Here is a 114,254-nt window from a genome sequence, read left to right as displayed (position 1 = left end):
CCTGGCTGGTAAGCAATGGCATTATTTGCCGCTAGAAGACAAACAGGGAATGTCTTCCAGCTCAACCGGTAGGCTGAGTACCTCTGGCAGTCTCTGTAAAGATCATCGGGGCCTGCTCTGGATGGGCGTTCCCAACCAGACCGGGCTGCGGGTATTCAATCCAGAAACCGGGCAACTGACGTCGTTCAACATACAGGCTGCCGGCGGGAAGGCAATTCCGTTTCCCAAAGTGATTCTAGAAGACCGGTTGGGGCGGCTTTGGCTCTGTTGCGAGAACGACATTTTCCGCATTTCGGCCGACCGGGCCGTGGTGGAGCACTGCACGCCGGTAGCCGTCGACAATCAGGAGCGGTTGTCCGAGTTTGTGACGATCTATGAAGATCGGCAGGGGCTGATCTGGCTGGAGCGACTGAGCGACAAAAATCCGCTCTTTTTCGACGCTCGTCAGGAACGCTACCCCAACATTCGGTTACCAACTTTGGGCGGCGTCAGGCCGTTGGCTACGGACCTACTACCCGACTCGAGCGGCCTGCTGTGGATCAGTACGGCCCTCGGTCTGATTCGCTACGATTCGAACCGGGGCGACACCCGGTTTGTGCTGAAAAGGCCCAACGTGCTTTCCTGTAGTGTACTGGCTGATGGCTATCTGCTGGTTATTTCGGAAGATGATGGCTTGTTTATTTTCAACAAAAAAACGGGCCGTTCGCTCCCGGTCCGGTTTCCGGCAGGGGAAGGGAAACCCATCCAGACCCCCATCTGCTCGGCCCTCGACCATGACGGCGATCTCTGGATTTCGACCTGGGGTTATGGACTTTTTCGCATCCCGAAGGGTGGTTTATCGCTGGAAACGGGGCTCATCAGCAGCTTTGAGCAATGGAAAAAGAACCCAGCCAACGCCAACAGTCTGCCTTCGAATAATCTGCAAAAAATTGCCGTCGATGCGCAGAATACCGTTTGGGTATGCGGGTCGGCCAACGGGCTGTGCCGGGTAAACAAACGTACCCGGCAGGTACAGCGGTATATGCTCCGGCAAGGCGACCCCTACGGATTGGCCAGCAACTACACCTACACTCCACTAATCGATAAGCAGGGCGACGTATGGGTGACGAGTGGGTACACTGCCCCATTACAGCGGTTATCAGCCAAAACGGGACGGTTCAAAAAGTATGGACTGTCTACCGGGTTTACGGATGATTACTTTGGCAATGCCACGCTGGACGAAACCGGCAAGATCTGGTTCAATCAGAATCAGGTGGTTTCCTGCATCGACCCCGTAACCGAGCAGGTATCCACGTTTCCGCAGTTTGTGGGGACCTCGCCCTATTCCACCCCCATTGCCGCTCAGCCCCTCACCGGCGAGATTTATTTCGGTTGCCAGAACAACCTGCGGCGGTTTAAGCCATCCCTTATTCAGAACGCCTCCCAGACACCGTCGCCTCTGCGGCTAGTAGCAGTGTCTTGTTTCGATGCCGATAAGACCCAAACGATGAGGCCCCTACCTCAACAATACTGGCGAACCAACAACCTGGCGTTGTCGTACCGGCAAAACACCCTTGAACTCCGATTTGCCCTGCTCGACTACCGCAACACCGCCAGTCGGGAGTATGCCTACGCCTTGAGTGGAGTCGATGAGCAACCGCAGTGGGTACGCATTGGCTCCAAACACTCCGTCGACTTTGCTCAATTGAAGCCGGGAACGTACCTGTTCCACCTGAAAGCCCGTAACACGGATGGCGTCTGGACCACCCTGGCGGCTCCTCTCCGCATTGGTATCAGCCCGCCCTGGTGGCAAACTCCCTGGGCCTATTTGGTATATGGGTTGTTGGCGGGGGTTGGGTTATGGTATCTGATGAAGGCCCGCCTCCGCGAGCAGGCCCGCGAACTGGCCCTGCACGAAGCCATGATTATCAGACAGCAACGCGATGAGATTGCGCTAAAAAACGCCCAGAATGAACTGCTGCTGAAAGAAATTCACCACCGCGTCAAGAACAATCTGGAGATTGTGTCGAGCCTGCTCGAACTCCAATCGGCCCAACTCAACGACCCTGTCGTGCAGGATGTGCTTCGAGCCAGCCAAAACCGGGTACAGAGCATGGGCATTTTGCATCAGCAACTCTATCAGGACCGCCACTTAGCCCTTATCGAGATGCGGACATACTTTCTCCGGTTAGGCGAAACGCTGCTCGATGCCTACAATGCCACTCAGCATGTTAGTATTGAGTGCTCTATGCCTGAATTGGCTATCGATGTCGATACAGCACTGTCGTTAGGGTTAATCGTCAACGAGTTGGTGAGCAATGCACTCAAATACGCCTTTCCCAATCAGCAGCCGGGCTGGGTACGTATCGAATTGAATGACCTCGGCGCGGACCACCTCCGGCTTGTCGTGGCCGACAACGGTGTGGGCAAAACCAACATCACGTCGCCGGGGACTGGCTTCGGCACGCAGTTGGTGGCTCTTCTCACCCGGCAACTCGACGGCAAATTGAGGCAAGATACCACACAAGGCACCGCACGAGGAATCAGCATCACCCTCGATTTTTCCCGCACCCGGTAACGTATATCCCCAACGAAACCGAATCTCAGAAAACTGAGACCAGGGCACCGAAGTGCCCTGGTCTCATAAAGCTACGGTACCATTACCCCTGAATCTTCTTGTCCAGTTCGGGCTTGAAGGGTTGGTTATAGAACCGTTTACCCCGGTTTTTATACAGGGCATTCGCCACCGCGCCAAAGACCGGCGGGAAGGGCGGCTCACCCAGGCCCGTTGGGTCGAGGTCGTTTTCGACGAAGTGCACCTCAATCTGTTTGGGGGCTTCGTTGTGCCGGATCAGCCGGTAGTTATGAAAATTGCTTTGTTCGGCTGCGCCGTTTTTGTGTGTCAGCGCCCCGTAAAAGGCATTGCCGATGCCATCGACCACGGCACCCTGCACCATGTTTTTGGCCGCATCGGGGTTCACGACGATGCCGCAGTCCATGGCGCTGAACACGCGCTCGACATACGGCTCGCCCTCGCGGGTGACCATATCAACCACGTGGGCGGCGTAGGAATTATGGCAGAAATAGGCCGCCACACCCCGGTTGTATTTTTCGTTACCGTCCTTGTTCCAGCCCGACTTGTCGCGCACCAGCGTGAGCACACCGGCGTAGCGGTCGGCGTCGTATTCGTTGTTTTTACCGACGGGGTTTTCCTTCGCCCGTTTCAGCAGATCCAGCCTGAACTCGATGGGGTCTTTGCCCATCGCTTCGGCCACTTCGTCTAGGAACGACTGCTCGGCGGCGGCGTTGAAATTGGAGCGCGGCGCCCGAAACGCACCAATGGTGATGTTCGACGGAATCTCCCAGCCTTCGGCCAGGTAGTTGTCTACGGCCCCGGCCGGGAAGCGGTTGGCGTGCACCGGATGCTCGGGAATGCCACCCCCTTTCACGTGGAAGGCAATCAGATTTTTGTTGGCATCCAGCGCCGCCCGGTACGTAGCTGTGTACATGGGCCGGTAGATGCCGTACGTCATGTCGTCTTCGCGGGTGTAGATTAGTTTAACGGGCGCTTTGGCCTGTTTAGAAATCACGGCAGCTTCGTAGAGGTATTGGCCATAGGCCCGCCGGCCAAACCCACCCCCCATGCGCGTCATCTGAATCTCGATCTTGTCGGCGGGCAGGTTCAGCAGTTTCGACAGGGTCGGCTCCACCCAACCCGGTGCCTGCAACGGTCCCGCCAGCAGGGCTTTTTCGGGCGTTACATGGGCGAAAAAATTCATCGGCTCCATGCAGTTGTGGGCCAGGAACGGGGCGTTATAGGTACGTTCGATAACCTGCGCTGCATTCTTGAACGCCGTTTCCGGGTCGCCATCTTTCCGCAGTTGCTGAGCTGGTTTGGTCGCCAGTTCCTGCATTTTTTCGAGCTGGGCAGTGGTGCTTTCCAGCCGGCCCGGTACCACAACTTCCCGTTTGCCGCCCCGGCCCATCATGGTGTCTTTACTATCACCAGCCGGTTCCCACTGAGCCACCAGCTTTTTGCGGGCGTTCATGACTTCCCAGGTGGTTTTGCCCACCACAACCAGTAAATCGTTGAATGTGCGGGTATCGAAACCACCCTGCTCGAAGCCGTCCGGGTACAGTTTCAGGCTGAACACGTCCTTGATACCCGGCATCTTGAGCGCCTGCGTAGCATCGAACGACTTCAATTTCATGCCAAACGCGGGCGGATGCTGAATCATGGCAATGAGCATCCCGTCGGCCCGATAGTCGAGTCCGAAGAGGGGTTTGCCGGTGACGATTTTCTGCCCTTCCACGTTTTTCTTGGACTTGCGCACGATCGAAAAGTCCTTCGGTGCTTTCAGCTTCATGCCTTTGGGCACGGGCAGCGTAGCAGCTTTGCTGGCTATCTCGCCGTACTTCGCCGATTTTCCGCTTGCGTGCGACAAAACACCCGCTTTGGTCGTGATTTCACCGACAGGTACGTTCCAGGTTTGGGCGGCGGCTTCGCACAACATTTGCCGGGCAGCGGCTCCGGCTTCGCGAAGGGGTTTCCAGTACATCCGGACCGAGTTGCTACCGCCCGTAAACTGAGGTCCCAGTTTCGCGTTGTCGTGCGGCCCCATCTCGACGACTACGGTCGACCAGTCGGCGTCCAGTTCTTCGGCCACCATCATCGGCAGCGATGTCATCACGTTCTGCCCAAACTCGGGGTTGGGGCACAGTAGTTTGATGACGTTGTCGGGCGTAATCTGAATGTAGCCGTTCAGTTGGGTCCACTGCGGCGGCAGGTTCAGCGCCTCCAGTTTGTCGGCGGCTTTGGCGCTGGTCAACCAACTGACATTGAGCATCAGGCCGCCACCGGTCAGCAGCGACGCTTTTAAAAACGAGCGCCGATTAACGGCGGGTTGGCTAGTCTTCATGGTTTGAGGTCATGGAATGGTCTTTCTCGGTACGTCATTACGGGGTGATCGGTCGCCAAAACAAGGCGTGACGACCAATGACCATGAATGACGCGTGATGACCTGATTTATTTCGTTGCCACGGATTTGATGGCGTCTTTGATGCGCAGGTACGTGCCACAACGGCAGATGTTGCCACTCATGGCGGCCTCGATGTCGGCGTCGGTTGGGTTAGGCGTGGTTTTGAGCAGGGACGCCGCGCTCATGATCTGCCCCGCCTGACAGTAGCCGCACTGCGCCACGTCGTGGTCGAGCCAGGCTTTCTGCACGGGGTGAAGACTGGCCGAACCGGCCGTTGCTGCCAGGCCTTCGATGGTGGTGACGGCGCCCTTGCCCACCACCGACACCGGCAACTGGCAGGAACGTACCGCGGTGCCGTCGAGATGTACCGTGCAGGCGCCGCACTGCGCGACCCCGCAGCCGTATTTGGTGCCGGGCAAGTCGAGATGATCGCGGAGCACCCACAGCAAGGGCGTAGCTGGATCGACGTCTACCCGCCTGATTTTTCCGTTAACCGTTAGATTGTACGTTGCCACTGTTGTCGGGTTTACTAGGTGATGGTCTATGCGTAGTTATAATAAGAGCGACTGATGGGCCGGAACTGCCTTTTAGACAAAAGGCGGCCGATACAAAAGTCTCATGGACAGGCCTATAAACGGGTATATAGATTACGGAAGTTACTACCAATTTTACTGATCTGGTAAAGGCTCCCGGCAATCCGTTTCATTGAGTCCGCACGAACGACTGCCCGGATTCCGAGGTACCTAGCTATTTACCAATTACGTGCTGACTCTATCATTATGCGGCGGGGATAGTTATCAGTGTATAGTAGCAACCATGGTGGTTGTTGACCATCTTCTGAATAGGCTCTCGTTTTATGAAACTACACTTTATCTGGTTCAGCTGTCTCATCTGCGTTTGCCTGTCAGGTGGAACGGCGGGTGCTCAGTCTGTGCCCCAGACGACCGCCGGCAACCCGGCGGTCGATACGCTACAGGCCAGTGGGGTGGCTACCAACGTGACGATGGCCCGGAGCCTGTCGTTGTCTCCTGATCATACTACGCTGCTCCAACTGATGGAGGCTTCCGGGCTTACCCGTCAGGCTGCGGGGAAGGCAGCATACACCGTGTTTGCACCCACCAACATGGCGTTCACCAGGGTTTCCGAGGCGGACCTGCGGGAGTTGTTGCTGCCGTCAAGTAAAAAAAGGCTGATCCGCTTTTTGGCTTACCATGTGGTAAAAGGACGGCTGACGTCCGACCAGCTCAGAGATGGCCAGACACTCACCAACCTGACAGGGCAACTATTAATCGTTCACAAGCAGGGCGATCGCATAACCGTAGCGGATGGTCGCGGCATTGTTGCCGACGTCATTGAGGCCAACATTCGGACGACCAACGGTGTCGTGTATTCGATCAATAACGTGTTGCAGCGGGGTACACAATAACTACTGACGCCTGGACGAAGTAACCTGAACTGATACCGGAATGCCATACTTATGATCACCCGCCTACGCCAGGCCTGGCAGTTGTTGCGCGAATCGCTCTGGTTCGTGCCAAGTTTATTGGTGCTGGGCGCGTTTGGGCTGGCTTATAGCCTGATTGTGTTTGACAGCCACACATCTTTTGATGGGGCCAAACAGTTTCCTTTACTCTTTGGGGTAGGCGCTGAAGGGTCAAGAGGGATGCTCACCGCCATTGCCGGGTCAATGCTCACCGTAGCGGCGCTGGCTTTTTCGCTCACTCTGTCGACCATTTCACAGATTAGCAGCCAGTATTCCCCCCGGGTGCTGCGTAATTTCATGCGCGATCGTGTCAATCAGATTGTCATGGGCTACTTCGTAGGGGTCTTTGCCTACTGCCTGATTGTGCTGGGGACGATTCGAGGCACCGATGAGCAGAAGTTCGTTCCGGCTACCGCCGTGCTGGCAGGATTGCTGCTGGCGCTGGGTGGAGTAGCCGCGCTGATTTTCTTTATTCATCACATCGCCGAGTCGCTCCAGACTGGCACCATTGTCCGGCATATCTTTCACGAGATGCGCAAGGCTATCGACCAGTTGTTCCCCGATCACGTCGGTGAACCTATCGATGAGCCGGCCGAAACCGACGCCGCGTTGCGTTACAGCGACGAAGAGGCTGGCTGGGAACCTGTGCTGTCCACAGAAACGGGATACCTGCAACGTATCGATACGGATGGGCTACTGCGCTGGGCTACCCAACACCGGGTCGTGCTGCGTATCGAGTGTAACATGGGGGCGTTTTTGAGCGAAGAAACGAAGCTCTTCAGTGTACGGAGCGGGATGGAGCGCCCGGACCCTGATGAAGCGGACTGGCCTGGCGATGTGCTTAGCTATGTGAGCGTTGGGCGACACCGTAACGTGGAACAGGACGTTGCATTCGGGATTCAGCAACTGGTTGACATTACACTCAAAGCCCTCTCTCCAGGTATCAACGACACCACTACTGCCATCATGGCGATCGACTACCTTGGGGCTACTGTGGGGCTGCTGGCCGAGCGTGAGTTTCCGGCCCGGCTACGCTCCGACGGCCAACACCTGCGAATTCTGGCCCGAACCAGTGACTTCAATGCCTACGTCCGGCTGGCTTTCGACCTGCCACGTATCAACGCAAAAGGCAACCATGCGGCGTTTCGGAGGTTATTACGCGCGTTGGCTGTAGTGGCTGATGCTGCCTGTTCGCCCGACCGAAAACCCGTGCTGGCCGAACAGGCCCAACTGCTGATAGCCTATGCGAATCAGACCTTGTCGACCGACTATGAGAAAGAGCAGGTACGCAGTTTGTATGACACCCTGAAAACAGCCTGGACCGACTAGCCAATTCTGTATGAAAGCGCATCCCAAACTAAGCGAGCTGCCCGCGTCGGCTATTTGTGGTAATGACATCAGTTCGTCTTGTCTGTACGTGTCTGCCCTCAGTATTCTTTACGCCGGCCAGTATGCCTGGGTGTCATTGTTGCTGGTGGGGGGGACGCTGTTTCTGTTTCGCAAGATTTACGGCGAGGTAGTGGGTGCTTTGCCGCTCAACGGCGGCGCTTACAACGTATTACTGAACTCGACCAATAAAACAGTAGCTTCTCTGGCAGCTTGCCTGACGATTCTGTCGTATGTAGCAACGAGTGTCATTTCGGCCAACGAAGCCATCCACTATGCCGCGTCTTTTAGCCACACGTTGCCCATCATCTGGGGGACCGTGGGTTTATTGACGCTGTTCTTTCTGCTCAATCTGCTCGGGTTGAAGGAGTCGGCCAAGGCTGCCGTAGTCATTTTCATTATTCATCTGGTCACCCTCTCACTGCTTTGCCTTGTATGCGGCTGGTATGTGCTGCAAAATGGCTTCGGGCAGTTCGTTGCTAATATGGCCACTCCCTCGCGCCACAGCCTGTCGTTTCAGTTATTTGCTGGTTTTTCGGCAGCCATGTTAGGTATCTCGGGGTTTGAAAGTTCTGCCAATTATGTGGAAGAGCAGAGCCGGGGGGTGTTTCCAAAGACGTTACGAAACATGTGGGTGATCGTAACGGTCTTTAACCCGCTTATTGCGCTGTTTGCGCTCAGCCTCCTGCCAATTGCTGAAGTAGACACCCATCAGCAATCGCTGCTGGCTTTCATGGGCAGACAGTCGGGGGGGGCATGGCTGGCTACGCTGGTATCGCTGGATGCGGTGTTGGTGCTGAGCGGCGCTGTACTGACCTCGTTTGTGGGCGTAAGCGGGCTGATCAGGCGCATGACACTCGACCGGATATTCCCGCAGGTGCTATTACACGAAAATAGCCGACAGGCACCCTATTACATTTTAACGCTGTTTTTTGTCCTTTGCGTGGCGGTCCTGCTAACGACCGGTGGCAATTTGCAGGCGCTGGCAGGCGTGTATGCACTTTCGTTCTTGGCAGTTATGGGGCTGTTTGGGCTGGGTAATCTACTGCTCAAGCTTCGGCGCAAACGACTGCCCCGGCCCGAAATAGCCCCGGTAAGCTGGGTACTGCTGGCGCTGCTAGCTGTTGGTACCGCTATGCTGGGCACTATCATGCTCAATCCGCAGTACGTCTGGGTGTTTGGCGAATATTTTATCCCGACGTTTTTGCTGGCACTGATCATGATGAACCGCTCGTTGCTGCTGAAGGGCCTGCTGTCTATAATCCTGTATCTGTTTCATCCCCTGAAACGAACCATTGAACGATTTACGCGCTGGACCAACCAGACGATTAACAGCATTAACGGCCAGGAATTTATCTTCTTTTCTAAAGGGGATGATATCGCTTCGCTGAACCGGGTGATGATCTACATCCAGGAAAATGAAGAAACGAACCGGCTCCGGATCGTGACCGTAGAAAACGAGCATTTTCAGGCACCGCCTAACCTGCATCGCGACATTGAGACCCTCGACCGGGCCTATCCCGACATTGCGATTACGTACATAAAAATTCAGGGGCACTTTGGGCCGAAGCTGATCGAAGAGTTGTGCGAAAAATGGAAGATACCCACCAATTTCATGTTCATCGGCTCACCGAGCCAGCGGTTTGAATACCGCGTTGAGGAATTGGGAGGTGTTCGGTTGATTATCTGACCGGCCATTCTGCAATACTACCTTGAACTGGATGGCCCACTCATTCGCTCATTACGGATTTCGGGATAAACGCTCCCCGCAGAAATTTGCCCAAATTGCTCCGGGAAGCTGTCTATCTGATGCTGGAGCATGCTGCGACAGCCAACACGCTAGACGAATGACGATACGATGATTGGGAAATCGATTTTTCTATGGGCGACTTCAGCTTTGATAACGCTATGGTTTTCAGAGTTTACGTTGGCGCAGAAGGTGGATGCCACGTATGAAAATGACCCTGCTGAACGGATTCAGGTAGCCCCTGAAGCTATTTTTACTAAGTTCCGCGAGGCTGGCATGAATCCCGTTGACCACAAGCTAACGCCAGCTCAAAAACAGAAGGTGAGCCGCGCATTTGCCCTGTTACCCCCATTACATCGGCAACTATTGAAACGGCATTTGCACAGCATCAGCTTTATGGACAACATGCCCAACACGGCATTGACGTCGCCCGTTGATGCCGGCGGCCTGCCCAGGCAGTTTACGATTACGTTTCGGGCCGGTTTACTGGACGAGACCATTTCAGAGTGGGCATCGGCCAAAGAGAATACGTGCTTTAAACAGGTAGATAAGGCTCGTTATACCGTGCGCGTTGAGGGGGGCAACATGGACGCAATCGTTTACGTGCTCATGCATGAGGCCACGCATATTGTCGACGCCGTGAAAGCGATTACTCCACGCGTTGACGCATCAACGTCAGTGGTTGAACCCACACGGTTCACGAAGGATATATGGCGCTTGATGAACGTACCTGCTGATACGTACCTGGATTCATTGTTGGAACAAACCCGTTTCCGAAGCGGAAAGACGGTGCCGGTCAGCGTGGCGCCGGAGGTGTATAGAAAGCTCTCGAAAACGCCGTTTCCTTCGTTATATGCCACCGCTGCCTGGTCTGAAGATATCGCCGAGCTGGCAACCATTTATCACCTCACGACCCGGTTGAATCAGCCTTTTCAAGTGATTGTCACTAAAGATAACGTCGAGGTCGCGAGGTTCGAACCCATGAAGAATTCGCTGGTTAAACAGCGATTGGGGCAACTAGCAGCTTTCTACGCGCCATGAGGCCACTAGTACACGTTGATGAAAACAGCCCTTACGCCAGGCAGATGGATCTGTTAAACAGATCAGCCAAGAATTGGCCATCCTTAGTTGCTTTTTTTGAGGCAACTAAGGATGATATAAAGTGGCTCCGGCGGGAATCGAACCCGCATCTAGCGTTTAGGAAACGCCTATTCTATCCGTTGAACTACAGTGCCAGTGAAATGCACAATGGATAATGGACGATGTACAATGGCAATGCAATCACTCATTATACATCGTTCACTATCCATTGTGCATTTTCACTGCAAAAATGGGCAAAACGGCCTAGTTCTCCAATTTTGGCGTGACTTCTTCCGCGTTGGGGCGGGCGCCGTCGCCGCCGAGGGTGGCCGTTTCGAGCAGGGGTACGTTCAGCCAGTTGGGATAGATCTGGAAGTGACGCTCCTTCACCATCTCGTAGAGCAACTCGCGCAGTTCTGACAAATTCTCGCCTGTTTGCGCCGACACGAACACGACGTGTTCGGCCTGCTTGGCCAGATTCATCCGCTTCAGGTACGTTAGCGCTGTCTTTCGCCGTTCGTCGGCGGGGACTTCGCCCTCCGTTTCGGCGTCGAACTCAGGCGCCCATTCTTCCTTCGGTACAAAGGCATCCATTTTGTTGAATACCAGCACCACCGGCTTGTCGGCCACACCCAGCTCGATCAGCGTTTTGTGCACCACGTCGATGTGCTCCTCAAACAAGGGATGCGACACGTCGACCACGTGCAGCAGAATGTCGGCTTCGCGCACCTCATCGAGCGTCGATTTAAACGACTCGATCAGCATCGTAGGCAGTTTGCGGATAAACCCAACGGTGTCGGTCAGCAGGAACGGAATGTTGCCCAGCGTGACCTTTCGCACCGTCGAATCGACCGTAGCAAACAGCTTGTTTTCGGCAAAGACGTCGGTTTTGGCCACGGACCGCATCAGCGTCGATTTACCCACGTTGGTATAGCCCACCAGGGCCACGCGCACGAGGCGGTCCCGCTCCTTGCGGCGCGTCTGACTCTGCTTATCGATTTTTTCCAGCTTCTCTTTCAGGAAGGCGATCCGGTCTTTCACGATCCGGCGGTCGGTTTCGAGCTCTTTCTCACCCGGCCCCCGCATCCCGGCGCCCCCTTTCTGGCGGCTCAAGTGGGTCCACATGCGCGTCAGGCGGGGGAAGATGTACTGGTATTGCGCCAGTTCGACCTGCACCCGCGACTGCGCCGTCTGCGCCCGCATCGAGAAGATGTTTAGAATCAGCAGGCTCCGGTCGAGCACCTTGATGTCCTTGAACTCGGCTTCGAGGTTACGTACCTGCGCGGGCGTGAGGTCGTCGTCGAAGATGATCGTATCGACCGGCTCGGCCAGCACATACGTCTGAATCTCTTCCAGTTTACCCTTGCCCACAAACGTGCGCACGTCGGGCCGTTCGAGTTTTTGGGTAAACGTTTTCTTCGTGACAATCCCCGACGTTTCGGCCAGAAAAGCCAGTTCGTCCAGGTATTCCTGTGTCTGCGAAGCGGTCTGTTTCTGCGTAGAAACGGCCACTAACACAGCGGTTTCGGGTTGTTTATGCGTTTCGATCATACTATATGGATAACAGTAGTTTGGAGGTTCCAGTTTGACGATTAGAGTTTCACGTTTAAGGTTTAACGTTTCGCGTTGGCTGGCGCAAGCTTATTCTGGGGCTAACCAACATGAAACCTTAAACGCGAAACTCCAAACGCCAAACTCGTTACACGTTCACCGTTCGCCAGCGGCCGCGGCGGAAGATCAGCACAGCGACGACCGCGAGGAGCGATTCGGCGATAGCCACCGACCAGAACACGCCCGACGGTCCCCAGCGGAGCACTTCGGCCAGCAGCCAGGCCAGTGGAATTTCAATAACCCAGAAGCACAAAATGTTCATTAGCATGGGCGACCGGGTATCGCCCGCGCCGTTGAGGGCCTGCGACACCACCATGCCGTAGGCCATGAACACGTACCCGAGGCAGAAAATCCGCAGGCTCTGCACACCAATGGCCAGTACGTCGGGTTGTTGGCTGAAGATACCGACCACCGATTCGGCGCCCAGATACAGCGCCAACCCCACTGGTGACAGAAACAGCAGGTTGCACAGGGCCGCCCGCCACACCGACGTCTCGGCGCGGTCGGGCTGGTTGGCGCCCAGGTTCTGCCCCACGAGTGTTGCTGCCGCATTGGCCATGCCCCACGACGGCAGAATCGTGAAGATGAAAATGCGGATAGCCACGGTGTAGCCCGCCACCACATCGCTGCCGAAGGTCGAGACGATGCGCGTCAGGAATACCCAACTGGCCGATCCGATCAAAAACTGACCGGTACCACCCGCTGCGAGATTCAGCAGGTTACGAATAACACCCCCATCCGGCGCTACTGAGGCCCAACTGATGTGCAACCGCCCTTTGGGGCCCGCCAACGCGTAGAGCTGATACAGCACACCCAGGCTGCGGCCCGTGGTGGTGGCCACCGCCGAGCCCATCACGCCCAGTTCGGGAATAGGCCCCCAGCCGAAGATGAAGATCGGGCAGAGTACGATGTTGATGCCGTTGGCGATCCAGAGGGAGCGCATGGCGGTGGCGGCATCGCCCGCGCCGCGTAACGAGCCACTAAGGGTATGCAGCAGCATGATGGCGGGTGCCGAGGCGAAAATGACGCGGGTGTATCCGGCCCCGCTGGCAACCAGCCCCGGATCGCCGCCCATAAGCCGTAGCAAATCAGGGGCAAACACTACACCGGGAATGCCCAGCACGACAGCCGCCGTCAGCGACACAAACAACACCTGACCAACGGCCCGGCTGGCTTCGTCGGCGTTGTTTTCGCCGACGCGCCGGGCTACCAGGGCCGTGGCCGCCGTGCTGAGGCCAATGGCGATGGAATAGACCAGCGTCAGCACTGACTCGGTCAGGCCTACCGTGGCGACGGCATTGGTACCCACGCGGGCAACGAAAAACACGTCGACGATCGCAAAGAGCGACTCCATGACCATTTCCAGAATCATGGGTACGGAGAGGAGGAAGATCGCCCGGTTGATGCTACCAGACGTCAAGTTGGCTTCTGAGCCGCGCAAGGCAGCCAGCAAGAGCCGAAAAAATCGGGACATTACAGAAAAGGAGAAAGAGGCCGCTCAGGAACGGCTACCGATGTGAAGGGAAGAAGAGAAAGGAAGACAGCACAAACGGCCACGGTTAGCGTGGGCGGGCGGTCAGGAAAGAAAGCTCGTTGTCGTTACCGAACCCGAGCGAGCGCAATCAGCTTCATCGGCATAGACGCAACGCAGCAGGGCGAAGCGTGTTTTGAACCGCAAAGGTAAGCAAGTTTCTTGTAAAATGATTTTTTTTGTTTGGTGTTTTCAGTTTGGAGTTGGCTGACATTAAGAGAGTTTAGAGTTTTCAGTTTGGAGTTTAGAGTTGGCTGGCGCAAGCTTATTCGGGCGCCAGCCAACTCTAAACTCCAAACTGAAAACTCAAAAACGCCATCTACTCCGTTTTCGCGTCGTCGTTGGTGATGCGCTTTTTGGGGCGTTGGGTTTTGGCTGATAGCTGCCCGAAGCGCCAGTTGACCGACAGCCGAATGTTGCGGTAGGCGTTTTCGTTGACGCCGTCGGTGATGAACGTGGCCGTGCGGAACTGGTTGACGATGGTGTTGTACTGCGCGAACGCGTTTTCAAGGTTCAGCGTCAGCACCACGCGTTGCTTTTTAAATTCCTTACGGGCAGCAAACGCGTAGTTGTAAAAACCCGAGGTACGTCCCTGCAACAGAATCCGGGCCGAATTATACGAGGCGTTGGCCTGCAAACTGATGTCGTTGGGCAGTGGCACCGACGTGTTAATCGTCACGCGGTAGCTCCAGTTGGAGTTCTGCACCTGTAAGGCCGCGCTGTTCAGCAGGTTGTAGTTGACGCCGATCGACCCATTGAGCTGCCAGTTGCGGTAGGGGCGACCCGACCCAAACAGATTAAGGCCGTAAGTGGCATTGCGGGCAATGTTCTGGTAGGTGGTGTACGAGACATTCGCCGTGTCGACGGTGGTCACGCGTTCGATGGCATTGTTGGTGAGCCGGGCAAAAATCATCGCGTTGAGATTCAGCCCTTTTTTGGTAAATGTGTTGTACGAAAGCTCCGCCGAATGAGCGAGTTCGGGATCAAGGTAGGGGTTGCCGAAGAACAGGTTCTTGGGGTCAGTCGAGTTGATGTATGGGTTGAGAAAATTGATCGATGGGCGCTGAATCCGTTGGCTGTAGTTGAACCGGATGCGCTGACTACCCGATAGCCGTTTCGACACCGAGACGTTGGGCAGCAGGTTGGTGTAGCGGTCGGCGAAGGTAGTTTTCGTCGAGACAAAATCAGCGTTGATGCGCGTCAGTTCGTAGCGGCTGCCGAGCGTGTATGTCCATTTTCGGGGTGTATTGATCCGAAACGACGCATAGCCCGACAGAATATGCTGCTGATAATCGAACTGATTGGCCCGACGTGGGTCGTCCCGGAAATCGGTGCTGTCGGTGGCGCTGTCGAGGCGGTAATCGCTGCCGACGTGGCGCAGTACGCTTTTAACGCCCACCTCCAGTTTCTGTTTGTTGGACTTGAACGGATGGTCGTAATCGGTCTGAATCGTCAGTTCGGTGGTGGTGTTCAGGTTGACGTTCCGCTCGCGGTAGTTGACCAGTTCCCCCTCGGGTAGCGGATACTGATCGAGCGAGTAGCGGCTGTCGTTGGCGTTGCGGTTCACCTGCGTCAGGAAGGTCAGCGTCTGTTCAGGCCGGGCAAACAGGTGGGTGTAGTTGATGTTGGCATCGACGCTGTTGGCTGCCGACGTATTATCGGAATACCGCCGAAACGGTTGTCGGGGTGTGGCCGACACGTAACGGGTATCGCGAATCGACGTACCTGATCGGTCGCTGCTGTTGACGCTGCCATCGAGCCCAAACTGATTCGTGGAGTCGAGTTCATAATCGAGATTGAACGAGCCGAATAGCGCGTTGCCACCGTTGCGGCTGCTGCTGCTCTGATACAGTTCACTCACCGAATCGGACGTACCCAGCGCCCGCCGCACCGACGACGACCGGTTGTAGTTGAGCGTGTAATTGCCGCCGCCGTAGGCCGTGAGTCCCCACTTGCCCGCCCGCATGTTCAGGTTGCCGCCGAGGTTGTCGGTACGGTTGCCAACGGTGCCGTTCAGGCCGCCGGTCATGCCTTCCAGGCGGCTTTTGGTGATGATGTTGATGACCCCCGCCGTGCCTTCGGCGTCGTATTTGGCCGAGGGTGCCGTAATTACTTCGACGGCTTTGATGGCGTCGGCCGGAATCATCTGCAACGCCTCGTTGATGCTGCGGGCCATAATGCTCGACGGCTTGTTGTTGACCAGCACCTTAATACTGGTACTGCCCTTAAGCTGAATGGTGCCGTCGGGGTCGACGGTGAGCAGCGGCGTTTTTTTCATCACGTCGATAGCCGTGCCGCCCGCGTTGGACGGGTCGTTACCTGCGTTGTAGACGAGCCGGTCTTCGCGGTCTTCGATCAGGTCGCGGCGGGCGGTTACCTGCACTTCGGCGAGCGTGTTGGCCGTTGACCGGAGCAGCAGCGGAGGCAGCGTTTGCTGGTAACTGTCGGGCGTCAGGGCCAGTGTATCGGTCGTCCGGTTGTCGTAGCCAACGAAACTCACGCGCAGCACGTACCGCCCCGGCAGCAGGTGATTCAGCGCGAAACTGCCCGTTCCGTCGGTGGTGACGCCGGTAAGCGGTTGGGCACTGCCGGGTCGAAACAGGGCCACTGTAGCAAATTCAACCGGTTTGCGGCTGGCTGAGTCGAGCACCGTACCCATCAGGCTTCCCACGTCGGCGGCCTGCATGGGGCTGGGCAACGCCACGGTATCGGGCTGAGCCCAGGCAATCGGGTTCGTTCCTAAAAGGCAGAGAATGAGTAAGGTGATCGGTAGAAAAGGCTTCATGCACGTTGAGTAAAGCAGAAACGGGAGGAAGCGCCCACACTGTCGAAAAGGCAGCGGCGAGGCAGGCGTACTATCAAAAAAAGCCTCCCTTAACCAAGGCAGGCTTTTCCGTACTTCTAACCTATGAATTATCGTTTACGAGAAAAAAAGGCTGATTGCCCCTTGGCTGCTGACCCGATTTGTCGTTCATACCCGACGCGTTTCCTGCTGAATTTTCGGCAACGGCGTTGAGCCACCGGGGTGCCTCTTTTCAGCGACCTGTTTATTGGCCGTTAAGACCTGTCGGGTAGTGGTCTCTGTACCCGCCGGATGGCGGCGATACGTACCTGAAACGGCAGGCTGATCGTCATTGCCGAATCGCACATTAGTCAACAAGCGTATTCATTTAGGCATCCAGGTGAATCAATAGGGGTTATTCGATGGTCACGACGGAGCCACGCCGGTGAATGTGGAGGCCGAACGATTCGGTGAGTAGGGAAAGAAGGAGGTCGGGGTTGTCGGCGGGAACGGTGGCCGTAAATGTCTGGCCCGCCAAGTCGGAGCGGCGCAGGCTGATCTGCCAGCCGTAGCTGTCTTCCAGGGCCGTGATGATGTCGCGGATGGGGGTCTGATCGAAGCGGAGTTGGCCGTCGCGCCAAGTGTCGTAACTATCGACGTCGACCTGCCGCTTCTGGAACCCCTTTGCGCTGGACGATACGTCGACGAGGTCGCCGGGCTGCATCAGCAGGCTTTCCTGGGCGCCCGGCCGGGTTAGTTTTACTTTGCCTTCGTTGAGGACGACCCGCGTTTTACCTCGTCGGGTGTTCACATCGAACTGCGTACCGAGCACTTCCACATTGGTCAGGTCGGTGTGCACGATAAAGCTGTCGGATGGCTTGGTCGGAGCCGTGGCCGAGGGGGCAGCGTGCCGGTGAACGGAAAAGAACGCTTCGCCCGATACCCACACCTCGCGGGGTTTGTCGGCGGTCCAGTCGTCGGTGTACGTCAGCGACGAATTGCGGTTGAGCGTTACGGTCGAGCCGTCGGGGAGGGTAACCTGCTTCGTCTCGGTATAGGCCGTTTCGATGGTGTGGCGGCTGGGTACGTTGATCGCGTACCAGGCCAGCCCAACCAGCAGCGCGCCTGTCAGCGACGCCGCCACCCGGAACCACGACTGCCGCCAGACGGGGAGCCGCAACACGGGCGTTTCGTCGGCTGGGATTCCCGCCGGATACTGCTGATCGTACTGGTGGCTCAGGGTAGCCCAGATGCGTTGCCGACTGGCGTCGGGCAGCGTGTGGGGGTGGATGGTAAAGTGCTCAATGGCCCAGGCAGCGTCTTCCATCGTGGCCTGTAACTCGGGATGCGCCGCTGCGAATCGGCGCCAGAATGCGTCGGTTTCGGGCGTAGGTTGTTGCACCCACGCCCTGAAATCGGCATCCATCAAAAAATCTTCGAAGCCGTATTCGCTGTAGTCGGGGACTTCCATTGACCTGTTATTGCTGTTATCAGGCCAAAACCGGGAATGCGCTAAATTATCCCTGATTAGGTACTATTTTTTACGATTTCGTCAGCAGAAGTACCAGCAACGACAGCGCTGCCCGGGCAGGCAGGTGTTTTCCCAGGCTGGCCAGAGCTTTATAAAGAACCTTATACGTCGATAACTGGCTGATTCCCATGACCTGCGCAATTTCGTCGTAGGGCAATTCGTCGTAGAATCGTAGGTAGATAACCTCCTTTTGCCGGGCGGGCAGGCGGTTCAATAGGCTCAGCAGATGACTCGATCGCTCTTCGCTCATGCGGTGCTCCAGCCACGACGGTTCGTGCGTAAACTCGACCCGGAAATCGGTGTCACGCTCGAGCAGCGGCAACGTTTGCTGATCGCGTGCGTCGAGCCGGCGAACGATGTCGCGGCGCAGCGCCCGGAAGAGGTAAAATTTGATCGAATCCGTCTCCGACAGGTTGTTGCCCCGCTCGAGTAACCGCAGAAAAAGCTCCTGAATGCAGTCTTCGGTGAACGCCTGATCGCCCGTGAAGCGGTAGCTGTAGTTGTACAGCACTGGCGCAAACGTTTCGTACAAGTAGGAAAATGCTGCCTTGTCGCCCGAGAGAGCCTGTTTCCAGAGGGCAGCGTCAGGCAGGGAAGCAAATTCACTTTTTCTCATAACGGACGGAATAACGTAGAGACCTGTAACTGGCTTATTCGGTGCCTATGCACCGGAAAGAAGCTGCTAAAATAAATACGTTTTATGCCGAACGAATACAACATTGATTGTAGCGTGGTTTTGTTGTGCTTTTTTTAAGAAATGGTGATGTGTTCATTGATGAGGAAGATCACCCATTAGGGCTGCACCACCGGGAACGAGGCAATGCGCAGGCGGGTAGTACCCATGGGCACAAGGGTCACGGTCTCAACGGGTTCGCCAGTGGCAACGGGGCTTTGGGGCAACACGCCACACAACCCATACTGATCGACCGTCCAGCCGGGAATCTTCCGGGCTTTTACCGTCAGCGTGACCGGAGCGGATTCGGGCGTAAACGGAAAGGCGGCCACCGGCCCTTTCTTGCGTGTCACCGTAAACGACTGCTCGGGTTGCGCCGCCAGCACCAACCCGTAGTTCCAGGCGGATTTGGGGAAGATTTCGTACGACGGCCACTTCGACTGATCGGCGTTGGGTTGCCATTTTGAGTCGCCGATAGCGGTTTTGCGGCTGTCTTCCGGCCGAACCTCCTGCTCGATCTTCAGCGAGTAAGTGAGCGGCCCGTGGTTGACGCTGACGCTGTTTTTGTTAGCGTCCCAGGTACGTACCTGTAGGCGCATGGGTAGGTCGAGCGTGATTTTATCGCCCGATTTCCAGGTGTCGGTCAGCACGATGTACTGACCGGGTTTGGCCACGGCTTTCACCGCCTGCCCGTTGATCCGCACCGTGGGGTTGTTGCACCAGGCCGGCACGCGCAGGTAGAGCGGAAAGGCCGTGGGGCGGACCGCCTGCACCGTCAGCCGAACCTGCTCCTCAAACGGGTAGCTGGTTTCCTGCTTGATCGTCACCGTTGACCCTTTGCCCACTTTAGCCGTCACCTCCGACGCATTGTAGAGCACTACCGCGAGGCCGTTATCGGGGGTAGCCATGTAGAGGTTTTCTGCGTAGTAGACCCAGCCGTTGGAGTGGTTATGCTGGCAACAGCGGCTGCTGAAGGGGTTCATCATCAGAAATGGCCCCTGGTTGTCGATACCGGGGTGATGGTTGGCGGCGTCGCTGCGCACCATGTTGGGGGCTGTCAGGTAGCGAAGCGAGCGATAGTCGGGCATGAATGCCGCTGGCAGGGTGTTGAACGCGACATCCTCGCAGTTGTCGGCCCAGAAGGGATCGCCCGTAAAGCGAAGCAACAACTCGTCGGAGGCCATCTGCTCGACCATGCCGCAGGTTTCAACTGCCTGCCGGGGATCGGTGTAGCCGGGTCGGCTGTTTTCGTCGCCACCCCACATGCCGCCGGGCACCTGTCCGTAGCGCTGTCGAACCAGTTCAAAGTTGCGGTAGGTGGCAGCCAGATCGCTTTGGTTGCCGCTTTGCAGGTAGTAAGTCGCCGGTTCGCGGAAACACTGCGCGATATTGACGTTGTGCCAGTTGGGCAGGTTGTCAGCCTGACGCCAGTTGGCGGTATTGCGGTGAATCTTCTGGGCAAACTCGAGCAGGAATGGCTCTTTAGTGCGGTTGTAGAGCCAGTACACGCTGTAGAGGTTATCGCCGCCCCGGCTGTTTTCCCAGTAATCTTCCAGGAACTGATCGTCGGGCAGGCTGTTTTGCCAGGTAAAATAGCGGCTCATCAGCGTCAGAATGCGCGGGTCGGGTTTTTGTTCGTAGCGCGATTGCAGGCAGAACAGCATGAGCATCTGCGCCCACAGGTCGCGTTTGCCATTACGCATCACGATAGGACCAAAATCGCCGTTGTCGCGTTGGCTGTTCATGGTGCCTTCGAGCCAGATATTGGTTTCGGCCAGCATATCGGGGCGGTTGAGCACGTAGGCCATGTCGCCGTAGCCCTTCAGCCAGTAGGGGAGCTCCTCCCAGCCGTAATCGCCTTTTCCGTCTTTATTGAGCCAGGCATTATTTTTTTTGGTGAGCCAGATACTGATCTGTCCCAGGTGACCGGCTAACCCGTTGGCCTGCCGGTTCAGGTTTTCGAGCAGCCAGCCTTTGGGTTGAATACTGCCGATCGGTAGTTTGATGAAATGGTCGGGTTTAAGTGGGGCCTGATTGCTGACGTAGTGCGCGTTACGACCACTAACGGCTGGCCGATCCACAACGCTCACAGTGGGCGACGCCGGGTGAACGGGTGGCAGTTGTGTAGTGGCAACCCCCGCCAACGCCAGCCACGGAATCAGATTTTTCATGGTCAAAATAGGATTTTTATGTAAAGCAGATTTTTACGCAGCCTATCCCTTTTTATCCGGAGAGAAATCAGATTCAATACCAATCTGGTATTCGTGTAGACGATTAATTCGAGTTTGTTGCTAATATGCCGAACTATTATGAACATATGCAGTTTTGTCGCCATGCAACACCTGAACCTATCCGATATCAGCGCTTATCTGCAAAAGACTTTGCTTGTCGACCGGTTTCCGGTGAGCGAACAGGGTGGTATCTATAGAGCATCGGACCGCCCGATCCGACGCCTTGGTCTGGCCCTCGACCCTTCGCCTCAACTCGCCGACTGGGTACGTTCCGAGCAGTTAGATGCCCTCTGGCTACACCGGCCCTGGCGTGCCGAACTGGATCAGCTCCCGGCTGATGTGGGGATTCTGACGCATCACCTGCCGTTCGACGAACACCTGACGATGGGGCAAAACCCCCAACTGGCGGATTTGATGGGCCTGATCAACGTGGCCGAGTTTGGTTATAAACGCGCTCCCGACGACCTGGGTAACCCCATGCCGCCCCGCCCGATCGGTATGATCGGCGACGCTTTGTTGCGCCCCTTCAGTGACTGGGTATCGTTTGTGGAACACGCGTTCACGGGTTTTGACCGGGCCGAGTGGGGCTACGACCCCATGCCAACGCGGGTGGTGGTGGCCGGCGTCATGAACAGCGAACTGATTCGGGAAGCGTATGAACGCGGCGCCAGCCTGTACCTCACGGGCGAATACCGCACGGGTGCCCAGGCCGCCGTGGAAGAGACGGGTATGGCCGTGATTGCTATTGGGCACCGCCGCACCGAAGAATGGGGCCTGCGAACGTTGAAGAAACTGCTGCGTCGGCAGTGGCGCGAACTCGAGGTGATCGTGGCTGCCGGTTCAGAAACGGCCCCGTAGCGTGAGCCCCGCCGCTGTGGTGGGGGTGCCGGGCTGCAGGTGCCACGAAACGCGCTGCTCTTGCCGAAGTGACCGGTTGTAATACTGTACTGCCCGCCGTACGTGCTGCCCCGGAATGTTAAGGCACCAACCGACACTAGTCAGGATGCCACCGCCCAGCAAAACAGCAAAGCCTGCTCCGAAGACGTTTTTGCGCTGATTGTCGGGGACGGTTACAGTCCCCGCCTGCTGACCACCGTATACAGTGCCACCGCTGTACCCGCAGGCGAAACCGGTTGGGCAGATGTATGGTTGCTGCATTGTGAATTTGCCATCGGCACCGGGCGCATTGGAGGCCATCATCACCGTCCCGACGATCATTCCCGCCACACCGCCCGCAATGAGCCAGCCACCCGTATGTCGGTTGCTAATGTAAGTGTTGATTTCCCGGATAGCGTCAGGATCGCCCGAAGCCTGTATGTAAGGCACCAAGTCGCGCGTTTTGATATCAAGCCCGTCGTACGTGTATTGTGGCCTGACCGTGGGGCCGTAGTAGCGATTGTAATACCCTGGGACAAGTTCAGTTTCGATTGGCTTCAGGTCCTGTCGCCGTAGCGTCTGGACGCTGTCAGGTTGAGCGAAAAGCAGGCTGGGCATTAGCAGCAGAAGTAAACAGAGCCGGTTCATAGTAGTACCTGTTTTAGGTGCGTAATGTAACAACTCTTTCTGTCTGGTATATTAAAATTTGACTAATATAGGGTTGGAATAGGATTAATTTAGTAAATGGGGCAACGGATAGCCCCTATCAGTTTAGTTGGCTGACTTCTTGGCTAACCCTTGTATCAGCTCCGAAAAATAAGCGCCGTTCTGCGGGCCAAACCAGTTCATGACGCGGGTTTCGTAGGCGTCTTTGTCGTAGTAGGCATCGGGGGTGATGTAGCCAACGTACCCACCGTTGAAACTCGTCACGATCAGGTCGAGGCCCTGTTGGCGGGCGGCCTGGGTGAGCGGCGGGAGCAGTTCGCCTGAAAAATCGCAGGGTGTTCCCACTAGCAGCACTGGCCCTAGCCGCAGGGCTTTCAGGTCAGAAGGGTAATCGCCGTAAACGGCATGAAACAGCCACGGCCGGATGCGCCAGTCGCCCACCACGCGGGGTGCCGGATCGCGCAGGGTAAGCGGTAGCGTAAGCAGACCCATCGTGCTGTCAGAAACGGCTTTGAACTGACTCAGTTCCGGTTTCAGGCGGGTAAGTAGCTCGCCTGCATAGTGGTCGATCAGCGGAATGTCTTTGCCTGTGGGTGGTCCCTTGGGGCCCATGCTCCCCACGGCGCCCGCCAAGAAGAGGGCAAAGCCGCCCGTTTCGCGCTCCAGCCCATCCACCAGCCGCCCAGGCCAGTCGCGGCTGAGGTATTGGCCACTGAAAATGTCGATCAGCGTAGCGTGGGCTGGGTACGTTGCCAGCGTGGCCGTCTGTCCGTTAGCCCGCCTGAGCTGCAACAGCCGGAAAAAGGGATCGACGGGTTTGGTATCGTCGAGCCGGTTATAGACAAATTGTGGCGCGCTGACTTCCCGGTATCCAACCGTCACGGGTTGCAGGTCGGCCTTGGCGCGGCGGATAGCGTCGAGGATGGTGTTGGTGATGTGGTCGACGACCCGCTGATCGTATGATCCGGAAAAGAGATTACCCACCACACCTGGTGCCCAGCCTCCGAGGCTGTTGTGGCTGTGGATGGCCCCGAAATACACCGATTCCCAGCGCAGGCCCACCTCGGGGAGGCGTTTGCGCAGTTGCTCGCTCACGGTTGGGGGTGTAATCAGCAGGTCGGAGGCGATGAGCGCCACCGGACCATTGCCATTATCGAACACCACGGCACGTACCCAGACCGAATCGGCAACGATGGTCCAGTGTCTGCCTTTGCGCACGCCATAGCCGCCCGTGGGGGTCGTGAAGGAGGGCGTCAGGTTCGCTTTGGCCCAGCCGGCCCGCAACGCCGTTTTGGGCGTGGGCAGCGCTGGTAAGGTGTTGAGGCGGGCGGTGGTTTGCCGGTAAAAATCGGTTTGCTGATAGGGGGTATGGTCGTTAGGCGAGAGGCTTACAGCCAGGAACAGGACGATCAGCAACAACAGGCCACCCAAAATTTTCAGCAACAGACGTAGAAACTTCATCGGTAGAAACGCGAAGCGCGCAAAGAGTGACGCAAAGGTCGCAAAGACAATGTTGAAAAACTTCGCGTCCTTTGCGATTCCCTTGGCGCGCTTCGCGTTTATAACTAAAAAGGATTCATTTTGGCAGACGGCTTAGTCATACGCTCAACGGGTTCCTGGTACGACGTTCGTAACCAGGACGGACATATTTATCGGGCCCGGCTGAAGGGCAAATTCAAGATTAAGGGGTTGAAAGTAACCAATCCCATTGCCGTGGGCGACCGGGTGCAGTTTGAGGTGGAAGACGAACTCGAAAACACCGCGGTGATTTTTGACATTGCCCCCCGCGACAATTACATCATCCGGCAGTCGGTGCACAAGACGGCGCACGGGCATATTCTGGCGGCCAATCTCGATCAGGCGGTGTTGCTGGCGACGCTCACCCTGCCGCGTACGTCGCTGGGGTTCATCGACCGCTTTCTGGTGACGGCCGAGGCCTTCCGCATCCCGACCACGATCGTTTTCAACAAAACCGATATTCTGAACGACGAAGGGCTCGAGTACCAGCGTGAGATTCAGGACATGTATGAGCAAATCGGCTACCCCACGCTGGCGACCTCGGCCACCGAAGGCGACGGTGTCGAGGCCTTCCGCGACCTGCTCGATGGCAAAATCACGCTGCTGTCGGGGCATTCGGGGGTGGGAAAGTCGTCGCTCGTGAACGCCATCGCGCCCGACCTCGATTTGCGGACCAACGAAGTGTCGACGTTTGCCAACAAGGGGGTACACACCACCACTTTCGCCGAGATGTTTGAACTGGCGCCAGGTACGTTCATCATCGACACGCCGGGCATCAAAGAGTTGGGCCTGATCGACACCGGCAAAGCCGAAATCGCCCACTACTTCCCCGAAATGCGCAACCGACTCAACCAGTGCCGGTTTCATAACTGCCTGCATATCAACGAGCCGGGCTGCGCGATAAAAGAAGCTGTCGCCGAAGGCGACATCGCCGAGTCCAGGTACGTTAGCTACTTCAGCATGATGGAAGGCGAAGACAACCGGAGATAAGAAATAGGTTCAACGTTCAAGGTTCGATGTCCAAGGTTAGCTGACGCATAAGTAATCGCGCATCAGCCAACCTTGGACATCGAACCTTGAACGTTGAACCTATTTCGGAAAGAGCTTGGCGTCGAGGCCGGGGATGATGCGGAGGGCGTTTTTGTAATACACCTTCTTCAGGACATCGTCGGGCAGGGCCATGCCATACATCCGCCAGAAAGCGTGGTACTTTTTGTGGTAGGGGAAATATTCGTCGTCGGTTTCGAGCACGCGGAAATACGTGGCGTATTCACTGGGTACCCAGCTATCTTTCCCAAACACGATGCGATCCTGATGCTTCACGAAAAAGTTGTGTGATGCCCGTGGCTGCCGCCCCAGTTCGGCAATAACGGCGCCAATCTCCACGATCATGTTGGGCATGGCTTGCATCAGGCTGTCGAGCTTGGTGAGGTCGTTGGGATACCAGCCCATGTGCGCCGCGATGAATGTCGTCTTAGGGTGCTTCCGAAAAATGTTGTGCTGCTCGGTGAGGAGCTGCTCCCACGAGGCCGTGTTGTTGGCCGAGCGCTTCCGGTTAGGGTGTAGCTTCAATTCCAGCCATCGCTCGTTGTAGCGGTCCATCGGGTCCCAGAAGGACTTCGGGTCGGCCGTGTGAATGATAACCGGGATACCCAGTTGGCCCGCTTTGGCCCAGATAGGATCGAGGCGGGGGTCGTCGACGGCTACCCGTTTGCCACTCGCATCTTTGGTGTCCATACCCAGATTCTTGTAAATCTTAAGGCCACAGGCCCCCGCTTTCACGTCGGCTTCGAGGCGCTTAACGGCCTCGTCGGTCCAACCGGGCTTACCGATGCCGTCGAACAGAATGTTGGTGAAGAGCACCAGCCGGGGCGTATTGGTTTTTTTGATGTTGGCTAGCGTCTGGCTCAGAAACTTGTCGCTTTCGGCGGCATCGCCCCAACCCCGCCCACTGAGGTTCACCATGATGCCCATGTTCAGGCTGTCCATCTGGTTCAGGAGGGGGCGCAGGTCGGCTTCACCCATATTCCATTGGTGGTTGTGCACGTCGATGAACGGGTATTTGGCCCGCATCCGTTTATGCTCGGAGACTTTCAGCGTCGAAACGGGGTCGTATTCTTCAAAACCCAACGGTAAATCGGCGGGTTTTTGCTGGGCGAGTAAAGGAGTGAAAGCGAGCGTACTAAGAGCAAGAGACCAGAGGAGGCGGCGATGAATCATGAGCAAGTCAGGCGGTGAAACAACAAACCGCTGGCCAGCAGGCGAGCGGTTCGTAAAGATACGTACCTGACCGATTCAACTTATGCTCAACCCAACTTTCCCGGTTAAGCTTCCGGCCATTCGTATTGGTTCGAACGGGTTAACGACAACGTACCTGACGAACCACCCGCCGAAGCAGGTGGCCCATCCGGTACGTTGCTATGGTGTGGATAGAAGAAGGCGTTAATCGGTCAGGTTGAAATAGGCTTTCACCGACGCATAGCTGTTGAAATCGACCGGTTTACCCTCGTTGGTCATGCGGCCGCCCTTGGTGCTGCCGTAAACCACCATGATCCGGTACTGAGGCGCATCTTTGACCAGGTCGCGGAAGGTGGTAGCGGGTTTCCCTACGAACTCCGGCATGGCCGTATACTTTTGGGTCGTCGCGTTCCAATCGCGGGTGTATATCTGAATGAATGGATAGAAGTAATTGACGCCCAGGAAATCATTGCCGATGTAGGTCTGGACGAAATTCTCGAAACTGGTGGCTGGCCGGCCCGGAATCGGCGAGTAGTTGTAAGCGTAGCCCTGATTGATCCGGTCGACCAGTTTGTATTCGGCGATAGACTGATCCCAGAACGGGTACTTGAACTTGTAGTACACATAAACCACGCCTTTATCGAAGGCCTCCTGCGTGAGCACGGTTTGCGCTGTGGCGTTGGTATTCAGGTAGGCAACGGTATTGTCGGATGCCCGCCCGAAGGCGTCGGTCTGCATGCTTTTCCAGTCGGTGTAAACCACGTTGGCATTGCCATCTTTACCCGCTGCGCCCGATACACCTTGCGGACCGGTGACCCCTGAAACGCCCTGCGGGCCGGTAGCCCCAGTGTCGCCTTTGGGACCCTGTGGACCGGCCGGTCCCACGTCGCCCTGATCCCCTTTGCAGGCATTCAGGCCACTAATCAGCAGCGCTGCGAGGCCATACGCCCCCAGCAAACGAGTCAACGTCGTTTTCATGTTAAGAGAAAAAAAAGTGTGGATAGATGAAAATGAACGAGACAAATGTACCGCCGGTGACATGGGCGACACCATACCGGGAAGTCAGTATTTTTCGGGAAGGTACAGAAGCAAACGCCAGCTCGTGACAGACTTGGTCAAGGCGAGCGAAAGGGCCTACCAGGCAAGCCCTAAAGTCGGCTTACTGCCTAAGGCTTGAGCAGGTAGATGGATCAGGAGAGTCGGGAAAGCGCGCTAAGCATCAAGGCGTTATTTTTCGGAAGGGGCCGTTTGGTCGGCTGGTTGCTGCGTGAGTTGTTCGGCCAGTGTGTGGTAGGGATGAGCAGTGTCGAGGCTGATCCGATTCAGGATGGGGCTGGCGAGCTCGGGTTGCTCATTCTTGAGATAAGCAAGGGCCAGAAACCAATCGGCTTTCTGGCGCAACGCCCCTGTCGACGTACCTACGGCTTCTTGCAGAGGGGCTATGGCCGCCGCCGGTTGTTGTTTGGCCAGGTACGTTAGGCCCAGAAAATAGTGGCGGTAAGGTTCGGTTTGGCGGTCCTGCGCCGGAATAGCCAACTGATCGATAACGGCGTCATACCGCCCGGTTTTATAAGCCTCGATGGCCGTAAGTAACTGCCGCCGTTCGGTCGGGGCTAGGTGCGCGGGAAGGCTTTTGGTGAGCTGTTCGTCGTTCTGGCGAAGGCTTTGCTCGGCGTAGGCAAGGCTGGCTGGCTCGGCAGGTTGTTGCAGGAAATAAAATCCAATACCCAGGCCCAGCACCACACTGGCCGCGGCGGCCCAACGGCCCCAGTTGGCACCCCAGCGCGGAGCCAGCACGGGAGTAGGCTCGGCGGCAACTGACTCGGGTTGTTCGGGACGGGCTTTGTAGCGCTCATGGGCCAGCCTGACGCGCTGCTCCACGGCCAGGCCGTGGAGACCCAGACGCAGCGAGCGGTGTAGGCTCACGTCGGCCTGTAACGCGTCGTCACTCGCCATTTCCTGCTCGAACGATTGGCGGTCGGTGGGAGACAGCTCCTGATTCAGGTACGCTTCGATCAGCTCAAATTGGGCTTGCGATGGCATTAGAGTCCCCGTTGCCGGGCGATTTGTTGGTAAATACGTTTCAATTGTTCGGTGCATTCATAGCGCTTCGACTTCACCGAGGTTTCCTTCATGCTCAAGCGTTCGGCGATCTCACGGAGCGATAACTCATCGATATAAAACCACTGCATCAACTGGCGGCAGCCTTCCCGAAGTTGCCCAAGAGACTGCCGCACCGCATCTACGGTTTCCTGGCGGGCCAGTTCGAGCAGGGCGTCGTCAGTGTCGGGCGTATCGACTTGCGCAGGCATGGCCGCATGGCGGCGCATCCGGGCTGAGTCGAGCTCGGTGAGCCACACTTTTTTGCAATAATCGAACAGAACAGTTGTCACTTTGGCCGTAGGCCGGTGTTCATACCGGCCCGATTCAAGGTTAAGAATAAAGTTAATGAGGCCTTTCTGAAACGAGTCTTCGGCGTCGGCGATGGTGCCACTGTTGTTGGTGACCCAGAACCGAAACGAAGGGAACAGGTTCGTATACAACCAGTCGTAGGCACTGGCATTACCGGCCTGAAGCGCTTCAAACAACACACGATCCGTCTCAAAGGCATGGGTAGGGGATGGCATACGACACTGGCTATTTCCGGCCACAAGAACAGGAAGCCCCGGCCCAATAGCAACTAAGCTATCCACCGTAGCGATCCTGTATCGGGCAGCGTTGAAAAAGGTAAGGACCGCGGGTTGACGACGGGTTGAGGGCATTCACTTTTTATGAACCCTAAACCCGCTCAGGGTTAGGGCTCTATCCAACGGTCGGCACCTAAACTGAAAATAGCCCACCGGTTTTGGCATAAATTCCCGTACTTTTACATCCCGTAACGACCAAACGGATTGTCAACCATGGCGGCTACGGGCTCCAAAACTTCAACGAAGTTCGCGAAATACATTTTTGTTACTGGCGGGGTAACATCATCACTCGGGAAAGGCATTATTGCCTCTTCTCTGGCCAAACTCCTGCAATCACGCGGTCTTTCGGTCACTATTCAGAAATTTGATCCCTACATCAACATCGACCCCGGTACGCTCAACCCGTACGAACACGGCGAATGTTATGTAACCGACGACGGGGCCGAAACGGACCTCGATCTGGGCCACTACGAGCGGTTCCTGAACACACCGACGTCGCAGGCCAACAACATCACTACCGGCCGTATCTACTACAACGTGATCACCCGCGAACGCAAAGGCGATTTCCTGGGAAAAACGGTGCAGGTGGTGCCCCACATTACTGACGAGATCAAGCGGAATCTGCGGCTACTGGGCGAATCGGGTGAGTACGACATTGTCATCACCGAGATTGGCGGGTGCGTGGGCGACATCGAGTCGCTGCCGTTTATCGAGGCGGTTCGGCAGTTTAAGTTCGAACTGGGCGAGCACAACACACTGGTGATTCACCTGACGCTGGTGCCGTATCTAAACTCGGCTGGTGAATTGAAAACCAAACCCACGCAACACTCGGTGAAGATGTTGCAGGAGGCGGGCGTGCAGCCCGATATTCTGGTTTGCCGTACCGAACATCCCCTGCCGCCCGATATCCGGCGGAAGATCGCGCAGTTCTGCAACGTGCAGGTTAGCTCGGTGATCGAGGCGATGGATGCCGAAACGATCTACGACGTACCGCTGCTGATGAAAAACGAGAAGCTCGATCAGCGGGTGTTGTATCTGCTCGACATCTACAACGATCAGGACTCGGACCTCGACGAGTGGCGGAACTTCCTGAAACGGTTGAAGAACCCCGTCGATGAGGTACGTATCGGGCTGGTGGGTAAGTACGTGGAGCTACACGATGCCTACAAGTCGATTGCTGAGTCGTTTATCCACGCCGGTTCGAAAAACGAATGCAAGGTGCACATCGACTGGATTCAGTCGGAGCATCTGGCCGACGAAGGGGCGGTAGAAGAACGCCTGCGTGACCTCGACGCGGTACTGGTGGCACCCGGTTTTGGCGAGCGGGGTATCGAAGGCAAAATCAACGCTATCCGGTACGTACGCGAGAACGGCGTTCCTTTCTTCGGGATTTGCCTCGGTATGCAGTGCGCCGTCATCGAGTATGCGCGCAACGTGCTGGGTCTGCCCGAAGCGCACTCCTACGAGATGAATCCGCAGACGCCCAACCCGGTCATCAACATGATGGAAGACCAGAAGAAGGTGGTCAACATGGGCGGAACCATGCGATTGGGGGCGTATGCCTGTAAAATCAAGAAAGAGTCGCTGTCGTATCAGGCCTATGGCAAGACAACCGTCAGCGAGCGCCACCGCCACCGCTACGAGTTCAACAGCGCCTACCTGGAGCAGTTTGAAAAAGGCGGCATGCGGGCCGTTGGGACCAATCCGGAGACGGGGCTGGTCGAGATTGTGGAGCTGCCGTCGCACCCCTGGTTTGTGGGTGTACAGTTCCACCCCGAGCTGAAAAGTACGGTCATGGCGCCGCAACCGCTCTTTGTTCAGTTCGTGAAAGCGGCAATGGCCTACGCCCAGCATAAACGTGCGTTTGAAGCGCCCGTTGGCAACGAGGCTGTTGTTGGTTAACCCACCCGATTGGCGTAATTTTGCGCGAAATTCAGTTTACAGTTTATGGTTTACAGTTTCCAGTTGCTGACGCCCCAACGCGCACAGCGCCGAGCTGCAAACTGTAAACTGCAGACTGCAAACTGTAAAAATGGATCGTAATCAACTTATTGGCCTCTTATTAATTCTGGCCATGTTTGTCGGCTACCAGTACCTGGTGCCGAAGCCGCCGCCGGAGAAGAAGCCGACGCAACAAACCAAAACCACCAAGCCGACGTCGGGGAGCGCCGCCACGGCCGCTGCCACCGCCCCGCTCGATTCGATAGCGGCCCGCACCCAGTTTGGGGCGTTTGCGGCCGCCGCCAACGGCGAAGCCCGCGATATCGTAATCGAAAACCCGGAGGTGAAGGTGACGTTCACCACCCTGGGTGGCCGCGTGAAGGAAGTACTGCTGAAAAAATACAAAACCTTCGACGGCAAGCCCCTGCTGCTGATCGACGCCAAAACCAGCGAAACGTCGGTGGTGCTACCGACCAAGTCGGGCTCGGTCGATCTGCACGAACTGTATTTCCAGACGGCTACCCAAAGTGGCACGGCATCAGGTCAGGCCATCACGTTCCGCGCCGAAATCGGGCCGGGGCAGTCGGTTGAGCAAACCTACACCGTTCCGGCGGCTGGGTACGTTATCGACTATGCACTCAAGACCAACGGCCTCGATGGCGTGTTGGGCAACGGCGATGTGCGGTTCCTGTGGGAAGACCGCATGCAGCAATACGAAAACGACCTGAAAAATAACCGGGTCGCCGCCACCATCAACTACCTGACGGCCGACGAAAACTTCGACAAACTGCCCGAGAATGAAAGCAGTAACGAAGCCGTTGTCGAAGAGCCTGTAAAGTGGTTTGCCATCAAGCACAAATACTTCCTGTCGGCGTTTATTGCGCAGGCTGGTCAGCTGACGAAGGCCAAATTCCAGACAACCGTTGACCCCGCCGACAGCAGCACGGTGAAAACGGCGCTGGCCGACGTAAGCATGCCGCTGGCCGACATCAAGGGTGGCAAAGGATCGTTCCGGTATTATTACGGCCCCAACGATTTCCAACTCATCAAAGAAGGCATCGCGCCGGAATTCGACCGGAACGTGTATCTGGGCTACTCGATTCTGAAGCCGATCAACAAATATTTCTTCGTGCCGATGTTCAACTTCTTCGAGAAGTTTATCGGTAACTACGGTATCCTGATCGTCTGCCTGGTGATCTTCGTGAAATTGCTGCTGACGCCCCTGACCTACAAATCGTATGTCAGCATGGCCAAGATGCGGGTGCTGGCTCCTGAAATCGAGGAGATCAAAGCGCGCGTTGGCGACGACATGACCAAGCAGCAGCAGGAGCAGATGAAGCTTTACTCCGAAGTCGGTGTATCGCCCCTGAGTGGCTGTATTCCGGTGCTGGCGACCATGCCGATTCTGCTGGCCCTGTTCCAGCTGTTTCCGAACCTGATCGAACTGCGGCAGAAAGCCTTCTTGTGGGCGCCTGACCTCTCGACCTACGATGCATTCATCAATCTCGGTACGAACATTCCGTTTGTGGGTAACCACATCAGCCTGTTCACGGTGATGATGACCGCGTCGAGCATCGCTTATGCCTATTACAACAACCAGACCACGCCGCAGCAGCCCGGTCCGGTAAACATGAAAGCGCTGAGCTATATTTTCCCGCTCATGTTCATGTTCGTGCTGAATTCCTTCCCGGCCGGCCTGACCTGGTATTACTTCGTCTCAAACGTGGTGACGATCGCTCAGCAATTGCTGATTCGCAACTTCGTCGATGAAGGAAAGATTAGGGTATTGCTCGACGAAAACCGGCAGAAAATTGCGGCCGGTGGCGGCAAGAAATCGAAGTTTCAGGAGATGCTGCAAAAGCAACTCGCCGCCGCTGAAGATGCGCGCAAGCAGGCCGAAGCCGCGAAGAAGAAAGCGAAGAAGTAATGAACGATGCATAATGTACGATGTACAATGACTTCATACGAGCAGATCATTGTGCATTGTACATCATACATTACGGTCCGCCGTTGCGGTTCATTCAAAAAGCAACGCCATGAGGCGTTGCTTTTTCACATAGTAAATGGTAGTAGCAATGCGTAAACAACAAGTTTGTTTTTTGATCGTGTGCCTGGCTGTATGGCTGCCGTTGATGGGGTTTGCCCAGAAAGATACGGAGCGGCGCTACCGGGCGGGTGTAAAAGCGGTGCAACTGGGGGAGTATGACCGGGCCCGTTCCGACCTGCAAGTGGTGATGCAGCGCGACGGTAGCTTCGCCCCGTTTGCCTATTACTACCACGCTGTTGCCTCGATCAGGCAGAAACGATATGAAGCCGCTCGGGCTACGCTGAAACAGCTGATCGACAAATACCCGAACTGGCTCAAAAAAGAAGAGGCTTATTATCTCGCGGCATCAGCGGCGTTCGAGCAGAGCCTGTTCGACGAAGCCTTTTCGTATACCAATCTCATCAGCGATCCGGATCTGCGCCGGGAAGTCGATCGGATGGAGGCCTTCTTTCTGCCCCGTATCGGCGACCTGAACCGGCTTAAAGCACTACAAAAGCAGTACCCGAATGATCGAACGCTGGCCCTTACGCTGGTTGAGCTGATCCAGCGCACGTCGTCGGAAAAGTCGGATCTCGAACTGTCGGATCGGCTGTCGAATCGGTTTGGTATTCCGTTGGCGACGCCCGCCCCGAGCCGGTCAACCGCGCCTGCTGCCGCCCCTGCCACCACGCCGGCACCCACCACGGCGGCCCGCCCCAAGAATAAAGGCTACTACAACGTCGGGGTTTTGTTCCCGTTTCGCGTTGACCGGTTGGGGGTGGGTGATCGGGTTCGGTCCAATCAGTACGTGTATGACCTGTATGAAGGCATGAAGCTCGCCAAGAGTAAACTGCTGGCCGAGGGCATCACGGTCAACCTGTTTGCCTACGACAGCGATAACGATACCGACGAAACGCTCGAACTGCTTAATAACGCTTCCTTCGCGCAGAATGACCTGCTGATTGGCCCCATCTATGCCGAGCCAAACAAGCTGGTGTCGGCGTTTGCCGTGCAGAATAACATCCCGTTGGTGAACCCCATCGCCACCAGCCGTGACCTGATTGCCAACCTGCCTAACGCCTATCTGGCCCAACCGTCGACTGTGCAGCAGGCTATCGAGACAGTGCGTTTTGTGAAAGACCTGAACGAGAATCGCCGGGCGGCGGTGTATTTCGGGGCGGCCCGTAAAGACTCGTTGCTGGCCTCGGCCTATCAGACCGAACTGAAAGCGCAGGGATTCCAGGTGGTCGATTTTCGGAAGCTGACGGGTAACGGCACCGACATGGCCGCCGCCATGCGGATCAACGACCTCAATCGGCCGGGGCATGTGTTTTTTGCCTCAAGCAACGACGACGACGGCCCGCGCATGTTGAGCGCCCTGAGCAGTCGGGGGGTGACGGGGCCGCTTATTGCCACGTACCCGGCGTTCGATTATTTCCGCAATTCGCTGTCGACGTTCACCCGGCGGGATTTATATCTGGTAGCGCCTGAGTTTATGGATATGAGCCGGGAGGCTACCGAGAGTTTCCAGGAAACGTACCTGAGCCGTCGAAACATCATTCCGTCGGTTTTTTCTGCCTGGGGCTATGATATGCTGCTGTTTTTCGGGCGGCAACTGGCAAAGAATGCATTGAAAAACCGGAGCAATCTGCAAACAGAGCCCGACAACGACTACGTGCTGTCGGGGTTCGATTACACCCGATCAAATGACAATCAGGTGGTCCCGATCGTGAAATTCGACGGTACCCGGTTTGTGAAAATTAATTAGTGAATGAGCGCCTGAGTGAATAATTGCGTAAAGCCATTCACCCATGCGCTCATTCGCTCATTCACTTTATGACGAGCGAACAACTTTTCGAAAAAGCCAAAACATTGATCCCCGGTGGGGTCAATTCACCTGTCCGGGCGTTTCGGGCGGTGGGCGGTACACCGCTGTTTATTAAATCGGCCAAGGGCGCGTACCTGACCGATGAAGACAATCGCCAATACATCGAGCTGATCAACTCGTGGGGACCGATGATTCTGGGCCACGCGTTTGAGCCAGTCGAACAGGCTGTACGCGATGCCATTCAGCATTCATTTTCGTTTGGTGCCCCCACCCGCAAAGAGGTCGAAATGGCCGAGCTGATTGTCAGCATGGTGCCGTCGGTCGAGAAGGTGCGGATGGTCAACTCGGGTACCGAAGCCACCATGGCCGCGATCCGGGTAGCGCGCGGCTTTACGGGGCGCGACAAGATTATCAAGTTTGAAGGCTGCTACCACGGCCACGGCGACTCGTTCCTGATTGCGGCGGGCAGCGGCGCCATGACGATGGGTACCCCCGATAGCCCCGGCGTGACGAAAGCCACCGCCCACGATACGCTCACGGCACCCTACAACAACCTGGCGTCCGTAGAAACGCTCATCGACGCCAACCCCAACCAGATCGCCTGCCTCATTCTGGAACCGGTGGTAGGGAATATGGGCTGTGTGTTGCCGGAACCCGGCTTTTTGCAGGGTATCCGCGACCTCTGCACTAAGCACGGTATCGTACTCATCTTCGATGAGGTCATGACAGGTTTCCGGCTGGCGAAAGGCGGCGCGCAGGAACGGTTCGGCATTACGCCTGACCTGACCACGATGGGTAAAATCATTGGTGGTGGCATGCCCGTTGGGGCCTACGGTGGCCGCACCGATATCATGAACATGGTATCGCCCGCCGGGCCGGTTTATCAGGCCGGTACGTTGTCGGGTAACCCCATTGCGATGTCGGCGGGGCTGGCCATGTTGCATTATCTCAACGATCACCCCGAGATATACGAACGCCTCGACACCATCGGGAAACGGCTGGGCGACGGCTTCCGGGCCAGCGCGGCCAAGCTGGGGCTGAACTACACCGTCAATCAGATTGGGTCGATGTTCACGCTCTTCATGACCGATAAGCCCGTTACCGACCTGACCTCAGCCAAAACATCCGATATTCCCCGCTTTGGTCGGTATTTTCACGCCATGCTCGAACGCGGCGTGTACCTGGCCCCGGCGCAGTACGAAAGCCTGTTCGTCTCCACCGCCCTCACCGACGACCTGGTTCAGCAGGTGATTCAGGCGAATGAAGAAAGCCTCAAGGAAGTAATGAACGATAAATGATAAACAAGGGGTGATCAGTGAAGGGCTTTACTGGCGTCAACTCACTAATTACCCCTTGTTTATCATTTATCGTTCGTTACGCCTAACACTCCATGTTTTTCTCCGTCGTTATCCCTGTCTATAACCGCCCCGACGAACTGGCTGACCTGCTGGACAGCCTGACCAGGCAAACCGTGTCTACGTTCGAGGTGCTGGTGGTAGAAGACGGGTCGACGGTGAAGGCTGATCAGGTAGTAGCGGCCTATCAGGACCGGCTTCAGGTACGTTACTTCGAGAAGCCCAACACGGGGCAGGGCTTCTCGCGAAATTATGGATTCGAGCGAGCCAAGGGCGATTACTTTGTTGTGTTCGACTCCGACGCCGTGATCCCGCCCGGCTATTTTGCGGCTGTGGCAACGTACCTGGAACATACCCCGCTCGATGCGTATGGTGGCCCCGACGCGGCGAGCCCGGACTTTTCGGCCACGCAGAAAGCCATCAGCTACGCCATGACGTCTGTGTTCACCACGGGCGGTATTCGCGGCAAAACACAGAATGCAGGCGGTACGTTTGTGCCCCGTTCGTTCAACATGGGTTTGTCGCGGCGGGTATTTGCTGAAACGGGCGGATTTGCCAAACGCGACATGGGCGAAGATATGGAACTGAGCACCCGCCTGCTCCGGCTTGGCTACCGCGTGGGCCTTATCCCCGACGCTTTTGTGTACCACAAACGGCGGGGTACGTTGGGCGCTTTTTTCCGGCAGATCACTCAGTTTGGACGTACGCGGGTGCAACTGAAGCGCCAATATGGCATTCCCATCAAAATCGTGCACCTGTTTCCGGTGGTATTTACGCTCGGCTGGCTAAGTTTACCGCTGTTAGCACTACTGTGGCCCCCGGTGGCTCTGTTGGGGCTGTGTGCCTACGGACTGTTTGCGGGTTTGGTACTGGCCGATGCCGCCCGACAGGAGCGCAGCCTGCGCGTGGGGTTGCTGAGCGTGGCAGCCTCGTTTACGCAGCTATCAGCCTACGGGTTAGGGTTTCTGGGCGAATGGACAGGCTGGTATGGTAAATGAGGGAAACGACGCTAAACACCTGATATAGTAACGAGTTAATACTACCATAACACTACCTGAACTGTTCGCTATGGCAAATCCAGCAAAGCCTCCTGGCCAACGATTGGTGAAACGCATGAGTGCCCGTACCAAATGGCTCATTCTGGCCCCGGTAGGTCTTTTGCTGATCGGGGCAGGGTTATGCGTGCTGGTGGGCGCAGGCTACGAAATGCAGGCGGGCGCGCCGTTTATGCGCTGGTTTCTGAAAGGCACCTACAGCCTGATTCTGGTCAACGGCGGAATTTCGATTTTTGGCTCGGCCATCCGGTTCCGCGTGATGCTCGACACCCGCCAACTGATCCGGCAGGAGCTGAAGCGGCAACGCAAGGATTTTAAGAAGTACAAAAAAGCCCCGTCGCCGAGGGGCAACGGGGCTACTTAACGCACTGATATAATCGGCTTAGGCAGCGGCCTTTTTCTCAGCAAAAGAGGCTTTGATTGCTTCTACATCAACGTTTTTGATGATCGGCTTGCGCAGCAATTGCTTGATGGCTTCCGTGGCGTTGTTAGAACGGGCACGGTTCTTACGGCCTTTCCGAAGTAGTTTGGTAACTCCCATTGTAGTATATCGTTAATTGTCGGTTCGAATTTTGAACCGCAAAAGTAAGGTTTTTTAGCTAGACGAACAACCAACAGTGTTGAAGGCACGCGGATGACGCGGATTTTGGGGATGACCGCGGATTGATGACTCTATAGATAGCGTTCTTACCGATTCGCGGTCATCCCCAAAATCCGCATCATCCGCACGGTTCGCCGCTGCGGTGCTATCCAGCGGTTACTTCTTCAAAAATTCGTTCGTCGCGTTTTTGAGCATGCCCGCTACCGAATTGAGGCAGAACAAGACGCCCCGGTCGATAAGCGCTTTGGCCTGATCGCCATTGGCGGCCGTGGTGCCCACTATTTTCCCTGCGGCTTTGATCTTCTCCACAACGCCCGCGATGGTTTTTTTTACTTCGTCGTGGCCGGGGCCGTCGTAATAGCCCATGCTCATGGCCAAATCGCGGGGACTGATCACAAACCCATCGACGCCCTCAACGGTCAGGAGTTCGTCGAGGTTGGCTACGGCTTCTGCATCTTCCAGTTGGGGCATCACCAGCGTCTGTTCGTTGGCGTACTGCACATATTCCCCCTGACTGATACTGCCCTGCAAGTACTCGGCAACCCGCACCGGACCCAGATTACGTTGGCCAAACGGAGGGTATTTGACCGCCGCAATTAGCGCATCCAGATCATCGGCGGTTTTAACGCCCGGCATCACGATACCCATCACGCCGGCGTCGAGGTACTGTAGCACCAGTTTGGGATCGTTGCTGCGGATCCGGGCCAGCGGCGTAATACCGCTGACTTCGCAGGCCCGCACAATATCCTGCACCTGTGCCGTCGTGATCGTGCTGTGTTCGCCGTCGATCAGGTAGTAATCCAGGCCCGAAAAGCCACAGATTTCGGCGATGGTTGGGTCTGCGCTGTTGGAAATAACGCCAAGCACCGCCTGGCCATTGAGCAATTTCGTTTTGGTTGCGTTTTCTCGCATGGGTATCGCTTGTGAATCGCCAAATGTAGCGGATTGGCGCGCATGCAACGTACCCAGACCCTCAAATTCGCCTTTTAGGCTCAGCAACTCAGGGATTGATCAGCTTGACGAGTCCGCTTCTTTCCTGAACGCCTTACGAACGGGTTTTACTAAAGTGAAACCTGTTTGATTTTTGGGCTGACAAAGATGGTCAGCCAGCTTCGGCGGGCCATTCTGAAAAAATACGGAGTCAGCAGAACAAGCGTAGGCACCAGCCCGATTAAGTAATAAGTCAAATCGACCTTCAGCCAGACGACGGCGATGAAAAACGTGATCAACGTCCAGGCCGTAAAGAAGGCGTAGCTGATAAACATCGAGGCCCAGTAAAAGCCGGGTTCGGGCATGTAGTTTTCACCGCAATTCGGGCAGTGGCTATGCATGTCGTCGAAGTGTCGGCTGAACGCGCTTTTTTCCACGAAGAAATCGCCCTCGTGGCACCGGGGACATTTGTTAAACACGACGCTGTAAAATCGACTGTCGGAAGCCATAGCTGTATATTTTTAGTGACCAAGCAGGCGGCTCGATCCGTATCGATCGGCCGTTGTTGATGGGACAAAACTAGCGTTGGCGTGAGGGCGATACCAGTAGAAACAAAGGCAGCTATGGTACAAATCAACGATGTCCGATAGCGGCTTGTTGATGCCGGAATTCAGCCGGTGTGCAGCCTGCGTATTTCCTGAAAAACCGAACGAAATACGATGGGTCCTCGAAGCCAAGTTGAAATCCAATCTCCTGCACAGATTGGGTCGTGTGGGTCAGCAAGCGTTGCGCTTCGATCAGGATGCGCTCATGCAATAGCTGACTGGCCTTTTTGCCCAGCATTTTCTGGCAGATGTGATTCAGGTGGTTAGGGGTAACGCCCATCTGATCCGCGTAGGCGCCGATGGTACGTACCTGCACAAACTGCTTTTCCAGCAACTCTTCAAATTGGCGGATTCGATCGTAATAATGCGAATCAGTGCCGGGTATCTGCTGGCCGTAGAGCCGGTTTGCCGATTCGAGAATGATATGCAGAAACGACAGAAAAACGTCGGCCCGATGGGGTTGCTGCTCGCTATACTCCCCATAAGCATACGAAAACAGCGTATTGAATCGGGTCGCCTGCTGGGTTACTTCCAACAGGGGCAGGTGCTGATGGGAGTGATAAAAAGGGTACTGGTGCAGCCGGTTGCCCCATTGCGAGCGAAAAAAGTTAGGCTCGAAAAACAGATTAAACCCGGTTGTGTTGGTGTCTAGTTGCCAGCTATGCACCTGCCCCGGTGTTAAAAAATAAAGCTGATGGGGCCGGATTGGGTACGTTTTAAAATCGATGGTATGCGTACCTCCGCCCTGATTGATCCACATGACCAGATAAAAGGTATGGGAATGCGACTGATCGATGTTTTTAAACTCACTAACCAGTTTTTCCAGCGGCGTCATGTAAAAGAGCTCACTGGATTTATGGTGAGGAAAGGAGCGGAGGTTGTAAACCGGTATGGCTGCTGGCATAAGCTCAAAAACGACGTACCTGGCGGTTTGTTAATCAACAAGGTAGCGAAACAAAAGCGGGTTGATAACTGAAGACCGCTCCAATTACCAACCCGCTTTATGCTGATTAAGTGAGGCGTTTACACACCTACCGCTTCCCGATGTACCAGTGCTTCGCGGTCGGGACCCGTCGACACGAAGGCAATGGGCAGATTCAGTTCGTTTTCGAGGTAGTTAACGTACCCAGCCAGTTCGGCAGGCATGGCGTCGAACGTGTGGATGCCATCGAGCGAAGTCTGCCAGCCGGGGAAGTCCTTGTAAATAGGCGTCACCTCGGTGTCGCAGAGATCATAAGGCAGTTTTTCGGTCAGCGTGCCGTCGGGCAATTGGTAATGCGTGCAGACGCGGATCGTGTCGAAGATATTGAGCACGTCTACCTTCATCATCACCAGTTGCGTAACGCCATTCAGCATGATCGCGTATTTCAGAGCAGGCAGATCGAGCCAGCCACACCGACGCGGGCGACCCGTCGTTGCGCCAAATTCACGCCCTTCCTGCCGCATCCGTTCGCCGGTTTCGTCGTTTAGTTCGGTGGGGAAGGGGCCGCTACCCACGCGGGTGCAGTAGGCTTTGAAAATACCGAACACTTCGCCGATTTGGCGGGGTGCCACGCCGAGACCCGTGCAGGCACCGGCCGTCATGGTATTCGACGAGGTTACGAACGGATACGAGCCAAAGTCGATGTCGAGCAGCGAACCCTGCGCTCCTTCAGCCAGCACTTTCTGTCCGTTCTGGAGAGCCTGATTGACTTCGTATTCGCTATCCGTCAGCGTAAAGGTTTTCAGGAACTCGACGGCCGAGAAAAAGTCTGTTTCGGCGGTGGGCAGTACCGACGCGTAATCGAAATCGTACCGGTCCAGAATGGTTTTGTGGGCGGCTACCAGCGTATCATACTTCTGCCGGAAATTGGGCGACAGCACATCGCCAACGCGCAGCCCCAGCCGGGCTACTTTGTCCTGATAGGTGGGGCCGATGCCGCGCAGCGTCGAGCCAATCTTGGCCGCGCCCTTGGCCTGTTCATAAGCCGCATCGAGTAACCGGTGCGTGGGAATGATGATCGACGCCTTTTTCGAGATGATCAGGTTCTGGGTGAGGGCCAGGTTGAACTTCGCCAGCCCGTCGATTTCCTTCCGGAACACAATCGGGTCGAGCACGACCCCGTTCCCGATAATATTGAGCGCTTCAGCCCGGAAAATACCAGACGGAATCTGGTGCAGCACGTGCTTGATACCGTCGAATTCGAGCGTGTGCCCAGCGTTGGGACCGCCCTGAAAGCGCGCGACCACCTGATACTGTGGCGCCAGAACGTCCACGATCTTACCCTTACCCTCGTCGCCCCACTGGAGGCCTAACAAAACGTCTATCATTGTTTATCAAAAAATCAGCCTGCGCGTTTCGATCCGCTCAGGCGTGTTGAACTGTAACATTATCGCCGTTACCCAACCCGTTGGGGTAAGCGGCTCAATAACAAAATCGCGTACTGCGAAATGATCATCCCATGAATCCGTTCGGGGATTGTAGAAATAGACAAACTCATCCGTCGGATCGTGGATTGTTCCGATATCAGCCCCTTTCGCTGCGTTACAATACATGCAGGCATAGGCCAGATTGTCGACTGAGTTTGTACCTCGATGCTTGATTGATCGGATGTGATCGATATGATGCGAATAATAACTCAGGTCTTTGTCGTCTGGCAGTAAGCAGTACTCACACTGGTAATTGGCTCGTTCGGCGACAAATTTCCGGGTATTCGCCGAGATATAATCACCGATTCTCGACATGCTTTTTTGCTTTGGCTTTAGCCAGCCGGATGATGCTCTCTACCTCCATATGATGATTGAGCTCTGCCCGCTCATCTGGAGAAAGCTGCCCGCTGCTGGAGAGCCGTAGCAGTTCACTGACGCGGTTTTGAGCCGCTTCTGATGGTTTAAACGCCAGGATTTGTTCCGGAGTCATACCAGCTACCATAAAATCGACAAGGTCAACGTAGGCATTCATCAGATAGAGTGGCTTCGTGAATTATCAAACCTCGGCCTGCGTGGCGGGTTCGCCCTGCCGGTCTTTGTTGCGGGCGGCTTCGTCGCGGTTTTCGCAGGGGTCGCGGCGGCAGGCGCCGTAGAAGATCAGCGAGTGATGCATGACATCGAACTTGAGCATATCGCCCACCATATTCTGGATGTTCTGCACGCGGGGGTCGCAAAACTCCATCACCTTGTGGCAATCCGTACAGATCAGGTGGTCGTGCTGCCGGTAGCCATACGATTTCTCGTATTGGGCCAGGTTCTTACCAAACTGATGCTTCGTCACCAGATCGCAGTCGACCAGGACGTCAAGGGTATTATAAACCGTTGCCCGGCTGACGCTGTAGTTCTTGTTTTTCATCGAGACATACAGCTCGTCGACGTCGAAATGGTCTTCGCGGTTATAAATCTCTTCCAGAATGGCAAAGCGTTCCGGCGTCTTGCGTAGCCCCTTGTTTTCGAGGTAAGCGCGCAAAATCGTCTTCGCCGATTCAATATTTGCTTGATTGGGTGCTGGCATAAGGCAAAAGTAACAGTTCAAGGTCCAAGGTCCAATGCTCAAGGTAGCTTCACGCTCAGACCGTCACCCTGGACGTTGGGCCTTGGACCTTGGACCTTGAACCCTTTTCAATCAAACCTCACCACATCGAAGACGCCGTCGACGGAGGCTAGCTTCCGCATGAGCGTTTCCAGGTGGCTGGTGTCATGCACGTATAACTTGATATTGCCCTCAAAAATGCCATCCTGCGAATCGATGGTCACCGAGCGCATGTTGATGTTCAATTCGTTGCTGATCACCCGCGTGACGTCGTTGACCAGGCCCATCCGGTCAGTGCCGGTAATGCGCAGGCCCGCCAGAAACGCCAGTTCCTGCTGCGAGGTCCACTTGGCCTTGATGATCCGGTTGCCGTGGTTCGACATCAGTTCGACGGCGTTGGGGCAGCTGACCCGGTGGATCTTGATCCCGTCGGTGACCGTCACGAAGCCAAACACATCGTCGCCCGCAATCGGGTTGCAGCATTTGGCCAGCGTGTAGTCGATCTTGTCCATGTCCTCGCCAATGAGGAGCATATCGGCATCGGAGCGTTCGCCGTGAATTTTCTTCAGCTCCTTACCCAGCGATTTGCCGTCCTGAAGGGTATCGGTATTGAGCTTGTTAGCGCGGTTTTCCTTCGCCTCTTTATCCGACTTGAACTTGTTCAGCTCTTTAACGTCGATATGCCCTTTCCCAAAGCGGTAATACAGGTCACTAGTGGTTTTTGAGCCGAAATACGCCCGAATCTGGTTGGTCAGCTCGTTGGTGACTTCCATGCGGAGAATCTTCAACCGCTTGCTGATCAGCTCTTTCCCATCGGAGATGTATTGTTTTTTCTCCTCTTTGATGAGGTCTTTAATCTTGGTCTTGGCTTTTGAGGTCACCACAAAACGAAGCCAGTCTTCATTGGGCTTCTGCTTGTTGCTCGTAATGACCTCTACCTGATCGCCGTTCTGCAAGACGTGGCTCAAGGGCACCAGCACATTGTTGACCTTCGCCGCCATGCATTTAGCGCCAATCTGCGTGTGGATGTCAAACGCAAAGTCGAGCGCCGTGGCCCCCCGCTGCAACACCTTCAATTCGCCTTTTGGCGTGAAGACGAAAACCTCTTCGCTGTACAGGTTGCTTCGGAAATCGTCGAGAAATTCGATGGCCGTGTCGCCTTTGTCGCCTTTCTCGGTGGCTTCGAGCATCTCACGTACCTGACCAATCCACGAGTCGAGGCCGGCCGCCGTGCGGGTGTCGTTGCCTTTGTATTTCCAGTGCGCGGCATACCCTTTCTCGGCAATTTCGTTCATCCGTTCGGTCCGGATCTGCACTTCTACCCATTGCCCCAATCGGCTCATCACCGTCGTGTGCAGCGACTCATAGCCGTTGGCCCGCGGCGTACTGATCCAGTCCTTCAGGCGCTCGGGGTTGGGCTTGTAATGGTCCGTCACGATGGAATAGGCCCGCCAGCAGGCTGCTTTTTCCTGCTCTAGCGGCACGTCGAGGATGATCCGGACCGCAAACAGGTCATAAATCTCCTCAAACGGTTTTTTCGATTTGCTCAGCTTATTCCAGATCGAATAAATCGACTTGGGGCGACCCTTGATGTAATAGGGGAGGCCCGAGGCAATCAGGTCATCTTCAATGGGTTTTATGAACGTACCTATGAAGCGATCGCGCGAGGTTTTGGTCTCGCGCAGTTTCTTGGCGACGTCTTTATACGCCTCCGGTTCTACATACTTCAGGTACAGGTCTTCCAGTTCCGACTTGATGGCGTTGAGGCCCAGCCGGTGCGCGAGGGGTGCATAGATGTAGATCGTCTCCGACGCAATCTTGAGCTGCTTGTCGCGGGGCATCGAGTCGAGCGTCCGCATGTTGTGCAGCCGGTCGGCGAGTTTGATCAGAATCACCCGCACGTCGTCGGAAAGCGTCAGCAGCATTTTGCGGAAGTTCTCGGCCTGCTGCGAGCTGCCGTATTCGAAAATGCCCGAAATCTTGGTCAGCCCATCGATGATCCGGGCCACTTTCTCGCCAAACGCCCGCTCAATGTCGGCAATGGTCGTGTCGGTATCTTCGACCACGTCGTGCAGCAGCGCCGCCACGATCGAGGTGGTGCCCAGCCCGATTTCTTCAACGGCAATTTGCGCCACCGCCAGCGGGTGGTAGATATAGGGTTCCCCCGACCGCCGACGCATGTTTTTGTGGGCTTCGGCCGAGGTATTAAAGGCCTTCTTGATCAGTTTGGCGTCATTATCTTTCAGATAAGGTTTCGCCGCCCGAAGCAACCGGCGGTAGCGCTTCAGGATTTCCTGTCGTTCCTGTTCTAGATCAATTACGGGTGCAGCGGTCGCATTCATCAGGGGTTGTTCCAAAAAGGTGGTGTCGTTGTACGTGTCAGTCAAGGTACATGATTAAAACAAAATGTGGGTACGCTTAGGTCGGAAAAAATGCGAAAGAAATGGATTTCCTGTCTAAGGGGCAATTTGCGCCGTGGGCTGCTTTACCAGGCGTATCAACCCTTTTCTGCGCTCCTCCGATGACCTACCGCGCCGGCTTCGTGATCTGCCTCCTGTTTACCCTGTCTGGCTGGGCGGAGGCACAGCCCAACCCCACTCAGGCCGATGCTGACCGGGCGTATGCGGCTTTTAATCAGGCCTTTTACAATCCCGAGGCGAAACTTTACTACGGCACCACCCAACGCGAAGGCGTAGCGGCCATCTGGACGCAGGCGATCTACTGGGATATGGCGATGGATGTGTACGAACGTACCCAGAGCCCGGCGCAGCAGCAGCGGATTACCGACCTGTATGAAGGCAACGGCAGGCAGTATGCGCAGTATGACTGGACGAATCACAAAGTCTGGTTTATCTACGACGATATGATGTGGTGGGTGATGGCCTTCGCCCGTGCCCACAAACTGACGCACAACCCAACGTACCTGCAACGGGCTGTTTCGGGGTTCAACCACGTCTGGGAGGGCTCGTACGACTCGGTCGACGGGGGCATGTTCTGGAATTTCAAGCATAGCGGTAAGAACGCCTGTATCAATTACCCCACCGTCATTGCCGCGCTACGCCTGTATGAGCTCACAAACGACACCACGTACCTGGGTAAAGCCAAACGGGTTTACGCCTGGGCGCGGGCCAACCTGTTTGAGCCGACGAGCGGGCGCGTGGCCGACCATAAAATCGGGAAGGGCCGACCCGGTTACGAAGATTACACTTACAACCAGGGCACCTGCATCGGGGCTGCGACTGGTCTCTACGCCATTACGCATGAGGCAACGTACCTGAACGACGCCAAACTCGCTGCCGACTACACCCGTGACCGGATGAGCCGCGACGGTATCCTGCCGGCCGAGGGCGATTTCAACGAACAGGGTATCCTGAAGGCCATTTTTGCGCAGTATATGGTGCCTCTGGCCACTACGTACAGGCAGCGTCAATACCTGCCCTGGCTAAGGAAAAACGCGCAACTGGGCTGGCAGAACCGCGATCGGCACCGCGACCTGACCCACCGCGACTACCGAATTCCCTGCCCAACGGGGCCGATCCAGTCGTACGAGGCAAGCAGTGTCGTGATGCTGATGCAACTGTTGAGTGCAAAACCCCGCAAGTGATCACACAAAAAAGCGAAATGCTTTGGTGAGTTGACTTTTTTAACTACTTTTGCAGGCCGAAAATAGGTCCTGCGGGCGTGGCGAAATTGGTAGACGTGCCAGACTTAGGATCTGGTGCCGCAAGGCATGGGGGTTCGAGTCCCTCCGCCCGTACAAGAGTCAATTGCGAATGAGCGAATCAGTGAATGAGTGAAAAATGATGGTCAAGGCCCTTTTCGCTCAATCACTAATTCGCTCATTCACTCATTTTAAACCAGTCTGAATCGTGGATATAGTTCTTGACAAAGCCAGCGAAACCAATGCATCGCTGATTATTACGCTTAAGCCCGAAGATTATCGGCCCGAAGTCGATAAGAAACTGAAGCAATATGGTAAGCAGGTGTCGCTGAAGGGGTTCCGTCCCGGCCACGTACCCGCTGCGGTAGTGCGGAAGATGTACGGCAAAGGCATTTTGGTTGACGAAATCAACAACCTTCTGAACAAGAGCCTCTCGAGCTACATCCGCGAGAATAAATTGCAGGTCGTGGGCGACCCCATGCCCAACCGTGACGAAGCGGACGCCATCGACTGGGACAACCAGGAAGATTATAAATTCAGCTACGAGCTGGGTCTGGCTTCTGACTTCGACGTCGATCTGGCGGCGCTGGGCAGCGTAAACCACTACACGATCGAGGCAGGTGATAAGGAAGTGGACGAAACTATCGAAAACCTCCGCAAGCAGTTCCACGCACACACGCATGCCGACGCCATTGCCGAAGGCGACACCGTATATGGTGAACTGAAGCAACTGACGGCTCCCGAAGGCGCAACGGCCTTTGAAACCAAAACGGCACTACCCCTCAATAAAATCGCAGCCGACGTGCTGGGTACGTTCATTGGCAAAGCCAAAGGCGAAACCGTAACGTTCGACATGGCGGCTGCCTTCCCCGACGAAAAAGACCGGGCACTGGCAACAGGCGTGAAGAAAGAAGAAACCGGCAACCTGACGGGCGAATTCACCTTCACGATCGAAGACATCACCCGCCACGAGCCCGCCGAACTGAACCAGGAGTTCTTCGACAAGGTGCTGGGTGTGGGTGCCGTATCCGACGAAACCGAGTTCCGCACGAAAGTGCGCGAGATCATGGGGCAGAACTACGCCCGTGAGTCGGACAACCTGCTGCGCCGCGACATCGAAGATGCGCTGCTCGATAACATCCTGATCAGCCTGCCCGACGATTTCCTGAAAAACTGGCTGCTGACGGTTAATGAAGGCAAATTCACGCCGGAGCAAATCGACGAGCAATACCCCGATTTCACGAAGTCGGCCAAGCTGCAACTCATCAAGAACAAGATCGCCGAGCAAGCCAACATCGACGTTAACTTCGAAGAGGTGATGGATTCGACTCGTCAGATGGTGCGCGATCAGTTCGGTTTCGCCGGTGATATGGGCGATGAGATGAAAGAAACCATTGACAAAATCGCCCGCAACTACCTGATGGACGAGAAAAACAACGGCCAGAACTACACCACGACGTTCAACCGGGTGTTCGATGACAAAGTGATCGACTATATCAAGTCGAACCTAACGGTAGTTGATCAGACGATTACGCTCGACGAGTTCCGCGACCGCGCCAACGCGCAGTAATTGCCGATCGTTGATAAATGTAAAAGGCCGGATGGGTTTACCATCCGGCCTTTTGTTTGCCGGAGCAGACTGTATCAAAAGCCGATCCGTTCGCGCTCGGGCTGCTGACTCGTCACGGCCCGTAGCAGTTCGAGGGCAACGCGCTCGTCGTAACGGCGTTTGTAATGATCGACTTCCAGCCGGAGTTTTTCCAGTTCGACCGCTTGCTTCTCGACCGTATTACGGAGCTTTTCTATCTCATTGGGCGCCAGCACCGTAGGCTCCAGTGCCGCCGGCTCGTCGCTGATCAGGGCTACCACCGACGTACCCAGCACCTGGGCAATTTGCCCCAGCCGGTTCAGCGTCAGTTCGGTTTTGCCGCGCTCCATGTCGCCATAGGCTGTCGTGGACAGATTGAGCAAATCGGCCATGTTTTCCTGCGACAAACCGCGTTGCAGGCGAGCGAGCCGGATGCGTTCGCCGGCAGGGGTGGGGGCGTTGAGGGGCTTCATATCAAGCAAAACTGAGCAAATCTCAAGCAAAAATGACAGGGTTTCTTGCCCCTAAGAACGCAACTTTGTAGCGGATAAGTTTTGAAACTTACCCATTAAGACCTTAGTTAGATTAGTAGGTTCAAGGTTCAACGTTTGCAATGCTTCCTCAATAGGCAATGCAACGGTAGACAGCGAGCCTTAAACCTTGGACGCAACTCCCTTTAATCACACACAATGCAGTACGGAGACGAATTTCGCAAATTTGCCGTCCACCACATGGGCCTCAATGGCCTGACGGTTGATGGCTATGTACGACACACAGTAGACAACATGACGCGGTCCGTGATTGAAGAACGGCCGATGAATTTCCGGGAGGTCGACGTGTTTTCGCGGCTGATGGCCGATCGGATCATCTTCATGGGTATGGGCGTCGACGACAACATCGCCAACATTATCGTGGCGCAGTTGCTCTTCCTCGAATCAGCCGATCCGCGCAAGGATATCCTGATGTATATCAACAGCCCCGGTGGCTCGGTGTATGCCGGCCTGGGTATTTACGACACCATGCAGTATGTGCGCCCCGATGTGGCCACGGTCTGCACCAGCCTGGCGGCCTCAATGGGCGCCGTGTTGCTGGCAGGTGGTGCGGCTGGCAAGCGCTCGGCGCTGCCCCACGCGCGGGTGATGATTCACCAGCCGTCGGGCGGGGCACAGGGCCAATCGGTCGATATCGAGATCACCGCACGTGAGATCGTGAAACTGCGCGAAGAGCTGTACCAGATTCTGGCCGATCACTCAGGCAAAACGATCGAACAAATCGAGAAAGACTCTGACCGTGACAAGTGGATGCGCGCCGAAGAAGCCAAAGAATACGGCCTCATCGACGAAGTCCTCCGCCGTGAACGGACACTGGGATAAGTCGGTGTGTAGTAATTAGTAGGTAGTAAATAGTTGGTCCGCCGTTGCGGAGGCTCACTCAGGTACGTTACCTGGCGAAGCCTCCGCAACGGCGGACCAACTGTTTATAGTGAGCACGAGTATCCGTCGTTCGACGATAAAACTGTCTCTGTCTAGCCGAATGGAGTTTCGAGAAACAGCTAAGCGTCCACTTCCTTTTTAATTGCTTAATAAGTTGCTCAGCTAAATTGACAGTATCTGCTCCTGCAAAAAACAAAGTGATGGTCGCGTTGGTGATCTAATTCCTTTCGCCGGTGATTTCAATCAGCGTCAACCAACTATTTTTTAGCTACAATTTTCATAAACAGTTTGACGTCGTCCGAAATAGTGCCATCGCCAGACTTAAGAAAGTGTTTTTCTGATCCATAACCGATACCCCAATCGGTTCGATCGATGGTTAGCGCGCCATTCATTTCGACAGTGCCATCCATTCCGTCCTTAAAATGCATTTTGGCTGGGAAAGTAATGGCCTTCGTAACTCCTTCCATAGTCAGATTTCCTGTAATTTGTATATTTCCTTCAGTTGTATTTTTTATGCTTCCGTCAGTTGGGATTTTTGTATGTCCATCGTTCCATGTTTCAACTTTTGTAATGACGAGTGCAGAAACGGGGAATTTTTTGACATCAAAAAATGCAGGTAATTTGTTGCGCGGGCGTTGATCATGATCATCAAATTTTTGTTCAATTGTAGTCATATCGATTTCAACGGTACCACCCACTAACTGCCTGTTTTCGATCGACAGTTCTCCTTTTAATAAATCGACGTCCCCTGTAGCGGAACCATCACCAAGAAACGTAACCCCGTCCCATCCACCAAGTAGCATAGAACCTTTCCATCTTATAATACTTTGCTTCGTATCTACGCTATATTTTTTCTGGCCTGCTTTATTATAAAAGTCCGTGATGGTCTTTCCATCATACCGATACACGCCGGTCGCATCGCCAAACCAAATACTACCATCGGTCGCTTCCGAAAGCCCATAGAAAGCCCTTCCTGACCTAATTCCGGTTACAATGGGCTTCGTACTATACAAGGACGTTGCATCATACCGGGAAAGTGCCTGCATATCCGGATTAGCAGGATTTACTGAACCAGTAGTCCAGATATTTCCTTTCTTATCTTGGATTATGGCATAAGCACCTCTCTCCGACGCCTTAGTAAAGCTATTGCCGTCATAGCGCCAGAGGCCACCGGTCTGGCTTACTTTAAAACCATTAAAGCCGCTAAGCCAAATATGACCTTTTCTATCTTCCAGTATGCTCCAAACGTCGAGAAAGGGTTCGCCTTTATGGGTTAACGTGGTGAACTTTTTTCCGTCAAAAACAAAGGCGTCGCCCCTTGTGCCAACCCATAATTTCCCTGTTTTATCTTCAATAATGGTGTGAATATCATTATTCCAACTTCCTTCTTTATAAAAAAGTGGGGCGTTCGGAGACGTAAAATTCTGAAACGATTTCCCATCGTGACGACTTAGGCCATCCCCAGTTCCAAACCAAATAATGCCGGCTTTGTCTTCATAAATAGACGTGACTGAATTATTGGCCAGGCCCTCCCTGGTTGTGAAATGTTGAATGCTTTTCCCATTGTCATAATAAACGCCTGAATCGGTGGAAGCGAACCAAAGGTTTCCGCGTCGATCTTCCAGGACATTCCAGAATCGATGTGAACCTAGTTTACTGGTAAGGTTAGTAAACGATGTTCCGTCGTAACGAAAAACATCACCAAGAGATGCGTTATTCGGTCCCGCGATCAAAATAGTGCCGTTTATGCCTTCTTTTATATTCCGAGCCATTATGTTAGGCCCGATGTCTTTAATTTCAGACTTGATGTTATTGTCTTTTGGTGCGTTTACTTGGTTTTGTCTGCAGGAAGTGAGAAAAACAGATAGGAAAAGTAAAGCATATACGCGGGCGTAGTTCATTATTTTTCTTTTTTTGATGCCAATGAATGCCGGCAAACCTATCAGTCTTTATGCTGAGATGTGTTGGAGGCTAGTAAAAGAATATTAACGAAACGTAAAAGTCGATTTTACAGCCTGTCGTGGTTTTTACGGCCAAGCAGGTCAGCGCCGAAAGCTAGCCCAACGATAAGAGCTGATCGGGATGGGGTAGGTAACTAGTAAGCCAGTCGCTGGTTGACGTAAAAACGAATAGTCTTTCCATCACTTCGACGATCAACCTACACCCATCGGGTCAAATAAACGCCAAAACGCGATCGACCCGCTTGCCGAGCGCTGACTTGCCGGTTCATGGCAAATAAAGTCAGATCCTCCACGCAGCCTTGGCTCGACAAGAGAAGGCTGATGAGCCCGTCTTCCGTTATCAGCATTAACTGGGTACGTTGGCAGACGCCTATCCCCTCCCGATAAGCATTACGAACCTGAGCCAAGCAGGTAAAGCGTCGTATAGTGACCGATCCCTGATTGCTACTCAGTAGTAACGTACCTAGGAATGATAGGTGTGTGGATCAAGCCCATAGGCATAGAGCTATCGAGAGCCCGAGCGAATCAGCATGAACGGCATCGGAGGATTTTAGATAGGGTGATTCCTCCAGCTTTCACTTTGCTTTCCTCGTTAAAAGACTCGACGTCGAAAAAGAGGTAAGCAGGAGTTTAGCCCGTTTGCACGAAAGCACGGAAGCGGCCGCTCGCACTGGCTGAGTTTGGAGCACGACCACGATCTGGTTGATGGTAGAGCCCTGCACTGATGTGACCCGTGATGACGCCCGTCTGACGGTCATGGGATGTGATGGTGATCGTTCCGTGACCATAACCGGTGCCATAGGGGGGACTTGTTTGATGGTAATATGCACTCCACAGTTTGCCCTCTTTGCCGGGCTCACTGGCCGAGATTAAATTTTCGCTATCCTCAGCTCGCATGGCATAGGTGCCAGGGCCATGGTAGTGTTCAAGACTGGCTCCTAAACCGCCGGGATGGTTCGGCTCTAATGGATCGCCAGCTTCTAAATAGATGTGCATGTACCCGCCTTCTGCGGCAGACACCCAGGTGTGGGGATTGGCAAACGTAGTCCCATTGATCTGAAAAGCATTATCGCCGACAACCGTCAGGTTGGCTACCAAGATAACTTTACGTCGGCTGTTGGTCTTTAGCTCAACGCTGATAGCGATGGGGTTAAGCCGCTGGGGTGGCACTCGGCTAGGGGCAAAGTACGTGGCTTTCTCCCCCTGACCTTGATAACCTAGATTGCCCTGGCGGTTGGTGGTTTGGTTGAGCGGGTCTTCCCCGTTGATCCGCCAGTTATCCACAAGCGCCCCCTCAACGGGCTCCCAGACATGCAGGGCTGCCAGCAGTGTATTGCGCTCGATGGACTCAAGCTCATCGCTATGGTTAGGTTGGAAGGCCACGGTTAAACCCATGGGCTGATTGACCACGACTTCATCGCCTGCATACTTAAGATAGAACTGAGCATAGTAGGCTACTGGTCGGCTCAAGTTGCGGGCGGTCCACTGCGTAGTCAACAACCGGTTGGCTTGGTCAAGCGTCATGCGCCCACCACCCAACCATTCACCCGTTTCCAGTTGTTCGGCCAGACCAATGGCGCTAGCCCCTGTGCCGTTCAACGCTTCATCGCTATACTGCCAACTGATGTCGATGGGTTTGTGAAGAAGCGTAGCTTTAGGTTCCAGCTCAAAAGCTGGGCCTATCCCACCTACCGCTGTATTTTGGAGAGGCTGCACCTTGATGACAGTGTTAGCGCTGAGCGCACCAGCCGGAAAGTGAAGTGTCAGGTGCTGATCAGGTAGGCTGATACTCCCCCCGGCCGGGCCTATGGTCTGGGTTACAGCGGCTCCTTGTGGCTGGCCCTTGGGAGTTTGCTGAGCGGGAAATGTCGGTTGTTCAACATCCGGTTTACTTGGCGTGGGTGACACAACAGGTTCGTGTTTGCAGCTCATTAGGCAGGCCCATACCGCCCCGATCAGGTAGTAAGTTGGTTTCATTGAGTTGTGGAGAGTATTAACTGGTTGAAATTATGTTCACGCCTATACACATCCGTTGACGAAGTAGGCTGCTACGTATCAAGATCAGGCAGTCGAGGGAAGCCTTGAATAGCCATCTTGCACGAGCGTACCGATAGCTTGAGCAAGCCGATCAGTGACTGAACAGCCACAAAGGTGAATACCGGATCAGGCCGACGGAGTCAGGGCTTTACTGAAGCGACTAAGCTGCCGACCAAAGCGGCAAAAGTGATGTATGAGCCAGCCCCTAGACTGATGATCAAGATCAGCGGGGAGCGCTGAGCGCCATTCATGCCCTATCACATAGATACCAACAGGCTTGGCGGCGGCTAAGAATCCAATGTGATTCCTACTGGGCAAACGAACGAATGCGACATCACTGCGGGCGCTATAGAGTAAATACTAGCCGTTGGTAAACTATTGGCTATTAAAGAGTTATAGAAATCGATCGTGATGTTGCTAGTGAGTAACAACGACGTGGGCAGCATAAACCCTCAGACGTGCTAACTCGTGTGCGCATACCTGGCACCAATGACGTAGCAACCAGAAGTGGAGCAACAACCGAACAAGCGTCGATGATCTCGAACGCCGAACGGCGTTGGTCTGCTGTCGAACGTACTTGCCCAGGTGTAACGAGTTATGTAAGAAAGAATAGACAAGGCAGCGATCCACTCGGTATGGGTGTTGCCAGCCTTGCAGGCTCACCGGCTCAATCGCCGGTCTGAATAGCAGATGCTGATTGGACTAACGCTTTCTATTCAGGCGGCTGGTACGCACTGAAAGTTCACAAGCTGTAGTCGAATGGGTGACTATGTGGAGGTTCTTGATTGGCAATTAACCAGCTTGTGTCTCGTAAGAATTCATTGCGTTGTCGACACGTCCTTAACTAGAGACCAATACATTCTTCTCGGTAAAATCAGTGTCTCGTGTATGTACCGCTTAGGCCTGATGAGCCTCCTTTATCGACCCATCCACTTTTTGAAATCAGTTGCCCGTTCACGGCTAACCAGTACGTCTTCGTGGGTGACAGGATTCAGAATTAGCTTAAGCTTATTGTTAAAATAAGGATGGATCTGCTGGACCGACTTTACGTGTACGATAAACTGCCGACTGGCCCGGAAAAATTGGGCCGGATCCAGCATCGTTTCCAGCTCGTCCAGCGTGTAGTCGACTGAGAACTTCTGCCCTTTCGCGGTGCGAAATAACGTTACCCGCTCCTCCGAATGAAAATAAGCAATCTCATTTACGTCGATGGGTATCCACTGTGACAAGTGCCGCACCAGAAATCGACGTCGGTATTCGGCAGGCTGCGTTTGCTGGCGCAGCTGCTGCATTAGGGCGTCGATGGCCTCCAGAGGCAGTGGAACGGCTTCGGACCGCTGGTGGAGCTGATGATATTTTTGCAAACTGGTGACCAACTCGGACTGCTTAATGGGCTTCAGCAGGTAGTCGATGCTATTGACTTTAAACGCCTTGATGGCGTATTCATCGTAGGAGGTCGTGAAAATGACCGGTGCCAGTACCCGTGTTTGGTCAAAGATTTCGAAGCTCTGCCCATCAGCGAGTTCGATGTCCATGAAAATTAGATCAAGAGATGGGTTTGTCTGGAGGTACGTTACCGTGGCTTCAACGCTGGGCGTAGTATGCACAACGTGTAGCTGCGGATCGGTTTCCGCGAGCATTTTGGCCAGCCGAAGAGCGGCTAACTCCTCGTCTTCAACGAGTAGAATATTCATGGAACAGTAGAATTTGAGCGATTCGTTGGGATTGGCTAAAGAACTGACGCGCTGGACCATCAGGCTGGAATCAGAGGGAGCGCTACGATAAACTGATTGATTTCCTCCCGGACAGAGGGCCTGGGCTGACCCAGCATCTCGTACTTGGCCAGAATGTTGGTTAGTCCCACCCCATTCGATACTACGCCCTGTTTTTTCTTCTGAATATTATTTTGAACGTGCAGGTTGGCCAGCTCGTCCGTCTGAATGGTAATTGTCAGGGGTTTATTGGCAAGTACTACGTTGTGTTTCACGGCGTTTTCAACCAGCAACTGTAAGGTCAGGGGCGGAAGCTGGAATGTCCGGAAACGCGGGTCGACCTGAATGTGCAGAGCAAAGCCCGCCCCGTAGCGCGTACGTAGCAAATGGGCGTACGAATAGATAAAATCCAGTTCTACTTCCAGGTTGGTCAGGTCCTGTTCGTTGGCGCGCAACACGTAGCGGTATACCGAACTCATCTCTTCGGTAAAGACTTCAGCTTTGCGAGGGTCTTCACCAATCAGCGTTAGCAACGTATTCAGGCTGTTGAACAGGAAATGCGGGTTGACCTGTTGCTTGAGCACGTCCATCTGCTGCTGCATGTGCAGTTGCTTGAGCTGGTATTCGCGCTGGGTACTTTGCCGCAGTTGATTATACGTAAAAATGGCTTCGTGGCATCCCGCTGAAGTAACGTTTGTAACGAAACAGATCATCAAGATCCAGGGAATCGTTTCGGGTTTATAGGGGTAGCCGAGTCGGTCATACATCCAGTAGACAAGTAGAATCGTGGTCATCATAAACCCTACGTACATCAGCATGGAGTACAGTAAGCGCTGCCCGAACTGATCCGGAGATCCGTACCGAAAGCGCATATACTTCATCCAGGTCGTCAACACGACAAACACAATAGCCCCCCATACATTAATAATTAAGGTGGCCCCGATAAACAACGACCGGTCTCGAAAATAAACCGGACCGAAGATGATGTAATTGGCAACGATGACAGCAGGATAGTTAAGCGAATAGACCAGGAAATCGAAGCGGTCAAATTTGGCCCACTGTTTCATTTGGAGAAGGAATAAGACTTAATCAAAGATATGTAACAGAGGCGGTTTGGCAGGTATGAAAAAGCTAAACCAACCAGACGGCCTGCGGGCTACTGGCTGGTTTTCTCCGGCCATTATCGGATGGTTACGTACCGGCGCTGCAAGTCGGCAGCGATCCCTTTTTTGATAGCCTGCTTGCCGAACCAGTGCAACAGGGGCTGCATCACGGACATCCACCCCGTCAGGTACGTGCCACTGATGAGCACCGTGTATCCCAGAGCGTACATACTTTTAGGCATACCCTGACCATTCGTTTGACCATCGCGCGCCAGGCCGTACATGATTTGAAGCGTCTGTTCGAAACCGGGGCAGCTTGGCGAAATCCGACACTGAAACCGGCAGGCCTGATTACTTTGGTTGAAAAACCGGTGTTTACTGTGAGCAGGGGCCGTTGCCGATTCCCCTGGCTTCAGGCGAACAACGTGGTCGCCAACTTGAATACTTAGTTCCCCCTCCAGGCAGGTGAACTCCTCCGAGAAGGCATCGTGGTAATGCAGGGGATTGCCTCCACCGGCGGCTAGACTCACTTCGACCAGGGTATAATAGCCGTTACTTTCTCGACTGGTTTCAAGAAAAACCACTTCGTCCTTCAAAATAGGGTTGGTGATGGTGCGTGAGTTGACCGACGCGGTGGCGGGTGCTTTTGTAGTTTGCATGAGCAGATTGTTTTGGTTTGATTGGACAAAGGTGTCCGGTGCCGGTGCCTTGACAGAGGGTCAAGCTACCGAAGCTGCACTTACGTCGACTGAAGCGTCGCGACAGCTACATCAACGTGTCAGTGATCAAACTACCCCCTGCATACCAGGCAACCCGGGGGGCGTCATCCGGTGGGTGACAAGCCGCTGCTGACGGCCGTTTTCCGATCTGCTCTTCGATTTGACGGGGAAAAAAGAGTGTGTGTTGGTTGGGTACGTCTTTGCTCAATTTCAGGCGGAATCTCTTCCGCTTCAGTAGACCATAGCCTCGGTACCCAAATCCACCCGCTCAATTTTGTGGCCGTCAGACGCATCGGCCGCTGCCCGGAAACGCCCCGCCGTTGAGCCGTCCTGAGACACCGAATCTTCTTTTTCAACCAAACAGATTAACTAATGACTACGCTCAGAACCCTGACGCTGGCCGCATGCGTCCTGCTTACTGCCTTGACCGGCACACTTTGCAGTTGTAAACATGGAGTGGCTCCGGACCCTACTAATCCAGACGATCCGGGAACTTCACCCATCGAAACCCCCTACACCGCCATCCCCGACGAGTACGTAGGCACTTGGTATTCCAGCCGTAACGACGGACCCCTGACCGACAACTGGGCTAACAAAACCTTCCAGGGTGAACAGGGATACGCTGAGTTTCGTACGATGGTCTTTACCAAAGACGGGAAGAATGCCGTTGAATACACCACGGAAGTATTCAATACCAGCACGGAAATCCGGCAGCGCTTTTACCGGATCGTCGGTACACTCGAGTACAAGACCAGCCCGACCTCGATTACCTTCCACGCCCAGAAAGGAACTATGCGCGTCTTCAGCAACCGCTCCTCGGGTTACCAGGAAAACCCGATTAGCCTGAACGAACTGCGCAGTTATCAGACAGTCTGGGAAAAGCCGCAGGCGACCAATATACCTAATGCCACGAACCTACTGACGGGCACCATTATCGATCAGCATGGACGCTACTCCGTGGAGTACAAGAAAGTAACCAGTGGCAGTGCGACGTCGCCTACCGGACTCCCGTCTACCTCGCCGATTACGGGCGGCAGTTCGGTAAAAATTGGCGACCTCTACTACCCTACGGTCAGCATCGGCAACCAGGAGTGGCTGGCCACCAACTACGCGGGCCCTGGTAGCCTGAAGGAAGCGGCCAAGCCTCAGTACGGCACCTTTATGCATTACAACGACCTGAAAAGCATACCCCTGCCTACCGGCTGGCGGGTTCCTTCCCGGCAGGATTACGAGAAACTGCTCCGGTCGCAAGGGCTGACCGTCTACGAGTGGGGCACCGACGGTGACGATCTAACCTCCAGACAGCTACTGGGTAAACTGATGGCGCCCAATGTCTGGATGAAACAGGACGGCTACGCCAACAACCAGTCGGGCTTCAACGCCATGCCGGCTGACGTGCGCCGACCCAGCGGCACGAATAACGGCGAAGGTGCCAACTGCGTGCTATGGATCGCCGACAAGACGAGTCAGGACGAGCCTATGGTGTTCAACCTGATCCAGATGCCCAGTCGCACCTACGCCCGTTTTACCCCCCAGGCCATCAGCTATTTTCCCGAACTGACCCCGGTTCGACTGGTTCGGGACAAGTAACAGATAAGAGTAACACCGACGAAAAACTTAACAACACATACTAATCTAGTAACAAGCACATGAAAGCTCATGCTTATTTTCTGGCCGGGTGGGTATGCCTAGCTAGCTTGACGAGTTGTCTGACACCTGTTGACCCGGCCTCCCCCGTCATTGTAGATCCCCAACCGCCGCTTGACCCGAGCGGGCTGGTCTGCTTAATTGGTGAGCCGAACGGGATGCCCGCTGTCAGCGCCACCGTGGGACCGGCGGGCGGCGCCCTCACAACTGAAGACGGCAGTGTTCGTATTCAGATTCCGGCAGGGGCGCTGCCTGGTGACGAAACGATTCAGATCGTTCCTATCGCCAACACCAACCCCACTGGAAAAGGAGCAGGCTACCGGCTGGAACCTCACGGCACGCAATTTGCCAAGCCCGTGAAGCTGACCTTTACCTACGATGAGGCCGATCTGGAGGCTAGTTTGGCTGAAGCCCTTCAGATTGCCTACCAGAATGAGCAGGGCGTCTGGATGGCCATGCCCGGCCTCGTGCTGGATAAACAGGCTAAAACGATCACCGTTGAAACTACCCACTTCAGCGATTGGACCTATTTTACGTCCGTTGTTCTGACGCCCCAGCGGTGCGGCATTCGGCCGGGTGAAACGCTGAAACTGGCGGTGCACACTACCCTGATTTTAGACGAGATGCTGGCACCTTTGGTCAAAGATGAACCCATCGTTCGCCTGCACGCCGACCAATCCGTACCCGTGGTAGCATGGGCCATCTCGGAGAAGATCGGACGGCTGGCGAGTACCGGGGCCGTCTCGACCAACACCTACACGACTCCGACTGGCATCGTTAAACCCACCCCCGTTACGGTGACGGCCCAGATCAAACCGAAGGGCAAGGGGTTGCTGCTGTTGCTGTCGTCGCTACTGATCATGCCCGAGGGCATTGCCTACCGTCTTGACGACGGCCCATGGATACACCGGTCGGGCACGGCGTTTCGAGCGGGCGGACGGCTTATATCGTTAGGGGGCGCAAAGCCTAGCTCCGGTGATAAAGACCTGGCCGTGGGTATCAACATCGACTGTTCCGATGGAGCCAGCAGCCTAAGCATACCCTGGAGTAGCGCCACCGCACTATTGTTTGCCTCCCCAGTGTCGGAATATCAGTCATACCATAGTTATTATGGACCCGGTGGCAACGTACGTATTAGCCCCGGCGGGGTTTACCTCTACGACATCCGGTATGCCCCTGATGGCTACGGGCTGAACGAAGTTATGTCGATGCACGGGGGATACTCGGTTCCTATTCTTGGCGCTTATGATTCTTATAAAGGCTACGTAGGTGCCCATCACTTTGAAGGCTATTTCAGTTATGGCGACATTAATCTATGAGCCCGGATGAAGCGGGTCTATACTTGCCTAACCTGCTAACCATCAATACGTACCAATCACCTTATTTGTAGTAAATGGGGCCTTCACTTCCGGGTGGAATGGGCGTATGTGGCCGATGATTGGGCAGGTAATCTTTTGCCGGTAGAGAAAAAGGCTAAAGGTCCGCTCTCACCTGATAACTCAGAGCAACGAACGGGTTTTGATGGAACGCGACGTGCGATCAGGGCCGCGACGGATAAGGCTGTACTGATGCCAATTCGAAATCAGTACAGCCACTGAGTGCACCGAAAACTTGGCGTGCTGCCTTGCCCGATAGTACCGCTAAATGGCACGCGGTAGAGGCTGACCACCGGGCAATAGTCAATCTGTCTACCCGCTATGATGGTGTTAAAAACGATGAGCGACGAGGGGCCTGGCTGGAGACGACGCTGGAGTCAGATCGGGCTCAGGAGACGTTGCGCCAACTGGGTTTCAATGAGGAGGTCTGGTTTTTGCCAATGGACAAATCGTCTGTGTGCATAAGAATTACTTCGGCATGCCAAATGCGGAGCCAGACGGTCGTTGCACCTTGGAGAACGCGACGATACGATTGTCCCTGAAGGTCGGTAAGAATAAACTCCAGATCGGATTAGCCAACTACTTTTACGGATGGGGGTTGATTGCCTTATTGGCCGATACGACCGGCCTGCGCTTCAGTGCTGCATGTTGCGGACGTAGACCTGATCTTAAGGTACTGCTATACAAAGCTACACCTATATCATTACCTTGACTAAACACCAGCCTTCCCTGTAGATGAACTGGCCGATTGTAAGCTATAGCCCTCACCATACCTCGGACTTAAGACGCATTTACTACCAAGCTCGCCAAACTGCTTTTCCGTGGGTGGACCCATCGAATTTCGGCTTACTGGATTTCGACCTGGCTACGCAAGATGAATCTATATTAGTCGCTATTTACCAACAGCACCCTATCGGGTTTGTTTCTTGGTGGCCACCCGACAACTTCATTCATTCTCTGTTTGTCGATCCTGCTTTCATAGGAAAAGGGGTAGGTAAATCGCTTTTACAGGCCTGTTTAACCCAACTAGGCCGACCCGCTACCCTTAAGTGCAAAGCGATGAATCAAAACGCTTTACAGTTTTACTATTCTCAAGGGTGGCTTCCAATCAGTGAAGCAACGGACGCCAATGGTCCTTATCTATTACTGGCACTCAGCCAGTGACACCACTACTGTCTTAGTGCAAAGTTACCTGCCCGGCGTTTCGACATTGATCTATATTTACCGTCTCGTAATCTCCCTCAGCAGGCGGGGAGGTTGGCCTTAGCATACTGCTCGAATGAGGCAGTCATATCTTCGTAAACTATTACCAATAGCGCACTCATGCTTGTCAGAAAGGAGAACCGGTTAATCAGCCTAAGCTATGGACCTCTTAGCGGACTTAACTTAAGTCACCTACTTTCGATGATTGCATTGCATAAGAGCATGCTTTCGATATAATCACGTCGTAAAAGTGGCCATGCTCAGCCTCATGTACTCAGGCAACTCGCTCAATTTGAAACATTGATTCGTGAGACGGCGATTTGCGACGAGATAAACTCAAGTTGATCATTGTGAAGTCTTGTGAACGAACCGTCTCACAAAACGGACGCTTTAAAAGTCTACCGCTGAGGCAGTTTTACAAACGCACGACGTTGGTACTACGTTTGTAAGATCAGGATTGTATACAAAATTGGTTAAATCTGTTACTTTTATTGTGTCTTGTTAAGCCAAAGCTTTCGAACATAACGTTTAATTATACAATAGAAAAAATGATTTCTGAGAGTGTTCTAAACCGACTAATTTATGATAAAGGTTTTGTAACAACTGAAGTAAGGGCTACTCTACCGGGTTGTAGAAGATGGGTAGCTATCTATCCTGCTTCTAACCATTCGCCAGTTGACAAAACAATCCCTGACCATCTCTACTCAGTCCTAGACTTTGAGCTGACGGAAGGATTAATGGACAAGTACTTTGGTGAAGAAGACAAACTCAACCAGAGAAGATATTACCTTAACAGCTTAGATGAAGTGAATAATTTATTAAATCAATTAGGTCTTAGTCAAGCTCAATTTACATACCCTTGGCGGTGTGATTATCCTCTTTAGCTTAACATATGGCCACTTATACAACAGCATGAAAGTATCGCTTTCTCAAAGTTCTTATGTGATTAACCTATTTGATTTGATCAATATTGAGGTCATTTCAGGGTTGCTCGAAGGCTTGTTAATTAAAGTTTCAGCTGCTATCCATAATGATAAATTAAGTGATTGGCAATTGGTTTTTAACTTAATTTATAATGGTGATATAACTGAGGTTAGAGTTTTTAAACGAACTAAATCTTATACTTCTGTTAAGGAAAAATGGATAACTATTCATATTCCTATACCAACTGATCAGGTTATATTTTGGGGTGTAGAAAAAAGTAAAATTGTTAGACTTGGTATAAGTGATAAGCGATATTATGTTGCTCTTAATAATGATTTCCTTCAATCAAATAGCTTAGAAGAACATTGTTATAAATCAGCAAAAGCGGGTATATTTTACACCATAATGAGTGGCTTAACTGTTTCAGGGCAGAGTATCCAAGTCGAGAAAGATTTTCAGGCCTAATTGTATTTTTACGATATGTGACAAGTTAAACAAAGTATTTTGAATATAATTTTCGTCTAATAAAATAACCATATTTATAGGAATCAAATTAGAAAAATATAATTTAAGGAGTAGAAGCCAAATTGTATTTTAATCAATCACCATATGTGCCAACGTTTCCGCAGAACGCTTTAGCGTGATTGGCGGCGATGCCTTGGAAGCTTCTGAAAAGGCTACTCTTCTCAGCAAACGCTCCAAAATGAGACGAGGGAGTTCTCATGATCTGCGTCTGATCTGCTCATCAATACAGGCGTTTTCGTGAGAGGCGTTCCTGTGAGTCAAAATAGCGGCCATGACTTTACGTTACTGAGCCCTGCTAGGTGTAGAACTGCTAAGAGTCAACAAATTAAGCGCCATCAAATAAGGCATGATAAAGGGAACAGCAGGAATAGACACTAGATACGTCGCAATCACTAGTGGTTCAATCGAAAAGGAAGGTAACACACTTAGTAAAGTGCCGAGTAGGGCGACGATTATATAGAGTCGGCAAGCGCTGGGCTTGAACCAGCCAGCCTGTTGTAACGCCCGCGCGAAAGCAGCCGTAGCCAAGTACCAAAGCGCTACCTCTATCCCGCTGATCCACGTAAAAAGAGCACGCATCGCCAGGTACCAATCTGGTCTTTTCGTTATTGAAGCAGCTGAAAAGTTGGAGAAGGACTCTGTCAAAAAACTACCCCAATAGGCCATATTGGCAATGAACAAAGGCAGAGCGACGCCCATGGCCAGCAAGCCAAGTAGCCAATAGTGTTTCTCCCCGCCTCGGCGGAGATCGTTGGCCAGCAAGGCAAACCCAGCCGTGATTAGCAGTCCGCCTGCGATCAGCAGCGCATAACGTATCTGTTGCTCGGTAGCGGTATTCACCCATTCGGGAATGGAGGTTGGGGGAGGGCCCATGCCAGCGAAAACGGTGAATCCAATCCAGGGAATAATGACCAACAGGGCAACGCTCCCGAGTTGTCTTTGCCCTGGATCAAGACTGGTGAAGCCCTGCTTCCCTAGTTCCCAGACGGCGATCACCATCAGGATAGCATGGGCCAGCCAGATGGGTAGATAAAGTTGGGGTTTGCTGTGGCCAAGCCCTAAGGCCACAGCAGCGGCTAAAAAAGGCACTAGGGTCAGGTAATATCGGCTGAGCGCTTGTCGACTGGTCATACTGAATCGGAGTGGACACGCCGACTAAGTTAGTGAGCTAATCTACAACTTATAGAGCAAATTGGTCTGACCAACATTTTCTCGTTAAAGGCTCCCATACGAGACGAACAACTAGTCCTATTTCACGCTTAGCTGCGCAATAGTTGCTTTTCCCTATCTTAACTCTTGGGCAGTAAGTAGATCGATGAAAAACCCAAACCATGAAAACGTATAAATCGAAAATAGGACTTGAGCTCGCGATTCCCTTGTCTGGTTTACTGGTTGGGTTGGGTAGCCTGATGGTCTACAAAGGGGTATGGCCAGGAGCAGCTATCATACTGGTGGTTTCCCTACTGATCCTGCACTTGTTTAGCACCACACGCTATAAACTGGACAAAAACACCCTTCACATACGAGCCGACTTTTTTTTCACCAGACGCTACCCATCATGTCCATCAAAAATATTAGCGAAACCCGAAACCCCATTAGCTCCCCGGCTCTTTCTCTAGATCGCCTGGAAATAGTCTATAATCGATTCGATAGCGTGCTCATTTCGCCTGCCGACAAGATAGACTTCATCGCTGAATTACTGCATCGAAAACCCGACATTGAAGTGGGGCTAAAAAACAGCGTCTAAGTGCAGGTCCTGAGGAAAGAGCTTAGGGTAACTTCACCGATAGGCGTTTCTGCCTACTTGAGACGAATGAGCGTTTATGTACTGGTTCACAATTGGGGCGATTTGTGAGATGAAATTTATGCAGTCTATCTACTGAATATGGATTACCCTTGATAAACAGACTAACTAATTAGGGAGTATGTCTAAATCAGAACTTACAGCTTGTTTTAAAATCACATCTCGCAAACGGTCTTCGTGTTCATCGCTCCATTGCCCTAAGGCGGCAATTACGGGGATCAACGTCTTGCCAAATTCGGTGAGGCTGTATTCTACTTTTGGTGGGACAACAGGATAAATTTTTCTCGTAACCAGTTCGTGGTCTTCCAGTTCTTTCAACTGAATAGTCAAAACTCTGCGGGAAGCATCGGGGATTTTGCGTTGTAGTTCGCTGGGCCGTTTATGACCCTCATTGATAAACCACAACAAACGGATTTTCCATTTGCCGTAAAGAACTTCACCGACCAAATCAAGACCACAGTTTAAGTTCGGTAGTATTTTTCGCTCGTACATATTGCAAAACTAAACGTATGTACCAATTTGTACAATAGGGGATAAATTTATCCCTATATGAATCGTAATGCCGTACTTGTCTAAACTTCCTTTACACCCCACTTTTGTCCTATAGTTAATACTTAAAAGCGGGGCAATAAAATGGATCAGTTTAATTTCAACAATGAGTTGTCGGGCAAGATTGCCTTGGTAACAGGAGGGACAAAAGGGGCCGGAAGAGCGATTGCAGAAAGACTTTTGCAAGCGGGTGCAACGGTCATTATTACCGCAAGAAACGCACCTGAAAAAGAAAATAGCCAATTGCATTTCATTCCTTCCGATTTAAGTAAGGCAGAAGGAGCACAACAGGTAATCAGCGAAGTGCTATCAACTTACGGAAGGCTGGACATCCTGGTCAACAACCTCGGTGGATCATCTACGCCTGCTGGCGGTTATGTCGCCCTAACGGATGACGATTGGGAATCGACGCTACAGGCTAACCTGTTGGCTCCAGTCCGGCTGGACAGAGGATTTCTGCCACAGATGATCGATCGAAAAAGTGGTGTCATCATTCACATCGCTTCGATCCAGGGCATATTGCCGCTTCACGATTCTACTTTGCCGTATGCTGCCGCAAAAGCAGGATTGAGAAACTACAGTAAAAGTTTATCGAACGAAGTTACCCCTAAGGGTGTGCGGGTACTGACTGTTTCGCCAGGATGGATCAATACAACAGCGTCAAAAGCGTGGCTGGGCGAGATTGCCAGAAATGCGAACAGTACAGTAGAAGAAGCGCAACAAGGTGTCATGGATGCCTTGGGTGGAATCCCTTATGGCAGGCCTGCCGAATCGGAAGAAGTAGCTGAGTTAGTAGGTTTTCTTGTTTCACCAAGAGCCAGTTATTTAACAGGGGCCGAATTTGTCATCGATGGCGGTACGGTACCAACAATTTAATACCCGTCAACAATAATAATATGAGCTTACCGAAAGTAATCACAGACTTAGTAATAGCACAAAACAACTTTGATAGCGTTGCCTATGCGAATTGTTTTTCCGAAACAGCTGTAGTTTTCGATGAGGGTAAAACGCACACTGGACGAGGAGAAATAGCGGATTGGATTGCCGATGCCAATGAGCGCTATAAGGCTACAATGAAGCCCGTCAGCTTTGAAGAAACAGAAAGCATTTTAAAGGCAGAATCTTCCGGAAATTTTCCCGGAAGCCCTATTGTATTGAGTTATCATCTAGAACTAGTTGATGACTCAATACAATCATTGAAAATCACCGGATAAGTGGGAACGGCTAATTTTAGCCGTTCCTTTTTTGCTCATAGCAAAAACTAAAGTAGATAATTGTGTCTCACAAAAGGCTCTCTCTGAGATACTCAAATTGCGGCCTCTTCGAGCCGACGAGCAAGCCTAAGGAGGTCAACAAGCATGTTCTTGTAAGCTCCCTCAACAGGCGGGGTAGGTTTTTCTTGACATACTGCTCGGATGAGGACGGTGGGTCCTTGAAAATCGGAGCCGATAACGTACCCAGGCTTATCAGAGAGGAAAAACGCCCGGTCTGCCGAGCCGGGCTATGAACCTCTTAGCGGACATAGATCAGCTCACCTACTTTCAATAAGTGCACGAGAGCATGTTTTCAATTTAATCACGTCGTAAAAAGGGTCATCGCTCAGCCTCCTGGACCCAAACAACTCTTTCAAACTGAGACGTTGAATTGTGACCGGACCGCTGGAGCGGACGGCGCTTTGCGACGAGGCCGATGTAAATAAGTAGCTGCGGACTCTCCGCCCCGACTTGCCAAAAAATCTGGTCTGAAGGCCAGACTTGAATGGGGCGTTATATATTCCTGTATGCTCACAACAGCAAAGAATTTCTGACGTACTAAAACTCGGTCGATCAGCAATAGCTTTAAATGCGGTTTCGGTACCTGTCTCTGAATTCTCAGTTTGAGTTTGACATACAGTGACTTTTCTGTTAAAGATGGCTCAAGCCAGAGTAGCTTTAGAAATGTCAACGCCGATGTAGTAACGAACAGCCATATGTGATGAAGGTGGAAGTTTGAAATAGGATATCCTCACTTGGTTACTCCGCCCCTTACTAATGGACCATTACGTCCGAATTTCCAGTTGAGATCTAGGCAAAGAAGACAAAACAGGGCCTGAATCTAAGTATAAAGTGAAACCTCGGCGGCTCTGTAGGGAAGCCTGCTTTGTTAAATTCAGCAGCCTTGTCGGATCTTAAAATTCTACCACACAGCAAACTTAAAGGACGTTCCTGTGTGAACTAGTCTGGTCTGCGACAGCGTCACCCTACCAGTACTAGTGCCGTACTTCCTCCCGGAACTGCCCCGATCGGGAGATTATTAACTGATTAATTAGGCTGATTCAAACAGTGCGCTATTTACCAACCACCCTATTCCCTTTCGACTACAACGTTTTGACTTTTGGCTACATCCGTTTTTTGAGGGTTGCTGAACTTTGCAACAACAAAAGACAAAACAATGGACATAGCAAACAGCACAATTCTGATTACAGGCGGAACCAGCGGCATTGGTTTAGAACTCGTCAAACAACTTAGCGGACAAGGCGCAACCATCATCGTCACAGGGCGTAGCCAAGACGCATTGACCCGAACAAAAGAACAATTTCCCGGTGTTCACAGCTTTCAAAGCGATGTAAGCAAACCGGAAGATATTGAACAGCTTTATAAAGACGTTACGCAACAGTTTCCCGCCTTGAATATGATAATCAATAATGCGGGCCTGATGCGGCTGATCGACTTACGGGATGCGAGCAAGGATCTGAACGATATAATTCGAGAGATCAACACGAATCTTTCTGGAACGATCCAAATGGTGCATCAATTTTTGCCACACCTATTGAAGCAACCATCAGCGGCCATCGTCAATGTTTCATCGGCTATTGCCTTCATGGCGTATTCCTCAGCCCCTGTCTACAGTGCATCAAAAGCAGGGGTTCACGCCTATACAAAAGCCCTTCGCTTACAACTTGAAGGCACCAGCGTCAAGGTATTTGAAGTGATCCCTCCTGGGGTTAACACCAATCTTCAGACTGACTGGGTGTTACAGCCCAATCCCAGCCAGATGATGGACGCCGACAAAATGGTACGTGAGACGGTGAAAGGATTAGCGAATGACACGTTAGAAATTAAACCGGGCCCTGTAAAGATGATAAAATTAGCGAGCCGAATTGCTCCCGATTTCATTGAGCGAAATCTGGGACACCGCGAGTTTGAAAAATTTAAACAATTATCGACTAAATGAAAAAATAATCTTTGTAGCAACGCTGCTATTGGTATAAGTTGGTGCTTTTACTCAACACCCACCTGCCGACAACCTCATTGGTGCTTGGATAAGCTACGGTTCGGATGTAGGGGTTAAGGTTGATATATCTCAGAAGGAAGAAAGAAGCTGGTGTAGGCTTCGATCCTGGTTGAAACGGATGGAAAACCGACTAACAAAGATGCCACTAATCCAGACCCAAAGCTACGTAGTTGATCCAGGCAGAATGTAGGTATGAAGATGGGGAATACATGGGCGGGAAATTATATAAACCGGATGGTGGAAGACCCTGTAGTCTGAAAGCAGCATTACAAAACAGTAATCAATTAGAAATTTGCGGTTACGCAGGTATTTTTCTCTTGGGCAAGCCATGAGAGTCAAACGGGCTCAGTAAACAGCCAAACAAGTCAACCGATGAAAATAATAAGCATAGTACTCATTTTAATTTCAGCATTCCTGAGCATAAAACACGGTTGGGATGCCTTCCAGCCAGCCAATGCTGAACAAACCAAAATGATGGCCGACTTAGGCATCAGCAAAACGGCCATGCCGTTTTTTGGTGTATTCTCCATCGTTATCGGACTGATGTTGCTTTTTCCGCAAACCTTCTTCATCAGTAATGTACTGAATGCCATAACCATTGTCCTGATTATGGCCTTGTCGCTGCGAGCTGGCAATACAACGATGGCATTGATTGAAATTCCATTTCTCGCCATGCCGCTGGTTTTGATTTGGTTGACGTACCCATTTAAATCCTAAGAACCTGCTTTACACCATGGCAACCCCGAAACCATATCGAATCGAATCGATTACGCAAATCCATCGGATGATGGGGCTTCCCAAACCACAACATCCCCTGATCGGCCTAATCGACCTAAAGGACCTTAGCCTTAAAGCGGACCCGGCTATCCATGCCGTTGTTTTTGATCTGTATGTAGTATCGCTCAAACGAGGTTGCGACAAACTGCTGTATGGCCAGCAGAAATACGACTTCGATGAGGGCTTGATGGCCTTCATGGCACCCGGTCAGATTCTACGGGGTGAGGAAAATGGCGTGCCACATCAGCTTGACGGTTGGATGCTGTTTATTCACCCCGACTTTCTGTGGAATACGCCACTTGCCAGAAAAATAAAACAGTACGAGTACTTCGACTACTCTGCCCACGAGGCTCTGTTCCTAGCCGACAAAGAAGAAACACTCATCAACGGCATTATCGATACGATCAAACAGGAGTACAATTCCAATGTCGATAAATTCAGCCAGGACGTAATCGTTGCTCATCTGGAAGTGCTGTTCACCTACGCACAACGATTTTACGAGCGTCAATTCATCACCCGCAAGATAATCAATAGCAAGCTATTAGAACGGTTAGACGATATGCTGACGGATTACTTCAACAGGGAGGACTTGACTTCCGAAGGGTTGCCTACAGTTCATCAGATTGCCGAAAAACTGAATGTCTCCACAAAATATTTGAGCAGTTTACTCAAGCAGCTTACCGGACAAACAACCCAGCAGCTCATCCACGAAAAACTGATTGCCAAAGCCAAAGAACGCCTGTCAACCACGGAATTGTCTGTCAGTGAGATTGCCTATGAATTAGGCTTCGAGCATTCGCAGTCTTTCAATAAGCTATTCAAAGCCAAGACCAATCAGAGTCCGTTGGCGTTCAGGGCTTCGTTTAACTGACCGCCCACTACCCAATTGGACGTATTCCACTAAAATTGCTTGACACAAACTGTGTACGATCCGTCTCTTAATACCATTCTTATTGAGACAAAGGAATCTTCAGTCGTAGAACTAGGCGCTTATTAAAAGGGCTTGAATATAAACAGCAATTGATTGATTCTCTTTGGGGTGTTTACACCAGCCGGGTGTACGCTTATAGTACTAGTAGAAAGCGCAAACCATTAGATCACGACCAAGTTGTTAGCAGGTAATCAAACCGCTAAGGCAATGTCGAACCAAGAACAAATCGAACAACTTATTCGAGGGCAAGAACAGGCCGTTCAACAGAAGAATATCGATGGTGCGATGGCTCACTATTCAATAGATGTTGTCTCGTTCGATGTGGTCAATACGTTACAAAAAGTAGGCATAGAGTCTTGCCGAAAACGATTAGAAAGCTGGCTGGATCAATTCCCAACGTCTTTTTCCTATGCGATTGAAACGCTTTCCGTTGTTGCCAACGACGAGCTTGGCTTTGGGTATTCCTTTAACCATGTAAACGGATTATTGGCGAATGGGGATGAGATTGATATGCGTTGGCGGTCAACGGTTTGTTTACGTAAAGAGCGTGCTCAGTGGCTGATTACTCATGAACACAGTTCGGTACCGTTTGATGGCCAGAGCGGTCAGGCGTTAATCAAGCTAGAAGCCTAAAGGCGTTGGGCTGGTAGTCCATAAAAGGCAATTCATTATGAACAACATCCCTTCTCCCGTTGCTTCCCTAGAACTGGCCCAAATCGGTTAGGTAGTCCCCGACATTCAGGCCGCTGTAAACTTTCCGACCAAGGCGTTAGGCATAAAGGGCTTTCCTGCACCTAGAGCATATCCGCGCCCATGATCTGAGCATGAGCTACTACGGTCAGCTCGTAGCGGGTGAGTGGCTAACGACCCAGACCTATAATGGAGGAAGCTTCATTGAGCTAATTCAGCCGCTGTCAGGTTAGAGCATGTTTCATGCCTGAAGAATAGCGTTCACTTCGCGGTGCGCCAAGCCGTCTTCGGGCCCATACCGCTGGACGGTGGCCGCAAAGTGTTGCGCCCGGACAAGCGAGCAGCAACCAACTACCAGAGCTAAAACCAGAAAATTATTTGTTTCAGCGGGTGCTCTTTTTAAGCCTGATTTTAGGAATGGGATGCTAATATAAGTGGTATCTCCTGCTGATCCGTATACCAAATGGGTATTGATCGACTGCTTGCTGGGCCCAAGAGATTCACCCCAGAAGCACAGGTAAAAGCACATGCGGTCAAGATCATGTATGGCAATAAGCTGAACATGATTGCTGAAATGGGTCAACTGTTACACATTATCCGGGCGACGATTTACAGCTATTTGGCTTGGCAAGAAGCGACTGGTAATTGACTAGGCCAATCCGGCTGATACTCCATATAATAGGCCTTCTATCATCAGAGATAAGTTGAAATGACGGCTCCCTGTCGTAATATTGTAGCTATCTGTTATCGCTTAGTACTATGCATTGCCTACTGGCGGTAGGCTGGTAAACTGAACAAACTAGTATCGTTGCGCCAGGGTACAATCCTTTAGCCCATTGTTGCATGAATAAATTACTCGACAGTATACGCCCAGTGGTCTTCCTGCTCCTTACGCCGGTGCTTCTCCTTTCATCCGCCGCGCCTGTAACCGCTCAGCTGGACAGCCTGGCCCACCAGCGGATGGCACAATTCATTCAGAAGGCAATTAATGAGGGAGACGCCAGCGCAATCTATGAGTTAACCGCCGCCAGCTTCCGCCAGAAGATGACACCAGCGCAATTCGCGGCCGGTATGAACAAGTTCAAAGTCAATACGGGCCAATGGATAGCCACAACATTCAGAACACAAAACGAGAGAGGGATCGACTACACCGCCGATTTTGAAGCAGGCCAACAACTGTTTTCCTTACGCCTTGATGCTCAGGGAAAAATTGAGCGAATCAACTTCGCCCTGATGGCTAAGGCTATTGACCCTAAACGAGAACTAGTGCCGAGTGATAATACGCTAAGAACCGAACGAGACACAGTGGTTGAACGACTGGTGCGCCCCTATATCCAGAAGGGCAATACGGCCGGGTTAGTGCTGGCGGTGATTGACCAAGGACGGCTTTATAAGTACAGCTACGGTCAGGTCGACAAGCGCCGCAATGAGCTGCCAACGTCAGCCACGCTCTTCGAGATCGGCTCTGTCTCCAAAACGTTCACCGCATTGTTACTAGCCCAACAGGTAGTGGCGGGTAACATGGCCCTTGATGACCCCATCAATCAGTATTTGCCTGACAGCGTTCCGTTTATAGGCGTCAAGAACAGTCCGGTCCGGCTGGTTCATCTGGCTAATCATACCTCGGGCTTCCCCCGGTTGCCGGCCAATATCTTCATGGGTAAAGTCGACCCGAAGAATCCCTATCAGCACTACACAATAGGCTCCCTTTATCGTTTTCTGATGAGCTATCGGGCCAGCTCCCAACCCGGCCAGACTTTTTCCTATTCGAACTACGCAGCGGGGTTGTTGGGTAGCCTTCTCGAACAGCGCCTGAAGGCGACGTATGAACAGCTGATTGTAACGCGGATCAGCCAGCCATTAGGTATGGCGCACACATTCGTTACTATACCGACCAAGTTGATGCAGACCTTTGCTCAAGGTTACAACGAACAAGGGGTCGCAACAAGCCCCTGGGACCTGGCATCGCTGCAAGGATCAGGGGCCATCCGCTCAACGCTGGATGACATGATTTTGTACGCCAAGGCGCAGCTGGGTACCAAGAACGGTATGGAGCGAGCAATCAATCTCAGCCACCTGCCCACTTTCAATGGTCCAGGTCAGGTCATGGGTCTAGGTTGGCGAATTGATCAGGCCAATCAACGTACCTGCTATCACCATTCCGGGGGCACGGGAGGGTTTCGCTCGTTTGTGGGGTTTGACAAGACCAGGCAGTTCGCCGTTGTCATTCTTTCTAATGCAGCCGATGACGTAACTGACATTGGTAAAGCCTTGCTTGGCCTATCAACTAGTAGACCTTAGTACAAATAAGACACTAGCCTAGTAAAAAGACCGTTCACCTCAAGATGTCACAGAGACATTGTAACGAGTTTATTCAACAGACGGGCACTGCTGTTCATCGTCTCGTTAAAGGCTCCACTTGCCAGACAACAAAACGACCATCGCATGGGATGTCCTACTTCTTCTGCTGAGATAGAAACGTAATCAATGAGGCAAACTCTTCGTAGGATAACGAATTCGCCAAGCCAGTCGGCATCATCGAGTTCTCCATCTCTTTACGAGAAGCCACCTCAGAAGTCTTGAGTGTGTAGACTTTTCCCGTAATATCACGCATGACGATTCGGTTAGCCGATTCTTCAGTGACAAAGCCCGTGTAGCTCTTATTGCTTTTTGTCGTGATGAACACCGTGGCGAAGCCCTGCGAGATGGATGCGTCCGGCTTGAGAATGGATTCGGCGATCTGCTCGCGGGTCATGATTGAACCAATCTGTCCCATGAACGGGCCTTTCATCGGGTCGTTCTTGTTGAGACTGTGGCAGGCAACACACCCCTGTTGGGCAAACAAGGTTTTGCCCAGACCCGCGTCTCCTTTGATGTTACCCATGGCCAGCATGACGTCCTCGATCGAAGACTCGCCAATCTGCCCTTTCTTATTTCGTATTTTTTCCAGGTCAACCTTGGGTTCTTCTTTGGCGATGGCGGTTTCTTCGACGCCAAACTCCGGGATTTCCAGCCGAAGACGGCTGTTCAGCTCAGTAAAAAACGGCTTTTGATCACTCTTTTTCCACGCCTCAATGAGCCAATTTTTGATCTGTGGTGACGAGGCCCACTCAATGGCGCGGTAGTAGGGACCGTGAGTATCGGGACGCGTGCTCCACCACCACGAACCATCGTAGTCGGCTTCTTTTTTGTAAAGCCGGGCTACAACTGTTAAGAGCTTCGTTTTCCAGGAAGCATCGGTTGTTTTGGCATAGGCCATCAGCAACCCGTTTACCGCTTTCGGATCATGCATGTACTGCAATGCCCACAGCGCCAGCGTCGATTGATTCGTGTTGAGGGCATTGACGCAGGCGTCGACAGCCTGCAAGTTGACCAGCGCCCGAACCGCTAGGTGCGCCGGAATAATGGCCGAATTGGGGGTGGCATGCGGACCTTCAGTGCCTGACGCGGGAGCCACGAACGAATCGGGCACACGTACCTGTAGTAAGGCTTGCGCTGCTTCGGGCTTGCCCAAGCGACCAAGGCCAATAATGGCCGCGGTCTGTACGCGGGGTGAGTATAGGGGGTAGTTCAAAAAAGAAAAAAGGCCAAATTTTGGACATTGATTATCAGTGAGTTGTGGAAAACCCAACGAGAAAGAATTTGATCGGCCTTGCATTGAGGTTGGATTTTTAGGGCCGAAAACGCCCCAATCAGCCCATTAGGTTGGATTGACCTTGCAGAAAACAGGGCTTTTAAAGCAAAATTTGGCCGAAAACCGGCCGTCAGGGTGTGGACAAGATCAGGCGGTTGCCTGGCGTGTCAAGCTGAAGATCGTCGCCCTGGCGTGAAACGCTGTATGTAGTACGCTGGTGCTGGCCGTAGGCGTCGACATCGATCGTCAGCGAGTCGCCTTTCATTGACCAGGTAAGGGGTATTGACATCTGTTATGAGTTCACGATTCACCGCAACCTGCCTCGCTAACAATAAGTTAGCGTCGGTCTTCCAGTCGCTCCACGCGCTGACACGGTGTGTCCCACCGCCAAAATGTTTTTTGCCGCATTTATATCGCGGTCGTGTTTACTGCTGCACTTGGGGCATTCCCACGCCCGCACGTTCAGGGGCATTTTAGCCTCAACGTGTCCGCAAGTCGAGCAGGTCTTGCTAGATGGATAAAAGCGGTCGATCACCACTAGCTCTTTACCGTACCAAGAACACTTGTAGGTGAGCATGTGCCGGAATGCGCCGAATGAGGCATCCGAAATATGCTTGGCTAGCTTGCGATTCTTAACCATGTTTCGCACGTGTAGGTCTTCGATGGCAATCCTGTCAAACCGCCGTACCAGCGTGGTAGTGACCTTATCTAAATGGTCTTTGCGGGTATTGGTAATCTTTTCCTGAATGCGGACTACTTTCAAGCGTTGGCGGTTACGCCGATTCGAGCCTTTGGTTCTTCGGCTTAAAATGCGTTGCGCCTTGGCGAGTTGTTTCTGATAGTTCTTGGTGTGGCGTGGATTGGCGATGGTTTCGCCGGTGGACAGGGTAGCTAAGTGACTGATGCCTAAGTCAATGCCTACGGATTGTCCTGTTTTGGCTAGATAGGTGGGGGTGGGTTCATCCAAAACTATAGTCACAAAATAGCGTCCTGTTCTGGTCTTGCTAATGGTGACGGTCGTAGGTTGCGAGGCAAAGGGACGTGACCAACGGACTTTAAGAGCGCCAATTTGAGCCAGTGAGAGTACACCCTTTTCGTATTTGAACGCTAGGGCTGTGAACTCTGCGCTTTGCTTACTGTATTTGTTTTTAAAACGAGGAAAGCCGCTACGCTTTGCAAACAAGTTTCTATATGCACTGTCCAAATGCCTGAGCGCCTGTTGAGTAGGAACAGAACGCACTTCATTTAACCAACTATACTCAGGCATCTTCTTGAGAATAGTTAGTGCAGCGCTGGACTGGGCAAAGTTGACTTTTTCGCCTCGCTCGTAAGCGTCCATGCGGTAACGAAGTCCCCAGTTGTACACATACCGCACGCACCCAAACACCTTAGCTAAGTGTTCTTGCTGGCTAGGTGTGGGATAGACGCGGTATGTGTAACGGACCTTCATGGATACTTAAGCCGTAGGGTGTTGGCGGTTGGCGTCAGGTTGGCCCTTCATTAATAGAGCGTTCAACAGGTAGTAGATCAATATGCCCGCCTCGGTGCGTAGCACATCGTCTTTGTCTTCGTGCAGGGCAAACCACGATACTTGCAACAAGCTATCTACCAACTGATTATAAATCATTTGGGGACTGTGACCGTTGGTGGCGATCTCAATGATGAGTTTATCTTTCTCAAAGCGTACCATCGTGCATAGGTGTTTACAGGGTTAGAGAAACGCACGGTGGGGGCAAGTGCCCCCTTACCGTGCGGACCCGTTCAGCAAATCATCTCAGTAGCAAGGGGATAGCTACGCTTGAAGCGGCAAGTCATGAGCCGCTAATGCTTCGAGCACCAGCGGGTCAATGCGGTCTAAAACCCGCGAAAGGGCGGCTTGTAGCTGAATCTCGCCCATTGTGGCGGAATAGCCGTAATACTGCCGGAAGTGAGGATTAGCCAGCGTCAGAGCGATGTTCTGTAGGGTGTCCACCTGCTGTTGCAGACTGGGAGCCGGTTGCTCAGTGGGGGTTGCTTGTAAAGCAATAGCGGGGTACTTTTGCACCGTGTTCATTTGGACTGTATGGTTTAAGTGAATCGCTTGCCCCTTCGCTGCTCTCTGCCAAGATTAGAAGCGTTGGGGCTTTTTGTTGCCGTTTGACTCTGTAAAGATAAGCAAAAGTAAATATATATCCTTACTTTTTTGTTAAAAAAATATCATCGCCTCCCGATAGTGATATTTAGCGGCTCTCCTAGAGCAACCGACAATTTATACAGAGTAGACACTGTAAGGTTTTGCTTGCCAGTCTCATACCCATTTATGGTGGCCTTTGTAACCTGCAACCGTTCGCCAAGTTCCTCTTGGGTTAACCCCTTCGCCTTACGGGCTTCGCGTATCAATGCGCCCACCTTTATTTTAATATCCTCCATTCCTTCGACTGTTCCGCCAGCAAAGATAGGAAATCGGTTGCCGGGGGCAGCGACTGCCTGCTACCGCTCGCTCACAACTCGCTTGCGATTAGTCAAGTCTACCTCTAATAGTGATCACCCTCTCAACCCCGTAGAGCTACGATGAACCGCTTCCCTCTAGTAGTAAACGCAATTATCTGCAAATACAGATTTTATATATTTTATTAAATCTAATTGTTTACTCTTCTTCTTCCTCTTCTTCATTATTAGTAAATGATGTCTCAACTGTTTTGTCAAACGTCAGCGAGTTGATAGTAGTCGACATGTTATTGGCATCTTTCTTCGCATCTTTCTCTTTAAGATATTCTTCGAGTAGTTTATCTTTATAGTATAGAGGACCGACAGAAATTTCATTAGTAACAATATTTTCGCTCAAAGCTGAGACAACCTCTTGTTTTACAGCCAGCGCTAGGTTACTAAATGAACTCCAGTCTAACGCAAGCCTTCTTATAGCAGTCAGGTTGTATCTAGTTTGATAGAAAGTGCCGTCTGATTTCAACAGATAGACATGATTAGATCTATGATTGTCATTAGTAATTATGCTGACAATATCTAAAGCCTCTAGGAGAGTGTCCCAAGTCAATTCCTGTACAATTATTTGATTAACGTTTTTATGCTTTGTGGAGATTAAGAACTCAATTAGTCTTCTATATCTTAATACCCCTCTACCTACATCTTTTGCCTGTCCTGTAGATATACTGCTCAGAATCAATGATTTGATGTCCTTAAGCTCTTCGGAAAAAGCTTCTAGTCTACGCGATTCTGATTTGATACGCCTTTGTTCAAAAAGAAGTTTTTGAAGCAATGCAGACCATTGTCTTCTGAGGAAATCCTCAATATCTGAGAGCTTATTAAATTCAATTACACTGTTGTTTTTAGAGCGAAGTCTAATGAAATTTATAAATTCAAAAATAAATACCGCTGAATCTTTTTTCTCTATTGATGGAAATTCTAAACTATCTAAAAAGCCTTTGTCTTTATTTTTTTCGTAAAATAAGTGATCATGCATAACTCTAGAATCAACAAATGTAAATATAGGTATATCGGATTCTATTGCCTTAAGAATTTCAAGTTGAGTTATAGAAATCTTATCAGTCCTATCTAGGAGTTTACTATTCTTAGATAGGCTTTTTAGACCCTCAATATCAAGTGAGTTCACGGCATTTGGAACAGCTGTACCCCCATACCTTGAACCTATAATTAGAATTACTACGTCAGCACTACTAATTTCTTGTACGCAGCTTTCATGAGTATGAGTCCTTGGATCAAACAGAACGTCGTTGTAATCACTCATGATTGGCTCGTGTCCCAAGGATTGCAAATAAGCCCTTAGTTGAGTTCTCAAAATGTTCAAATCGTAACAGGTCGATGAAACAAAAGCTTTTAACAGTGCCATATTAAGGTTCTAAAAGTATCGAATTATTATTGAAGACCGTTTTTTAGTATAAGACTGGCACCTCATATTTCTATCTTAACACAATCGCCCATCTGTTTGAATATACGGTGTGGATAAGATCAGGCGGTTGCCGGGTGTGTCGAGCCGTAGATCGCCATCTTGGCGCGAAACGGCATAGGCTGTGCGCTGGTGCTGACCAAATGCGTCGACATCGATAGTTAGTGAGTCGCCTTGCATTGACCAGGTAATGGGTAGTTTGCCCGTCATAGGCCCGGATTTGGCCTCTATCGTGCCATTTCCGCCCTTCTCAAAGCTAAATACACGGCCACCAGCGCCGATTGCTACCGCCATAGCCCTGAAACGTGGGTCTATGGCGTTTGTGTCTACAGACGCTTGGAATTGGCGTTCTGATAAGTCCTTCTCAGTTACGGGGCCGTTGGTACATGCGACCAGGGCAACGGGCAGCAAAGCAGCAAAGAATTTCATTGATCGAGCGTATTGGTAAACCCTGATAATGTATCCCTAATTCTTTCTAAAACGAATAGGGATACAAATGGGGATACAATTAGGTATACAGCCCATCTTAGAAATGTGCAAAATACATTTAGATATACTGTGGCATCCCGCGAGCCGGGTTCCTACTTCATCGACCCGCTACTGCTAAGGTCTCCATAGGCGTAAATTCGGGCATACCCTGCCCTAAAGATTGACTATGTATTTGCCTTGTGCTTCATGAAAGCGAAGCGGACAATATTCTGAGCGGCGAGCAAATCCCTGTCGTGCGTAACGTGGCAAACTGGGCAGGTCCAAGCCCGTTGTTTAAGTGAAAGTTCGGCGTATTTGTGACCGCATGGGCATTGCTTGCTAGTTGGTGCGAAACGGGCGGCTAGTAACAGGTTTTTACCATGCCACGCTGCTTTGTAGGTCAACTGGCGGCGGAACGTTCCAAACGAAGCGTCTTTCAAGTGGCGAGACAAAGAGCGTAGTTTGCCCATGCCCTCCACGTTCAAATCCTCGATACAAATCGTATCGAAACGGCGCATAAGGCTAGTGGTGGTCTTGTGCAGAAAGTCGGCCCGTTGGTTCGCCACTTTCTCATGTACCCGCGCTACTCGCACCCGCGCTTTGTCCCGGTTCTTGCTACCCTTCTGCTTTTTGCTCATGCGGCGTTGCACCCGGCGAAGGCGTTTGAGCGACTTATTCAGGTAGCGGGGGTTGGCGATCCGCTCGCCGTTAGAGAGTACGGCAAAGTCTTTGATACCCAAATCCACACCGATAGCTTGGTTCTCGCAAGGGGCGGGTTTGGGCGGTAAGGCTTGGTCTGTATCTACTTGACAGCAGGCGAAATAGTTGTCTGTAGGTGTTTTAACGATAGTGACCGACTTGATACTGCCAACCACAGGACGATGTATGATAATTTTTACGTATCCAATTTTTGGTATAAAAAGAGTGGCCTCGGCTTCGTTAATAAGCGAGCCGGTATCTAAAGTCGATGTGTAGCGAAACGTATTGGCGTTTCCTTTCTTCTTGAATGTGGGCTTGTTGGATATACCCTTATGATAACGTTCATATGCATTGTCAAGATTGAGCAAGGCATAGGTTAAAGAGCCTGAAAAGGCCGTTTTTAGCCAATGGTTCTCGCACTTAAGTGTAGTTAGTGCATGAGATAACTGCGACGTTGTGAGACACACGCGCTTTTCGGTTATTGCTCGCTCCTTTGTCTCAAGCGCCCAGTTGTAGACAAATCGAACTGCGCCAAAATGTTGGGCTAGTCGTTGTTTCTGTTGCGCAGTTGGTTCAAGCCGAAGGCGATAGGTTATCCAAGCGACATCATTCCTGTTTTTAGTCTTGAGGCCACACTTTACAGGTTGTAGCTCATCGGTGAAGGATAGATTACTGTTCACTAAACACTGGTATTCAGGTTTTAGCGAGTCGTATTTAATGAGTCGCCTACGCTTGTCGGCAGGGTCTTCGATAAGTTGCCAATGAGCCGCGCCGCGCTGATTTCCTTGTTTGATTGTCACCTTTGGTACGCCACAGACATCAGACATTTCTTGGAAAGTGACGTACCAACTGCCAGCTATATGTCTCATTGTATTTGCTTGGTCAGGGCTTGGCCTAATACGTAACTTAAAAACCCTGTGGCTTCCAGTGTAGCGGGGTGGTCTGTACCATGTTCGGCCACGAACCAGTTCAGCACAAACAGGCTTCGTAACAAGGCTAGGTACGTTTCCATTGCCTCCCCGTCGGCTACCTCAATCTCAATACGTAGGGTATTCTTCTCAAGCTGCACCATCTCTCAAGGTTAGTTTAGTGGATAAGCACACAGCGGGGGCGTGTAGCCCCCATGCCGTGCGGATTGCTCGTTCGTGATCATCTCAGTTGTAAGAGGGGTAGCTACGCTTGAGGTAGCAAATCATGTGCAGCTAGTGCTTCCACTACTAAAGGGTCTAATTCGGCTAATAGCTTGGTTAGGGCAGTCTGTAACTGATGAATACCGGCTTGGGCGGTATAGCCGTAATAATGCCGAAACGTTGGGTTTTGCAGTGTAAGGACTACATTCTGCAACGTTTCAACCTGCTGTTGCAGGGATTGAGCCGGGGCCGCTTGCGGAACTGGGCTTGCCAGAGTGGCAAGCAAAGGGTAAGTTTGCGCCGTGTTCATTTGGCTTCATGGTTAGATGTGACACTTGCCCCTTCGCTATGTTTTCCAGACAGCCAGCGTTGGGGCTTTTTGTTGACTTTCAACTCTGTAAAAGTAAAAACTTGATAACAAAATATCAAGTTAGAGGTCAAAATTTTTTAGCGCATCATTTTGTAGCTAAAACAAGTGTCGAGCCTATTGCCTCAAGGATTTTCTGTAACGAATCGAGTGTAAGGTTAGCCTTACCGGCTTCTATCCTACTGATACGGTGTTCGTCGGTCTTTAGCTTTTCGGCTACCTCCTTTTGGGTTAAGCCCTTTGCTTTACGCGCCTCGCGTATCAATGCGCCCACCTGCTGTTTAATATCCTCCATTCGTCCGGCTGTTCCATCGGCAAAGATAGCCCTCGACCTGAGCGGGGCAAGTGAGGCCCATTGCCGTTGACTAATTGATAATATCGACTTGGTCTCTGCGAGATATATAGACACTTGGAGTAGTAGCAATTGGCCAGTATTATATATTCACACCTCTAACTTTTACTATAGCAATGAAGCATTTTACAGGAACATTAGAAGAGCTAAAGACAGGAGTGGAATCCTGTGATCTCGTTGGCGTATGGCAAGAGGACCAAGCAGCAGGAAAGCATTGCTTTCGTGGTCAAACGGGTGAAATCCTTAACTGGTGGCCTAGTCGGGGGACACTACAATTTCAGGGAAAGAATTCTGACCATTTCCAGAGCCTTTTAAAGGAAAATTTGTCAGGACAAACACACGCACCCAAGACTACTCAGATAGTAGAGCAAGAGAAAATATTCATAGTACACGGTCATGATCGGGAAGCTCGTGAACAGTTGGAGCTTATCCTGATGAAGCTAGGCTTAGATCCGTTCGTTCTACAAAACGTTGATAGCGGTAGTCGAACTATAGTTGAAGCCCTAGAACAAAACATTTACAAGGGAGCCGCCCTAGGAATCATTTTGATGACACCTGATGACTATGGTTATACGAAAAAACAAACTGAAGCAGATAGACAACCAAGGGCACGTCAAAATGTCATTTTAGAAATGGGCATGGTCATGGCGTCAATAGGTCGTGATCGAATGATAATCCTTAAGAAAGGCGCGTTAGAACTGCCAACCGATACAGCAGGTATACAATACCACGAGTTCAATGACCATGTAAGGGAGATTGTACCTAAACTTGTTCAGCGTCTCCAACAACTTGGTTTTGAGATAGACCCGGCTAAAATTGCTCATGCGTCTTCATAACATATAGACGACTATAAGACACAGGTATACAGAAATGAATTTTAAGCTTGAGACTGAACCAGAAAGAAATTTTATAGGCCGTGAAGAAGAGCTAAAATGGCTTGATGAGCACCTCGTTAGAAGCAGGTCTTCTCCAACATTCATCAACGGTATAGGAGGAATAGGAAAGACCGCATTGATAAAGCGATGGCTTGTAACTAGGAGGCGAGATCCCCGCAATACGTTGTGGTTTGATGCTTCTAGGAACGTTGAGGGAAATGCATTAGAAAATGTTTTAATTCAACTACACGAACGACGTGAAGACTATTTACGTGGGCCTAGGTTAGCCATCGTTGTTGATGGTACTGATCATTGGAATCTAAGGCAGCATGAAGAGGCCACTGCTAAAATACTCAATTACAAGGCTGTATCATTTCTAGTTTTTATTCGAAGAGCGCCTTTACACGAGTACCCTTCACGGCTTCAACAGTTGTGGGTGAATCCACTATCAAACTCTGAATCCAGGGAATTATTAGAACACTACCTACCTAGCGGCTACCCAGAGAGCATTTTAGATGAAACGATACGAGTGGTTGGTGGGCAGCCATCCGCTTTATCAGCTCTTGCCGAGACTATCAACGTCCACGCCGATACAACCACTAGCAGTCCACTGTATGATCTATCGAAACATGTTTTAATTCCTGAAAAGGAGATAGTTGATGCTACCAGGCCAATAATTGTTACAGTAAATCAAGACTTGATTTCTTTGCTGAAGAAGCAACCATCTGACATACACCGGCTTACTCCTAGAGAATTTGAGGTTGTACTAGCGGATTTACTTGACGATATGGGTTGGGAGGTGAAGTTGACGAAACAGACGAGAGATGGTGGAGCTGACATACTCGCTTACTTAAATACGAATATTGGAAGGCTTCTGTGTTTAGTAGAAGCAAAGCACTATCGCGAAGATAGAAAAGTGGGGGTAGATCTAGTGCGGACTCTATACGGAACCCTGTGTGATGCTCAGGCCAATAGCGCAATGCTAGTAACAAGCTCGTCATTTACGTCTGACGCAAAAGTGTTCCAGAGGAAGCACGAATACCAACTAAAGCTACATGACTACGCTAATGTCGTGGAATGGATCCTGAATTTTGGTAAAAACAAGTTTTCGTAGGATTCGAATCGACCTGTACTTACCTCTCAACATAGTAGAGCTACGATGAACCGTTCTGACCTGCTAGTTTTTTAGTTTAGTTGATTCTCTACCTGAATTAGGGCTTATAAGCTCAGGCTGGTTGGCTTTTGACCGTGGAGCGACCTTTACATTATACAACGAATCTAGCTCTACGAGCTTTGCGCGTAAGACACTAAGCTCACTTTGACTTTGGCGATTGTCCCACCATTGAACCAACGAAAATACAAAGGCCAGTATAGCTACGACTCCCGATACCCAAGCTACTATGAGTGACCTTTTTGCGGACTGAGCGGCGTCTATCGTAGCATACGCACTACCTAAAGTAGCCCGACGCGCTTCCGCTTCCTGCTGTTCATTGTTAGCCTTCCATTTATCGAAACCGCCAGCCTCAAGCGCTTGATAGCCTTTTTCTGTAAGCCTTCTATTATCGGATTGTAGCAATCCATAAGCGGCCATTTTCCTTAAACTACTTGGGTACATCAGGCTGGCCTCTTCGCTAAGTAGCCCCAAATCACGGTTGGCTGCGAAGTCAGCAAGCATTTTATCGATCAACTCACTTTCTGACATTATACACGCTGATTTTAAGTAACTACTCATCTTATTCTATATGGTTAGTCAAGGAATCTGTTCGAGTTAGCGCTTTAACTTGCTCCACTTTCCTAGTTAATGACTGTTGACCTTGTGTTTTAAGTTGCTGTCTTATATCGTTGATTTCTTTCTCAACGGATTGGGAATCTAGATATTGAAGCACACTAATCGCAATCGGTATGATGGCGATTACGCCCGTTAGTAGGGCAATACGCGCCGACACTTTAGCAGATTTTGCGGCGTCATTGGTAGCCTTGGCGCTTTCTAGTGCGGCTTGATGAGCTTCGTCCTCTCTCTGTTTTATTGACGTCCGCCACTTGTCGAAACCACCTGCTTCCAGCACCTCGTACCCTCTCTGAGTCACTGTTTGGGACTGGTATCCGCCACGGATCAGTCCGTAAGCAACAGCTTTGTCTAATACAGCTCCTAAATTCTCGGGGTCCTCTTCTGAGAAAGACCAATTTTCGTAGTTGAGTGTATCGGTCAATAGCTGGTCAATAAGCTCAGAAGGTACCATGTCGTTTATTATAGATAGGGTTTACCAACTCCACATTAATCTGTGAAGCTAAGATTTAGGGACTATAGCTGTTACTAGTCCTTTCAGCTTGTCCATGAGGTCACCGGCAATCTTAGCACCATCGGCGACCTCTTTGCTAGACTCCTTTTCATCCTTGGGTTGAGCTACCCCTGGCAGGCCCCGCTCTGTCTTTATTAGGTCACTGACCATCTTCTGCATGTAGTCGTTGGTGCCAATCTCTTTGTCATCCATTGCAATCGACATAGCAAATATCTTCAGGTCGAGGTTTGTCTTCTCGTTATTCCAGTACTTAATGTCCTCCTGTTGACGCCGGTACTGAGCAAAGAAAAAGAAAGCTAACGCCTCAATCAGCAACGAGAAAGCGGCCCTTGGTAGTAGCTCCATAAGTTGTACGTGGTGATTTAGGAGACTATAAGCAAGCACAGCGATTGCCAACATAGATGTGTAGATGCCAATACTCAAGTTGCTCTTAGCTTGGGCAATCAAACGCCCAATCTCGCTACGGATTCGATTGCTTGTTGACTCGTAAAACTCGGTGACAGAACTAATTTCCGTACCCCTCAAGGACTTCTCGTTGTTTCCCTTTATTGTTTCTACCAGGCTATTGAGTGCCTCTATCTTGTCGGCAATTAACTCATTAGCGTTTTCAACGTCACCCGCTTCAAGGTACTTCTTAAGATCCTTGTCAACCTCAAGCTTCAAAACGTCTAAAACATCCTTCAGGTACTTCTCTTTGCGAAGTAGTAGCTGCCGTTCATCGGAGATTTTGACTGGTTCATTGTAGGGAACTCCGTTTTCATATGATTCATTCTGAGGACCGATCTTGGACACTGTTAATTCAAGAGAGCGGAACCCTTTAGGTAAAATGAAGTAAGGGAAGGTGCCAATCATGAACAATACAACTATGATTAGCCAAGCCCTTTGTCTATCCCAAGAAACCAAGAACGTATTGATGGTATCATATTTGGTAATCATACTTACGGTCCAAACTACCACGCTAGCCGCAACAAAAAGCGCTATAAGATTGACTTTCAGCTTCATATTATTATAAGTAAGAGGTGAGATAGATTGGCTACTAAAATAAGCGTGCAGGAAGAGTTTGTAACCTGCTTAGCAATTTACAAACTCTTCCTGCAACCATTATAACCTATAACGCTAAACACTTATGGGCGCTCCGTAATACCTATTAGGTAAGCGTTGTTCCTGATTCGGTAGCGCCTCCGTAGGTGCTAATCAAGCTATTTGCCCGAAGGGCAAACTAAGGACTATTTGCGGCCAAAATCCGCACCATGATCTATCAAAAGTCCGCTTCTGGCAGTGAACTACTACCTGATGACGCTACAGGCGATTGGCCTGCTGGCACATGGGCCAAACTGACCATCCCGCACCATAGCGGCCCCTTCACGCTGTATCTGCGCGAGTTTACCGAGACCGACGAAGCCGACCTCAAGCACCTTAACCCCAAAGACCGCAAGGAGCTAAACAAATACCTCGTGCGGCGACTGTTCATCGGCGGGGACAAACAGGCCATTGAGCGGCCCGAACTGCTGACCAAGGCGGCGCGGGGCTTTGCCCTGCTATACAAAGAAATGGTACGTGTGCAAAACGGGGAGCGGCCATGATGGACTACAATTTTCGGTTTCACCTAATCGACTTGGTAGGGCCAAAGCTGCTGGCTCTGCAAGGTCAGATGGACCGCACCAGGGGCCGCTTTGCTGGTCTGCAATCGTTGGCCGACCGACTCAACAACCGCTTTAGCTCCGCTTTTCGAGCGGCGGGCGGGGCCGTTGCCCGGCTGACCACCCAATTCGATAGGCTCCGTAATACCGGGGGGCGCTCGGTCGATAGTCTCAACATCAAACTGGACGCGCTGACCAAACGGCGCAACCTCTCGGTCAACCTCTCTGAGATTCGGGGGCTAAACCGGCAGATCGAAGACGCCGAAGCGCGAATGAACCGGCTGTCTACCATCGGGCGACGCGACGCGGGCGGCGGCGGTATGTTGAGTAAGTTGATGGGTGCGGCGGGCGGACTACTGCCGGGGATGGGTGTAGCCGGAGCGGTAGCCGGTGGGGTCAAGCTAGCCGGTATGGGTATGAACCGCGAACAGGTAAAGGTCGCTTTCGAGCAGTTCGTCGGAAAACAGGGCGTCGACCCACTCATGGGTCAACTGAACAAGTTCGCCGACGTCACGCCCTACAGCAACGAAGACGTGTACGGCTCAGCCCGGACGCTGCTTTCTGCGAAAGTCAACCCGGCTCAGCTTAATTCGGTGATGACTCAGATCGGTAACATGGCCGCTGTAAGCCAGAAGGATTTTGGTGAGTTATCGGCGGCTTATGGCAAGATCATGCAAAAAGGATTCATTGATGGCGGTGAACTACACCAGGAATTTGGTGGCACTGCCCTGATGGATCAATTGAAAAAGACGCTGAAGGTTGACGGCGAAGGGCTGTTTAAGATGGCCGAGAAACGCCAAATCCGATCCGCTGACGTGGCCACTGCTTTCGAGAATCTATCCGAAAAAGGTGAGCTGTATTCGGGTGGTCTCGACAAGCTCAGCCAAACTGCCGGGGGTAAGTGGAGTACGTTTCTGGGTACGTTAGAAAACAAGGTGACCGAGTGGGCTGAAAAGCTCAATCCGATACTGAGCAAAATCTTTGACTTTGGTACGGGGCTACTAGGTCAGATTGACCCGTTCTTAGCTAAGCTCGCGCCATTAAAGGAGGTGTTTGTTAACCTGTGGCAAGCCGGGGAGCCAATACGGAGCCTGTTTGCCGAGGTGGGACACGTGCTGTACTCAGTGGCCGAACGTATGGGCCTAGTAGGCGAGAACGGTACGGGGCTAACCGGCGTGGTTAACGGCATTGTCATGGTCAGTCGGTTACTCTCGCCTGTACTATGGAGCGTCTACAAGGTAGTCGAGCTAGTCGGTCGGGCGTTTTTGTGGGTGGCTACACCCATGATTGACGGCTTTGTGTGGGCAGCGAAAAAGGTAATGGAAACCGTTACGTGGCTCAACGACCATTTAGACACAATCAAGGCAACTCTGTATGGTTTGTTGGGGGGCTTCAAGAATATGTTCTCCGACATCGTGGGCATACTCACCGACATTTCGACGCTGAACTTTATCGGTTTGGGTGCGCGGCTGGCGTCTTCGTTCAAAGAGGGCTTTCAGGGGGGCATGGCTGATGCGGAGGCCATGCAGCGCAAGGCTGACCGGCTAGTTAAGTTGAGTAACCGCCGCACCGAGCGCAACGCTCGCATGGGGGTAAGTAATCCAACTGGACTTGGTGAGGCTGTCGGTGCAACTGTTGGAGGCGGTAAGGCTGACAAGCAATCGGTTGGCGACAAAGCGGGTCTATCGGCAACGCTAGGCGGCTCCAAATCAACGACCGTCAACATTCATCTAGAGGCACTGGTAAAGGGCTTAACCATGAACGTAGCGGACGCTAAGGTCGGTGTTGAGGAATTGAAGGATATGGTTATCGATGAACTTACCCGTATCCTAGCCGGTGCCCAGGCAGCAGCGCAATGAAGGCTTTTCTTTAGTGTTCAGTCTTTATTTGTTATATCGTCAGTGTTTTTAGGGTAAAAAATCGTAAAAACACTGACGATACGATAATGTCAGGTGCACTATTAGGACGTCCTTGTATTCTTGACGGCGGTTATTAACCTTAATCGATTTACTCAAGATCATTAGTGATTTGTTGATCGCCGAACGTTGAGTTCTGTCCAACTTGCGAGTTGGTGACATTGCCGTATATAACAATGTGCTGATGAGGTCTATTGCGTTCTTCGCAAAGTCGTTGCCACTCTTCAACACTTCCAACACGAAGGCATTCGCGACCCGCAACGGTCAGGTTGTAACTATGGGTTGATCTACCCTCACGTAGCAACCCCAAGTCGAGGCCAATATGTAGTGCGTCTACCTGATAGCGGGGGGTATCTTTTGATAGAGGGAAAAAGCCGAGCGTTTGCGTTTCGGTCAAAACCTCGATAACTGCTTCATTCTCTGTCATCTTTATTTATTATTAAAAAGACCTGTGTTATGCTCAATATAGAGTAGCGCCACCCCGCCAAGAATAGCGATAATGATGGGAATGAGGTACGTCTTCAAAAAAGTGGCCCAAGGACGTAGAGGCTTCTCGTTCGATTCTAAGGGGACCGGCGGTATCAACGAACCAAAGCTAGAATGCTGACCAATTTGAGAGTTAGTTACCGAGCCGCCGATGGTGATGTTGTGATTAGCTACCGGCGGCTGCTTTTTCTTGTACTTCTCATCTATCTTACCTAGCTCAGCTAGGTACTCGGTACCTTCCAGCGAGATACAGTAAGTGATGTCATACCCCCGCATACCCAAGGAGGTAATTACAGGATCGGCGGTCTCCTTGACCCACCCTTGGCTAACCAATTCGTCCATTAAGGACTTGAATACATCTAAACCACCTGGACTGCTTTCAAAAAAAAACTGCGTTAAGGAAACTGCATGATGATTCTTGTAAAGCTCATGAAGCAGAAAGATTAGCATCTCTTTCCGGTTCTCAAATCTACCTTTCACATTAGTCTGAGCGGGGCCGTCCATTGTCTCTATCGTTGTTTATAAGGTTAGAGGTTGGTTATGTAGTCAAACGTATTTTGATGAGGCCACTAAAACGGCTTATGCGTAAGGCTGCAATTGTCTGACTGTCTGAGAAATGAGCTTTACGTCGATCTCTTGCAACTCCCTAAAAAAATCCATTTGCCCGTTGGGTGAGTAGCCCCTAGGTTTTATGTCGATTTGATTGAAGCCTGCCGTCTCAAACATTTTCTTGACGAAATCAGCCAGATCGCGCGCCTTCGTCAGGTTGTAATCCGTGTAAGGACTAAGCTGTTGACTAAGAAAATCGAACAACGAGACCCGTATGCTCTCCAAGCTGTCAAGTATGGCCAATTTTTCTACCTTGGTCATTTTGCTGCTCGGCTTGTAATTCTTGACCTTGATAAACCGCTCAGTCAAGTCCTTATTATTCAACAAGTCCATTATGCTGTTTCGCCACTTGTCGAAGGCGTCACGGCGGTCATCTTCTTCTTTGTCGGCAAAGTAGAGGGTCTTATTCGTATTGTAGAAATCGATTTGGTTATCGATGTAGGTGCATAGTTTCACCATTTCCATTAGGCCTAACAGAGTTGATTGGCTTAACAGCTGATTGTTTTCGTAGCGGGCCTCAAGCGATAGTAGCCAGTGGACAAATTCCTTTTTGAACTTGCTGTTTGAGTCGATGGCGATAAGCTTGGCAAACTCAAAGCGAATCAGGTACTTCTCTTTTGGCCTGCCGCTCTTTGGTTCACCCGCTGGGGCTTTCTTGCTGGCATGAGCAAACCCGTTCCGGTTCAATAAGTCACCCAATGACTGAGGCTCGGATTCTGGCCCTTTAGCTTGAGCATCAGTCGCCAGAATATAGTCGAACAAATAGACAGGCTTAGTAAACGTCCTTTTTCCTTGGAAAAGGTACTCCCTGTCGAACCACGCCTTGAGGTTATTCGCATAGTTGTTGGGACTTAATTCTAGCTTGCTGTAGAGGTCATCAGACCATACGTAGCGCTCGCCGTTGTAGATGGTGACTGGTATAGGAGACATAGCTTCAGTGAGTTACCCTCAAAGGTAGCTATATTTTCCTAGTGACAGTAGGAAAACCATATAAAAAGATTAACGAAGCGTAGCCTCCTTTTGTACTTATCCAATTGACTTAAAACACCAATTCAAAGTATCGCTGTTGGCCGTAGTAGTGCAAGGTAAACTTGCGCAGAAACTCAGTACCCAACAATAAGCCAAACTGATACATGGTTGGCATGATCTGACACTTTTGCGTGAACGTATAGTCGGTATCGGCAAAGGTGAAGGTTATAGGATAAAGGGGCGTTTTTACCTCGCCCAACTGAGGGTTGCTGTATGTGTCAAACTCCTCACCCGGTGGCAAATTGAGCAGGTCAATCAGCCTAGGCGAAATCATGCAACGATATGCACCTGTGTCTAAGATAACCGGGATGTTCTCGATGGTTTGCCCCTCGTAGGTTAGGTGGGCTACCATCTCAGGGGTACCCCAAAATGAGCTAAGCGACCCGGTTATCATCCGACGGTTTGAGTCAGTTGATACTACCTCATCTTGCTCTTCATCATCGGGCAGTTGATTGCTCTCCATGTGCTGTCACGTAAAGAATAAAAGGTGTTGGTGTTTAGTGACAAAGGCTACGGTCTACGTACTCTTTGCGGCCTGAGTTCGTCCAGTAGTAACAGCCGCCGCGCGGGCCAAGGTGATACACCTGCTGAGCGCGGCGAACCGGAGCGGCGCGGGGTGTGTAGCTTGTACTAGGCGACGAATACGAATACACGGACGCTTTGCGCGAACTACTACTGCCGCTACTCTGGCGCGTTACCGGGCTGTCGGTTACCTCTACCTCACCCATACTAACCACCGGCTCGACTGGCTTTACCGGGGCGGGTTTAGGAGTAACCGTAGGCTGTTCTTTTGGGCGATCCGTGAGCACGATCAGCGTTTGCCGCAAGAGCACCTCGTTACTTTTCAGGTTTTCGACCTGCACATTCAGAGTAGCCAACTGGCTTCGGAGGTTGCCGTTTTCCTGTCGCAGGTCAGTTAGTTGAGTCTTGAGCGCGTTTAGCTCCTCCCGTAGGGTAAGGTAGTTTGTACGCATCTCCGTGTATCCGGCCTGTAGCTGTTCCCGCTCCTGAATAGCGGCGTATTGGGCCTCTTTGGCCTCTTGGGTTTGCTGGCGCTTTTGGTCACCGTAAGCGTCAACAGTGCGTTTGACCTCAACGACTTGACCAACGGCCTCAGGTATGCTACTGGGTGTTCGTATAGTAGAGTTAGGATGGGTAGCGGCAATCTTTTGCCCAAGTTGCATGCATGAGGTAAGGCCACACAGGGTAAGAAGGTACAGGTATTTCATAGGGTAGGAATATGATAGTACAACAGGATAGGCCCAATCGAGACTAACAACATGCTTGCTACACATCGGGAAAATCAAACAGAACTACCTGAGCGGTAGGATGCTTACCCGCTAGCATCGGCTCTCCGCCAATAACCCCACGAGTAGTAGTACAGACCAGATAAACCGTTCCTGCATCAAAAATGGCCATAACTGGTTCCTGGTTGGACGTGGATACTTCGCCTACGGTGTCGGTTATCCGCTTGCCATTGTGATCAAAGCTTATAGAGTAAATGCGCGAATCGTTGATGGTGTGGCCCTGCCCTTTCATAAAGGCTTTGATGCCTTGATAAACACTTTCTGCTCCATCCTCGGACCGAACGTATGGCACAAAGAATTTCATGTCTTTCTTGGTGATAAGCCTGCGCTTCACAGGCGAGACAAATAATATGATTAAGGTCTAATATAAACCCGCACCTTTAAATCGCCTTCCTCTCGGCTCAGGTCGTTTTCTATACCTCTAGGGTTTCTGACGTAACCATCAGGATCATAGACGAAACACAATAATATTTCGCAGTTTGGGTGACTTTGGTATCTCTCGATGTCAACGATCAATTGTTCTCCCAGTTCTTTTACAGTTAGGCTAGAACGGGTTTTTTTGACTTCAATTACAATCTTGAAATCCCTAAGCAGAAAGTCCATGCGGCTACTACTACCTGCATGGCTGGGCGTCCACTCTTCGGCCCGTATGTCATCGAAGTCAAGTAATAAGAGTGTGTGTAGCACATCCTGTACGTCATATTCATCCTTGATGTCAATCGTATCCCGGTTGCCGTGTCTGCTCCTTAATTGCCTAGCAACTAGATGAAACCTATCAAACAGCTTATATAGCAAGGCAATCGGGTCAATGGTCTGTTCAGCCTTGGGTTGCTTGAGCAAGCCTAGGTTGGCATCTTCCAGCAAAGATTCGAGAATCTTGATACCGGCCATTACTGATTTTTTAGAATGGCTTCGTAAGTCATTGCTAAATGAGATCAGGTACTGATTATCGTTTGACAAATTGTCTTGCAGATATTGTATTACCTGTAATTTCCAAAGCTTAAACTCTTGACTGTTAACATACTGGTCTGTATCAAACAAGAAAGATGACTGAGAGTCTTTTGTGTTTAAAACTTGTTGTCCCTTCTTAATAAGCTGTTCAAGCCTTTCGACGGTTAGCATTTTTTAGGCTAGTAAGTGAGATTATAGTTTTGTCCCTGAACAGTAGTACCGTACTATAGAGCCTGCTTCTCCTTAATGTAATTGATGAACGATGAGCAGACGACCAGCATGAATTTGGCATCTTCGTGGTTTACCTCGATGTCATTTTCTAACAGCGCGTGGCGTATGCCGCCGCTTTCGCTGGTAAATCCGTACAGAGAGGACAACGCATTCTTAAACCCTTTTTGGAGGCCGTGCTTGCGCTCGATTTCATTCAAGGCCTTGCCAAGGGTGGCCTTCTCATCCTTAAGCATGAGCTTGCAGTAAGCCTCCACTGCTGAAATGGATTCCTTCACCGAGTTGCGGTAGTCGGGCTGCTGCTTATTCGTTAGAAAGCTCAGTGCGGCGTCAAGGTGGACTTGAACCGGCTCTTGTTTGTCGGCATTAACGCTGGCCTGTTCAATAGCTTGAATCTCTTCGTCAGTTGTTACCTGGGCGATCCTGTTGTTGACAATCCGGTAAGCTGAATGCTCCATTCGTAAGATAGCATTGCACCGTACTTCAAAAACTCGGTTTTTCTCGCTTACTGCCAATTCAGCAATGAACTCAATAAAGTCGTATACCTTGTCCCAAGTGGACTTGTAAAACCACTCCCGAACAAGGGCTATCGTTTTTTCGCAGTTAATCCTTCTGGTATCATTGAACCATATTGTAGGGGCTTGGTCGATTGCGTATTTGAAAAACGATACCCATATAGCACGGCAAACGTTGCCCCTTTGTGACTCACGGTGATATTGGGTGTTATTATCAAGCGGTTCGAGAAAAAATTCTAGTACTGTGTTCCACAGTCCATTAAGCAAAGCCGAATCAATTGATTCAAGCTGCATAGCTTCCCGAACAGGGCTTTTCCCAATTCTTTGTGAAAATCGCATATGTATTGTAGTAGTGAACGACAACTAACAAGAATTATCAATTCTTGTTAGTTGACCCTTCCTATGAAATTCAGAACACCTTGATACATCAAATCGACTTGCTCTTTCGTGTATTCGACATACTTACCGTGGGCAGCTTTATTGCGTAAATCAAGCCAAGCCGTTACTTGTTTTTGGTCTAATGCATTGTATACTAAAGCCTTGGCTAAGTCTGCATTCAGTAAATCTGCCCGCTTAGGAACAGGCTTGCCGTCTTTGATGACGTATGTATCAACCCCGTTGTTTTGGGCTACTCGCCGTAAGTGTTCTTCCAGAACACTACCAATCATGACAGCGGCAGGGTCCTTGTAGCCTTCGGTGAGTAAGTGATCGGCCATGTCCATGAAGTCACTGAATACCTCGGCGGACACAATACCGGCTAGGTCATTGAGCCATCCATTATTGAGTGCCTCTTTAACAGAACTTATAATGGCCTTACCAGCTTCGACGTACTGATAGCGAGCCGATACACATCGATGAACGAACTGCTGATAGAAAGGATGTTTTTCGCCCACCAAGTCTGTCAGCAGCGAAAGTGATTTGACATAGAATGCCGTGAAATGACCTGGGTTATAGTGTCTGACGTTATCGCTATCAGTCGTACTATAAAAATCTAGAGTTTGAATACTGGCTTCAATATCTCCCAATCTTGCCTTGAACAAATCTAGCTTAGCCATAAACAACTCTGAATCAAGATTAAATAGCCTTTAAGGCAGATAAATACACCTGTTGTTTATCAGGATATTTCTACGGCTAGAAGCACAAGGGATACAGCCCGATCCGGAAAAATCCAATCCGCTACTTTTTTTCCTGCTGATTCAACATCCGCTCATAAGCCTCAATAGTTTTTTTCTGAGCGGCGATAATTTCTTGCTGGAGCTTGATTTTTTCTTCGAGATCGGGGTCAACCTGGTTCGTCTTGCCATAAGGCGACTGTGGCTCATTCAATGAATAGCCTGTCAGGGTTTTTCCGTACCCTTCAAAGAAGTAGGCGAGGGGCTTATTTACGGCACTAGCGATCTCGGTCAGCACTCCCACTTTCATGTCTTTCGCGCTTAGGCGTTCATCTAGCGATTGTGGCGTTATGCCTAAGCTACGCGCTACATCAGAGAGACGCGTGCCGGAGGCGACAATCTTTTCCTTTACGTATTGGCCGGTCATCAGGTTTTTTCTTGAAGAAAGTTGAGCGATCATTTGGATTGTATCAGGGTTTTTCTTTAAACTTGTCTCACAATTCTAGGACAAACGTACATGGAAACACTTGATGAAATCAAGAGGCACCTACGCCACGGCGACCACATACGCATCGCCATTGGCCTGTGTATGACGGTGGAAAACATGCGTAAGACGCTGCAACGGCCTACGGCCACGCGGTACGGTGCTGTAGTCGATGCCATGCGAACGCAAGCCGAAGAAAACATTCGCCTGGGCATTAGTCCGGTTCAGGTTCCTACTCCCGCCACCGTTTGACATCCTCCCCTATGCCTAAAGCTAGAAGATTCTCAGACTAAAATCCAGTCTAAGACGGTTCACACTTCACAGCAACCTGCCCCCAACCCTTCCAGGTTAGCTGGTCTTCCAGTCACTCCATGCGCTGACACGGTCTGCCCGACCGCCAGAATATTTTTCGCCGCGTTTAGGTCGCGGTCGTGTTGTGTATTACAAGTTGGACATTGCCACTGGCGAATACGCAAGGGCAACTCAGCAATGACGTAGCCACAACACGAACAAGTTTTGCTGCTAGGATAGAAACGATCAACTACTACTAGTCTTTTACCTCGCCATGCGCACTTATAAGCCAGCATGGTGCGGAATTGTCCAAACGAGGTATCGATGATGTGCTTAGCCAACTTGCGATTTTTGATCATACCACGCACATTGAGGTCTTCAATGGCGATGATATCAAAACGACGAACTAGTGAGGTCGTTACCTTGTCCAGATGGTCTTTGCGAGTAGCCGCGATCGTTTCGTGTAGCCGGGCTACTTTAACGCGCTGACGGTTCCACCGCCCTGAACCTTTGATTCTTCGGCTCAAGATACGGCTTGCTTTTGCCAGTCGCTTTTGGTGTTTTTTTGTATGGCGGGGATTGTTGATTGTTGAACCGTCAGAGAGTGTAGCTAGGTGGCTAATTCCCAAGTCAATCCCCACAGATTGGTCCGTCAAGGCGTACGGTGTAAGCACCTCATCTAAGCAGAGCGTTACATAGTATTTGCCCGTCTGGGTCTTGATGATGGTTACGGTAGAGGGTTTCGATGTAAAGGAGCGCGACCAGCGCACTTTCAAAGGGCCAATTTTGGCCAGTGATAGTACACTACCCTCGTATTTGAATGCTGATGCAGTGAATTCTGCCGACTGTCTATCTCGCTTGCTTTTGAAGTGAGGAAACTTACCCCGGCCTGCGAAAAAATTACCATATGCAGCGTCTAAATGCCTAAGTACCTGTTGAGTAGGGACGCAAGAAACCTCCTTAAGCCATTTGTATTCGGGTGCTTTCTTAAGTAAGGTGAGGGCAGCACTGGACTGTTTATAATTGATTTTTTCGCCCCGCTGGCGGGCGGCTATTCGTTGATCTAGTCCCCAATTATACACATACCGCACGCAGCCAAACACCTTAGCTAGCTCAGCTTGCTGGGCCGGAGTTGGATAGGTGCGGTATGTATAACGGACTTTCATGGATCTACTTGCTTATCGTGTCTTCAAACTGAGCCAACTGAGCGGGGTCTACCTCGCACAGGGCCGCCCCTAGGGTGTAGTGCAGCGTGGAGAGCGCCTCAAGCGTCACCTCGCTTTCCCCGGCGTGGTCGAGCACAAAGCGGCTCACGAGCATCAGGCTTTTCAACAGGGCCAAGTGGGTGGTAAGGGGAGCCAGCCCGGTGGGCTGCACCTCGATAATGATCTTTTCATTCTCAAAGCGTACCATCAGACATAGGTGTTTACAGGGTGAAAGAAACACACGGTGGGGGCAGGTGCCCCCGTACCGTGCGGACTCGTTCAACAGATCATCTCAGTAATAAGAGGGTGGCTACGCTTGAGGTAGCAGGTCGTGGGCGGCTAGGGCTTCCATGACTAAGGGGTCCATGCGGTCTAAAACCCGCGCCAGCGCGGCTTGCAGGTGAATCTCGCCCATGGTAGCGGAATAGCCGTAGTAGAGCCGGAAGTGAGGGTTGGACAGCGTCAGCACAATGTTCTGTAGCGTGTCTACCTGTTGTTGCAGGGTGGGCAGGGGTTGAGCCGCTGGCTCAAAGGGGCTTGCCAGAGTGGCAGGCCGGGCGTAAGTTTGCATGGTCTTACTGCGATAAGTGGTTTGACTCCGGCCCCTTCGCTTCTGTCCGCCAAGATTGAGAGCGTTGGGGCCTTCTTATTATTTAGCTTCTGTAAATATAAGCCATATTCTAATATATTCAAAGTTAAGTTGCAAAAAAAACTACGATAGACTCATTTTAAGGTTTAAGCCTATAGCCTTGACAATTTTGTTTATTGTTAATAGTGATAGGTTGGCCTGACCGCTTTCGTAACGGCTATACGTTCCTTCTGACACATTGAGTACATCAGCAACTTCTTTTTGAGTTAGCCCCTTTGATCTACGCGCTTCGCGAATCATTTCGCCAACTTGCTGCCTGATGTCGTCTTGATGGATTGTCATTGTGTTTGAGAGAAAGAGTAATAGATTGTACACCAAAGTTAAGAGGGGCTTTACTCTGTGTTGAGACTGAAGAAGAGAAGCAATGTGATCTCAAAGTTGTAACTGACTGACAATCAGCTTTAATATTTTTTTTATTTAACACTTACAACAGTCTATATTTATAACTTTTAACCACAGGCCTTTCACGTGATGAACAATTTAGTAAAAATAAAAATAGAACAAGCCATCAATGACAATTCGCACATCTTAGATTTGTCACATATGCACCTAGAAAAGATAGATTTCTTAGAGTACATGGATTATGATCTTTCTTCTATCAACTTTTTGAGCATAAGTAATAACAATCTAAAAAATATACCTAATAGCATAGCAAGGTTCAAAAACCTAGTTCAATTGATAATAAATGATAATGAGTTAATTGAGTTTCCTGAATATTTATATACAATGAGGAGTTTGAGAGAAATTGATGCAAGCTCCAACAAATTAACTTATATAAGTAAAGGCCTTGCAAGATTAACTAGACTGTCAGAGCTAGACTTGAGCCACAACTTATTGGAGTCACTACCTACCAATATGGAAAGGCTTTCTCTGCTTTATAATCTTAATTTACACGGAAATAAATTAGTAGATATACCGCCCGCATTATTTCGTATGAACAATCTTGGTGTTTTAAATTTGTCAAATAATAAAATAGAAAGACTACCTGTCAAGTTAGGAGACAAATCCCGAATTTTTGACCTAGATTTGTCCGATAATTTCCTGTGCGACTTGCCAGAAGATTTTAGTGGATTAAAAGTTCTGCGCAACTTAAATTTAAGCAATAATAAATTAGAATCAATACCAAATTCAATTTATGAACTCACCTATTTATCTGACCTTGATTTGGAAAAAAATAAATTAACTCACATAGACAGTAAGATTGATAATCTTAAAAATTTACAAGACTTAAATCTTGATTATAATCAAATAAAATCGCTTCCACCATCTATAGGCAACCTTAAAGAATTGCTGAGTCTTTCAATTAGCAATAATAATCTAACCAATGTGCCTGATTCTGTTTGCGGGCTATCAACACTGATTAATTTTAATCTTGGATATAATCACTTAGCAGAGCTACCAGCAAATTTAAAAAATTTGGGAAATCTGGGGACCTTCAATCTTCGAGGAAATAGATTAGAGTCTGAAATAGAACAGATTAGAGAGCTTAATAATCCTGATTTGATGATGGATTATAGAGATAATCCCTTTTTAGAGAAAGCATTAATGCGCTTGTATAAATTCACAAAAATATGGTCTGACATTCCTATGCACTTACGAGAAATTATAAAAGTATATTTTAGTGGATTTAATATATTTTACTCTCAAAGGACTCAAACATATATAGAATTTAATGTTACTAATACTAATGATGGTTTGTCATTCGAGATCGAAGTGAATGAGACTGTAGACCCAAATACAGTAGATAATCTGCTTAGTGAATATTACGGTATATTAAAAGAAAAAATCAGAGAAGGTGCTGAAACCGGGGTTGTCTACCCCCGGTCTTCAGATGATCCAGCGGACTTCTTTGCCCAAGTTCAAGCGACGAATTTTGCGCAAAATGCCTCAATTGTGAAGTTTAGAGTTAAAGAAAATATATCTGACAAAGACATTTTAAATCTTATCAATTTTACCATTGATAAGATGGAAAGCGATTTTAGATGCGCGTTACGGACTATCAGTAAGCAGTTGACAGAGGGGCAAGAATATAAACGATCTCACGCTCTTCTACAAGGTAAGATCGAAGCTCAGAATGAAGAGTTAACTAGCCGACGCATTGAGGCGAATGTAAGAGCAAGTCAACCTATAAACATTTCGGTTACGCAAACACAATCTGTGCATATTCAACATGATTCTGGGGATACATTAAGCGAAATAAGAAGATTGCTTGATCCTTATATAAGCGATTTTCAACGTCGTGAAGGTGCAGATTTACAAAAAGAGGTGGATAACGTATCCGAAAAAGTAGAGATACCTCAAAGCGAGAAAAAATCAATCGGCAAGCGTCTTAAGCGCTGGCTTGAAAATGTCAAAGAAGCAACTAAGACAGCAAAAGAGGCTGGTGCAGTTGGATCAGATGCCATTGAGAGTTTTAATAAGTTGAAAGACTATGCAACTAACGTCCTTGCTGACCCTAGTGTAATTGAGGCAATCGATAATATCAAACAAGCTTTTGAAAGTGCTTCCTAGTGCGATTCTTGTTTACCGGTGCTCTGAGTGGTTCACTCAGCTTGATTACTTTACAAAGTCATGACCTTTAAGCAGCAACGCCTTAGCCAGCGCAACCAGGCTATGCGTGAGCAGTACCAGGCGCGATTCGCTGAGGGTATGCGCTCAGAGGTAATCTACGCTGAGTTGTCGAGAAAGTACTTTCTGTCCTTAGATACGGTCCAGAAGATCATTTGGCAGCGGGGGCACTACCGGGCTATTCCTAGCGCTGCTTGATCTATTTTGATGACTGAGGCTAGTAAAAGCCATTAGCAAACCTGTCTCTACATACAGCAAATGCAAAAGCACCACAGGCTCTGTCTATGGTGCTTTTGCATTTGTAATACCCTCATAGACTCAGGTTTAACCGACTGTTAGTTGTCTTGTATACATGGCATTGCAGCCATAGAGACTGATGTGGTGCTAGTAGCCACCTACGACAACCTAGCATTAATACAATTATTGATTTTTATCAGTATTATGATTTATATTATCAGTGTTTTTATTTATGATTGTCTTGTTGATAATAGACAGAATAATGAGGACACTTCTTAAAATCAGAAGGCACTTACGAGGTAGCTACCAGCTACGGGTCACATCTAAGGTGGCTGTGCTAGTGGAAAACATACATAGCACCCTACCACGATCACTATCGTATTGCTGTGGAGAGGTCGTCAAGTTCGTGCGCAGAGCCGCTCAAACGAACGTCCTATTCGGACTTAGTCTCGCCAAAACGCCCACCGTATGAAAATTGTAGCCGACAACTGGTATGTGTCGTTCCGTGAGCTAGTTGAGCATTGCGACGTCGCTGAAGTGACCATCAAACAAGGTCACCAGCGCGGCTCAACCAACTGGCAACTGATCCCCGATCCGGACGATAAGCGTAAGCGCCTGATCCGGTATGACACCCTGGCCCCTCGGTATCAAGCCCTGGTCCGCAAGAACCTCTGCAAAGGGCTAGAACCCCACGAGGTTAAAATTGTCAAAGCGGACGCAGTTTTGAGCGAACGGTCGTTAAGTGAACTGCTCAATCTGGCAATCACTGATGGCTACAAACGCCTACAGGGACTTTACACCACGGATTGCTCCAAACGCAACAAGAGCCTGGCCAGAGCGGCGGCAATCGTGGAAACCATCGGCCGGTACGTGGTCGACAACCGGCTCGGCTGGAAGTCATACGGGCCATTCGAGGAAGCGGTTAAATGGCTGGAGGAAAACTGGAGCGACTATTCACGGTGGAAGGACGTACCCATGACCAAAATCCGGCTCAAGGAGAAGGTCATGCTTCGGATGGTTGGCACTGAGCGAATGCAGGAGTTGAACTCAGCACCCGGTCCGGTGGCGATCACCGAGGTGGTGGCGCTGAAACGCGAAGACAATCAGAACCGTGAAAAGTTCATCAACAGCTTTCCGCAACCCCTCGCCTGGGCGATGCAACTGGCGACGCTTGGCTCTGATCAGGGCGGCAACCCTAACTACTCGGACGCGCACATTATCCGGATCGTGTCGGAGTGCTGCGAGATGCAGGGCATCGACGTGCCAGCCCGGTCCTGGTTTACCAACCTGTTTGCCAAGCCGAACATCAAGCGGATTCGGTCGCAATACCGGTGGGAGAAAGGCTCACGCCACGCTACCAAGTACGAAAGCTACCGGCCTATTGAAGGGGCAACCCACGCGGGCGATTGCTGGATGATGGATGGCACCCGGATCAACTTCATTGATCATACGTCGCCCGATGGTAGTCAAGAGTCGCTATACATCGTGGTTGTTTACGACGTGTATTCGGGGGATGTGCTCGGCTGGACATGGTGCTACAATGAAGACCATGTCGCCTACGTAAACGCCCTTAAAATGGCAGTTCAGACGGCTGGTTATCTGCCGTTTGAGTTGGTTTTTGACAAGTTTCCGGGCCACAACACCGATCAGTGGGGCTATCAGGAGCGGGGCAAAAAACTAAACGGCGTATGCAAGCAACTCGACAAACGAGGCGTTCATCTGACTTGCACCGTCGAGGCGTCTGGTAAGGCACCGGTTGAACGCTGGATTTCAACCTTCCAAGATGTTTTCCTACAAAATTCGGCCTACTACTACGGCCAGGGTGTGAAGTCTAGCAACAAAGCAGCACACCGCACCTCGGATTATCTAAAGCAGATTACCCGCGTCGCCCGCGACGAAAACTTCGACTTCAATGCCGCCTGGCGCGAAGCTGAATACTGGTTGCAAGCCTACCGCCTGACGCCCTACGCGGACTATTCACGGTCAAAATCGATCCTCGACGTGTGCCCCAAACTTCGGCATGAGCAAAGCAAACGGCCCCTTTGTATCGAGGTACGTACCGAAGAGGTTGTAGACATTTTCTGGCTGACCAAACCTCTGCAAATCAACCGGGACATTATCAAAATGAGGGTGTTCGGCCAGGATGTTTTCTACCCGATTCAGCCAGAATATGCGACGCTAAAGCACTACGACGAGGTGTCAGTCCGCTACGATGAAACCGACCTGTCGGGCGTCTACGTGTTCAGCAAAACCGGCGAGTTTTTAGCCTATCTGGAGCAGGGGAGCAAGACGAAGCGGTACGGCATCGACAAGCCCAGGGCCAATAAAGAACGTTTGAGTTACATCGCGGGCCAACAGGCGATACAGGCCGATAAAGACACCGAACTGGCGCGCATGCGCGAAGGCGGTGACGACGTGCGCTTCCTGATGGGACCCCGTAACCCGAAAGCCCTGCGTGAGGCCGCTGAAAGCTCCCAGCGAGCCGAACTGGTCTCCGCTCAGATGAGCGCTCGTTACCCTAAGAAAACCCCGCAGATGGAACCTGTGGACATAGTAGTATTTAACGTGGAAGAGCTGGTAAGGGCGCAGTATTGATTGAGAGTCTTCCCTACCACTTTGAGAATAGGCTATCAACACATAGTTATAGTACAGCCTTGCCCAACCCGTGAGCAGTGCACCTCTCCCACAACTCCCCTTAAATTGGCTAAGGAATAAGTACAGTTTCAAAGTGACCAACCTGTATGCACAACTCATAATATACTATATTTTGATTGTATTATATCATTCAGAGTTATTCTATAAACGTAGCTTTGCACTTGAGTTAAATGATTGTGCTTTCACGAAGCAAGCCAGCATATGATGTATTACAGGAGAAAGGTTCTACTATCTATCCTTGAAGCTTTTGGAGGAGAACTAGGTAAGATAGACTTACAAAAGCTACTCTTAATCTATACGCGCTACCAACCTAAGCCATCCTACGACTTTCTGCCCCATTATTACGGTTGCTACTCGTTTCAATCTCACTATGACCTGAGAGCATTGAAGACGTACGGCTATATAAATGAGACCGACAAGCAGTGGAAACTCCTTAAAAAGGGTACGTATTCCTCACTTTTGAAAAAGCCCGACCAAGACTACCTTAAGTTTTTACGTAGACAATATGCTTCACACACTACTGATGATCTCATAAGGGCTACTTATCTATCAGAGCCCTATTACGCGATCAGAAGTACTATCGCACATAAAGTCCTCAATACTAGCGAACTAGATAGAATTAAGCGCTACAAGCCCCAGAAGTCAGGCATTAAGCTCTTTACGCTTGGCTATGAGGGGATATCCATAGAAACGTATTTTAACAAACTGATTACCAATGACATTAAAGTATTATGCGACGTTAGAAGGAATCCGCTCAGCCAAAAGGTTGGCTTCTCTAAATCAGAGCTAAAATACATTTGTGAGGCTATGGGCATAGCCTACGTGCACATCCCTCAACTAGGTATAGCAAGCGAAAAAAGGCAAAGCTTGGAATCGCAGAAGGACTACAATCTACTGTTTGAGGACTATGAAAAGAACCAGCTAATAAATCAATCAGAATATATAGAGCATATACTAAGCATATTACAAAAGGAAGAACGAATAGCATTAACTTGCTTTGAAGCTTCGTACTTACAGTGCCATCGTAGCAGGATCGCTAATGCGGTGACCAAGTTAAACGACTGGGAGTATGAGCTTATTCACATCTAACTCCTTTTGTAATGGCCCTGACCAGAGTCCTCATTGCGGTGAAGACCTATCCTTCAATTTCAACTACCTATGATGAACTAGTCTGCACGGCGGGTTTCCTAGAAGACGGCAGTTGGATACGCATCTATCCCATTCAGTTCAGAGACCTAGATTATTCGCAGCAGTATAAGCGATACGATTGGATTGAGATTGACCTAGTCAAGAACACCAAAGACTTTCGGCCAGAGAGTTATCGGCCAAGAACCATTGACGTTAACGCAACCACTGTTGGTCATATCGGTACCGAGAAGGATTGGCAGGAACGCAGGGAGATTGCCTTAAAAAATGTCTACACGAGCTTAGACGCGATGATTGCTGATGCTAAGGACAAAAGTAAGAATATGTCCTTGGCCGTTTTCAAGCCTACCAAGATTACAGGCTTTAAGATCAAGGCGGTAGACCGTGAGTGGGCCAAAAATAAGCGTGATCAGATGCAGCAAATGAACGTCTTTATTCAGCGGAAGTCCAGCAAAGAGCTTGTACGAAAGCTGCCCTACAAGTTCAGCTATGTATTTGAAGACGAAAATGGGAGAGAGAGCACGTTGATGATTGAAGACTGGGAGCTTGGTGCTCTGTTCTGGAAGTATGAGGATGAGCAGGAGGCTTGTCAAAAGGTCCAGCAGAAGTACTTCGATGACCTAGCAATGACTAAGGATATTCACTTTTTCATGGGCACTACGCTTGCCAATCATCACAAATCAATTAATCCCTTTATTATCATTGGCACGTTTCACCCGACATATCCCAAACCCCCCAAGGTATCACCTCAACTAAGTCTATTTTAATAGTAGTTACAGACGTATTGATATGAATAGATGCATATTCTGTCTTACTACGGACTCGACAAAGTTTAATACTATTGAGCATATATTACCGGAATCACTTGGTGGAGGAGATTGGGCAATTCTTCCGCCAGGTCTTTTTTGTGATAGTTGCCAAAATAGATTCGGCTCTGCAATTGAGCAACAAGCTCTAGGAGACTATCCCTTTGTCAACATGCGTACGATACTAGGGATACCCACAAAGAAGAAAAAAGCACCTTGGTTTAAGTACTGGGAAGGAGAATTACATTCTGGTGGCCAACCAGGCGTAATCTCGTATGAACCGAATGCGTTTTTTAGAAAGGCTTTTGAGTCAGGGCAGAAAACGCTAACAATCATACCAGCTATGACTGAAAAGCCAGACATGCTTCTACGGACGCTTTTAAAGATTGGCCTTGAGGTAATTGCAGCAAACGATAGAAGTATAGTATTTGAAGATCGCTTTGATCCGGCAAGGAATTATGCTCTAAAGGGTTTAAAAAATTTTCCTTGGTTTTATATTCAGAAGGAAAACACGAAACTACTAAATCTATATCTCAAGCGTGTTGAATGGGAGGATACGCATTGTTTTATGGACGTTCACTATGAGGACAATGGATTAGTCTACTTGCATATGAGAACATACTATCTTGAATTTATTGTCCCCTTAGTTGAAAATGTATCCTTAGAACAAGATGCGACTTTTAACGAGCCGGAAGAAAGACTAGTTGTGGTGTAGTTAGGGTATCGCTTTAGAAAGAAATTTGCTTGTCAGGCATAAAAGAAAACGAATATGGCAAAGAGCATAGTTGACCTACAAACTGCATTAGCAATTGCGTTAGCGAGTATCCCAGCCCTGCTCACGGTGTTATGGAGTATCTGGCAACATAACAAGAGAGTAGATGACCTTCGAGATCTTCTTCGGGCCGAAATTAAGAGCAGCGGAAGCGAAATCCTTTTGGCGGTTGAAGGTGCAAAGCAAAAGATTGAAACCATCTCTTCAAAAGTTACTGGCCTTGAAGAGGATATTAAAAGATCTTTAGCCGGTATTGATTCAATTAATCAAAACTCTAAAGAAGCTACCCGTTCTATTATTGAAAACGCCATTAAGCTACGCTCAGTTAGCAATGATATTTCTGAACAAAAAAGGGATAAAACAGAAATTAGGCAGAATCTTTCGAACTTTGAAAAAATAGTATCAGAGATGGAAAAGTCATTAAATGCAACACTCCGTGTGTTTGAATCGCGACTCTTAGAGATTGAAAAAGAGCACACTAAAAAGTTAGATGAGTATATTAGGGAGTTGAGAGATAAGAAATAAGTGAAGTCTTTTTATTGTTTTCGAAGGGTTATTCATGACCAATATTGGTACTCTTCCTCAATTCTATGTATTAACACCAGCAGTCGTTTCGCCAATTCCCATGAAGCAAATTTTAGACATCCTACAAAGTTCTATATTTCAGATACTTAGCGCCGTTACGGCTCTCCTTTCCTTCTGGGTTCTTGACTGGCCCAGCATCTGGCAGAAGCTCAATAAAGGCTTTAGGGTGACATTCTGGCAAGTCGCATTGATTGTTATAGCCTTCGTAATAACTTATATGCTTAAAGAAACTTCAAGCCAACAAATAAGCCCACAAAGGACAGTGCAAGACTATACCTTGGCCCCATCACCGATTGAGAGGGTTACCGGCAAAGACTTCGGCAGGGAATATGTTATAATCGACAACAAGCAATTTTACAAATGCAACTTTGACGGTACACAGCTCTCTTACCGGGGGGATGGCCCGGTTTACTTTAAAGATTGTACGATGAGTCAGCCCGATATAACCTTTGTGGGTAATGCGGGCCGAATGCTGGCTTTTCTTGCTGGCTGTTATAAAGCCGAAAGCCCTCTTGCAATAAAGATGGTAACGGACACTTTACTGTTTAACTTGAGGCAAGGGCGCGTCCTTTCACTTCCGCCTCCTGATTACATTAGACAGCAGTATCAGCCGACATTAATTATGCCTCACTTACTTCGACCTCACTGATTACTTAAGACAGGTTGATCAGTAAGGGTTGTCGGCTCCTACGCCAGCACACCCGACGGAGCGGAAGCGTCCAGCGGTTTGCCAAAGTTAAGGGCGGCAGTGACGGGCCTGTTGGGAGTTATGAGCAGTTCAATGTCGCTGTCAGAGGAGCCGCTAAAGGTGTACTGCTGGTTTTCCACCCCTGGCGTAAACGGAAACTCCCAGCTTTCGACAACCAGTTGGGTAATGCCCAGAGGGGCCAAGATCTCGCTCAGGATGTAGAGGGGTTGGCCCAGCCGTAGATGCCGGTCAAGCCGCTCGACATCCTCTTCCGGGTACGTATCCTCCTCACCCTGAAACAGACCCGATACGCTAATCTGGTAATCGTCTACGCTCCATTGCTCTTTGACCGTACCGGCCCGATTGGTTGAGGAGTTGACCTGTCGTTTGATGATGGTCTTTGAGGCCCGGATGCTGATGGTGGGTTCGATGGGCAGTGTCCAGTACTCGCCAGTTTGTTTCAGGCGAATGCCAACCGGACAGCGCATGACTATGCCGGTATGGGGAACGAGGGCAGTTTGCATTAGGATGTAGTTGGGTGGGATGGAAACGCATTACAGCAATTGTTGTAGCTCTGTGCGGTCGTTGTCGTAGGCGGCTTCGTCGTTAGGGTCGGCCCCCTTTCTAGGGCTGCTCAGGCTCAACCGCAAGCCCAGCCCTACGGTACGGCGTCCGCCGGTTTGGGCCGAAAACTCTGTCTTTACCGAACTGACGTAGAAACGGCCCGACCGATTGGGGTAGTCAGGATCGACAAGGTGGGCCGTGTAGCCGATGCCCACGAAAGGGATTAGCCATGTTTTGAGGCTTCCCCGGTAGCCATCGAAGGAGTGCTTCTTTAGCTCCTCGGCGGCAATTCGGTTCAGGGCTTTCTGGGATTCGATGTTAGGTCGTTTGAGGGTGATTTTTTCGCCACCATCAACGCCCGCCTCGCCCTTGGCTTTGCTTTTCTTGCCCCCGCCGATAATCTGGATTTTCACCTTTACATCCTCGGCCCGCACAAATTCCAGATCGTCGGATTCCTCCACGTTACGACTGAAATCGTAGTGGGCCTCGCCTAGCTTTTCGGTATAGCGAAGGTGGCAATGCAGCTTATCGCCCCGCACATAAATAGCTAGTCCTGACGATTCTTTCAGGCTCGACAGGGCTTGCAGGGCCGTTGCGTTAACGATGGTAAAGCTCTCGTATCGGACGCCTTTGGTGTCGCAAACCAACTCAAGTTTGCTGCCCGTTTTTTTGACCTGACTAACGATGTACATTAGAATCGTTACCAGCGAGACCTTTTTGAACTGCTTGTCGGCAATGGGTTTGCGTAGGCCGTAAGCCCCGTCTTCGCATTCAATGACAAAGGGCGCATTGGGCTTTAGGGCGGTCACGTACCCAATGAACTCCGTTACCGGATACCCATCATAGCCCAAGGCAACAGTTACCCGGTCACCACGCTTGATTTTGTCCTCAATGGCAAAGGCTTTGTTGTGCTGTTTGGTGGGCAGGCTGATGCGGCAAAAGTCTGCGATCTGCTCAACCGAGGTTTCGATGGTGACTGATTCGACCGCACTAAGTTTGTAGTCACCAATGAGGATGTCGTGGCAAAGTGTATAGGCCATAGCGGCGAGGCGGGTCTGGGGTGCTGGGAGGGCGATAAAGGCGATCGAGCAAAAACGGCCCGTAGGCGGGCTATTTATAGCCGGAGCAGTACTTGGTCGTTTGGCATACATTCGCCTTGTGGCGAAGAATTTAAACACTATCTAAATGCCCTTGCGGGCTTTGCGCCTCGCCCTATCAATGCTTTTATAGATGAATACCGAAAAAGTATTGATAGGGCGAGGCAAGTACTGATCGTTTAAAGAGAATAACTTATTGGGCCGCCGCCCCGGCACTGGCACCAGCCAGAGCGCGGGTCAACTCATCGACCACCATGTTCTTTAACTGCTCAACCCCAACGGTTGCGTCCGCTACGTGCATGGTCAGGCCCTTAACCAAGGCTTCGAGGTTGATGGTGATGTTAGTGGATTTCGTGCCACCTGTTGTGGCTGACACCCCCGCCTTATCGCCAAGCGTGCCGCCGCCCTTAGTACCATCCGGGCCTTGACTCATGCGCCCTGCCATCAAGGCGGGCTTGCTGGCAGTTAATCGGGCATTGCGCTCATTACGCCGGTTGAGCGTAGCCACTTTGCGCTGCATCGCCTCGGCATCAGCCATGCCCCCCTGAAAACCCTCCTTGAAGGAGGTCGCCAGCCGCGCACCTAAGCTGATGAAGTTCAGCGTCGAAATGTCGGTGAGTATGCCCACGATGTCGGAGAACATATTCTTAAAGCCCCCCAACAAACCATACAGAGTTGCCTTGATTGTGTCTAAATGGTCGTTGAGCCACGTAACGGTTTCCATGACCTTTTTCGCTGCCCACACAAAGCCGTCAATCATGGGTGTAGCCACCCACAAAAACGCCCGACCGACTAGCTCAATCACTTTGTAGACGCCCCATAATACAGGCGAGAGTAACCGACTGACCATGACAATGCCGTTGACCACGCCGGTCAATCCTGTACCGTTCTCGCCCACTAGGCCCATGCGTTCAGCTACTGAGTAAAGCACCTTACCTACCTCACTGAATAGACTACGAATCGGCTCTCCGGCTTGCCACAGGTTAACAAACACCTCCTTTAACGGCTGGAGCTTTTCGAGCATCGGGTCGATCTTGCTCAGCAGGTCCGTGCCGAAGTCAAAGAGCTTGCCGAGCATCGGGTTCAGCCCTTCCGCCCAGGTGGCGAATTTGTTCTCCAGTGTACCGAGGAAGGTCGACCATTTGCCGCCCGCCGTTTGGCTGAGCTTGTCGAGACCACCCGAATACAGCTCACCTTTTTCGGATAGATTCTCGATAGCAGTGGCCACGTCAGCGGATCGGATTTGGCGTTTCTCGGCCATCTTAAACAGCCCTTCGCCGTCAACCTTCAGCGTCTTTTTCAACTGGTCCATCAAGGCCGTGCCGCCAAATTCTTGGTGTAACTCGCCGCCGTCGATAAAGCCCTTTTGCATGATCTTGCCATAAGCCGCCGATAACTCACCAAAATCCTTCTGGCTTACAGCGGCCATGTTACCGATCTGAGTCATCACCGAATTAAGCTGAGCCGGGTTGACTTTCGCGGAAAGCAGCGTCCGGGCTGAGCCGTACACGTCCTCATTCGAGTACGGGGTCACGTCGGCGAACTTGTTCAGTTGGCCCATCAGCGGGTCAACCCCAGCCTTACCCACGAATTGCTCGAAAGCGACCTTCGTCTGCTCTCTGTCCATGCCCATACCGGCTAGCTTGACCCCACCGGCTACCGCTCCGGCCACGCCCAACCCCGGCAGTAGCCCACCCGCCGCACCCATGAGTTTACTCAACATACCGCCGCCGCCCGCGTCGCGCCGCCCGATGGTAGACAGCCGGTTCATTCGCGCTTCGGCGTCTTCGATCTGCCGGTTTAGCCCCCGAATCTCAGAGAGGTTGACCGACAGGTTGCGCCGTTTGGTCAGCGCGTCCAGTTTGGTGTTGAGACTATCGACCGAGCGCCCCCCGGTATTTCGGAGCCTATCGAATTGGGCAGTCAGCCGGGAAACGGCCCCACCCGCCGCTCGAAAAGCGGAGCTAAAGCGGTTGTTGAGTCGGTCGGCCAACGATTGCAAGCCAGCAAAGCGGCTACCCATGCGGCCCGTCACCTGGTCAGATTCAGCTTGTATAGCCAGCAAGGTCGGTGAGATGCGATTCACCAACTGAAAGACAATCTCGTAGTTCATGGCCGATGCTGGTTTTGCAAGCGTACCATTTCTTTGTACATCAGGGCAAAGCCCCGCGCCGCCTTGGTCAGCAGTTCGGGCCGCTCAATGGCTTGCTTATCCCCGCCGATGAACAGCAGCCGCACGAGGTGCTTGTTCAGCTCCTTTTGGTTCTTGGGGTTGAGATACTCAATTTCAACCTCATCCGCCTCGGTAAACTCACGCAGATACAGCGTGAAGGGGCCGCTCTGGTGAGGTATTTTCAGTTCGGCCCATGTGCCTGCGGGCCAATCGCTCGTAACCTCAACAGGTAGCAACTCGCTACCGGAGGCGGACTTTTGATAAATCATGGTGCGGATTTTGGCCGCAAGTAGTCTCCTACCTTGCCCTTCGGGCAAGTGGCTTGAGTAGGGATGGTCGCCCGCTCCGTAGCGCCTCCGTAGCGCTTACCCTAAACGGATACAATCGTGCTTGCGCTACAAGTCAGTGAATTCACTGTAGCTATGTATGGCTTTATTATAGACGCCCTATTGCTATCACGGACCTAATTGCAATGTGTCTGAAATACGTTTTACAGCGTACTAAGCACCTACTCAAATGTTATGTATAAACAATTACTATAAATGGTACTATTAAATATTCATTTACCAAAAAACCAGCACTTTTTGCATTTTGGCGCTCAAATCCTGTCAAACGTCGAATAATTTGGTCAAATAACGGAAGATTATTACCAATCATCGAAAAGAGCTATTAAGCCTTAGTGCGAAGGGTACTTTTAAATCAAGAAAACGGCCAATCGTTTTCTGAAACAGTACGGCTCTCTTCGTATGAAGACCAACCCAAAACTGGTAGGACGTAATCGGAAGTTACGTCCTACCACCATCAAACCTTCGTTTTCTGTCAGATGGTTTGATATAGTTCGGATTGTATTGCTAGTAGTGGACATCGTTGACAGACACCGCCACTAAGAGCGAACGTTGGGGGCCTGCATCCAATGCAGGCCCCTTGCTATGTAACAAAGAAACAAGAAATCGATCAATAAACATCGTAAAGTCTACTCATACTAGTTAAGACACGAATGCCCAGTGTCGGTAGTTAGCCAACGGCAATAAGCCACCCTTGCCCCGCACAGGCCGAGGGCTATCTTTGCCGGTGGAACAGCCAAAAGGATGGAGGACATTAAAGCAAAGGTGGGCGCACTAATACGCGAAGCGCGTAAGCAGAAAGGATTGACCCAAAAAGAGCTAGGTGAGATATTGGGTCTATCCCAAAGCACCATAGGAGAATATGAGGGTGGCAAGCAAAACCTAACTATCGAGACACTCGACAAAATATCCGCAGCACTCGGTGGTGCTATTTTTATTGACAGAAAATAATTGCTGTTTTTTGCTTCTTTTTATCGGATATATCCGATATATAACTACCTTTACAGAGTCAAACGGCAACAAAAAGCCCCAACGCTTCCAATCTTGGCAGAACAGAGCGAAGGGGCAGACATCAAACCACTTATCGCAGTAAGACCATGCAAACTTACGCCCGGCTGTCCACTTCGACAAGCCCCCTTGAGCCAGCGGCTCAAACCCTGCCCACCCTGCAACAGCAGGTGGACACGCTTCAGAACATTGTGCTGACACTGCAAAATCCCTATTTCCGGCAGTATTACGGCTACAGCGCCACGATGGGCGAGATTCACCTGCAAGCTGCCCTGGCGCGGGTATTGTCCCACATCGACCCGCTGGTCCTGGAAGCTCTGGCCGCTCACGACTTGCTACCTCAAGCGTAGCTACCTCCTTGTTACTTGAGATGATTGGTTGAACGAGTCCACACGGTAAGGGGCGTCCTGCCCCCGCCGTGTGCTTTACTCACCCTGTAAACACCTATTCGAGATGGTACGCTTTGAGAACGAAAAGATCATTATCGAGGTGCAGCCCACCGGGCTGGCTCCCCTCACCACCCACTTGGCCCTGTTGAAAAGCCTGATGCTCGTGAGCCGCTTTGTAATTGACCACGCCACAGAAAGCGAGGTAACGATGGAGGCCCTCTCCACACTGCACTACACCCTAGGGGCGGCCCTGTGCGAGGTAGATCCCGCTCAGTTGGCACGGTTTGAAGACACGATAACCAAGTAAAAGGCCATGCTCCAGGTCAAGACATACCGCTACAAGCTCCGGCCCACCCGCGCCCAACAACAGACGTTGGGCCAGTGGCTAGGCGCGTGTCGATATATTTATAACCTGACGCTGGACTATAAGAAGACTCTCTGGGAGCAGTGTCGAGTCAATATAGGTAAGTACGAAATTCAAAAGGAGTTGACTGTTCTAGTCAAAGATTTTTCCTGGATGGAGTCGGTTTACTCCGCAACTCGAATTGACGTGACTGACCGGGTATTCACTGCTTATGATAATTTTTTTAAGCACGGAAAAGGCTTTCCCCAATTTGCCCGTAAAGGAGAGTATCAGTCTTTTACCTTCAAGCAGGATGTTAAGATCGACGCGACCCATGTTCAATTGCCCAAGTTGGGCAAGGTGCGCTATCGTAATTCACAGCCTTGCCTGGGTAAAATCAAACGAGCGACGGTTCGGGAGTGTATAGACGGCTGGTACGTCTCATTGGTGGTAGAAACCAACATCGAACCCCTACCCCTCATTAATAAACACATTGGTATTGACGTAGGCATCAAGTCGCTACTAGTCACTTCCGAAGGCGAGACCATTGTCAACCCTAAACACTTCTACAAAGCCGAGCGTAAACTAAAACGCCTACAGCGGTCAGTCAGCCGCAAAAAGAAGGGTGGCAATAACCGCAAGAAGGCGGTGCAGAAACTAGCCCGTCACCACCAACGGGTAGCCAATACCCGCAAAGACTTTCAGCATAAGCTAACGACCCGGCTGATTCGCGAGAACCAAGCGATTGCGATTGAGTCGTTGAGGATTCAAAACATGCTGGCCAACCACCAGTTGGCCAAAGCTATTTCTGATGCGGGATGGTACAGCCTCACGCAGATGCTGACCTATAAGGCCAAGTGGTACGGGCGAACCCTAGAGAGGGTTAGTGCCCGGTATACTTCGCAGGATTGTTCTACCTGCGGCTACCGCAACACTGACCTGACGTTAGCTGTTCGGGCGTGGGTCTGTCCGAGTTGTGGCACCACGCACGACCGGGACATAAACGCAGCAAAGAATATAAAGAGTAAGGCGGCAGGGAGTGCCGTGTCAGCCTGGGAGGCATACGCGCCGGTTACGGCAGTAACCCAGGAATCGTTTACGCAGCCAGCATAGCTGGCTAGTTTGACGAACTCCAAGCGGTCCCATCGGGAAATAAATCAAAACCTAACTTCATTGTCCACGTCGCAATCATGCGTGGTGCCATAGCGTGTTACACGTCATGATATAATTATCAGTACAAGTACTGTTTACAATATACAGCGCTCTTGCGTTTAGAACCCGTTTAAATTCTTCACCACGCTACGAACGCCTCAAAAACGATATAGTGCTCACCTGAGCCATTTTAGCCATCCTACGGGCGCTTTTGAGAGTGCTTGATTATCATACCTGGTTACCTGTACGCAATGTCTAAAGGCTATATCTAGACAATCTCAATTTATACACTCAATAAAAGCACTGATTAAATAAAGATAATTCTTTATTTAATCAGTGCTTTTATTGAGTTTTGTATATTATCAGTGTTCTAATCTACAGAGGTAGAATATACGATTCGCTGGGACCGCGAAACCCGAAAGCCCTGCGTGAAGCTGCCGAAAGCAGCCAACGGATCGACCTGGTTTCGGCTCAGATGGAAGCTCGGTATCGAAAGAAAACGCCTGACCCGATCCCGATCGAGATCGCCACGTTCGACGCCAATGCCCTGGCACGAGGGCAGTATTAGCTAGCAACTTTTAAACCCAAATACACACATGCAAACCACAGGAAGTGATGACCAATTCGTGCAACTGTACAAAATCCTACGAGCGCACGGCATCGATGCCATCGACACGTTGGACGCGGCCCAACTGGAGGCGGCAAAGCAGCTCCTTGAAGCCCGGATCATGCTCTACGAAGAGAAGCTCCGGGGTAACAATTTCAAGCAAGTGGCCGAAGAATACCGCGCCGATTTGAGCTGGTTTCGCAAAGTGCTCGACGCGG

The 114,254-nt window shown here is 51.3% G+C and carries 111 protein-coding genes, 2 tRNA genes and 3 pseudogenes (2 of these 116 only partly in view); 50 read left to right on the top strand and 66 right to left on the bottom strand.

Going from position 1 to position 114,254, the window contains the following annotated elements; genetic code table 11:
• On the top strand, nt 1-2,557 hold the 3' portion of the coding sequence (locus tag ACAW74_RS26430; protein ID WP_370701270.1) for a histidine kinase dimerization/phosphoacceptor domain -containing protein. It extends 629 nt beyond the left edge of the window; the window shows 2,557 of its 3,186 coding nt (coding positions 630-3,186); the start codon falls outside the window, past its left edge; the stop codon is at nt 2,555-2,557.
• An 82-nt stretch (nt 2,558-2,639) separates the two neighbouring features.
• On the opposite strand, the gene ACAW74_RS26425 is transcribed toward ACAW74_RS26430, so the two are convergent.
• Both ACAW74_RS26425 and ACAW74_RS26420 read right to left on the bottom strand, forming a co-directional pair.
• A complete protein-coding gene (locus tag ACAW74_RS26425; RefSeq protein WP_370701269.1) occupies nt 2,640-4,898 on the bottom strand; it encodes a xanthine dehydrogenase family protein molybdopterin-binding subunit in 2,259 nt (752 codons plus the stop codon).
• A 107-nt stretch (nt 4,899-5,005) separates the two neighbouring features.
• Nucleotides 5,006-5,473 carry a (2Fe-2S)-binding protein gene (locus ACAW74_RS26420; RefSeq protein WP_370701268.1) on the bottom strand — a complete coding sequence of 156 codons (468 nt, stop codon included), beginning with the start codon at nt 5,471-5,473 and terminating at the stop codon, nt 5,006-5,008.
• Between the two features lie 341 nt (nt 5,474-5,814).
• Between ACAW74_RS26420 and ACAW74_RS26415 the strand changes: the two genes are divergently transcribed.
• From ACAW74_RS26415 to ACAW74_RS26400, 4 genes are all read left to right on the top strand, one after another.
• Entirely contained in the window at nt 5,815-6,384 is a 570-nt protein-coding gene (locus ACAW74_RS26415) for a fasciclin domain-containing protein (protein WP_370701267.1), read from the top strand.
• A 51-nt stretch (nt 6,385-6,435) separates the two neighbouring features.
• Entirely contained in the window at nt 6,436-7,770 is a 1,335-nt protein-coding gene (locus tag ACAW74_RS26410; RefSeq protein ID WP_370701266.1) for a DUF2254 domain-containing protein, read from the top strand.
• A 10-nt stretch (nt 7,771-7,780) separates the two neighbouring features.
• Nucleotides 7,781-9,517: an APC family permease gene (locus tag ACAW74_RS26405; RefSeq protein WP_370701265.1), complete on the top strand. Its 1,737-nt coding sequence runs from the start codon at nt 7,781-7,783 to the stop codon at nt 9,515-9,517.
• 207 nt (nt 9,518-9,724) lie between these two features.
• Nucleotides 9,725-10,615: a hypothetical protein gene (locus tag ACAW74_RS26400; RefSeq protein WP_370701264.1), complete on the top strand. Its 891-nt coding sequence runs from the start codon at nt 9,725-9,727 to the stop codon at nt 10,613-10,615.
• Nucleotides 10,616-10,737: 122 nt separating this feature from the next.
• Here the strand turns inward: ACAW74_RS26400 and ACAW74_RS26395 are convergent.
• From ACAW74_RS26395 to ACAW74_RS26360, 8 genes are all read right to left on the bottom strand, one after another.
• Nucleotides 10,738-10,809, bottom strand: a tRNA-Arg gene (locus ACAW74_RS26395).
• Nucleotides 10,810-10,918: 109 nt separating this feature from the next.
• Entirely contained in the window at nt 10,919-12,205 is a 1,287-nt protein-coding gene (gene hflX, locus ACAW74_RS26390) for a GTPase HflX (protein ID WP_370701263.1), read from the bottom strand.
• 148 nt (nt 12,206-12,353) lie between these two features.
• Nucleotides 12,354-13,739 carry an MATE family efflux transporter gene (locus ACAW74_RS26385; protein ID WP_370701262.1) on the bottom strand — a complete coding sequence of 462 codons (1,386 nt, stop codon included), beginning with the start codon at nt 13,737-13,739 and terminating at the stop codon, nt 12,354-12,356.
• 376 nt (nt 13,740-14,115) lie between these two features.
• Complete coding sequence (locus tag ACAW74_RS26380; RefSeq protein ID WP_370701261.1) at nt 14,116-16,581, bottom strand: TonB-dependent receptor; 2,466 nt, start codon at nt 16,579-16,581, stop codon at nt 14,116-14,118.
• A 186-nt stretch (nt 16,582-16,767) separates the two neighbouring features.
• Nucleotides 16,768-16,944 carry a hypothetical protein gene (locus ACAW74_RS26375; protein WP_370701260.1) on the bottom strand — a complete coding sequence of 59 codons (177 nt, stop codon included), beginning with the start codon at nt 16,942-16,944 and terminating at the stop codon, nt 16,768-16,770.
• 49 nt (nt 16,945-16,993) lie between these two features.
• Nucleotides 16,994-18,049 (bottom strand): FecR family protein, encoded by a 1,056-nt coding sequence (locus ACAW74_RS26370; RefSeq protein ID WP_370701259.1) that lies wholly within the window; start codon nt 18,047-18,049, stop codon nt 16,994-16,996.
• Between the two features lie 70 nt (nt 18,050-18,119).
• The gene (locus ACAW74_RS26365) at nt 18,120-18,725 is read right to left on the bottom strand and encodes an RNA polymerase sigma factor (RefSeq protein WP_370701258.1); all 606 of its coding nucleotides are present in this window, start codon (nt 18,723-18,725) and stop codon (nt 18,120-18,122) included.
• 176 nt (nt 18,726-18,901) lie between these two features.
• Nucleotides 18,902-20,953 carry a beta-L-arabinofuranosidase domain-containing protein gene (locus tag ACAW74_RS26360; RefSeq protein ID WP_370701257.1) on the bottom strand — a complete coding sequence of 684 codons (2,052 nt, stop codon included), beginning with the start codon at nt 20,951-20,953 and terminating at the stop codon, nt 18,902-18,904.
• Between the two features lie 138 nt (nt 20,954-21,091).
• Here ACAW74_RS26360 and ACAW74_RS26355 point away from each other — a divergent pair, with 138 nt between their 5' ends.
• On the top strand, nt 21,092-21,871 hold the full coding sequence (locus ACAW74_RS26355; protein WP_370701256.1) for a Nif3-like dinuclear metal center hexameric protein: 780 nt from the start codon (nt 21,092-21,094) through the stop codon (nt 21,869-21,871).
• Here the strand turns inward: ACAW74_RS26355 and ACAW74_RS26350 are convergent.
• Nucleotides 21,854-22,537 carry a hypothetical protein gene (locus ACAW74_RS26350; protein ID WP_370701255.1) on the bottom strand — a complete coding sequence of 228 codons (684 nt, stop codon included), beginning with the start codon at nt 22,535-22,537 and terminating at the stop codon, nt 21,854-21,856. The genes ACAW74_RS26355 and ACAW74_RS26350 overlap by 18 nt on opposite strands.
• Nucleotides 22,538-22,660: 123 nt before the next feature.
• Nucleotides 22,661-24,016, bottom strand: coding sequence for a hypothetical protein (locus ACAW74_RS26345; RefSeq protein ID WP_370701254.1), 1,356 nt, complete (start codon nt 24,014-24,016; stop codon nt 22,661-22,663).
• A 120-nt stretch (nt 24,017-24,136) separates the two neighbouring features.
• On the opposite strand from ACAW74_RS26345, the gene rsgA reads away from it, so the two are divergent.
• Complete coding sequence (gene rsgA / locus ACAW74_RS26340; RefSeq protein ID WP_370701253.1) at nt 24,137-25,063, top strand: ribosome small subunit-dependent GTPase A; 927 nt, start codon at nt 24,137-24,139, stop codon at nt 25,061-25,063.
• Nucleotides 25,064-25,162: 99 nt separating this feature from the next.
• Here rsgA and ACAW74_RS26335 read toward each other — a convergent pair whose 3' ends face one another.
• From ACAW74_RS26335 to ACAW74_RS26320, 4 genes are all read right to left on the bottom strand, one after another.
• The gene (locus ACAW74_RS26335) at nt 25,163-26,293 is read right to left on the bottom strand and encodes an amidohydrolase family protein (RefSeq protein ID WP_370701252.1); all 1,131 of its coding nucleotides are present in this window, start codon (nt 26,291-26,293) and stop codon (nt 25,163-25,165) included.
• Nucleotides 26,294-26,515: 222 nt separating this feature from the next.
• Complete coding sequence (locus tag ACAW74_RS26330) at nt 26,516-27,289, bottom strand: hypothetical protein (protein WP_370701251.1); 774 nt, start codon at nt 27,287-27,289, stop codon at nt 26,516-26,518.
• Nucleotides 27,290-27,538: 249 nt separating this feature from the next.
• Entirely contained in the window at nt 27,539-28,354 is an 816-nt protein-coding gene (locus ACAW74_RS26325; RefSeq protein ID WP_370701250.1) for a hypothetical protein, read from the bottom strand.
• A complete protein-coding gene (locus ACAW74_RS26320; RefSeq protein WP_370701249.1) occupies nt 28,354-28,938 on the bottom strand; it encodes an RNA polymerase sigma factor in 585 nt (194 codons plus the stop codon). Before ACAW74_RS26320 ends, ACAW74_RS26325 begins: the two co-directional genes overlap by 1 nt.
• Nucleotides 28,939-29,211: 273 nt before the next feature.
• On the opposite strand from ACAW74_RS26320, the gene pyrG reads away from it, so the two are divergent.
• The 6 genes from pyrG to ACAW74_RS26290 all read left to right on the top strand — a co-directional run bounded on the left by pyrG (nt 29,212) and on the right by ACAW74_RS26290 (nt 37,567).
• Entirely contained in the window at nt 29,212-30,900 is a 1,689-nt protein-coding gene (gene pyrG / locus ACAW74_RS26315) for a CTP synthase (RefSeq protein WP_370701317.1), read from the top strand.
• A gap of 130 nt (nt 30,901-31,030) precedes the next feature.
• Nucleotides 31,031-32,866, top strand: a complete 1,836-nt coding sequence (gene yidC / locus ACAW74_RS26310) for a membrane protein insertase YidC (protein WP_370701248.1) — start codon at nt 31,031-31,033, stop codon at nt 32,864-32,866.
• A gap of 148 nt (nt 32,867-33,014) precedes the next feature.
• Nucleotides 33,015-34,733 carry an ABC transporter substrate-binding protein gene (locus tag ACAW74_RS26305; protein WP_370701247.1) on the top strand — a complete coding sequence of 573 codons (1,719 nt, stop codon included), beginning with the start codon at nt 33,015-33,017 and terminating at the stop codon, nt 34,731-34,733.
• A gap of 68 nt (nt 34,734-34,801) precedes the next feature.
• Nucleotides 34,802-36,091, top strand: a complete 1,290-nt coding sequence (gene hemL / locus ACAW74_RS26300) for a glutamate-1-semialdehyde 2,1-aminomutase (protein WP_370701246.1) — start codon at nt 34,802-34,804, stop codon at nt 36,089-36,091.
• A gap of 92 nt (nt 36,092-36,183) precedes the next feature.
• The gene (locus tag ACAW74_RS26295) at nt 36,184-37,146 is read left to right on the top strand and encodes a glycosyltransferase family 2 protein (RefSeq protein ID WP_370701245.1); all 963 of its coding nucleotides are present in this window, start codon (nt 36,184-36,186) and stop codon (nt 37,144-37,146) included.
• 70 nt (nt 37,147-37,216) lie between these two features.
• Nucleotides 37,217-37,567 (top strand): hypothetical protein, encoded by a 351-nt coding sequence (locus ACAW74_RS26290; protein ID WP_370701244.1) that lies wholly within the window; start codon nt 37,217-37,219, stop codon nt 37,565-37,567.
• 18 nt (nt 37,568-37,585) lie between these two features.
• On the opposite strand, the gene ACAW74_RS26285 is transcribed toward ACAW74_RS26290, so the two are convergent.
• From ACAW74_RS26285 to ACAW74_RS26245, 9 genes are all read right to left on the bottom strand, one after another.
• The gene (locus ACAW74_RS26285; protein WP_015333277.1) at nt 37,586-37,744 is read right to left on the bottom strand and encodes a hypothetical protein; all 159 of its coding nucleotides are present in this window, start codon (nt 37,742-37,744) and stop codon (nt 37,586-37,588) included.
• A 216-nt stretch (nt 37,745-37,960) separates the two neighbouring features.
• On the bottom strand, nt 37,961-38,716 hold the full coding sequence (locus tag ACAW74_RS26280) for an HpcH/HpaI aldolase family protein (RefSeq protein ID WP_370701243.1): 756 nt from the start codon (nt 38,714-38,716) through the stop codon (nt 37,961-37,963).
• Between the two features lie 149 nt (nt 38,717-38,865).
• Nucleotides 38,866-39,243 (bottom strand): DUF983 domain-containing protein, encoded by a 378-nt coding sequence (locus tag ACAW74_RS26275; RefSeq protein WP_370701242.1) that lies wholly within the window; start codon nt 39,241-39,243, stop codon nt 38,866-38,868.
• A 124-nt stretch (nt 39,244-39,367) separates the two neighbouring features.
• Nucleotides 39,368-40,243, bottom strand: a complete 876-nt coding sequence (locus ACAW74_RS26270) for a helix-turn-helix domain-containing protein (protein WP_370701241.1) — start codon at nt 40,241-40,243, stop codon at nt 39,368-39,370.
• 119 nt (nt 40,244-40,362) lie between these two features.
• Nucleotides 40,363-41,649: an adenylosuccinate synthase gene (locus ACAW74_RS26265; protein ID WP_370701240.1), complete on the bottom strand. Its 1,287-nt coding sequence runs from the start codon at nt 41,647-41,649 to the stop codon at nt 40,363-40,365.
• Between the two features lie 6 nt (nt 41,650-41,655).
• Nucleotides 41,656-42,063, bottom strand: coding sequence for an HNH endonuclease (locus ACAW74_RS26260; RefSeq protein ID WP_370701239.1), 408 nt, complete (start codon nt 42,061-42,063; stop codon nt 41,656-41,658).
• Nucleotides 42,047-42,280, bottom strand: a complete 234-nt coding sequence (locus ACAW74_RS26255; protein WP_370701238.1) for a hypothetical protein — start codon at nt 42,278-42,280, stop codon at nt 42,047-42,049. Before ACAW74_RS26255 ends, ACAW74_RS26260 begins: the two co-directional genes overlap by 17 nt.
• A 24-nt stretch (nt 42,281-42,304) precedes the next feature.
• Nucleotides 42,305-42,823 (bottom strand): Fur family transcriptional regulator, encoded by a 519-nt coding sequence (locus tag ACAW74_RS26250; RefSeq protein ID WP_015333271.1) that lies wholly within the window; start codon nt 42,821-42,823, stop codon nt 42,305-42,307.
• Nucleotides 42,824-42,930: 107 nt separating this feature from the next.
• Entirely contained in the window at nt 42,931-45,183 is a 2,253-nt protein-coding gene (locus ACAW74_RS26245) for a RelA/SpoT family protein (protein ID WP_370701237.1), read from the bottom strand.
• 179 nt (nt 45,184-45,362) lie between these two features.
• Between ACAW74_RS26245 and ACAW74_RS26240 the strand changes: the two genes are divergently transcribed.
• From ACAW74_RS26240 to tig, 3 genes are all read left to right on the top strand, one after another.
• Nucleotides 45,363-46,445: a glycoside hydrolase family 76 protein gene (locus ACAW74_RS26240; RefSeq protein ID WP_370701236.1), complete on the top strand. Its 1,083-nt coding sequence runs from the start codon at nt 45,363-45,365 to the stop codon at nt 46,443-46,445.
• Nucleotides 46,446-46,516: 71 nt separating this feature from the next.
• Nucleotides 46,517-46,598 (top strand) — tRNA-Leu (locus ACAW74_RS26235).
• A gap of 112 nt (nt 46,599-46,710) precedes the next feature.
• Nucleotides 46,711-48,072, top strand: a complete 1,362-nt coding sequence (gene tig / locus ACAW74_RS26230; RefSeq protein WP_370701235.1) for a trigger factor — start codon at nt 46,711-46,713, stop codon at nt 48,070-48,072.
• Between the two features lie 74 nt (nt 48,073-48,146).
• Here the strand turns inward: tig and ACAW74_RS26225 are convergent, their stop codons facing one another.
• The gene (locus tag ACAW74_RS26225) at nt 48,147-48,563 is read right to left on the bottom strand and encodes a helix-turn-helix domain-containing protein (RefSeq protein ID WP_370701234.1); all 417 of its coding nucleotides are present in this window, start codon (nt 48,561-48,563) and stop codon (nt 48,147-48,149) included.
• 216 nt (nt 48,564-48,779) lie between these two features.
• Between ACAW74_RS26225 and ACAW74_RS26220 the strand changes: the two genes are divergently transcribed.
• Nucleotides 48,780-49,463 carry a ClpP family protease gene (locus ACAW74_RS26220; RefSeq protein ID WP_015333266.1) on the top strand — a complete coding sequence of 228 codons (684 nt, stop codon included), beginning with the start codon at nt 48,780-48,782 and terminating at the stop codon, nt 49,461-49,463.
• A 317-nt stretch (nt 49,464-49,780) separates the two neighbouring features.
• Here ACAW74_RS26220 and ACAW74_RS26215 read toward each other — a convergent pair whose 3' ends face one another.
• From ACAW74_RS26215 to ACAW74_RS26190, 6 genes are all read right to left on the bottom strand, one after another.
• Nucleotides 49,781-51,424 (bottom strand): two-component regulator propeller domain-containing protein, encoded by a 1,644-nt coding sequence (locus tag ACAW74_RS26215; protein ID WP_370701233.1) that lies wholly within the window; start codon nt 51,422-51,424, stop codon nt 49,781-49,783.
• A 690-nt stretch (nt 51,425-52,114) separates the two neighbouring features.
• Nucleotides 52,115-53,461 (bottom strand): hypothetical protein, encoded by a 1,347-nt coding sequence (locus ACAW74_RS26210; RefSeq protein ID WP_370701232.1) that lies wholly within the window; start codon nt 53,459-53,461, stop codon nt 52,115-52,117.
• 977 nt (nt 53,462-54,438) lie between these two features.
• Nucleotides 54,439-55,215 (bottom strand): LytR/AlgR family response regulator transcription factor, encoded by a 777-nt coding sequence (locus tag ACAW74_RS26205; protein WP_370701231.1) that lies wholly within the window; start codon nt 55,213-55,215, stop codon nt 54,439-54,441.
• A gap of 59 nt (nt 55,216-55,274) precedes the next feature.
• Nucleotides 55,275-56,300, bottom strand: coding sequence for a sensor histidine kinase (locus ACAW74_RS26200; protein WP_370701230.1), 1,026 nt, complete (start codon nt 56,298-56,300; stop codon nt 55,275-55,277).
• Between the two features lie 113 nt (nt 56,301-56,413).
• Nucleotides 56,414-56,995, bottom strand: a complete 582-nt coding sequence (locus ACAW74_RS26195; RefSeq protein ID WP_370701229.1) for a cupin domain-containing protein — start codon at nt 56,993-56,995, stop codon at nt 56,414-56,416.
• A gap of 291 nt (nt 56,996-57,286) precedes the next feature.
• Nucleotides 57,287-57,415: a hypothetical protein gene (locus tag ACAW74_RS26190; protein WP_370701228.1), complete on the bottom strand. Its 129-nt coding sequence runs from the start codon at nt 57,413-57,415 to the stop codon at nt 57,287-57,289.
• A gap of 12 nt (nt 57,416-57,427) precedes the next feature.
• On the opposite strand from ACAW74_RS26190, the gene ACAW74_RS26185 reads away from it, so the two are divergent.
• From ACAW74_RS26185 to imm9, 5 genes are all read left to right on the top strand, one after another.
• Complete coding sequence (locus tag ACAW74_RS26185; protein WP_370701227.1) at nt 57,428-58,645, top strand: FISUMP domain-containing protein; 1,218 nt, start codon at nt 57,428-57,430, stop codon at nt 58,643-58,645.
• A 59-nt stretch (nt 58,646-58,704) separates the two neighbouring features.
• The gene (locus ACAW74_RS26180) at nt 58,705-60,021 is read left to right on the top strand and encodes a hypothetical protein (RefSeq protein WP_370701226.1); all 1,317 of its coding nucleotides are present in this window, start codon (nt 58,705-58,707) and stop codon (nt 60,019-60,021) included.
• Between the two features lie 792 nt (nt 60,022-60,813).
• Nucleotides 60,814-61,242: a GNAT family N-acetyltransferase gene (locus tag ACAW74_RS26175; protein WP_370701225.1), complete on the top strand. Its 429-nt coding sequence runs from the start codon at nt 60,814-60,816 to the stop codon at nt 61,240-61,242.
• Between the two features lie 587 nt (nt 61,243-61,829).
• Nucleotides 61,830-62,165 carry a hypothetical protein gene (locus ACAW74_RS26170; protein ID WP_370701224.1) on the top strand — a complete coding sequence of 112 codons (336 nt, stop codon included), beginning with the start codon at nt 61,830-61,832 and terminating at the stop codon, nt 62,163-62,165.
• Nucleotides 62,166-62,193: 28 nt separating this feature from the next.
• Nucleotides 62,194-62,670, top strand: a complete 477-nt coding sequence (imm9, locus tag ACAW74_RS26165) for an Imm9 family immunity protein (protein WP_370701223.1) — start codon at nt 62,194-62,196, stop codon at nt 62,668-62,670.
• A 342-nt stretch (nt 62,671-63,012) separates the two neighbouring features.
• Here imm9 and ACAW74_RS26160 read toward each other — a convergent pair whose 3' ends face one another.
• Nucleotides 63,013-63,861 (bottom strand): hypothetical protein, encoded by an 849-nt coding sequence (locus ACAW74_RS26160; protein WP_370701222.1) that lies wholly within the window; start codon nt 63,859-63,861, stop codon nt 63,013-63,015.
• A 415-nt stretch (nt 63,862-64,276) separates the two neighbouring features.
• Here ACAW74_RS26160 and ACAW74_RS26155 point away from each other — a divergent pair.
• Nucleotides 64,277-64,477 (top strand): annotated as a pseudogene (locus tag ACAW74_RS26155) (PH domain-containing protein); the annotation flags it as partial.
• A gap of 165 nt (nt 64,478-64,642) precedes the next feature.
• Here ACAW74_RS26155 and ACAW74_RS26150 read toward each other — a convergent pair.
• Nucleotides 64,643-65,026, bottom strand: coding sequence for a winged helix-turn-helix transcriptional regulator (locus ACAW74_RS26150; RefSeq protein WP_370701221.1), 384 nt, complete (start codon nt 65,024-65,026; stop codon nt 64,643-64,645).
• A gap of 141 nt (nt 65,027-65,167) precedes the next feature.
• Between ACAW74_RS26150 and ACAW74_RS26145 the strand changes: the two genes are divergently transcribed.
• From ACAW74_RS26145 to ACAW74_RS26110, 8 genes are all read left to right on the top strand, one after another.
• The gene (locus ACAW74_RS26145; protein WP_370701220.1) at nt 65,168-65,959 is read left to right on the top strand and encodes an SDR family oxidoreductase; all 792 of its coding nucleotides are present in this window, start codon (nt 65,168-65,170) and stop codon (nt 65,957-65,959) included.
• A gap of 20 nt (nt 65,960-65,979) precedes the next feature.
• Entirely contained in the window at nt 65,980-66,297 is a 318-nt protein-coding gene (locus ACAW74_RS26140) for a nuclear transport factor 2 family protein (RefSeq protein ID WP_370701219.1), read from the top strand.
• 1,216 nt (nt 66,298-67,513) lie between these two features.
• Nucleotides 67,514-68,296, top strand: a complete 783-nt coding sequence (locus ACAW74_RS26135) for an SDR family oxidoreductase (protein WP_370701218.1) — start codon at nt 67,514-67,516, stop codon at nt 68,294-68,296.
• 432 nt (nt 68,297-68,728) lie between these two features.
• Nucleotides 68,729-69,073 (top strand): hypothetical protein, encoded by a 345-nt coding sequence (locus ACAW74_RS26130; protein ID WP_370701217.1) that lies wholly within the window; start codon nt 68,729-68,731, stop codon nt 69,071-69,073.
• A 16-nt stretch (nt 69,074-69,089) separates the two neighbouring features.
• Nucleotides 69,090-70,004, top strand: coding sequence for a helix-turn-helix domain-containing protein (locus tag ACAW74_RS26125; RefSeq protein ID WP_370701216.1), 915 nt, complete (start codon nt 69,090-69,092; stop codon nt 70,002-70,004).
• A 267-nt stretch (nt 70,005-70,271) separates the two neighbouring features.
• Nucleotides 70,272-70,697 (top strand): YybH family protein, encoded by a 426-nt coding sequence (locus ACAW74_RS26120; protein ID WP_370701215.1) that lies wholly within the window; start codon nt 70,272-70,274, stop codon nt 70,695-70,697.
• Nucleotides 70,698-71,217: 520 nt separating this feature from the next.
• Nucleotides 71,218-71,403, top strand: a complete 186-nt coding sequence (locus ACAW74_RS26115) for a hypothetical protein (protein ID WP_370701214.1) — start codon at nt 71,218-71,220, stop codon at nt 71,401-71,403.
• 194 nt (nt 71,404-71,597) lie between these two features.
• Nucleotides 71,598-73,055 (top strand): serine hydrolase, encoded by a 1,458-nt coding sequence (locus tag ACAW74_RS26110; RefSeq protein WP_370701213.1) that lies wholly within the window; start codon nt 71,598-71,600, stop codon nt 73,053-73,055.
• 154 nt (nt 73,056-73,209) lie between these two features.
• On the opposite strand, the pseudogene ACAW74_RS26105 reads toward ACAW74_RS26110, so the two are convergent.
• From ACAW74_RS26105 to ACAW74_RS26055, 11 genes and pseudogenes are all read right to left on the bottom strand, one after another.
• Nucleotides 73,210-74,310 (bottom strand): annotated as a pseudogene (locus ACAW74_RS26105) (c-type cytochrome); the annotation flags it as partial.
• Between the two features lie 208 nt (nt 74,311-74,518).
• Nucleotides 74,519-74,677 carry a hypothetical protein gene (locus tag ACAW74_RS26100; protein ID WP_370701212.1) on the bottom strand — a complete coding sequence of 53 codons (159 nt, stop codon included), beginning with the start codon at nt 74,675-74,677 and terminating at the stop codon, nt 74,519-74,521.
• A gap of 36 nt (nt 74,678-74,713) precedes the next feature.
• Nucleotides 74,714-75,838: an RNA-guided endonuclease InsQ/TnpB family protein gene (locus ACAW74_RS26095; RefSeq protein ID WP_370701211.1), complete on the bottom strand. Its 1,125-nt coding sequence runs from the start codon at nt 75,836-75,838 to the stop codon at nt 74,714-74,716.
• Nucleotides 75,839-75,844: 6 nt separating this feature from the next.
• The gene (locus ACAW74_RS26090; RefSeq protein WP_370701210.1) at nt 75,845-76,078 is read right to left on the bottom strand and encodes a hypothetical protein; all 234 of its coding nucleotides are present in this window, start codon (nt 76,076-76,078) and stop codon (nt 75,845-75,847) included.
• A gap of 102 nt (nt 76,079-76,180) precedes the next feature.
• Entirely contained in the window at nt 76,181-76,441 is a 261-nt protein-coding gene (locus tag ACAW74_RS26085; RefSeq protein ID WP_370701209.1) for a hypothetical protein, read from the bottom strand.
• Between the two features lie 143 nt (nt 76,442-76,584).
• Nucleotides 76,585-76,797 (bottom strand): helix-turn-helix domain-containing protein, encoded by a 213-nt coding sequence (locus ACAW74_RS26080; protein ID WP_370701208.1) that lies wholly within the window; start codon nt 76,795-76,797, stop codon nt 76,585-76,587.
• Between the two features lie 217 nt (nt 76,798-77,014).
• The gene (locus ACAW74_RS26075) at nt 77,015-78,232 is read right to left on the bottom strand and encodes a DUF4062 domain-containing protein (RefSeq protein WP_370701207.1); all 1,218 of its coding nucleotides are present in this window, start codon (nt 78,230-78,232) and stop codon (nt 77,015-77,017) included.
• A gap of 75 nt (nt 78,233-78,307) precedes the next feature.
• The gene (locus ACAW74_RS26070) at nt 78,308-78,718 is read right to left on the bottom strand and encodes a hypothetical protein (protein ID WP_370701206.1); all 411 of its coding nucleotides are present in this window, start codon (nt 78,716-78,718) and stop codon (nt 78,308-78,310) included.
• Nucleotides 78,719-78,942: 224 nt separating this feature from the next.
• Nucleotides 78,943-80,325: an RNA-guided endonuclease TnpB family protein gene (locus ACAW74_RS26065; protein ID WP_370701205.1), complete on the bottom strand. Its 1,383-nt coding sequence runs from the start codon at nt 80,323-80,325 to the stop codon at nt 78,943-78,945.
• Complete coding sequence (locus tag ACAW74_RS26060; protein WP_370701204.1) at nt 80,322-80,528, bottom strand: hypothetical protein; 207 nt, start codon at nt 80,526-80,528, stop codon at nt 80,322-80,324. Before ACAW74_RS26060 ends, ACAW74_RS26065 begins: the two co-directional genes overlap by 4 nt.
• Nucleotides 80,529-81,041: 513 nt before the next feature.
• Nucleotides 81,042-81,248, bottom strand: coding sequence for a helix-turn-helix domain-containing protein (locus ACAW74_RS26055; protein WP_370701203.1), 207 nt, complete (start codon nt 81,246-81,248; stop codon nt 81,042-81,044).
• 173 nt (nt 81,249-81,421) lie between these two features.
• Between ACAW74_RS26055 and ACAW74_RS26050 the strand changes: the two genes are divergently transcribed.
• Together ACAW74_RS26050 and ACAW74_RS26045 are read left to right on the top strand one after the other, a co-directional pair.
• The gene (locus ACAW74_RS26050) at nt 81,422-82,141 is read left to right on the top strand and encodes a TIR domain-containing protein (protein ID WP_370701202.1); all 720 of its coding nucleotides are present in this window, start codon (nt 81,422-81,424) and stop codon (nt 82,139-82,141) included.
• Nucleotides 82,142-82,175: 34 nt separating this feature from the next.
• Nucleotides 82,176-83,294, top strand: a complete 1,119-nt coding sequence (locus ACAW74_RS26045) for a restriction endonuclease (RefSeq protein WP_370701201.1) — start codon at nt 82,176-82,178, stop codon at nt 83,292-83,294.
• A gap of 63 nt (nt 83,295-83,357) precedes the next feature.
• Here ACAW74_RS26045 and ACAW74_RS26040 read toward each other — a convergent pair whose 3' ends face one another.
• The 3 genes from ACAW74_RS26040 to ACAW74_RS26030 are packed head-to-tail and all read right to left on the bottom strand — an operon-like array spanning nt 83,358 to nt 85,482.
• Nucleotides 83,358-83,912: a hypothetical protein gene (locus tag ACAW74_RS26040; protein ID WP_370701200.1), complete on the bottom strand. Its 555-nt coding sequence runs from the start codon at nt 83,910-83,912 to the stop codon at nt 83,358-83,360.
• Nucleotide 83,913: 1 nt separating this feature from the next.
• Nucleotides 83,914-84,420, bottom strand: a complete 507-nt coding sequence (locus ACAW74_RS26035; protein ID WP_370701199.1) for a hypothetical protein — start codon at nt 84,418-84,420, stop codon at nt 83,914-83,916.
• Nucleotides 84,421-84,468: 48 nt separating this feature from the next.
• Nucleotides 84,469-85,482: a hypothetical protein gene (locus ACAW74_RS26030; protein WP_370701198.1), complete on the bottom strand. Its 1,014-nt coding sequence runs from the start codon at nt 85,480-85,482 to the stop codon at nt 84,469-84,471.
• A 248-nt stretch (nt 85,483-85,730) separates the two neighbouring features.
• Between ACAW74_RS26030 and ACAW74_RS26025 the strand changes: the two genes are divergently transcribed.
• Nucleotides 85,731-86,063 (top strand): hypothetical protein, encoded by a 333-nt coding sequence (locus tag ACAW74_RS26025; protein WP_370701197.1) that lies wholly within the window; start codon nt 85,731-85,733, stop codon nt 86,061-86,063.
• Nucleotides 86,060-87,979, top strand: coding sequence for a tape measure protein (locus tag ACAW74_RS26020; protein WP_370701196.1), 1,920 nt, complete (start codon nt 86,060-86,062; stop codon nt 87,977-87,979). Before ACAW74_RS26025 ends, ACAW74_RS26020 begins: the two co-directional genes overlap by 4 nt.
• 148 nt (nt 87,980-88,127) lie before the next feature.
• Here the strand turns inward: ACAW74_RS26020 and ACAW74_RS26015 are convergent, their stop codons facing one another.
• The 10 genes from ACAW74_RS26015 to ACAW74_RS25970 form a co-directional block, all read right to left on the bottom strand.
• Complete coding sequence (locus ACAW74_RS26015) at nt 88,128-88,463, bottom strand: hypothetical protein (RefSeq protein ID WP_370701195.1); 336 nt, start codon at nt 88,461-88,463, stop codon at nt 88,128-88,130.
• A 2-nt stretch (nt 88,464-88,465) separates the two neighbouring features.
• Nucleotides 88,466-89,026 (bottom strand): hypothetical protein, encoded by a 561-nt coding sequence (locus tag ACAW74_RS26010; RefSeq protein ID WP_370701194.1) that lies wholly within the window; start codon nt 89,024-89,026, stop codon nt 88,466-88,468.
• A 75-nt stretch (nt 89,027-89,101) separates the two neighbouring features.
• The gene (locus ACAW74_RS26005) at nt 89,102-90,061 is read right to left on the bottom strand and encodes a hypothetical protein (RefSeq protein WP_370701193.1); all 960 of its coding nucleotides are present in this window, start codon (nt 90,059-90,061) and stop codon (nt 89,102-89,104) included.
• A 109-nt stretch (nt 90,062-90,170) separates the two neighbouring features.
• A complete protein-coding gene (locus tag ACAW74_RS26000) occupies nt 90,171-90,512 on the bottom strand; it encodes a pepsin/retropepsin-like aspartic protease family protein (protein ID WP_370701192.1) in 342 nt (113 codons plus the stop codon).
• 145 nt (nt 90,513-90,657) lie between these two features.
• Nucleotides 90,658-91,389, bottom strand: a complete 732-nt coding sequence (locus tag ACAW74_RS25995) for a hypothetical protein (RefSeq protein ID WP_370701191.1) — start codon at nt 91,387-91,389, stop codon at nt 90,658-90,660.
• A 58-nt stretch (nt 91,390-91,447) separates the two neighbouring features.
• Entirely contained in the window at nt 91,448-91,771 is a 324-nt protein-coding gene (locus ACAW74_RS25990; RefSeq protein ID WP_370701190.1) for a hypothetical protein, read from the bottom strand.
• Between the two features lie 50 nt (nt 91,772-91,821).
• Nucleotides 91,822-92,589: a PD-(D/E)XK nuclease domain-containing protein gene (locus ACAW74_RS25985; protein ID WP_370701189.1), complete on the bottom strand. Its 768-nt coding sequence runs from the start codon at nt 92,587-92,589 to the stop codon at nt 91,822-91,824.
• Between the two features lie 53 nt (nt 92,590-92,642).
• Entirely contained in the window at nt 92,643-93,500 is an 858-nt protein-coding gene (locus ACAW74_RS25980; protein ID WP_370701188.1) for an AbiJ-NTD4 domain-containing protein, read from the bottom strand.
• Nucleotides 93,501-93,547: 47 nt separating this feature from the next.
• The gene (locus tag ACAW74_RS25975; protein ID WP_370701187.1) at nt 93,548-94,216 is read right to left on the bottom strand and encodes a hypothetical protein; all 669 of its coding nucleotides are present in this window, start codon (nt 94,214-94,216) and stop codon (nt 93,548-93,550) included.
• Between the two features lie 121 nt (nt 94,217-94,337).
• Complete coding sequence (locus tag ACAW74_RS25970; protein WP_370701186.1) at nt 94,338-94,733, bottom strand: hypothetical protein; 396 nt, start codon at nt 94,731-94,733, stop codon at nt 94,338-94,340.
• Nucleotides 94,734-94,790: 57 nt separating this feature from the next.
• Here ACAW74_RS25970 and ACAW74_RS25965 point away from each other — a divergent pair, with 57 nt between their 5' ends.
• Complete coding sequence (locus ACAW74_RS25965; RefSeq protein ID WP_370701185.1) at nt 94,791-95,009, top strand: hypothetical protein; 219 nt, start codon at nt 94,791-94,793, stop codon at nt 95,007-95,009.
• A gap of 59 nt (nt 95,010-95,068) precedes the next feature.
• Here ACAW74_RS25965 and ACAW74_RS25960 read toward each other — a convergent pair whose 3' ends face one another.
• From ACAW74_RS25960 to ACAW74_RS25945, 4 genes are all read right to left on the bottom strand, one after another.
• On the bottom strand, nt 95,069-96,214 hold the full coding sequence (locus tag ACAW74_RS25960; RefSeq protein ID WP_370701184.1) for an RNA-guided endonuclease InsQ/TnpB family protein: 1,146 nt from the start codon (nt 96,212-96,214) through the stop codon (nt 95,069-95,071).
• Nucleotides 96,215-96,218: 4 nt separating this feature from the next.
• Nucleotides 96,219-96,461 (bottom strand): hypothetical protein, encoded by a 243-nt coding sequence (locus ACAW74_RS25955; RefSeq protein WP_370701183.1) that lies wholly within the window; start codon nt 96,459-96,461, stop codon nt 96,219-96,221.
• A 102-nt stretch (nt 96,462-96,563) separates the two neighbouring features.
• Nucleotides 96,564-96,824 carry a hypothetical protein gene (locus tag ACAW74_RS25950; protein ID WP_370701182.1) on the bottom strand — a complete coding sequence of 87 codons (261 nt, stop codon included), beginning with the start codon at nt 96,822-96,824 and terminating at the stop codon, nt 96,564-96,566.
• Nucleotides 96,825-96,965: 141 nt separating this feature from the next.
• On the bottom strand, nt 96,966-97,184 hold the full coding sequence (locus ACAW74_RS25945) for a helix-turn-helix domain-containing protein (protein ID WP_370701181.1): 219 nt from the start codon (nt 97,182-97,184) through the stop codon (nt 96,966-96,968).
• Between the two features lie 189 nt (nt 97,185-97,373).
• Between ACAW74_RS25945 and ACAW74_RS25940 the strand changes: the two genes are divergently transcribed.
• The 8 genes and pseudogenes from ACAW74_RS25940 to ACAW74_RS25905 all read left to right on the top strand — a co-directional run bounded on the left by ACAW74_RS25940 (nt 97,374) and on the right by ACAW74_RS25905 (nt 106,320).
• Nucleotides 97,374-99,413 carry a leucine-rich repeat domain-containing protein gene (locus ACAW74_RS25940; protein WP_370701180.1) on the top strand — a complete coding sequence of 680 codons (2,040 nt, stop codon included), beginning with the start codon at nt 97,374-97,376 and terminating at the stop codon, nt 99,411-99,413.
• Nucleotides 99,414-100,175: 762 nt separating this feature from the next.
• The gene (locus ACAW74_RS25935) at nt 100,176-102,302 is read left to right on the top strand and encodes a Mu transposase C-terminal domain-containing protein (protein ID WP_370701179.1); all 2,127 of its coding nucleotides are present in this window, start codon (nt 100,176-100,178) and stop codon (nt 102,300-102,302) included.
• A 519-nt stretch (nt 102,303-102,821) separates the two neighbouring features.
• Nucleotides 102,822-103,451 carry a DUF488 domain-containing protein gene (locus ACAW74_RS25930; protein ID WP_370701178.1) on the top strand — a complete coding sequence of 210 codons (630 nt, stop codon included), beginning with the start codon at nt 102,822-102,824 and terminating at the stop codon, nt 103,449-103,451.
• Nucleotides 103,452-103,462: 11 nt separating this feature from the next.
• Nucleotides 103,463-104,275, top strand: coding sequence for a DUF8758 domain-containing protein (locus tag ACAW74_RS25925; RefSeq protein ID WP_370701177.1), 813 nt, complete (start codon nt 103,463-103,465; stop codon nt 104,273-104,275).
• Nucleotides 104,276-104,297: 22 nt separating this feature from the next.
• Nucleotides 104,298-104,450: pseudogene (locus ACAW74_RS25920) on the top strand (HNH endonuclease); the annotation flags it as partial.
• Between the two features lie 36 nt (nt 104,451-104,486).
• Nucleotides 104,487-105,029, top strand: a complete 543-nt coding sequence (locus ACAW74_RS25915; RefSeq protein ID WP_370701319.1) for a hypothetical protein — start codon at nt 104,487-104,489, stop codon at nt 105,027-105,029.
• 54 nt (nt 105,030-105,083) lie between these two features.
• Nucleotides 105,084-105,611 (top strand): hypothetical protein, encoded by a 528-nt coding sequence (locus tag ACAW74_RS25910; protein WP_370701176.1) that lies wholly within the window; start codon nt 105,084-105,086, stop codon nt 105,609-105,611.
• Nucleotides 105,612-105,645: 34 nt separating this feature from the next.
• Complete coding sequence (locus ACAW74_RS25905; protein ID WP_370701175.1) at nt 105,646-106,320, top strand: hypothetical protein; 675 nt, start codon at nt 105,646-105,648, stop codon at nt 106,318-106,320.
• 38 nt (nt 106,321-106,358) lie between these two features.
• Here the strand turns inward: ACAW74_RS25905 and ACAW74_RS25900 are convergent, their stop codons facing one another.
• The 4 genes from ACAW74_RS25900 to ACAW74_RS25885 all read right to left on the bottom strand — a co-directional run bounded on the left by ACAW74_RS25900 (nt 106,359) and on the right by ACAW74_RS25885 (nt 110,462).
• Entirely contained in the window at nt 106,359-106,883 is a 525-nt protein-coding gene (locus tag ACAW74_RS25900) for a DUF6046 domain-containing protein (protein ID WP_370701174.1), read from the bottom strand.
• A gap of 30 nt (nt 106,884-106,913) precedes the next feature.
• Nucleotides 106,914-107,963, bottom strand: a complete 1,050-nt coding sequence (locus ACAW74_RS25895; protein ID WP_370701173.1) for a hypothetical protein — start codon at nt 107,961-107,963, stop codon at nt 106,914-106,916.
• A gap of 250 nt (nt 107,964-108,213) precedes the next feature.
• A complete protein-coding gene (locus tag ACAW74_RS25890; RefSeq protein ID WP_370701172.1) occupies nt 108,214-110,133 on the bottom strand; it encodes a tape measure protein in 1,920 nt (639 codons plus the stop codon).
• On the bottom strand, nt 110,130-110,462 hold the full coding sequence (locus tag ACAW74_RS25885; RefSeq protein WP_370701171.1) for a hypothetical protein: 333 nt from the start codon (nt 110,460-110,462) through the stop codon (nt 110,130-110,132). Before ACAW74_RS25885 ends, ACAW74_RS25890 begins: the two co-directional genes overlap by 4 nt.
• 819 nt (nt 110,463-111,281) lie before the next feature.
• Here ACAW74_RS25885 and ACAW74_RS25880 point away from each other — a divergent pair.
• The 6 genes from ACAW74_RS25880 to ACAW74_RS25855 form a co-directional block, all read left to right on the top strand.
• A complete protein-coding gene (locus ACAW74_RS25880) occupies nt 111,282-111,488 on the top strand; it encodes a helix-turn-helix domain-containing protein (RefSeq protein WP_370701170.1) in 207 nt (68 codons plus the stop codon).
• A 146-nt stretch (nt 111,489-111,634) separates the two neighbouring features.
• The gene (locus ACAW74_RS25875; protein WP_370701169.1) at nt 111,635-111,895 is read left to right on the top strand and encodes a hypothetical protein; all 261 of its coding nucleotides are present in this window, start codon (nt 111,635-111,637) and stop codon (nt 111,893-111,895) included.
• 103 nt (nt 111,896-111,998) lie between these two features.
• Nucleotides 111,999-112,241 (top strand): hypothetical protein, encoded by a 243-nt coding sequence (locus tag ACAW74_RS25870; protein WP_370701168.1) that lies wholly within the window; start codon nt 111,999-112,001, stop codon nt 112,239-112,241.
• Nucleotides 112,242-112,247: 6 nt separating this feature from the next.
• A complete protein-coding gene (locus ACAW74_RS25865) occupies nt 112,248-113,390 on the top strand; it encodes an RNA-guided endonuclease InsQ/TnpB family protein (protein ID WP_370701167.1) in 1,143 nt (380 codons plus the stop codon).
• 391 nt (nt 113,391-113,781) lie between these two features.
• A complete protein-coding gene (locus tag ACAW74_RS25860) occupies nt 113,782-113,997 on the top strand; it encodes a hypothetical protein (RefSeq protein WP_370701166.1) in 216 nt (71 codons plus the stop codon).
• 28 nt (nt 113,998-114,025) lie between these two features.
• Nucleotides 114,026-114,254: the 5' portion of a hypothetical protein gene (locus ACAW74_RS25855; protein ID WP_370701165.1), read on the top strand. 38 nt of this gene lie beyond the right edge of the window; the window shows 229 of its 267 coding nt (coding positions 1-229); the start codon lies at nt 114,026-114,028; the stop codon falls past the right edge of the window.

Source organism: Fibrella musci (assembly GCF_041321105.1).
Taxonomy (GTDB): domain Bacteria; phylum Bacteroidota; class Bacteroidia; order Cytophagales; family Spirosomataceae; genus Fibrella; species Fibrella musci.
The sequence above is the reverse complement of the archived record's forward strand: the minus strand, read 5'-3'. Positions and strand labels throughout refer to the sequence as shown.

Bases quoted from the DNA above. Each gene is read 5' to 3' on its own strand.
- ACAW74_RS26425 (WP_370701269.1), bottom strand. From the start codon at position 4,898: ATGAAGACTAGCCAACCCGCCGTTAATCGGCGCTCGTTTTTAAAAGCG.
- ACAW74_RS26415 (WP_370701267.1), top strand. From the start codon at position 5,815: ATGAAACTACACTTTATCTGGTTCAGCTGTCTCATCTGCGTTTGCCTG.
- ACAW74_RS26410 (WP_370701266.1), top strand. From the start codon at position 6,436: ATGATCACCCGCCTACGCCAGGCCTGGCAGTTGTTGCGCGAATCGCTC.
- ACAW74_RS26405 (WP_370701265.1), top strand. From the start codon at position 7,781: ATGAAAGCGCATCCCAAACTAAGCGAGCTGCCCGCGTCGGCTATTTGT.
- hflX (WP_370701263.1), bottom strand. From the start codon at position 12,205: ATGATCGAAACGCATAAACAACCCGAAACCGCTGTGTTAGTGGCCGTT.
- ACAW74_RS26385 (WP_370701262.1), bottom strand. From the start codon at position 13,739: ATGTCCCGATTTTTTCGGCTCTTGCTGGCTGCCTTGCGCGGCTCAGAA.
- ACAW74_RS26380 (WP_370701261.1), bottom strand. From the start codon at position 16,581: ATGAAGCCTTTTCTACCGATCACCTTACTCATTCTCTGCCTTTTAGGA.
- ACAW74_RS26370 (WP_370701259.1), bottom strand. From the start codon at position 18,049: ATGGAAGTCCCCGACTACAGCGAATACGGCTTCGAAGATTTTTTGATG.
- ACAW74_RS26365 (WP_370701258.1), bottom strand. From the start codon at position 18,725: ATGAGAAAAAGTGAATTTGCTTCCCTGCCTGACGCTGCCCTCTGGAAA.
- ACAW74_RS26360 (WP_370701257.1), bottom strand. From the start codon at position 20,953: ATGAAAAATCTGATTCCGTGGCTGGCGTTGGCGGGGGTTGCCACTACA.
- ACAW74_RS26355 (WP_370701256.1), top strand. From the start codon at position 21,092: ATGAACATATGCAGTTTTGTCGCCATGCAACACCTGAACCTATCCGAT.
- ACAW74_RS26350 (WP_370701255.1), bottom strand. From the start codon at position 22,537: ATGAACCGGCTCTGTTTACTTCTGCTGCTAATGCCCAGCCTGCTTTTC.
- ACAW74_RS26345 (WP_370701254.1), bottom strand. From the start codon at position 24,016: ATGAAGTTTCTACGTCTGTTGCTGAAAATTTTGGGTGGCCTGTTGTTG.
- ACAW74_RS26335 (WP_370701252.1), bottom strand. From the start codon at position 26,293: ATGATTCATCGCCGCCTCCTCTGGTCTCTTGCTCTTAGTACGCTCGCT.
- ACAW74_RS26330 (WP_370701251.1), bottom strand. From the start codon at position 27,289: ATGAAAACGACGTTGACTCGTTTGCTGGGGGCGTATGGCCTCGCAGCG.
- ACAW74_RS26325 (WP_370701250.1), bottom strand. From the start codon at position 28,354: ATGCCATCGCAAGCCCAATTTGAGCTGATCGAAGCGTACCTGAATCAG.
- ACAW74_RS26320 (WP_370701249.1), bottom strand. From the start codon at position 28,938: ATGCCATCCCCTACCCATGCCTTTGAGACGGATCGTGTGTTGTTTGAA.
- pyrG (WP_370701317.1), top strand. From the start codon at position 29,212: ATGGCGGCTACGGGCTCCAAAACTTCAACGAAGTTCGCGAAATACATT.
- yidC (WP_370701248.1), top strand. From the start codon at position 31,031: ATGGATCGTAATCAACTTATTGGCCTCTTATTAATTCTGGCCATGTTT.
- ACAW74_RS26305 (WP_370701247.1), top strand. From the start codon at position 33,015: ATGCGTAAACAACAAGTTTGTTTTTTGATCGTGTGCCTGGCTGTATGG.
- hemL (WP_370701246.1), top strand. From the start codon at position 34,802: ATGACGAGCGAACAACTTTTCGAAAAAGCCAAAACATTGATCCCCGGT.
- ACAW74_RS26295 (WP_370701245.1), top strand. From the start codon at position 36,184: ATGTTTTTCTCCGTCGTTATCCCTGTCTATAACCGCCCCGACGAACTG.
- ACAW74_RS26290 (WP_370701244.1), top strand. From the start codon at position 37,217: ATGGCAAATCCAGCAAAGCCTCCTGGCCAACGATTGGTGAAACGCATG.
- ACAW74_RS26285 (WP_015333277.1), bottom strand. From the start codon at position 37,744: ATGGGAGTTACCAAACTACTTCGGAAAGGCCGTAAGAACCGTGCCCGT.
- ACAW74_RS26280 (WP_370701243.1), bottom strand. From the start codon at position 38,716: ATGCGAGAAAACGCAACCAAAACGAAATTGCTCAATGGCCAGGCGGTG.
- ACAW74_RS26275 (WP_370701242.1), bottom strand. From the start codon at position 39,243: ATGGCTTCCGACAGTCGATTTTACAGCGTCGTGTTTAACAAATGTCCC.
- ACAW74_RS26270 (WP_370701241.1), bottom strand. From the start codon at position 40,243: ATGCCAGCAGCCATACCGGTTTACAACCTCCGCTCCTTTCCTCACCAT.
- ACAW74_RS26265 (WP_370701240.1), bottom strand. From the start codon at position 41,649: ATGATAGACGTTTTGTTAGGCCTCCAGTGGGGCGACGAGGGTAAGGGT.
- ACAW74_RS26260 (WP_370701239.1), bottom strand. From the start codon at position 42,063: ATGTCGAGAATCGGTGATTATATCTCGGCGAATACCCGGAAATTTGTC.
- ACAW74_RS26255 (WP_370701238.1), bottom strand. From the start codon at position 42,280: ATGAATGCCTACGTTGACCTTGTCGATTTTATGGTAGCTGGTATGACT.
- ACAW74_RS26250 (WP_015333271.1), bottom strand. From the start codon at position 42,823: ATGCCAGCACCCAATCAAGCAAATATTGAATCGGCGAAGACGATTTTG.
- ACAW74_RS26245 (WP_370701237.1), bottom strand. From the start codon at position 45,183: ATGAATGCGACCGCTGCACCCGTAATTGATCTAGAACAGGAACGACAG.
- ACAW74_RS26240 (WP_370701236.1), top strand. From the start codon at position 45,363: ATGACCTACCGCGCCGGCTTCGTGATCTGCCTCCTGTTTACCCTGTCT.
- ACAW74_RS26225 (WP_370701234.1), bottom strand. From the start codon at position 48,563: ATGAAGCCCCTCAACGCCCCCACCCCTGCCGGCGAACGCATCCGGCTC.
- ACAW74_RS26220 (WP_015333266.1), top strand. From the start codon at position 48,780: ATGCAGTACGGAGACGAATTTCGCAAATTTGCCGTCCACCACATGGGC.
- ACAW74_RS26215 (WP_370701233.1), bottom strand. From the start codon at position 51,424: ATGAACTACGCCCGCGTATATGCTTTACTTTTCCTATCTGTTTTTCTC.
- ACAW74_RS26210 (WP_370701232.1), bottom strand. From the start codon at position 53,461: ATGAAACCAACTTACTACCTGATCGGGGCGGTATGGGCCTGCCTAATG.
- ACAW74_RS26205 (WP_370701231.1), bottom strand. From the start codon at position 55,215: ATGAATATTCTACTCGTTGAAGACGAGGAGTTAGCCGCTCTTCGGCTG.
- ACAW74_RS26200 (WP_370701230.1), bottom strand. From the start codon at position 56,300: ATGAAACAGTGGGCCAAATTTGACCGCTTCGATTTCCTGGTCTATTCG.
- ACAW74_RS26195 (WP_370701229.1), bottom strand. From the start codon at position 56,995: ATGCAAACTACAAAAGCACCCGCCACCGCGTCGGTCAACTCACGCACC.
- ACAW74_RS26185 (WP_370701227.1), top strand. From the start codon at position 57,428: ATGACTACGCTCAGAACCCTGACGCTGGCCGCATGCGTCCTGCTTACT.
- ACAW74_RS26180 (WP_370701226.1), top strand. From the start codon at position 58,705: ATGAAAGCTCATGCTTATTTTCTGGCCGGGTGGGTATGCCTAGCTAGC.
- ACAW74_RS26175 (WP_370701225.1), top strand. From the start codon at position 60,814: ATGAACTGGCCGATTGTAAGCTATAGCCCTCACCATACCTCGGACTTA.
- ACAW74_RS26170 (WP_370701224.1), top strand. From the start codon at position 61,830: ATGATTTCTGAGAGTGTTCTAAACCGACTAATTTATGATAAAGGTTTT.
- imm9 (WP_370701223.1), top strand. From the start codon at position 62,194: ATGAAAGTATCGCTTTCTCAAAGTTCTTATGTGATTAACCTATTTGAT.
- ACAW74_RS26160 (WP_370701222.1), bottom strand. From the start codon at position 63,861: ATGACCAGTCGACAAGCGCTCAGCCGATATTACCTGACCCTAGTGCCT.
- ACAW74_RS26150 (WP_370701221.1), bottom strand. From the start codon at position 65,026: ATGTACGAGCGAAAAATACTACCGAACTTAAACTGTGGTCTTGATTTG.
- ACAW74_RS26145 (WP_370701220.1), top strand. From the start codon at position 65,168: ATGGATCAGTTTAATTTCAACAATGAGTTGTCGGGCAAGATTGCCTTG.
- ACAW74_RS26140 (WP_370701219.1), top strand. From the start codon at position 65,980: ATGAGCTTACCGAAAGTAATCACAGACTTAGTAATAGCACAAAACAAC.
- ACAW74_RS26135 (WP_370701218.1), top strand. From the start codon at position 67,514: ATGGACATAGCAAACAGCACAATTCTGATTACAGGCGGAACCAGCGGC.
- ACAW74_RS26130 (WP_370701217.1), top strand. From the start codon at position 68,729: ATGAAAATAATAAGCATAGTACTCATTTTAATTTCAGCATTCCTGAGC.
- ACAW74_RS26125 (WP_370701216.1), top strand. From the start codon at position 69,090: ATGGCAACCCCGAAACCATATCGAATCGAATCGATTACGCAAATCCAT.
- ACAW74_RS26120 (WP_370701215.1), top strand. From the start codon at position 70,272: ATGTCGAACCAAGAACAAATCGAACAACTTATTCGAGGGCAAGAACAG.
- ACAW74_RS26115 (WP_370701214.1), top strand. From the start codon at position 71,218: ATGGGTATTGATCGACTGCTTGCTGGGCCCAAGAGATTCACCCCAGAA.
- ACAW74_RS26110 (WP_370701213.1), top strand. From the start codon at position 71,598: ATGAATAAATTACTCGACAGTATACGCCCAGTGGTCTTCCTGCTCCTT.
- ACAW74_RS26100 (WP_370701212.1), bottom strand. From the start codon at position 74,677: ATGTCAATACCCCTTACCTGGTCAATGAAAGGCGACTCGCTGACGATC.
- ACAW74_RS26095 (WP_370701211.1), bottom strand. From the start codon at position 75,838: ATGAAGGTCCGTTACACATACCGCGTCTATCCCACACCTAGCCAGCAA.
- ACAW74_RS26090 (WP_370701210.1), bottom strand. From the start codon at position 76,078: ATGGTACGCTTTGAGAAAGATAAACTCATCATTGAGATCGCCACCAAC.
- ACAW74_RS26085 (WP_370701209.1), bottom strand. From the start codon at position 76,441: ATGAACACGGTGCAAAAGTACCCCGCTATTGCTTTACAAGCAACCCCC.
- ACAW74_RS26080 (WP_370701208.1), bottom strand. From the start codon at position 76,797: ATGGAGGATATTAAAATAAAGGTGGGCGCATTGATACGCGAAGCCCGT.
- ACAW74_RS26075 (WP_370701207.1), bottom strand. From the start codon at position 78,232: ATGGCACTGTTAAAAGCTTTTGTTTCATCGACCTGTTACGATTTGAAC.
- ACAW74_RS26070 (WP_370701206.1), bottom strand. From the start codon at position 78,718: ATGAAATTCTTTGCTGCTTTGCTGCCCGTTGCCCTGGTCGCATGTACC.
- ACAW74_RS26065 (WP_370701205.1), bottom strand. From the start codon at position 80,325: ATGAGACATATAGCTGGCAGTTGGTACGTCACTTTCCAAGAAATGTCT.
- ACAW74_RS26060 (WP_370701204.1), bottom strand. From the start codon at position 80,528: ATGGTGCAGCTTGAGAAGAATACCCTACGTATTGAGATTGAGGTAGCC.
- ACAW74_RS26055 (WP_370701203.1), bottom strand. From the start codon at position 81,248: ATGGAGGATATTAAACAGCAGGTGGGCGCATTGATACGCGAGGCGCGT.
- ACAW74_RS26050 (WP_370701202.1), top strand. From the start codon at position 81,422: ATGAAGCATTTTACAGGAACATTAGAAGAGCTAAAGACAGGAGTGGAA.
- ACAW74_RS26045 (WP_370701201.1), top strand. From the start codon at position 82,176: ATGAATTTTAAGCTTGAGACTGAACCAGAAAGAAATTTTATAGGCCGT.
- ACAW74_RS26040 (WP_370701200.1), bottom strand. From the start codon at position 83,912: ATGAGTAGTTACTTAAAATCAGCGTGTATAATGTCAGAAAGTGAGTTG.
- ACAW74_RS26035 (WP_370701199.1), bottom strand. From the start codon at position 84,420: ATGGTACCTTCTGAGCTTATTGACCAGCTATTGACCGATACACTCAAC.
- ACAW74_RS26030 (WP_370701198.1), bottom strand. From the start codon at position 85,482: ATGAAGCTGAAAGTCAATCTTATAGCGCTTTTTGTTGCGGCTAGCGTG.
- ACAW74_RS26025 (WP_370701197.1), top strand. From the start codon at position 85,731: ATGATCTATCAAAAGTCCGCTTCTGGCAGTGAACTACTACCTGATGAC.
- ACAW74_RS26020 (WP_370701196.1), top strand. From the start codon at position 86,060: ATGATGGACTACAATTTTCGGTTTCACCTAATCGACTTGGTAGGGCCA.
- ACAW74_RS26015 (WP_370701195.1), bottom strand. From the start codon at position 88,463: ATGACAGAGAATGAAGCAGTTATCGAGGTTTTGACCGAAACGCAAACG.
- ACAW74_RS26010 (WP_370701194.1), bottom strand. From the start codon at position 89,026: ATGGACGGCCCCGCTCAGACTAATGTGAAAGGTAGATTTGAGAACCGG.
- ACAW74_RS26005 (WP_370701193.1), bottom strand. From the start codon at position 90,061: ATGTCTCCTATACCAGTCACCATCTACAACGGCGAGCGCTACGTATGG.
- ACAW74_RS26000 (WP_370701192.1), bottom strand. From the start codon at position 90,512: ATGGTAGCCCACCTAACCTACGAGGGGCAAACCATCGAGAACATCCCG.
- ACAW74_RS25995 (WP_370701191.1), bottom strand. From the start codon at position 91,389: ATGAAATACCTGTACCTTCTTACCCTGTGTGGCCTTACCTCATGCATG.
- ACAW74_RS25990 (WP_370701190.1), bottom strand. From the start codon at position 91,771: ATGAAATTCTTTGTGCCATACGTTCGGTCCGAGGATGGAGCAGAAAGT.
- ACAW74_RS25985 (WP_370701189.1), bottom strand. From the start codon at position 92,589: ATGCTAACCGTCGAAAGGCTTGAACAGCTTATTAAGAAGGGACAACAA.
- ACAW74_RS25980 (WP_370701188.1), bottom strand. From the start codon at position 93,500: ATGCGATTTTCACAAAGAATTGGGAAAAGCCCTGTTCGGGAAGCTATG.
- ACAW74_RS25975 (WP_370701187.1), bottom strand. From the start codon at position 94,216: ATGGCTAAGCTAGATTTGTTCAAGGCAAGATTGGGAGATATTGAAGCC.
- ACAW74_RS25970 (WP_370701186.1), bottom strand. From the start codon at position 94,733: ATGATCGCTCAACTTTCTTCAAGAAAAAACCTGATGACCGGCCAATAC.
- ACAW74_RS25965 (WP_370701185.1), top strand. From the start codon at position 94,791: ATGGAAACACTTGATGAAATCAAGAGGCACCTACGCCACGGCGACCAC.
- ACAW74_RS25960 (WP_370701184.1), bottom strand. From the start codon at position 96,214: ATGAAAGTCCGTTATACATACCGCACCTATCCAACTCCGGCCCAGCAA.
- ACAW74_RS25955 (WP_370701183.1), bottom strand. From the start codon at position 96,461: ATGGTACGCTTTGAGAATGAAAAGATCATTATCGAGGTGCAGCCCACC.
- ACAW74_RS25950 (WP_370701182.1), bottom strand. From the start codon at position 96,824: ATGCAAACTTACGCCCGGCCTGCCACTCTGGCAAGCCCCTTTGAGCCA.
- ACAW74_RS25945 (WP_370701181.1), bottom strand. From the start codon at position 97,184: ATGACAATCCATCAAGACGACATCAGGCAGCAAGTTGGCGAAATGATT.
- ACAW74_RS25940 (WP_370701180.1), top strand. From the start codon at position 97,374: ATGAACAATTTAGTAAAAATAAAAATAGAACAAGCCATCAATGACAAT.
- ACAW74_RS25935 (WP_370701179.1), top strand. From the start codon at position 100,176: ATGAAAATTGTAGCCGACAACTGGTATGTGTCGTTCCGTGAGCTAGTT.
- ACAW74_RS25925 (WP_370701177.1), top strand. From the start codon at position 103,463: ATGGCCCTGACCAGAGTCCTCATTGCGGTGAAGACCTATCCTTCAATT.
- ACAW74_RS25915 (WP_370701319.1), top strand. From the start codon at position 104,487: ATGCGTACGATACTAGGGATACCCACAAAGAAGAAAAAAGCACCTTGG.
- ACAW74_RS25910 (WP_370701176.1), top strand. From the start codon at position 105,084: ATGGCAAAGAGCATAGTTGACCTACAAACTGCATTAGCAATTGCGTTA.
- ACAW74_RS25905 (WP_370701175.1), top strand. From the start codon at position 105,646: ATGACCAATATTGGTACTCTTCCTCAATTCTATGTATTAACACCAGCA.
- ACAW74_RS25900 (WP_370701174.1), bottom strand. From the start codon at position 106,883: ATGCAAACTGCCCTCGTTCCCCATACCGGCATAGTCATGCGCTGTCCG.
- ACAW74_RS25895 (WP_370701173.1), bottom strand. From the start codon at position 107,963: ATGGCCTATACACTTTGCCACGACATCCTCATTGGTGACTACAAACTT.
- ACAW74_RS25890 (WP_370701172.1), bottom strand. From the start codon at position 110,133: ATGAACTACGAGATTGTCTTTCAGTTGGTGAATCGCATCTCACCGACC.
- ACAW74_RS25885 (WP_370701171.1), bottom strand. From the start codon at position 110,462: ATGATTTATCAAAAGTCCGCCTCCGGTAGCGAGTTGCTACCTGTTGAG.
- ACAW74_RS25880 (WP_370701170.1), top strand. From the start codon at position 111,282: ATGGAGGACATTAAAGCAAAGGTGGGCGCACTAATACGCGAAGCGCGT.
- ACAW74_RS25875 (WP_370701169.1), top strand. From the start codon at position 111,635: ATGCAAACTTACGCCCGGCTGTCCACTTCGACAAGCCCCCTTGAGCCA.
- ACAW74_RS25870 (WP_370701168.1), top strand. From the start codon at position 111,999: ATGGTACGCTTTGAGAACGAAAAGATCATTATCGAGGTGCAGCCCACC.
- ACAW74_RS25865 (WP_370701167.1), top strand. From the start codon at position 112,248: ATGCTCCAGGTCAAGACATACCGCTACAAGCTCCGGCCCACCCGCGCC.